General features: G+C 72.5%; 91 protein-coding genes, 20 pseudogenes and 1 riboswitch (2 of these 112 cut by a window edge). Of the genes and pseudogenes, 72 read left to right on the top strand and 39 right to left on the bottom strand.

Features of this window, described 5'->3' with window-relative positions; genetic code table 11:
- Both OJ254_RS02325 and OJ254_RS02320 read right to left on the bottom strand, forming a co-directional pair.
- A protein-coding gene (locus OJ254_RS02325) for a GH25 family lysozyme (RefSeq protein WP_265361039.1) crosses the window boundary here: on the bottom strand, positions 1-371 show its 5' portion. It extends 184 nt beyond the left edge of the window; the window shows 371 of its 555 coding nt (coding positions 1-371); it begins with the start codon at positions 369-371; the stop codon falls past the left edge of the window.
- A 284-nt stretch (positions 372-655) separates the two neighbouring features.
- The gene (locus tag OJ254_RS02320) at positions 656-1,882 is read right to left on the bottom strand and encodes a glycosyltransferase family 4 protein (RefSeq protein ID WP_265361038.1); all 1,227 of its coding nucleotides are present in this window, start codon (positions 1,880-1,882) and stop codon (positions 656-658) included.
- 236 nt (positions 1,883-2,118) lie between these two features.
- Here OJ254_RS02320 and OJ254_RS02315 point away from each other — a divergent pair, with 236 nt between their 5' ends.
- Together OJ254_RS02315 and OJ254_RS02310 are read left to right on the top strand one after the other, a co-directional pair.
- Entirely contained in the window at positions 2,119-2,886 is a 768-nt protein-coding gene (locus tag OJ254_RS02315) for a response regulator transcription factor (protein ID WP_265361037.1), read from the top strand.
- Position 2,887: 1 nt separating this feature from the next.
- On the top strand, positions 2,888-4,348 hold the full coding sequence (locus OJ254_RS02310) for a sensor histidine kinase (RefSeq protein ID WP_265361036.1): 1,461 nt from the start codon (positions 2,888-2,890) through the stop codon (positions 4,346-4,348).
- A 32-nt stretch (positions 4,349-4,380) separates the two neighbouring features.
- Here OJ254_RS02310 and OJ254_RS02305 read toward each other — a convergent pair whose 3' ends face one another.
- Both OJ254_RS02305 and OJ254_RS02300 read right to left on the bottom strand, forming a co-directional pair.
- Positions 4,381-5,337 (bottom strand): M56 family metallopeptidase, encoded by a 957-nt coding sequence (locus OJ254_RS02305; RefSeq protein ID WP_265361035.1) that lies wholly within the window; start codon positions 5,335-5,337, stop codon positions 4,381-4,383.
- Entirely contained in the window at positions 5,334-5,747 is a 414-nt protein-coding gene (locus OJ254_RS02300) for a BlaI/MecI/CopY family transcriptional regulator (RefSeq protein WP_265361034.1), read from the bottom strand. Before OJ254_RS02300 ends, OJ254_RS02305 begins: the two co-directional genes overlap by 4 nt.
- 115 nt (positions 5,748-5,862) lie before the next feature.
- Here OJ254_RS02300 and OJ254_RS02295 point away from each other — a divergent pair, with 115 nt between their 5' ends.
- The 4 genes from OJ254_RS02295 to OJ254_RS02280 all read left to right on the top strand — a co-directional run bounded on the left by OJ254_RS02295 (position 5,863) and on the right by OJ254_RS02280 (position 8,449).
- On the top strand, positions 5,863-6,561 hold the full coding sequence (locus OJ254_RS02295) for a DedA family protein (RefSeq protein WP_265361033.1): 699 nt from the start codon (positions 5,863-5,865) through the stop codon (positions 6,559-6,561).
- A complete protein-coding gene (locus OJ254_RS02290; protein WP_265361032.1) occupies positions 6,558-7,163 on the top strand; it encodes a phosphatase PAP2 family protein in 606 nt (201 codons plus the stop codon). Before OJ254_RS02295 ends, OJ254_RS02290 begins: the two co-directional genes overlap by 4 nt.
- 142 nt (positions 7,164-7,305) lie before the next feature.
- Positions 7,306-7,950 (top strand): phosphatase PAP2 family protein, encoded by a 645-nt coding sequence (locus OJ254_RS02285; RefSeq protein WP_265361031.1) that lies wholly within the window; start codon positions 7,306-7,308, stop codon positions 7,948-7,950.
- Between the two features lie 142 nt (positions 7,951-8,092).
- The gene (locus OJ254_RS02280; protein ID WP_265361030.1) at positions 8,093-8,449 is read left to right on the top strand and encodes a hypothetical protein; all 357 of its coding nucleotides are present in this window, start codon (positions 8,093-8,095) and stop codon (positions 8,447-8,449) included.
- Here OJ254_RS02280 and OJ254_RS02275 read toward each other — a convergent pair.
- The 6 genes and pseudogenes from OJ254_RS02275 to gcvT form a co-directional block, all read right to left on the bottom strand.
- A complete protein-coding gene (locus tag OJ254_RS02275; RefSeq protein WP_265361029.1) occupies positions 8,436-9,806 on the bottom strand; it encodes an L-serine ammonia-lyase in 1,371 nt (456 codons plus the stop codon). The genes OJ254_RS02280 and OJ254_RS02275 overlap by 14 nt on opposite strands.
- A 482-nt stretch (positions 9,807-10,288) precedes the next feature.
- Positions 10,289-10,843, bottom strand: coding sequence for an APC family permease (locus OJ254_RS02270; RefSeq protein ID WP_265361028.1), 555 nt, complete (start codon positions 10,841-10,843; stop codon positions 10,289-10,291).
- Complete coding sequence (locus OJ254_RS02265) at positions 10,840-11,541, bottom strand: APC family permease (RefSeq protein ID WP_265361027.1); 702 nt, start codon at positions 11,539-11,541, stop codon at positions 10,840-10,842. The genes OJ254_RS02270 and OJ254_RS02265 overlap by 4 nt, the downstream gene beginning before the upstream one ends.
- Positions 11,542-12,027: 486 nt before the next feature.
- Positions 12,028-13,113, bottom strand: a complete 1,086-nt coding sequence (locus OJ254_RS02260) for a serine hydroxymethyltransferase (protein WP_279349572.1) — start codon at positions 13,111-13,113, stop codon at positions 12,028-12,030.
- A 52-nt stretch (positions 13,114-13,165) separates the two neighbouring features.
- A pseudogene (gene gcvH, locus OJ254_RS02255) lies at positions 13,166-13,543 on the bottom strand (glycine cleavage system protein GcvH).
- 130 nt (positions 13,544-13,673) lie between these two features.
- Complete coding sequence (gcvT, locus tag OJ254_RS02250) at positions 13,674-14,801, bottom strand: glycine cleavage system aminomethyltransferase GcvT (RefSeq protein WP_265361026.1); 1,128 nt, start codon at positions 14,799-14,801, stop codon at positions 13,674-13,676.
- Positions 14,802-14,949: 148 nt separating this feature from the next.
- Positions 14,950-15,045: riboswitch (glycine riboswitch) on the bottom strand.
- Positions 15,046-15,268: 223 nt separating this feature from the next.
- On the opposite strand from gcvT, the gene OJ254_RS02245 reads away from it, so the two are divergent.
- The 9 genes and pseudogenes from OJ254_RS02245 to OJ254_RS02205 all read left to right on the top strand — a co-directional run bounded on the left by OJ254_RS02245 (position 15,269) and on the right by OJ254_RS02205 (position 26,001).
- Positions 15,269-16,012, top strand: coding sequence for an AAA family ATPase (locus OJ254_RS02245; protein ID WP_265361025.1), 744 nt, complete (start codon positions 15,269-15,271; stop codon positions 16,010-16,012).
- Positions 16,013-16,146: 134 nt separating this feature from the next.
- Positions 16,147-16,949 (top strand): annotated as a pseudogene (locus OJ254_RS02240) (enhanced serine sensitivity protein SseB).
- Positions 16,950-17,067: 118 nt separating this feature from the next.
- Positions 17,068-17,864, top strand: a pseudogene (locus OJ254_RS02235) (enhanced serine sensitivity protein SseB C-terminal domain-containing protein).
- A 419-nt stretch (positions 17,865-18,283) separates the two neighbouring features.
- Entirely contained in the window at positions 18,284-19,282 is a 999-nt protein-coding gene (locus OJ254_RS02230; protein ID WP_265361024.1) for an ABC transporter permease, read from the top strand.
- A 105-nt stretch (positions 19,283-19,387) separates the two neighbouring features.
- A complete protein-coding gene (locus tag OJ254_RS02225; RefSeq protein WP_265361023.1) occupies positions 19,388-21,142 on the top strand; it encodes an ABC transporter substrate-binding protein in 1,755 nt (584 codons plus the stop codon).
- Between the two features lie 78 nt (positions 21,143-21,220).
- A pseudogene (locus OJ254_RS02220) lies at positions 21,221-22,230 on the top strand (ABC transporter permease).
- Positions 22,227-23,366 carry an ABC transporter ATP-binding protein gene (locus tag OJ254_RS02215; protein ID WP_265361022.1) on the top strand — a complete coding sequence of 380 codons (1,140 nt, stop codon included), beginning with the start codon at positions 22,227-22,229 and terminating at the stop codon, positions 23,364-23,366. The pseudogene OJ254_RS02220 and the gene OJ254_RS02215 overlap by 4 nt, the downstream one beginning before the upstream one ends.
- On the top strand, positions 23,363-24,481 hold the full coding sequence (locus OJ254_RS02210) for an ABC transporter ATP-binding protein (RefSeq protein ID WP_423835805.1): 1,119 nt from the start codon (positions 23,363-23,365) through the stop codon (positions 24,479-24,481). Before OJ254_RS02215 ends, OJ254_RS02210 begins: the two co-directional genes overlap by 4 nt.
- A 110-nt stretch (positions 24,482-24,591) precedes the next feature.
- Positions 24,592-26,001 (top strand): M1 family metallopeptidase, encoded by a 1,410-nt coding sequence (locus OJ254_RS02205; protein WP_265361021.1) that lies wholly within the window; start codon positions 24,592-24,594, stop codon positions 25,999-26,001.
- Between the two features lie 225 nt (positions 26,002-26,226).
- Here the strand turns inward: OJ254_RS02205 and OJ254_RS02200 are convergent.
- Positions 26,227-26,658 (bottom strand): annotated as a pseudogene (locus tag OJ254_RS02200) (trimeric intracellular cation channel family protein); the annotation flags it as partial.
- Positions 26,659-26,752: 94 nt separating this feature from the next.
- Between OJ254_RS02200 and OJ254_RS02195 the strand changes: the two are divergent.
- The 6 genes and pseudogenes from OJ254_RS02195 to OJ254_RS31345 all read left to right on the top strand — a co-directional run.
- Positions 26,753-27,601: a thioesterase family protein gene (locus OJ254_RS02195; protein WP_265361020.1), complete on the top strand. Its 849-nt coding sequence runs from the start codon at positions 26,753-26,755 to the stop codon at positions 27,599-27,601.
- A 147-nt stretch (positions 27,602-27,748) separates the two neighbouring features.
- Positions 27,749-28,258, top strand: coding sequence for a CU044_2847 family protein (locus OJ254_RS02190; RefSeq protein WP_265361019.1), 510 nt, complete (start codon positions 27,749-27,751; stop codon positions 28,256-28,258).
- Positions 28,255-30,429, top strand: coding sequence for a VMAP-C domain-containing protein (locus OJ254_RS02185; RefSeq protein ID WP_265361018.1), 2,175 nt, complete (start codon positions 28,255-28,257; stop codon positions 30,427-30,429). Before OJ254_RS02190 ends, OJ254_RS02185 begins: the two co-directional genes overlap by 4 nt.
- A 79-nt stretch (positions 30,430-30,508) precedes the next feature.
- Positions 30,509-31,522: an AAA family ATPase gene (locus OJ254_RS02180; RefSeq protein WP_265361017.1), complete on the top strand. Its 1,014-nt coding sequence runs from the start codon at positions 30,509-30,511 to the stop codon at positions 31,520-31,522.
- Positions 31,523-31,921: 399 nt separating this feature from the next.
- Entirely contained in the window at positions 31,922-32,362 is a 441-nt protein-coding gene (locus OJ254_RS02175; protein ID WP_265361016.1) for a hypothetical protein, read from the top strand.
- A 779-nt stretch (positions 32,363-33,141) separates the two neighbouring features.
- Positions 33,142-33,702: pseudogene (locus tag OJ254_RS31345) on the top strand (AfsR/SARP family transcriptional regulator); the annotation flags it as partial.
- 251 nt (positions 33,703-33,953) lie between these two features.
- On the opposite strand, the gene OJ254_RS31340 reads toward OJ254_RS31345, so the two are convergent.
- The gene (locus OJ254_RS31340) at positions 33,954-34,787 is read right to left on the bottom strand and encodes a hypothetical protein (protein WP_423835804.1); all 834 of its coding nucleotides are present in this window, start codon (positions 34,785-34,787) and stop codon (positions 33,954-33,956) included.
- A gap of 341 nt (positions 34,788-35,128) precedes the next feature.
- Between OJ254_RS31340 and OJ254_RS02165 the strand changes: the two genes are divergently transcribed.
- Positions 35,129-35,578, top strand: a complete 450-nt coding sequence (locus OJ254_RS02165) for a hypothetical protein (RefSeq protein ID WP_265361014.1) — start codon at positions 35,129-35,131, stop codon at positions 35,576-35,578.
- Here OJ254_RS02165 and OJ254_RS02160 read toward each other — a convergent pair.
- Positions 35,556-36,433, bottom strand: a pseudogene (locus tag OJ254_RS02160) (alpha/beta fold hydrolase). The gene OJ254_RS02165 and the pseudogene OJ254_RS02160 overlap by 23 nt on opposite strands.
- Positions 36,434-36,551: 118 nt before the next feature.
- On the opposite strand from OJ254_RS02160, the gene OJ254_RS02155 reads away from it, so the two are divergent.
- On the top strand, positions 36,552-37,721 hold the full coding sequence (locus OJ254_RS02155; protein WP_265361013.1) for a cysteine desulfurase family protein: 1,170 nt from the start codon (positions 36,552-36,554) through the stop codon (positions 37,719-37,721).
- Between the two features lie 16 nt (positions 37,722-37,737).
- Here the strand turns inward: OJ254_RS02155 and OJ254_RS02150 are convergent.
- Positions 37,738-38,354, bottom strand: a pseudogene (locus OJ254_RS02150) (N-acetylmuramoyl-L-alanine amidase); the annotation flags it as partial.
- A 234-nt stretch (positions 38,355-38,588) separates the two neighbouring features.
- Between OJ254_RS02150 and mnmA the strand changes: the two are divergent.
- Positions 38,589-39,727 (top strand): annotated as a pseudogene (gene mnmA, locus OJ254_RS02145) (tRNA 2-thiouridine(34) synthase MnmA).
- On the opposite strand, the gene OJ254_RS02140 reads toward mnmA, so the two are convergent.
- The 6 genes from OJ254_RS02140 to OJ254_RS02115 form a co-directional block, all read right to left on the bottom strand.
- The gene (locus tag OJ254_RS02140) at positions 39,721-40,092 is read right to left on the bottom strand and encodes a Uma2 family endonuclease (protein WP_265361012.1); all 372 of its coding nucleotides are present in this window, start codon (positions 40,090-40,092) and stop codon (positions 39,721-39,723) included. The pseudogene mnmA and the gene OJ254_RS02140 sit on opposite strands and share 7 nt — an antisense overlap.
- A gap of 104 nt (positions 40,093-40,196) precedes the next feature.
- On the bottom strand, positions 40,197-40,460 hold the full coding sequence (locus tag OJ254_RS02135; protein ID WP_265361011.1) for a hypothetical protein: 264 nt from the start codon (positions 40,458-40,460) through the stop codon (positions 40,197-40,199).
- The gene (locus tag OJ254_RS02130; RefSeq protein ID WP_265361010.1) at positions 40,457-40,822 is read right to left on the bottom strand and encodes a hypothetical protein; all 366 of its coding nucleotides are present in this window, start codon (positions 40,820-40,822) and stop codon (positions 40,457-40,459) included. Before OJ254_RS02130 ends, OJ254_RS02135 begins: the two co-directional genes overlap by 4 nt.
- A 97-nt stretch (positions 40,823-40,919) precedes the next feature.
- Positions 40,920-41,741: a hypothetical protein gene (locus tag OJ254_RS02125; protein WP_265361009.1), complete on the bottom strand. Its 822-nt coding sequence runs from the start codon at positions 41,739-41,741 to the stop codon at positions 40,920-40,922.
- A gap of 273 nt (positions 41,742-42,014) precedes the next feature.
- Positions 42,015-42,269 carry a DUF397 domain-containing protein gene (locus OJ254_RS02120; RefSeq protein WP_265361008.1) on the bottom strand — a complete coding sequence of 85 codons (255 nt, stop codon included), beginning with the start codon at positions 42,267-42,269 and terminating at the stop codon, positions 42,015-42,017.
- A complete protein-coding gene (locus OJ254_RS02115) occupies positions 42,266-43,087 on the bottom strand; it encodes a helix-turn-helix domain-containing protein (RefSeq protein WP_265361007.1) in 822 nt (273 codons plus the stop codon). The genes OJ254_RS02120 and OJ254_RS02115 overlap by 4 nt, the downstream gene beginning before the upstream one ends.
- A gap of 87 nt (positions 43,088-43,174) precedes the next feature.
- Between OJ254_RS02115 and OJ254_RS02110 the strand changes: the two genes are divergently transcribed.
- The 4 genes and pseudogenes from OJ254_RS02110 to OJ254_RS02095 all read left to right on the top strand — a co-directional run bounded on the left by OJ254_RS02110 (position 43,175) and on the right by OJ254_RS02095 (position 46,276).
- Entirely contained in the window at positions 43,175-43,498 is a 324-nt protein-coding gene (locus tag OJ254_RS02110; protein WP_265361006.1) for a hypothetical protein, read from the top strand.
- Between the two features lie 309 nt (positions 43,499-43,807).
- Positions 43,808-44,511: pseudogene (locus tag OJ254_RS02105) on the top strand (VC0807 family protein).
- A 192-nt stretch (positions 44,512-44,703) separates the two neighbouring features.
- Positions 44,704-45,972 carry an IS701 family transposase gene (locus tag OJ254_RS02100; protein ID WP_265361005.1) on the top strand — a complete coding sequence of 423 codons (1,269 nt, stop codon included), beginning with the start codon at positions 44,704-44,706 and terminating at the stop codon, positions 45,970-45,972.
- Positions 45,973-46,021: 49 nt separating this feature from the next.
- Positions 46,022-46,276: a hypothetical protein gene (locus tag OJ254_RS02095; RefSeq protein ID WP_265365386.1), complete on the top strand. Its 255-nt coding sequence runs from the start codon at positions 46,022-46,024 to the stop codon at positions 46,274-46,276.
- On the opposite strand, the pseudogene OJ254_RS02090 reads toward OJ254_RS02095, so the two are convergent.
- Positions 46,168-46,692: pseudogene (locus OJ254_RS02090) on the bottom strand (PucR family transcriptional regulator); the annotation flags it as partial. The gene OJ254_RS02095 and the pseudogene OJ254_RS02090 sit on opposite strands and share 109 nt — an antisense overlap.
- Here OJ254_RS02090 and OJ254_RS02085 point away from each other — a divergent pair.
- Positions 46,610-46,864 (top strand): hypothetical protein, encoded by a 255-nt coding sequence (locus OJ254_RS02085; protein WP_265365385.1) that lies wholly within the window; start codon positions 46,610-46,612, stop codon positions 46,862-46,864. The pseudogene OJ254_RS02090 and the gene OJ254_RS02085 sit on opposite strands and share 83 nt — an antisense overlap.
- On the opposite strand, the gene OJ254_RS02080 is transcribed toward OJ254_RS02085, so the two are convergent.
- Together OJ254_RS02080 and OJ254_RS02075 are read right to left on the bottom strand one after the other, a co-directional pair.
- Positions 46,815-47,303 carry a hypothetical protein gene (locus OJ254_RS02080; protein ID WP_265361004.1) on the bottom strand — a complete coding sequence of 163 codons (489 nt, stop codon included), beginning with the start codon at positions 47,301-47,303 and terminating at the stop codon, positions 46,815-46,817. The two genes, OJ254_RS02085 and OJ254_RS02080, sit on opposite strands and share 50 nt — an antisense overlap.
- Before the next feature lie 252 nt (positions 47,304-47,555).
- Positions 47,556-47,864, bottom strand: coding sequence for a hypothetical protein (locus OJ254_RS02075; protein ID WP_265361003.1), 309 nt, complete (start codon positions 47,862-47,864; stop codon positions 47,556-47,558).
- Positions 47,865-48,237: 373 nt separating this feature from the next.
- Between OJ254_RS02075 and OJ254_RS31335 the strand changes: the two genes are divergently transcribed.
- A complete protein-coding gene (locus tag OJ254_RS31335) occupies positions 48,238-49,491 on the top strand; it encodes a 50S ribosomal protein L11 methyltransferase (RefSeq protein ID WP_265361002.1) in 1,254 nt (417 codons plus the stop codon).
- Between the two features lie 192 nt (positions 49,492-49,683).
- Here OJ254_RS31335 and OJ254_RS02065 read toward each other — a convergent pair whose 3' ends face one another.
- Positions 49,684-49,824, bottom strand: a complete 141-nt coding sequence (locus OJ254_RS02065) for a hypothetical protein (protein ID WP_265361001.1) — start codon at positions 49,822-49,824, stop codon at positions 49,684-49,686.
- Between the two features lie 93 nt (positions 49,825-49,917).
- Between OJ254_RS02065 and OJ254_RS02060 the strand changes: the two are divergent.
- Positions 49,918-50,588 (top strand): annotated as a pseudogene (locus tag OJ254_RS02060) (chorismate-binding protein); the annotation flags it as partial.
- A gap of 34 nt (positions 50,589-50,622) precedes the next feature.
- Positions 50,623-51,174, top strand: a complete 552-nt coding sequence (locus tag OJ254_RS02050; protein WP_265360999.1) for a chorismate-binding protein — start codon at positions 50,623-50,625, stop codon at positions 51,172-51,174.
- Positions 51,175-51,282: 108 nt separating this feature from the next.
- Here OJ254_RS02050 and OJ254_RS02045 read toward each other — a convergent pair whose 3' ends face one another.
- From OJ254_RS02045 to OJ254_RS02020, 6 genes and pseudogenes are all read right to left on the bottom strand, one after another.
- Positions 51,283-52,158, bottom strand: a complete 876-nt coding sequence (locus OJ254_RS02045) for a transaldolase family protein (protein WP_265360998.1) — start codon at positions 52,156-52,158, stop codon at positions 51,283-51,285.
- A gap of 16 nt (positions 52,159-52,174) precedes the next feature.
- The gene (locus OJ254_RS02040) at positions 52,175-53,650 is read right to left on the bottom strand and encodes an MFS transporter (protein WP_265360997.1); all 1,476 of its coding nucleotides are present in this window, start codon (positions 53,648-53,650) and stop codon (positions 52,175-52,177) included.
- Positions 53,650-53,874: pseudogene (locus tag OJ254_RS02035) on the bottom strand (helix-turn-helix domain-containing protein); the annotation flags it as partial. The gene OJ254_RS02040 and the pseudogene OJ254_RS02035, both read right to left, overlap by 1 nt.
- Positions 53,875-54,131: 257 nt before the next feature.
- Entirely contained in the window at positions 54,132-54,971 is an 840-nt protein-coding gene (locus OJ254_RS02030; protein WP_265365013.1) for an amidohydrolase family protein, read from the bottom strand.
- A gap of 172 nt (positions 54,972-55,143) precedes the next feature.
- The gene (locus OJ254_RS02025; protein WP_030799545.1) at positions 55,144-55,632 is read right to left on the bottom strand and encodes a cupin domain-containing protein; all 489 of its coding nucleotides are present in this window, start codon (positions 55,630-55,632) and stop codon (positions 55,144-55,146) included.
- A 47-nt stretch (positions 55,633-55,679) separates the two neighbouring features.
- Positions 55,680-56,438 carry an SDR family NAD(P)-dependent oxidoreductase gene (locus tag OJ254_RS02020; RefSeq protein ID WP_265360996.1) on the bottom strand — a complete coding sequence of 253 codons (759 nt, stop codon included), beginning with the start codon at positions 56,436-56,438 and terminating at the stop codon, positions 55,680-55,682.
- A 335-nt stretch (positions 56,439-56,773) separates the two neighbouring features.
- Here OJ254_RS02020 and OJ254_RS02015 point away from each other — a divergent pair, with 335 nt between their 5' ends.
- From OJ254_RS02015 to OJ254_RS02005, 3 genes are all read left to right on the top strand, one after another.
- A complete protein-coding gene (locus tag OJ254_RS02015; protein WP_341483767.1) occupies positions 56,774-57,328 on the top strand; it encodes an MFS transporter in 555 nt (184 codons plus the stop codon).
- A gap of 185 nt (positions 57,329-57,513) precedes the next feature.
- Positions 57,514-57,801, top strand: coding sequence for a hypothetical protein (locus OJ254_RS02010; RefSeq protein ID WP_265360995.1), 288 nt, complete (start codon positions 57,514-57,516; stop codon positions 57,799-57,801).
- Positions 57,802-57,821: 20 nt separating this feature from the next.
- Entirely contained in the window at positions 57,822-58,136 is a 315-nt protein-coding gene (locus OJ254_RS02005) for a hypothetical protein (protein ID WP_265360994.1), read from the top strand.
- A gap of 113 nt (positions 58,137-58,249) precedes the next feature.
- On the opposite strand, the gene OJ254_RS02000 is transcribed toward OJ254_RS02005, so the two are convergent.
- Positions 58,250-58,930: a TetR/AcrR family transcriptional regulator gene (locus tag OJ254_RS02000; RefSeq protein WP_265360993.1), complete on the bottom strand. Its 681-nt coding sequence runs from the start codon at positions 58,928-58,930 to the stop codon at positions 58,250-58,252.
- 71 nt (positions 58,931-59,001) lie between these two features.
- Here OJ254_RS02000 and OJ254_RS01995 point away from each other — a divergent pair, with 71 nt between their 5' ends.
- The 4 genes from OJ254_RS01995 to OJ254_RS01980 all read left to right on the top strand — a co-directional run bounded on the left by OJ254_RS01995 (position 59,002) and on the right by OJ254_RS01980 (position 62,206).
- Positions 59,002-60,111 (top strand): FAD-dependent oxidoreductase, encoded by a 1,110-nt coding sequence (locus OJ254_RS01995; protein ID WP_265360992.1) that lies wholly within the window; start codon positions 59,002-59,004, stop codon positions 60,109-60,111.
- A 595-nt stretch (positions 60,112-60,706) separates the two neighbouring features.
- Positions 60,707-61,519, top strand: a complete 813-nt coding sequence (locus OJ254_RS01990; RefSeq protein ID WP_265360991.1) for a DUF5753 domain-containing protein — start codon at positions 60,707-60,709, stop codon at positions 61,517-61,519.
- A complete protein-coding gene (locus OJ254_RS01985; RefSeq protein WP_423835803.1) occupies positions 61,516-61,662 on the top strand; it encodes a DUF397 domain-containing protein in 147 nt (48 codons plus the stop codon). Before OJ254_RS01990 ends, OJ254_RS01985 begins: the two co-directional genes overlap by 4 nt.
- A 61-nt stretch (positions 61,663-61,723) precedes the next feature.
- The gene (locus tag OJ254_RS01980; protein WP_265360990.1) at positions 61,724-62,206 is read left to right on the top strand and encodes a hypothetical protein; all 483 of its coding nucleotides are present in this window, start codon (positions 61,724-61,726) and stop codon (positions 62,204-62,206) included.
- Between the two features lie 110 nt (positions 62,207-62,316).
- Here OJ254_RS01980 and OJ254_RS01975 read toward each other — a convergent pair whose 3' ends face one another.
- The 3 genes from OJ254_RS01975 to OJ254_RS01965 all read right to left on the bottom strand — a co-directional run bounded on the left by OJ254_RS01975 (position 62,317) and on the right by OJ254_RS01965 (position 65,472).
- On the bottom strand, positions 62,317-63,522 hold the full coding sequence (locus OJ254_RS01975) for an MFS transporter (RefSeq protein ID WP_265360989.1): 1,206 nt from the start codon (positions 63,520-63,522) through the stop codon (positions 62,317-62,319).
- Positions 63,523-63,577: 55 nt separating this feature from the next.
- The gene (locus OJ254_RS01970) at positions 63,578-64,363 is read right to left on the bottom strand and encodes an arylamine N-acetyltransferase family protein (RefSeq protein WP_265360988.1); all 786 of its coding nucleotides are present in this window, start codon (positions 64,361-64,363) and stop codon (positions 63,578-63,580) included.
- 86 nt (positions 64,364-64,449) lie between these two features.
- Positions 64,450-65,472 carry a 3-oxoacyl-ACP synthase III family protein gene (locus OJ254_RS01965; RefSeq protein WP_265360987.1) on the bottom strand — a complete coding sequence of 341 codons (1,023 nt, stop codon included), beginning with the start codon at positions 65,470-65,472 and terminating at the stop codon, positions 64,450-64,452.
- 260 nt (positions 65,473-65,732) lie between these two features.
- Between OJ254_RS01965 and OJ254_RS01960 the strand changes: the two genes are divergently transcribed.
- The 22 genes and pseudogenes from OJ254_RS01960 to gatB all read left to right on the top strand — a co-directional run bounded on the left by OJ254_RS01960 (position 65,733) and on the right by gatB (position 92,100).
- Complete coding sequence (locus tag OJ254_RS01960; RefSeq protein ID WP_265360986.1) at positions 65,733-66,902, top strand: 3-deoxy-7-phosphoheptulonate synthase; 1,170 nt, start codon at positions 65,733-65,735, stop codon at positions 66,900-66,902.
- A gap of 57 nt (positions 66,903-66,959) precedes the next feature.
- A complete protein-coding gene (locus OJ254_RS01955; RefSeq protein WP_265365011.1) occupies positions 66,960-67,733 on the top strand; it encodes a 2,3-dihydro-2,3-dihydroxybenzoate dehydrogenase in 774 nt (257 codons plus the stop codon).
- Positions 67,734-67,762: 29 nt separating this feature from the next.
- Positions 67,763-68,314: pseudogene (locus OJ254_RS01950) on the top strand (isochorismatase family protein); the annotation flags it as partial.
- 88 nt (positions 68,315-68,402) lie between these two features.
- A pseudogene (locus tag OJ254_RS01945) lies at positions 68,403-70,306 on the top strand (anthranilate synthase family protein).
- Positions 70,303-70,605, top strand: coding sequence for a hypothetical protein (locus tag OJ254_RS01940; RefSeq protein ID WP_265360985.1), 303 nt, complete (start codon positions 70,303-70,305; stop codon positions 70,603-70,605). The pseudogene OJ254_RS01945 and the gene OJ254_RS01940 overlap by 4 nt, the downstream one beginning before the upstream one ends.
- A 304-nt stretch (positions 70,606-70,909) precedes the next feature.
- Entirely contained in the window at positions 70,910-71,635 is a 726-nt protein-coding gene (locus OJ254_RS01935; RefSeq protein ID WP_265360984.1) for an SDR family NAD(P)-dependent oxidoreductase, read from the top strand.
- Positions 71,635-73,802: pseudogene (gene tkt, locus OJ254_RS01930) on the top strand (transketolase). The gene OJ254_RS01935 and the pseudogene tkt overlap by 1 nt, the downstream one beginning before the upstream one ends.
- The gene (gene aroA, locus OJ254_RS01925) at positions 73,799-75,043 is read left to right on the top strand and encodes a 3-phosphoshikimate 1-carboxyvinyltransferase (RefSeq protein WP_265360983.1); all 1,245 of its coding nucleotides are present in this window, start codon (positions 73,799-73,801) and stop codon (positions 75,041-75,043) included. The pseudogene tkt and the gene aroA overlap by 4 nt, the downstream one beginning before the upstream one ends.
- Before the next feature lie 52 nt (positions 75,044-75,095).
- The gene (locus OJ254_RS01920) at positions 75,096-76,286 is read left to right on the top strand and encodes a 3-hydroxybenzoate 6-monooxygenase (protein WP_265360982.1); all 1,191 of its coding nucleotides are present in this window, start codon (positions 75,096-75,098) and stop codon (positions 76,284-76,286) included.
- On the top strand, positions 76,283-77,467 hold the full coding sequence (gene aroC / locus OJ254_RS01915) for a chorismate synthase (protein WP_265360981.1): 1,185 nt from the start codon (positions 76,283-76,285) through the stop codon (positions 77,465-77,467). The genes OJ254_RS01920 and aroC overlap by 4 nt, the downstream gene beginning before the upstream one ends.
- Before the next feature lie 220 nt (positions 77,468-77,687).
- Positions 77,688-79,063 (top strand): annotated as a pseudogene (gene gdhA / locus OJ254_RS01910) (NADP-specific glutamate dehydrogenase).
- A gap of 68 nt (positions 79,064-79,131) precedes the next feature.
- Positions 79,132-79,674, top strand: coding sequence for an LOG family protein (locus OJ254_RS01905; RefSeq protein ID WP_265360980.1), 543 nt, complete (start codon positions 79,132-79,134; stop codon positions 79,672-79,674).
- Positions 79,675-79,721: 47 nt separating this feature from the next.
- Positions 79,722-80,411 (top strand): SDR family oxidoreductase, encoded by a 690-nt coding sequence (locus OJ254_RS01900; RefSeq protein WP_265360979.1) that lies wholly within the window; start codon positions 79,722-79,724, stop codon positions 80,409-80,411.
- A 118-nt stretch (positions 80,412-80,529) separates the two neighbouring features.
- Positions 80,530-80,907 (top strand): MarR family winged helix-turn-helix transcriptional regulator, encoded by a 378-nt coding sequence (locus OJ254_RS01895; RefSeq protein WP_265365010.1) that lies wholly within the window; start codon positions 80,530-80,532, stop codon positions 80,905-80,907.
- A gap of 98 nt (positions 80,908-81,005) precedes the next feature.
- Positions 81,006-82,442 (top strand): MFS transporter, encoded by a 1,437-nt coding sequence (locus OJ254_RS01890; protein WP_265360978.1) that lies wholly within the window; start codon positions 81,006-81,008, stop codon positions 82,440-82,442.
- Between the two features lie 137 nt (positions 82,443-82,579).
- Complete coding sequence (locus OJ254_RS01885) at positions 82,580-83,536, top strand: methionine synthase (RefSeq protein WP_423835993.1); 957 nt, start codon at positions 82,580-82,582, stop codon at positions 83,534-83,536.
- Positions 83,537-83,567: 31 nt separating this feature from the next.
- Positions 83,568-85,784 carry an NAD-dependent DNA ligase LigA gene (ligA, locus tag OJ254_RS01880; protein WP_265360976.1) on the top strand — a complete coding sequence of 739 codons (2,217 nt, stop codon included), beginning with the start codon at positions 83,568-83,570 and terminating at the stop codon, positions 85,782-85,784.
- Between the two features lie 156 nt (positions 85,785-85,940).
- Complete coding sequence (locus OJ254_RS01875) at positions 85,941-88,049, top strand: putative bifunctional diguanylate cyclase/phosphodiesterase (RefSeq protein ID WP_261955533.1); 2,109 nt, start codon at positions 85,941-85,943, stop codon at positions 88,047-88,049.
- Between the two features lie 475 nt (positions 88,050-88,524).
- Positions 88,525-88,821 carry an Asp-tRNA(Asn)/Glu-tRNA(Gln) amidotransferase subunit GatC gene (gene gatC / locus OJ254_RS01870; protein ID WP_030799488.1) on the top strand — a complete coding sequence of 99 codons (297 nt, stop codon included), beginning with the start codon at positions 88,525-88,527 and terminating at the stop codon, positions 88,819-88,821.
- A gap of 5 nt (positions 88,822-88,826) precedes the next feature.
- Positions 88,827-90,320 (top strand): Asp-tRNA(Asn)/Glu-tRNA(Gln) amidotransferase subunit GatA, encoded by a 1,494-nt coding sequence (gatA, locus tag OJ254_RS01865; RefSeq protein ID WP_423835802.1) that lies wholly within the window; start codon positions 88,827-88,829, stop codon positions 90,318-90,320.
- Complete coding sequence (locus tag OJ254_RS01860) at positions 90,317-90,559, top strand: hypothetical protein (RefSeq protein WP_030412837.1); 243 nt, start codon at positions 90,317-90,319, stop codon at positions 90,557-90,559. Before gatA ends, OJ254_RS01860 begins: the two co-directional genes overlap by 4 nt.
- Before the next feature lie 32 nt (positions 90,560-90,591).
- Entirely contained in the window at positions 90,592-92,100 is a 1,509-nt protein-coding gene (gene gatB / locus OJ254_RS01855; protein WP_265360974.1) for an Asp-tRNA(Asn)/Glu-tRNA(Gln) amidotransferase subunit GatB, read from the top strand.
- Positions 92,101-92,309: 209 nt separating this feature from the next.
- Here gatB and OJ254_RS01850 read toward each other — a convergent pair whose 3' ends face one another.
- On the bottom strand, positions 92,310-93,158 hold the full coding sequence (locus tag OJ254_RS01850; protein WP_265360973.1) for a COG4705 family protein: 849 nt from the start codon (positions 93,156-93,158) through the stop codon (positions 92,310-92,312).
- A 309-nt stretch (positions 93,159-93,467) separates the two neighbouring features.
- Positions 93,468-95,207, bottom strand: coding sequence for a chitinase (locus OJ254_RS01840; protein ID WP_265360972.1), 1,740 nt, complete (start codon positions 95,205-95,207; stop codon positions 93,468-93,470).
- A gap of 393 nt (positions 95,208-95,600) precedes the next feature.
- On the opposite strand from OJ254_RS01840, the gene OJ254_RS01835 reads away from it, so the two are divergent.
- From OJ254_RS01835 to OJ254_RS01795, 9 genes and pseudogenes are all read left to right on the top strand, one after another.
- Complete coding sequence (locus tag OJ254_RS01835) at positions 95,601-96,071, top strand: SseB family protein (RefSeq protein WP_265360971.1); 471 nt, start codon at positions 95,601-95,603, stop codon at positions 96,069-96,071.
- Positions 96,062-96,691, top strand: coding sequence for a hypothetical protein (locus OJ254_RS01830; RefSeq protein ID WP_265360970.1), 630 nt, complete (start codon positions 96,062-96,064; stop codon positions 96,689-96,691). The genes OJ254_RS01835 and OJ254_RS01830 overlap by 10 nt, the downstream gene beginning before the upstream one ends.
- A complete protein-coding gene (locus OJ254_RS01825; protein WP_265360969.1) occupies positions 96,688-99,507 on the top strand; it encodes a putative T7SS-secreted protein in 2,820 nt (939 codons plus the stop codon). The genes OJ254_RS01830 and OJ254_RS01825 overlap by 4 nt, the downstream gene beginning before the upstream one ends.
- Entirely contained in the window at positions 99,504-101,510 is a 2,007-nt protein-coding gene (locus tag OJ254_RS01820; protein ID WP_481005506.1) for an RHS repeat-associated core domain-containing protein, read from the top strand. The genes OJ254_RS01825 and OJ254_RS01820 overlap by 4 nt, the downstream gene beginning before the upstream one ends.
- A complete protein-coding gene (locus OJ254_RS01815) occupies positions 101,500-101,838 on the top strand; it encodes a hypothetical protein (protein WP_265360967.1) in 339 nt (112 codons plus the stop codon). The genes OJ254_RS01820 and OJ254_RS01815 overlap by 11 nt, the downstream gene beginning before the upstream one ends.
- Positions 101,839-102,328: 490 nt before the next feature.
- Positions 102,329-104,605, top strand: a complete 2,277-nt coding sequence (locus OJ254_RS01810; RefSeq protein WP_265360966.1) for an MMPL family transporter — start codon at positions 102,329-102,331, stop codon at positions 104,603-104,605.
- Between the two features lie 81 nt (positions 104,606-104,686).
- A complete protein-coding gene (locus tag OJ254_RS01805) occupies positions 104,687-105,331 on the top strand; it encodes a hypothetical protein (protein ID WP_265360965.1) in 645 nt (214 codons plus the stop codon).
- 276 nt (positions 105,332-105,607) lie between these two features.
- Positions 105,608-105,760 carry a hypothetical protein gene (locus OJ254_RS01800; protein ID WP_265360964.1) on the top strand — a complete coding sequence of 51 codons (153 nt, stop codon included), beginning with the start codon at positions 105,608-105,610 and terminating at the stop codon, positions 105,758-105,760.
- Positions 105,761-105,929: 169 nt separating this feature from the next.
- A pseudogene (locus tag OJ254_RS01795) lies at positions 105,930-109,034 on the top strand (helix-turn-helix transcriptional regulator).
- Here OJ254_RS01795 and OJ254_RS01790 read toward each other — a convergent pair.
- From OJ254_RS01790 to OJ254_RS01780, 3 genes and pseudogenes are all read right to left on the bottom strand, one after another.
- The gene (locus OJ254_RS01790) at positions 109,031-109,231 is read right to left on the bottom strand and encodes a DUF6191 domain-containing protein (protein ID WP_265360963.1); all 201 of its coding nucleotides are present in this window, start codon (positions 109,229-109,231) and stop codon (positions 109,031-109,033) included. The pseudogene OJ254_RS01795 and the gene OJ254_RS01790 overlap by 4 nt on opposite strands.
- Before the next feature lie 86 nt (positions 109,232-109,317).
- Positions 109,318-110,501, bottom strand: a pseudogene (locus tag OJ254_RS01785) (PQQ-dependent sugar dehydrogenase).
- A 104-nt stretch (positions 110,502-110,605) separates the two neighbouring features.
- Positions 110,606-111,636, bottom strand: a pseudogene (locus OJ254_RS01780) (aldo/keto reductase).
- Between the two features lie 88 nt (positions 111,637-111,724).
- Here OJ254_RS01780 and OJ254_RS01775 point away from each other — a divergent pair.
- On the top strand, positions 111,725-112,687 hold the full coding sequence (locus tag OJ254_RS01775) for a 2-hydroxyacid dehydrogenase (RefSeq protein WP_265360962.1): 963 nt from the start codon (positions 111,725-111,727) through the stop codon (positions 112,685-112,687).
- Positions 112,688-112,991: 304 nt separating this feature from the next.
- Positions 112,992-115,343, top strand: partial view of a putative bifunctional diguanylate cyclase/phosphodiesterase gene (locus tag OJ254_RS01770; protein WP_423835801.1) — the 5' portion only. The gene runs 564 nt beyond the window's last position; only the first 2,352 of its 2,916 coding nucleotides appear in the window; its start codon is at positions 112,992-112,994; its stop codon lies off the right edge, out of view.

Below are 115,343 nucleotides of genomic sequence, written 5' to 3'. Positions count from 1 at the left end.
CAGAATTCGCGGTTGCAGTAGAGCATCACACGGTGCTTGGGGCGGAGCTTCTTCACCTCGACCAGGAACTGGTCCTTCTGCGCATTGCTGGCGTGCGTCCCGTCTCCGGTGCTCTCCCAGTCGCAGGCCAGGATGTCGCCCGGGACCGAGGCGCACTTCGCCACGAAATACCGCGCCTGGGCGGAGATGTTGCCCGGCCACAGGAAGTGGTAGAAACCCACCACGCAGCCCGCTTTACGGGCCCTCACGGCCTGGGTGTTCTGGTGCGGATTGATGTAGGAGCGGCCTTCGGTCGCCTTGACGAAAACGAAGTCCAGCCCCTCGGTGGAATACGAGGTGTTGTAGGAGCTGACATCGACACCGTGCAGCATGAGTGGCCTCCTGCCGATCGGACCTGCGGATGCGAAGCGCCAACTGCTCGAAACGTCAACTGCGTTGCCACGAGTGCCGTGCTGTGCCGTGCGGTTCCCTGCCTGCCGTGCCCGTGCCGTCCCCGTGCCGTGTGTGTTCCGCGTTCGTGCGCGCCCCGCGTTCTCGGTCTTCCCGTTTTTGAGTCTTCCCGTTCCTGACCGGACGTACGTTCCCCACGGGCCGTCAGTTCACCGCGGATCGGAGGATGACGGCCCGGCGGGCGGGTGCGGGAGGAGGGGGACCGTCAGCGGCGCAGTGCGCGGCGCAGGACGGCGCGGGCCCGGCGCCGGGCGCGGCCGATGACGCGGTGGGCCGCGCGGCGGATCCGGGTGGAGCGCAGCTCCTCGAAGAGGAGCTGGTAGCGCTCGGAGATCGGTTCGGGGTCGTAACGGCGGGCGCTCTCCCGCGCGGCCTCGGCCATCGTCCGGCGGCGCACCGGGTCCTCGATGAGGCCGAGCAGTCCGGTGGCGAGCGCCCGGCCGTCGCCGGGCGGCACCAGCAGGCCGTCCCTGCCGTCGTCGATGATCTCGGCCGGTCCCAGCGGGCAGTTGGTGCTGACGACCGGCACACCGCAGCGCATCGCCTCGACGAGCGTCATGCCGAACGACTCGGCGTCCGAGGCGGAGGCCACGATCGACGCCTTGGCGAACTCCGCCTCGATCGGCGAGCGCGGCCCGGTCAGTTCGGCGCGTTCGGTCAGCCCGAGCCCGTCGATCAGCCCCTGGAGCGCGGCGCGTTCGGCGCCACCGCCGTGTATCCGCAGCCGCCAGTCGGGGTGCTTGGCGGAGACCGCGGAGAACGCCTCGATCAGCAGGTCGAAGCGCTTGCCGCGGACCAGCCGGCCGGCCGCCGCTATCACCTTCGCGGTGCCGTCGGAGGGCGCGACGGGCGGTGCGGGCACGATGTTGGGTACCGCCAGGACCCGTACGCCGGGCAGCGGCATCCGGGCGCGGTAGACCGCCGCGTCCGCCTCGGTGGTGGTGACCAGCGCGTCCAAGTGCCGGTAGTGGCGGGCGAGTTCGGCGCGCAGTCGCTTGCTGTGCGCGTCGTGGCGCAGGTGTTCCTGGGCGATCCGCAGGGCGCGGCGGGGGCCGAAGCGCGCCAGGTAGACGTTGATGCCGGGGCGGGTGCCGATCAGGACGTCGGCGTCGGTGGTGCGCAGGTACTCCGCGGCACGGACGTCGACGAGCCGGCTGTACTGGTGGTGCCGCTTCTCGGCGAGCGGGAAGTCCTCGGCGGGCTCGCCGAACCGCGGGTCCGCCATGTCGTCGCTGCCCACCCGGGTGTCCACCAGGGGTACCAGCCGCACCCGGGGGTCGAGGGTGAACCGCGGGACCTCCCGGTGGCGCAGCATCGAGACGATCTCGACCTCGACGCCGGGCCGGCCGGCGAGCGCGGCGGCGAGGTTGAAGGTGGTGCGGATGGTGCCGCCGATGGCGTACGCGTTGTGCAGCAGGAGGGTGATCTTCATCCGGAGTGGTGTCTTCCCGAGGTCTGCCCAGTCGTGGGGACCGGCGGGTCCCGCACCACGGCCGGCCGCCGCGGCCGGCCCGTCCGGCACGGGGGCCACCGTGTCGGCAAGGGGTAAGCCGACTGCGTGGCAGGGGTGAGAGGCCGGTAAGAACCACGGGTGAGAGCCGGGTAAGAAACCCGCCGCCGGGCCGGCCGCCCGCCGCCGCCCCGCCGTGGCCTTGGCAGACTTGCCGGGTGACCCATTCCGTACTGCTGGCCGAGGACGACCGCCCCATCCGCACCGCCCTGGAGCGTGCCCTGACCCTGGAGGGGTACCGGGTCACCGCGGTCGCCGACGGGATCCAGGCGCTGGCCGCCGCGCACCGCGAGCGGCCGGACGTGATCCTGCTGGACGTGATGATGCCGGGCATCGACGGGCTGCAGGTGTGCCAGGTGCTGCGGGCCGAGCAGGACCGCACCCCGATCCTGATGCTGACCGCCCGGGTCGAGACCGCGGACCGGATCGCCGGTCTGGACGCCGGGGCGGACGACTACGTGGTCAAGCCGTTCGAGGTCGAGGAGGTCTTCGCCCGGCTGCGGGCGCTGCTGCGGCGGACCACGGCGGGCGGGGCCGAGGCGGCGGTGGGCGGCGCTGCCGGGGCGGCTCCCGGGCCGGGCGGGGACGAAGCGGCCGGCGGGTACGACGTGCGGGCGGCGGACAGCGGGGTCGTGGAGGCCGCGGACCTGCGGATCGACGGGCCCTCGCGCCGCGCCTGGCGCGGGGACCGGGAGCTGGAGCTGACCCGGACCGAGTTCGAGCTGCTGGAGCTGCTCGCCCGGAACGCCGGGATCGTCCTGGACCACTCGACGATCTACGACCGGATCTGGGGCTACGACTTCGGGCCGGGCTCCAAGAACCTCGCGGTGTACGTCGGCTACCTGCGGCGCAAGGTCGACGTCCCGGGCAGCCGCCCGCTGATCCACACGGTACGGGGCGTCGGCTACGTCCTGCGGGAGGACTGACGTGCCCGCGCGGCTGCGGGCCTGGTTCCGGTCCCGGGCCGGCGCCTGGCGGGACCGCGGGCGGACGGCCTGGCTGCGCACCCGCCGGCCGGCCAGTCTGCGGACCGCCTTCGCGGTGGCGTTCGCGACCGGGGCCGCGGTGGTCACCGTGCTCGTGGGGTTCCTCAGCTACGACGCGGCGGCGCGGCTGGTGCGGGTGGACGAGAGGTCGGTGTTCTCCGAGGTCGTCCGAGATCTGCGCACCCAGGTGCAGGAGAAGGAGTTCGGGCCGGCCGACTACGCGACCTCCGACCCGGACCACGACGGGCCGCGCGACGACCTGACCCGGCCGACCCGTACCGATGTGCAGATCCTGGGTGCCGGCGGCCGGATCGTGGAGCTGGGGCGCCCGGCCCTGCCGGCCGGTGCCGCCGAGCGGCGGATCGCCACCGATCCGCAGGCCGGCCGGTACGCGAAGCGGGAGGCGGACATCGGCGACGACGAGTACCACGTCGCGACCGTCGCGCTCGGTGACGGCCGCGGGGCGGTGCAGGTCGCCCAGAAGTTCAGCGAGACCGAGGACCTGCTGTCGGCGCTGCAGCAGCGCACCGTCCTGCTGGCGGCGGTGGTCATCGCGCTGGCCGGCACGGTCGGCTGGTGGCTGGCGCGCCGGATCACCGGGCGGCTGGTGCGCCTGACGTCGGTCGCGGAGAGCGTCGCCGAGCACGGGCGGCTGGACGTGCCGGTGCCGGTGGCCGGCCGGGACGAGGTCGCCCGGCTGGGGCGGGCCTTCGACGACATGCTGGGGCGGCTGGCCAGCGCCGTCCAGGACCAGCAGCGCCTCGTGCAGGACGCCGGGCACGAGCTGCGCACCCCGCTGACCTCGCTGCGCACCAACATCTCGCTGCTGAAGCGGTTCGAGGACCTGCCGCCGGACGCCCGCGAGGAGCTGCTCGCCGACCTGGCGGGTGAGGCCCGGGAGCTCAGCGATCTGGTCAACGAGCTGGTCGGGCTGGCGGCCGGGCAGCGCGACGACGACCCGCTGTCGGAGGTGAGCCTGGCGGAGGTCGCGGAGAAGGCGGCCGCGTCGGCCCGCCGCCGCACCGGCCGTGAGATCACCGTACGGACCCTCCGCCCGGCGGTCGCCTGGGGGCGGCCGGCCGCGCTGAACCGGGCGATCGGCAATCTGCTGGAGAACGCCGCCAAATTCGACGCGGGCGGCATCGAACCGATCGAGGTGCGGGTCACCGGCGCCCGGATCGAGGTCCTCGACCGGGGCCCGGGGATCGCCGAGGCCGACCTCACCCGGGTCTTCGACCGCTTCTACCGCTCGGCGGCCGCCCGTGGGCTCCCGGGCTCGGGTCTCGGCCTGGCCATCGTCCGGGAGATCGCCACCGCCCACGGCGGCCACGCCTTCGCGGCCGCCCGCCCCGGCGGCGGCGCCGTCCTGGGCTTCACGGTCGGCCGGGGATACGCCCACTGACCGGGCCCGGGCCGGTGGGCCGGCCCCGTCCCTCAGCGGGCCTCGCCCTGGGCCACCTCCACCGACGCATGCAGGTCCGCCGCGGCGTCCAGGGCGGCCGCCGCGGAGAACGTGACGCAGCTGAGCAGGGCCGCGGCGACGAGCCGGCGGCCGCGGAAGCCGGACCGTGTCCGGGGGCGGCCGGCGGCCGGTCCGGAGCCGAGCAGCGCGGCGACCCGGCGCGGCACCGGGCCGGTGGTCGCGGCGAGGACCGTACGGGGGCGGTTCGGTGCCGGGGCGTGCGGGCCGGCGGCCAGAGCGGCGCGGCCGATGGCGCGGGCGGTCACCCGGCGGTCGCCGACCCGGGCGGCGGCCGCCTCGTCCGCCCAGCGCTCCAGGGCGTACGCCAGCGGCGCCCGCAGGCCGTGGAGCAGCGGATGGCAGACCTCGGCGAGCGCGGCGGCGAGCAGGAAGAGGTGGTGCCGGGCGGCCAGATGGGCGCGCTCGTGGGCGAACAGCGCCTCGCGCTCGGCGGCGGGCAGCGCCCGCAGCATCCCGGCGGTGACCACGACCCGGCCCGGCCGCCCCGGGAGGGCGTACGCGTCGGGTTCGGCGTCCGGCAGCACGCACAGATCGCCGGAGACCGGGTGCGGTGCGGTGGCGCGCCGGGCCGTGCGCAGTTCGGTGCGGTGGCGGCGGGCGCGGTACGCGGCGGCGAGGGCGCAGGCGGCCAGCAGGACGCCGGCGGCCCCGGCGGCGGGGAGCATGACGGCCGGATCGCCGTCGGCCAGCGGGAGGGAGAGGTGGCCGAGGGCGGCGACCGGCGGCAGCCGCAGTGCCCCGGCGGCCGCCAGCAGGCCGAGCGCGGCGGTCGTGCAGCCGGCGAGCAGGGCGGCGCAGCCGGTCAGCAGCCAGGCCGCGGCGCGCGGCGGCAGCGACTCGGCCAGCCGGCGGGCGGCGGGCACCGCGAGCAGCGGCATCAGCAGCGGGATCCAGACGGCGATGATCACGGGGCGGCCCCCGGGGCGGGCGGTGTCCCCTGTGGGGCGTCCCCGGCGCTCTCCAGCAGGGAGCGCAGCAACTGCTCGTCCTCGCGGGTGAGCTGGGAGACGAAGCGGGCGAGCGCGGTGCCGCGGTCGTGCTGTTTGTCGAGCTCGCTGCGCATCCGCCGGGCGGTCAGCCCCGCGGAGTCCTGTATCGGGGAGTACACGAAGCCGCGGCCCGCCCGGGAGCGGGACACCGCGCCCTTGTCGTGCAGCCGGGACAGGATCGTCGTGACGGTCGTACGGGCCAGCCGGCCGCCGAGGGCGCTCTGCACCTCGGCCGGGCTGAGCGGTCTCTCGGCCGTCCAGAGCGCGGCGAGCACGCTCGCCTCCAGCTCACCGGAGGGGCGCCGCTGCACGGGTGGTGTCTCCGACATGGGAACGCCCTTCACCTGCTCGTCGTCTACAGTTCCGTAGACCGTCTACGTGACTGTAGTCGGTCGGGCCGGTCGCACGGCAGGCCCGCAACCCATTATGGGAGGGGCCACCGACATGGCCGTAGCCGCGGCGTTCGCGCAGGTCACAGCCGCGACGGGCATGGGCCAGGCGGTCGACGTGCTCGACGCCGGCTCGCTGCTCGCCGCGTTCGGGGCGCTCGGCGTCGCCGTCGTCCTGTTCGCCGAGACCGGACTGCTGGTCGGGTTCTTCCTGCCCGGCGACTCCCTGCTCTTCACCGCCGGGCTGCTCTGCGCCCCGGGCGCCGGCGGCGCTGTGCACCTCGCCCTGCCCCAGGTGCTCCTCGCCGCCGCGGCCGGCACGCTCGCCGGCTCCCAGACCGGCTACTGGCTGGGCCGGCGCGGCGGCCGCGCCCTGCTGGCCCGCAGCCGCGCCCGCAAACTGCACGAGGCCGCCGCCCGCGCCGAGGAGTACCTCGCCCGCTACGGCCACGCCAAGGCCATCGTCCTCGCCCGCTTCGTGCCGATCGTGCGCACCGTCCTGAACCCGCTGGCCGGGGCCCTGCACGTGCCCGCCCGCACCTTCACCCTCTGGCAGATCACCGGCGGACTGGTCTGGACGCTCGGCCTCACCCTCGCCGGATACGCCCTCGGCTCGTCCGTCCCGAACGTCGACCGCTATCTGCTGCCGCTGGTGGCCCTCGTGGTGGCGGTGTCGCTGACCCCGATCGCCCTGGAGGTGCTGCGCGCCCGCCGGCGCCCGGCGACGGCCGATCCGGAGGAGCAGCACCCGTGACCCCCCTCGCCCTCGGCGGAGCCTCCCTCGACGGCGCCGCCTACACCTGGATCACCGGCCTCGCGCACCGCGCCCCGCACGGCCTGAACACCGCTGTCGCCGCCTGGAGCGACTACGGCCTGGCGCTCTTCGCCGTGCTGATGCTGCTCGCCTGGTGGCGGGCGCGCCGCCGTGGGCCCGGCGCGATGGCCACGGCCCTGGCCGCCCCCGCGACCGTGGTGGTCGCCTACGCCGCCAACGACCTGGTCAAGAGCCTCTTCGACGAGCAGCGGCCGTGCCGGACGCTGCACACCCTCACCGTGGAGGCCTGCCCCGGGCCCGGCGACTGGTCCTTCCCCAGCAACCACTCCGCCATCGCCGCGGCCGCCGCGGTCGCGCTCCTCCTGTGCGACCGGCAGCTCGGCCGGATCGCCGCCGTGGCTGCCGTCCTGATGGCGGCCTCCCGGGTCTGGATCGGCGCCCACTACCCGCACGACGCCGCCGTCGGCCTGCTCACCGGCGGCCTGGTGGCCTGGGCCCTCACCCCGCTCGCCCACCGCGCGGCCCCCGCCGTCGCCCGGCTCCGCGCCACCCGGCTGCGCCCCCTGGTGGCCGCGCGGTGACCGCGCCGGAAGGGCAGCCGGGGACCGGGCCCGGGCCGGCCCCGAACCCCCGGCGGGCCGGGAACCACGGCCGGAACTGGGCCCCGGCTCCGTCCCCCGGCCGGGCAACGGCACGCTCCTCGCCCTGGCCGCGGTCTGCGCGGTGCTCTTCGCCGCCGCCGCGGTCACCGTCTCCGTACGCCACGGCACCCCGCTCGCCCCCGAACAGGACACCGTCCACTGGGCCGCCGCCCACCACGGCGAGCCGGTGCGGTCACTGGCGCGGGCCCTGACCGCCACCGGCACCGGCCTCGTCCCCTACCTGATGGCCGTCCTCGCCGGTCTGCTGGCCGGCCGCGGCGCGACCGGCCGCCTCCTGGCCGTGACCTGCACCGTGGTCGTCCTCGCCGTCGGCCAGGCGGTCCGCTACGGCCTGATGGAACTGCTCGCCCGGGCCCGCCCACCGGTCGCCGACTGGGCCGGGCACGCCACCGGATACGCGTTCCCCTCCGGCCACGCCACCACCTCCGCCCTCGCGGCCGGCCTGCTCGCCTGGGGCCTGGCGCACCGCTGCGGCCCCGCCGTCGCCCGCACCTGGTGCGCGGTCCTCGCCGTCTGGGCCGCCGGGGTCGGCGTCACCCGGGTCTACCTGGGCGTCCACTGGCTCGGCGACGTCGTCGGCGGCTGGCTGCTGGCCGCCACCTGGCTCACCCTCGCCCTGCTCCTGGAACCGGCCGCCTTCCGCCGCCGGGCGCCCCGGGCGCACCCCGGGGCAACGCAGCCCAGGGGTGGGCATTCCCATGAATAGCTGACGATCCGACCAGGTCTTCCCCAAGGCGGCATGGACGCCGCCCGCGCGGAGCACCACTGTCCTGGGCACCGGGACCGCAAGGATCCCGCCACCGCCCACGGCACGCACCACCGCACCGCACCGCCAGGGGGAGATCGCCATGAACCAGCCGTTCGACGCCCGGCTCCCGCGCCCGGCAGCCGACCAGGAGACCGTCGCCGGGGCCCCGCGGGGCCGCTGCCCGGCCGCCGCCGTCAAGGACCCCACCCCGTGCGAGGGACCGAAGGACGCCGCCACCATCGTCGACCGCCACGGCCGCGAGGTGGCCGGCTGCGTGCACCACTGCGCCCGCCTGCTGGCCGGCCTCGAAGGCGCCCGCGTGCACCCGTTCGTCCCGGCGCGGCACGCCCTGGAGATCTACTCCGGGCCCGCGAACTCCCGCCGTTCGCCTGGGAGATCGGCAGGTAGCCGCGCCGGTACGGACGTTTTTCAGGCCCTCGCCGTCAGCACTCGATGATGTTGACGGCGAGGCCGCCGCGGGCCGTCTCCTTGTACTTGACGGACATGTCGGCGCCGGTGTCCTTCATGGTCTTGATGACCTTGTCGAGGGAGACGTGGTGCCGGCCGTCGCCGCGCAGCGCCATGCGGGCGGCGGTGACGGCCTTGACGGCGGCCATGCCGTTGCGCTCGATGCACGGGATCTGGACCAGGCCGCCGACCGGGTCGCAGGTCAGGCCGAGGTTGTGCTCCATGCCGATCTCGGCGGCGTTCTCCACCTGCTCGGGGGAGCCGCCCAGGACCTCGGCCAGGCCGCCGGCGGCCATGGAGCAGGCCGAGCCGACCTCGCCCTGGCAGCCGACCTCGGCGCCGGAGATGGAGGCGTTCTCCTTGAAGAGCATGCCGATGGCGCCGGCGGCGAGCAGGAAGCGCACCACACCCTCCTCGTCGGCACCGGGCACGAAGTTGATGTAGTAGTGCAGCACGGCCGGGATGATGCCGGCGGCGCCGTTCGTCGGCGCGGTCACGACCCGGCCGCCGGCGGCGTTCTCCTCGTTGACGGCCATCGCGTAGAGGGTGATCCACTCCATGGCGCGGGCGGTGGCGTCGCCCTCGGCACGCAGCTTGCGGGCCGAGCCGGCCGCCCGCCGGCGCACCTTCAGGCCGCCCGGCAGGATGCCCTCACGGGACATGCCGCGCGTCACGCAGGCCTGCATCACCCGCCAGATCTCCAGCAGGCCCTCGCGGATCTCGTCCTCGGTGCGCCAGGCCTTCTCGTTCTCCAGCATCAGGGCGGAGATGGACAGGCCGGTCTGCTCGGCCAGGCGCAGCAGCTCGTCGCCGGTGCGGAAGGGGTACTTCAGGACCGTGTCGTCCGGGACGATCGGGTTCTCGCCCTCCACCGCGTCCTCATCGACGACGAAGCCGCCGCCCACCGAGTAGTACGTCTTGCCGAGCAGCTCGGTGCCGTCCGCGTCGTAGGCCCAGATCGTCATGCCGTTGGCGTGGTACGGCAGGGTCTTGCGGCGGTGCAGGACCAGGTCCTCGTCGAAGTCGAAGGCGATCTCGTGGGTGCCGAGCAGGCTGATCCGCCCGGACTCCTTGATCGCCGCGACGCGGTCGTCGGCGGTCTCGACGTCGACGGTGCGGGGGGAGTCGCCCGCCAGACCGAGCAGGACGGCCTTGGGGGTGCCGTGGCCGTGGCCGGTGGCGCCCAGCGAGCCGAAGAGCTCGGCGCGGACCCGGGTCGTGCGGGCGAGCAGACCGTCCTTCTTGAGCCGGCCGGCGAACATCCGGGCGGCGCGCATCGGGCCGACGGTGTGGGAGCTGGAGGGACCTATGCCGATGGAGAAGAGGTCGAAGACGGAGATGGCCACGGGGGCGGACTCCCTTGTCTGCTCGTGGTGGACGGTGGAGCTATGGGACAGGAGGTACGTTTCTGCGCCGAATGTCGAGCGTAACGCGGACCCGGCGCGGTGCCGTCAGACGGAAACCGTCGGGCGGTCGTCGGCGGGTGTAACAGGAGGTGTCGGGGTCACCGCGGGTGCCGGGCCGGCCACCGTGGCGGCCGGCGGGCCGGTCAGACCGGTCGTACGGGCCCGCACGCCGGCCCGTACGGCCCAGAAGTAGAAGGCCGGCGCGGAGAGCGCGACCAGGGCGATGTCCAGGCCGTCGGGGATGACGCCGCGCCCGCCGAAGTCCGGGCTGCCCAGCGCGGACAGCGCGGGCCAGCCACAGCAGGAAGGCGATCATCCACCAGGCCGGGGCGAACTGCCGCCGCAGCCGTGCCGCGCCGAGCGACCCGGCCTGTGGCGCAGCACCAGCACCGCGATCGGCACGGAGAGCAGCGTCAGCGCGGTCACCTTGCCGGTGTCCGGCCACTTCGACCAGTACAGCGCGCAGGCCGCGAAGGCGAAGGTGACCGGGCAGAGGACCCGGCGGCCGGCAGCCGGAACGGACGGGGCAGCTCCGGCGCGGTCCGGCGCAGCACCCCCACCGCGATCGGGCCGATCAGGTACGAGATGACCATGGCCGCCGAGACCACCCCGGCCAGCGCCTGCCAGCTGCGCCCGACGGTCAGCAGCAACAGGACGGAGAAGCCGAGGTTGAGCCACATCGCCGGGCGGGCGGTGCCGTACCGCGGGTGCACGGCCGCCAGCCTCCGCGGGAAGAAGCCGGTCTCCGCCAGGTTGGTGACCATGTACGCGGCCGAGGCCACGTTGGCGATGTTGGAGCCGGCCGGCGAGATGAACGCGCCGAACTGCAGCATCGTGACCACCCAGTGCAGCATCAGCAGCTTGGCGAGGTCGGCGAACGGCGAGCTCAGGTTCACGCCCTGCCAGCCGCCGGACCGGGCCAGCTGCTCGGGCGGCACCGCCCCCAGGTACGCGGTCTGCAGTGCCAGGTAGATCACCAGGCCCAGGGCGAGCGCACCGACCAGGGCGACCGGATGGCCCGGCCGGGGTTCCGGGCGGCGCCGCCGAGGTTGACCACGGCCTGGAAGCCGTTGAACGCGAAGACCACGCCGCAGGTGGTGACGGCGGTGAGCACGGCCGGCCACCCGTACGGGGCGAAGCCGCCCTGTGCGGTGAAGTTCGAGGTGTGGAAGCCGGAGGCGGCCAGCGCCGCCACGGCGGCCACCGGGATGGCGAACTTCACCACGGTGAGCACGGTGTTCGCGCGGGCCAGCAGCTGCACCGACCAGTAGCAGGTCAGCCAGAGCGCGACGGTCAGGGCCAGCGCCACGGCCATGCCGGACGCCGAGAGCTGGTGGCCGGCCGGTCCGACCAGCCCCTTCGCCCAGCCGAAGCCCCAGGACGTCATGTACTGGGTGGCGGCGATCGACTCGATCGGGATGAGCGAGGCGACCGCGATCCACACCGCCCAGCCGGTGACGAAGCCGAGCACCGGACCGTGCGAGAGGTGGCCGTAGCGGGCCATTCCGCCGGGGATCGGGTAGGCCGCGCCGACCTCCGCGTAGGACATCGCGATCATGCCGATGAAGACGGCACCGATCACCCAGGCGACCAGCGCCGCCGGGCCCGCCACCTGGGCGGCGGCACCGGCGCCGAAGAGCCAGCCGGAGCCGAAGATCGAGCCGATGCCGATCATGATGAGGGCGAAGAGGCTGAGCCCCTTCCGGTCGCCCCGCGCTCATGTCCATGGGGTGGTGTCGTCCGTCCTGCTGTCGAAAATGCCCCCTCGCCGTTGAAGGCCGCTGCGGAAATGCAGCTGACACCTTATTTCGCGCGAATCACCGTGAATCACCGGTTCCGCTGTGCGGGCGCGCGAGGGCGAGGAAAGGGGAGGGAAATCCGGGCATGCAGACCGTGAGCCCGGGACCAACGGCCCCGGGCTCACGGCCCGTTGGGCCTCCGTCCGCCGCTGCGCGACGGGCCGGAGGATCACCGCATGAGACGCGTCACAGCGACGGGTTAGAGCGGGTACTTCTCCGCGAGCGCGGTGACCCGGGCCTTGAGGGCCTCGGCGTCGTAGTCGGGCTTGAGGGCCTGGGCGATGACGTCGGCGACCTCGCGGAAGTCCTCGGCCGTGAAGCCGGGGTGGCCAGGGCCGGGGTGCCGATCCGCAGACCCGAGGTCACCATCGGGGGCCGGGGGTCGTTGGGGATGGCGTTGCGGTTGACGGTGATGCCGACCTCGTGGAGGCGGTCCTCGGCCTGCTGGCCGTCGAGCTGGCTGTTGCGCAGGTCGACCAGGACGAGGTGGACGTCGGTGCCGCCGGACAGGACCGACACACCGTGCTCGGTGACGTCGTCCTGGACCAGGCGCTCGGCGAGGATCTTGGCGCCTTCCAGCGTGCGCTGCTGGCGCTCCTTGAACTCGTCGGACGCGGCGACCTTGAAGGAGACCGCCTTCGCCGCGATGACGTGCTCCAGCGGGCCGCCCTGCTGACCGGGGAAGACGGCGGAGTTGATCTTCTTGGAGATCTCGGGGGTGGCGGAGAGGATGACGCCGCCGCGGGACCGCCGAGGGTCTTGTGGGTGGTGGTGGTCACCACGTGGGCGTGCGGGACGGGCGAGGGGTGCAGCCCGGCCGCGACCAGACCCGCGAAGTTGCGCCATGTCGACCATGAGGTACGCGCCGACCTCGTCCGCGATACGGCGAAGGCGGCGAAGTCGAGCTGGCGGGGGTAGGCGGACCAGCCGGCGACGATGAGCTTGGGCCGGTGCTCCTTGGCCAGGCGCTCGACCTCGTCCATGTCGACCAGGTTGGTCTTCTCGTCGACGTGGTAGGGCACGACGTGGTAGAGCTTGCCGCTGAAGTTGATCTTCATGCCGTGGGTCAGGTGCCCGCCGTGGGCGAGGTTGAGACCCAGGATGGTGTCGCCCGGCTTGAGCAGGGCGAACATGGCGGCCGCGTTGGCCTGGGCGCCGGAGTGGGGCTGGACGTTGGCGTAAGGCGCGTCGAAGAGGGCCTTGATGCGGTCGATGGCGATCTGTTCGACGACGTCGACGTGCTCGCAGCCGCCGTAGTAGCGGCGGCCGGGGTAGCCCTCGGCGTACTTGTTGGTGAGGACGGAGCCCTGGGCCTCCATGACCGCGACGGGAGCGAAGTTCTCCGAGGCGATCATTTCGAGGGTGGACTGCTGGCGGTGCAGCTCGGCGTCGACGGCCGCGGCGACGTCGGGGTCGAGCTCGTGCAGGGAGCTGTTCAGAAGCGACATGAGTCTTTCCTGGAGGGGTCGGAGGGCACAGAGCACTTCCGGGCGGGGTGGCTCACTCGGTGATGAACGCGGCGTACTCGTCGGCCGTCAGCAGCTCGCGCGGGCTCGTCGCTCATCTTCACCTTGAACAGCCAACCGCCCTCGAACGGGGCGGAGTTCACCAGCGAGGGTCGTTGACGACGTCCTCGTTGATCTCCACGATCTCGCCGTGCACGGGCGCGTAGAGATCGCTGACCGACTTGGTCGACTCCAGCTCACCGCAGCTCTCGCCCGCCGTGACCGTGGAGCCGACCTCAGGGAGCTGCACGTAGACGACGTCGCCGAGCGCGTTCGCCGCGTGCTCCGTGATGCCGACCGTCGAGACGCCTTCCTCGGCGGCCGACAGCCACTCGTGCTCCTTGCTGTAGCGCAGCTGCTGGGGGTTGCTCATGGCTCGATTCTCCTGTACGCGAGGGTGTGATCGTGAATGGGGGCACCTCCCCGGACGAAGTCCGGGGGGAGCGTCTTGCACAGTGAGACGCGCGGTGGCGCGCCGCCGCCCGGTCCGCCGGGACGAACCGTTACTTCTGCCGCTTGTAGAAGGGCAGCGCGATGACCTCGTACGGCTCATGGCTTCCACGGATGTCCACGTGGACACCCTCGGTGCCCGGTGTGGCGTAGGCCGCCTCGACGTACGCGATGGCGATCGGCTTGCCGAGCGTGGGGGAGGGGGCGCCCGAGGTGACCTCGCCGATCACCGTGCCGTCGGCGGAGACGACCGGGTAGCCCGCGCGCGGGACCCGACGGCCCTGGGCGATCAGCCCGACCAGCTTGCGCGGCGGGGCGGCCTCGGCGCGTTCGGCGGCCACCTCCAGCGCGGCACGGCCGACGAAGTCGCCGTTGTTGGTCGTCTTCTCGAACTTCACGACCCGGCCCAGGCCCGCGTCGAACGGGGTGGTGGCGGTGGTGAGCTCGTGCCCGTACAGCGGCATGCCCGCCTCCAGGCGCAGGGTGTCCCGGCAGGACAGCCCGCACGGCACCAGGCCCACGTCCTTGCCGGCCTCGGTCAGCGCCTCCCAGAGGGCGACCGCGTCGGCCGGCCGGACGAACAGCTCGAAGCCGTCCTCGCCGGTGTAGCCGGTACGGGCGATCAGCGCCTCGACGCCGGCGACCGTGCCGGGCAGGCCGGCGTAGTACTTCAGCCCGTCCAGATCGGCGTCCGTCACCTTCTTGAGGATGCCGGGGGACTCCGGGCCCTGCACCGCGAGCAGCGCGTAGGCGTCCCGGTCGTCGCGGACCACGGCGTCGAAGCCGCCGCCCCGGGCGGTCAGCGCGTCCAGCACGACCTGGGCGTTGGAGGCGTTGGCGACGACCATGTACTCCTGGTCCGCCAGTCGGTAGACGATCAGGTCGTCGAGGATGCCGCCCTCGGCGTTGCAGATCATGGTGTACCGGGCGCGGCCGGTCTTCACCCCGCCGATGTTGCCGACCAGGGCGAAGTCGAGGAGGTCGGCGGCCTGCGGGCCGGTGACGGTGATCTCGCCCATGTGGGAGAGGTCGAAGAGGCCGGCGCGGCTGCGGACCGCGACGTGTTCGTCGCGCTCGCTGCCGTAGCGCAGTGGCATGTCCCAGCCGGCGAAGTCGGTCATGGTCGCGCCGAGTGCCCGATGCGTGGCATCGAGCGCCGTGCGGCGGGGGGCATCAGTCATGGTTCTGGGCTCCCAGGCAGGGGTGACAAGACGTTCTCCCCATCTGTCATCGGAACCTGAGAGGTTCACCGGGAGCCCGCGAACGGGCCCGGTTTGCACCTTGGGTGGAGCCGCCCGTGGGCCGGGCCGGACTCGCTTTTCAGATCTGCCTCGCCGCGCGGTATAGGGGCCTGAGAGATTCAAGGGAGGACTTGCTCCTTCGGCGCCCCGCCGTGGCGGCCGGGGACTCTCCCGCGCGGATTCAAGCGGCCGGTATGGAGTTGGCGGTGCACGGGTGAACCGAGATGTGCACGTGGCGCGCACATCATTGCACGGGATCGCCGAATACAGGAGGCCTGGTCGTCGCACCGCGCCCGACGTGGGCGGATCGCGCAATCACCTTGATGGTCATTACCTTTTCTTGACACTCTGCGGGTAGGGAACCGGCCTCGGGCCGGACCGTGACCCGGACGGGGAGGGTGATCACGATGCACAGGGACGCGGCACTCGCGGCCACATCGGAGGCCGGACCCGAAGAGCCGGTGACGGTCCGCGCCGCCGAGGCGGTGACGGTCCGCGCCGCCGCGCCCCGGGCCCGGCGCCCGGCGCGCCCGGTCGTCCGGCCGGGGCGCGGCGCGCGGGTGGTGGACCTGCGCGGCGCCGGCCGGTCCCGGGCCGCCGCCGAGCTGCGGTTCCCGCCCGGTGACCTGGTGGTCGTCTCCGGTCTGCCGGGCAGCGGCAAGAGCACCCTGATGCACCGCGTCGTGCCGCCGCTGGACGGCGGCGGGGCCGAGGTGCACCGGATCGACTCCCAGGACGTCCGCGAACGCTGGGAGCGCGGCCGGCTGCGCCGGCTGCCCTACGGCCTGTACCGCCCGCTGGTCCGGGCCGCGCACTACCTGGCGCTCGGCAGGGCGCTGCGCTCCGGCCGCAGCGTGGTGGTGCACGACTGCGGGACGCTGGCGTGGGTGCGCCGCTGGATCGCCCGGGCGGCCGGCCGCGGCGGCCGCGGGCTGCACCTCGTGCTGCTCGACGTGGCACCGGAGGTGGCCCGGGCCGGCCAGGAGGCGCGCGGCCGCGGGGTGTCGGGGTACGCCTTCGCCCGGCACCGCCGGGCGGTGGCCGGGCTGGTCGGCGGCGCGGAGGCGGCCCGGCTGCCGCGGGGATTCGCCTCGGCCGTGCTGCTGGACCGCCGCGCGGCGAGCGCCCTGGAAACCGTCACCTTCCGCTGACCGGCGCCGCCCCTCCGCCCGCGCCGCCGCTCGCCGCGGCGGGACCCGGCACCGTACGCGCGGCCGCGGCCTTCTCTCGTCTAGGGTCATGGGCCAGAAAGCGCGGAATGCGGTGTGGAACACGGGTGGATGAGATGAACTTTCCGGAGCAGGGGATACCGCAGCTGGCCTGGCCGGCGAACGAGCTCGAAGAGGTGCTGGCCGCCTCGGTCGGCCATCCCGGCGCCGGCGGCCGGATCGTCGAGGTCCTGGGCCGCAGCCGGGTGTGGGTGCCGCTGCCCAACGGCGGCGGCCCGGACGGTGCGGGCCTCGGTACCGCGGGCTGGACCTGCCCACCGTCGACATCGGCGGGCTGGCCTACGTGCCGGTCTACAGCTCCGAGCAGGAGTTCCTGCGGGTCGTCGGCTCGCACATGTCCTTCACCGTCGCCCCGGCCGTGGAGTTCGCCCGCGGACTGCCGCCGAAGATCGGGATCGTGGTGAACCCGGACGGGACGGTCGGCGTCCCGGTACCGCCGCCCGCGGTGGCCGAATTGTGCCGTTCGGGACGTCAGGAACCGGACAGCGGCGGGCTGCCGAGCGGCGGCCGGGTGCGGCTCTTCGAACCGGACTGGCAGGACGAGCCGGTGGACTTCCTGGCCGCCGCCGGACTGGAGTTCTCCGGCGTCGGAATTGTCCTGACTGCCCGGCGTGTCCTGGCCAGTGTCGAAGGCGACACGCCCGCGCTGTTCGTCGGTGTCCAGGTCGCCACGGTCCCCGAGGCGCTGCACGACGGATCGGCCCGCGACGTGGTGCTCGCGGGCCTCGGGCGAGCCCTCGGCGCGGTGCCGGTGCCCTGGCCCGTCCAGCTCGTCATGCTCGACCTCGCCCAGGGCGACCCGGTCGCCGACTGGATGCTGGAGCGGGTACGGCCCTTCTACTCGCGCGAGCACTCCTAGGGTTCGCCGTTGTCGCGGAGGCCGCGGCCTTCCGGCCCTGGACCATCGGCAAGCCCTAAGCTGGTTGGATGACGCGGGCGCACCCACACGTGCCCTGCCGGGAGAAGGGACGGACCACGTGAGTGCGGGTGCGCATCAGGGGCCGGCGGCGGCCGGACAGCTGGAGCAGCTGCTGCAGCAGGTCTCGCCCGGCCGTTACGACGCCTACGAGGCGCTGCTGCACGCACTCGCCGCGGGCCAGGTCTGGATGCTGCTCTGGCACGGCCGGGCCGGTTCGCCCGACGCGCAGTACGGCAACATGGAGGTCGACGGCCTCGGTTACGCCCCCTGCGTGACCTCCGCGCCCGAACTCGCCGCCTCCGGCTGGAACCGCGACCACGAGGTCGTCGGTGGCGTGGAGATCGCCGCCGCGCTCTTCCCCGACCGCTGGGGACTGTGGCTGAATCCGCACTCTCCCGGCGGCGGAGTCGGCATTCCGTGGCTGGATCTGCGCCGGATCGCCGGCGCCTCGACCGGCTGCCCGCCGGCCCGCTGCGGATCTCCGATCCGGTCATCAACATCCCGCAGTTCTACGCGCTGCTGGCGCAGAACGCCCATCGCACGCCCGCCGTACGGTCGTTGCGCCGCGCCTGGGTGCAGCCCGCGCTCGGCGCCCCGTATCTGGCGATCGGTCTGGATCTGTATGACACCGGCCCGCAGGCGGTGGATTCCGCCCGGTTGATGATCCAGCAGTCGATCGGTGCCGTTCCGGACGGATTGCCGGTCTCCACGGTCGCGATGAACGACGAGTACGACCCGGTCGCCATGTGGATGCGGGCCGCCGCGCGGCCGTTCTTCGACCGTGACGGCTACACCCAGCAGCCGGCCCAGCCGCCGGCACCCTCGTACGGCTACGGCTACCCGCGCCCTTACTGACAGTCCCGCCCGTCGCCCGACCACCACCGTCGGAGCGTGTCGCTCCGGCAGGGTTCTTGTGGTGAATTCGCCCCGTACGCCCCGCGGTTGAGGCGCCCTCCCGCGGGTCTTCGCTCCGCTCAGCCCGAACTTGTGTCCGTATAACGGAAAGTCGTGGAGCACATCACAGTTGCGCATCCTTTCCTTGTCAGGGCTGGTGACTGATCGCGAAGGGGATGAAGACTCCGGAAACAACAAGGGCCTCGGTCCTTTGTGCGAGCGTCATTCCGGTCGGCATCGGGTGAACCGCTTCCTTCCGCAAGGTGAACTCCCATGAGGATCACCGGACTTGCTCCGCAGTGCACCAATTGACGTGAACCAGGCCGCTACCGCGGCGGGCAGGGGCCGGCCACCGTCGGCCGAGAGGGGTCAAAGGCACCGTGACCGCACCGATCGAGACCACCGGGGCGGCTGCCGAGGCGCAGCCGGAAGCGGTGCTGGAGGGCGTGGCGAGCAAGCGCATCGAAGGGCGCTCGCTCGGCCAGATCGCATGGCTGCGCTTCCGGCGGGACAAGGTCGCGGTGGCGGGTGCCATCGTTGTCATCCTGCTGATCGCCGTCGCGGCGCTCTCCCGCCCGCTGCAGGCCCTGCTCGGGCTGGACCCCAACGCGCCCAACGAGTCGCTGATCGACCCCAACACCACGCTGCCCAAGGGGGACTTCGGCGGGATGAGCGGGGACCACCTGCTCGGCGTGGACCCGAAGTTCGGCCGCGATCTGCTCGCCCGGGTCCTGGAGGGCTCCTGGGTGTCGCTGATCGTGGCGTTCGGCGCCACGCTGTTGTCGGTCGCCATCGGCACCGTGCTCGGCGTGATCGCCGGCTTCTACCGCGGGCGGGTGGACGCCTTCATCAGCCGCATGATGGACGTCTTCCTGGCGTTCCCGCTGCTGCTGTTCGCCATCGCGATCTCCGCCTCGCTGCAGGGCGGCGCCTTCGGCCTGGAGGGCCTGCCGCTGCACATCTCGGTGCTGATCTTCGTGATCGGCTTCTTCAACTGGCCGTACATGGGACGGATCGTGCGCGCGCAGACGCTGTCGCTGCGCGAGCGGGAATTCGTGGACGCCGCCCGGGGCATGGGCGCGCGCGGACCGTTCATCCTCTTCCGGGAGCTGCTGCCCAACCTGGTGGGCCCCATCATCGTCTACTCGACGCTGCTGATCCCCTCCAACATCCTCTTCGAGGCCGCGCTGAGCTTCCTGGGCGTCGGCATCCAGCCGCCCCAGGCCTCATGGGGCGGCATGCTCAACCAGGCGGTCAAGTACTACGAGGTCGACCCTCAGTACATGATCGTCCCCGGCCTCGCGATCTTCGTCACCGTGCTCGCGTTCAACCTGCTCGGTGACGGTCTGCGGGACGCGCTGGACCCGCGCAGCCGCTGACGGCACCGCGGGCAACCCGCCCCAGCCGCCACCGCGCTTTGTGTTGTGACGTTTCTCGACGAACGAAGACCGTACGAAGACCGAACGAAGGGGACACCGACCACCATGCGAAGGTCAGTTCCGGTCGCGACCATAGCGGCCATCACCAGTGCGGGCCTTTTGCTGGCCGGCTGCAGCGGGGGCAAGGGCTCCTCGGAAGGCTCGGGCGAGGCCAACGCCGCCACCAAGGGCGTCGTCAACGCCTCGGACGCGAAGGGCGGCACGGTCACCTACGCGATGAGCGACGCCCCCGAGTCGTTCGACCCGGGCAACACCTACTACGCCTTCATCTACAACTTCAGCCGGCTCTACGCGCGCCCGCTGACCACCTTCAAGCCGGGCCCCGGCCCCAAGGGCAACCAGCTGGTCCCGGACCTCGCGGAGTCGATGGGCAAGCCCAGCGACGGCGGCAAGACCTGGACGTACAAGCTCCGCAAGGGCATCAAGTACGACGACGGCTCCACCGTCACCTCGCAGGACGTCAAGTACGCCGTGGAGCGCTCCAACTTCGCGCGTGACGTGCTCTCGCTGGGCCCGAACTACTTCCAGCAGTTCCTCAAGGACAACGACGGCGGCGGCTACAAGGGTCCCTACAAGGACAAGAGCAAGGCCGGTCTGAAGTCCATCGAGACCCCCGACGACCAGACGGTCGTCTTCCACCTCAAGAAGCCGTTCGCCGAGTTCGACTACCTGGTCAGCGCCCCGCAGACCGCGCCGGTCCCGCAGGCCAAGGACAAGGGCGCGGACTACACCAAGTCCGTGCTGTCCACCGGCTCGTACAAGTTCCAGAGCTACCAGGAGGGCAAGCAGCTCACCCTGGTCCGCAACCCGCAGTGGTCGGCGAAGACCGACCCGCTGCGCAAGCAGCTCCCGGACAAGATCGTGCTGAACCTGAAGGTCGCCCAGTCGACGATCGACAAGGACCTCCAGTCCGGCAACACCCTGGTCGACCTGGCCGGCCGCGGCGTCGACGGCCAGACGCAGGCCCAGCTGCTGACCAACTCCGACGAGAAGGCCAACACCGACAACGCGCTCGGCCAGCGCCTCGTCTACACGGCGATCAACACCAAGGTGAAACCGTTCGACAACCTCGAGTGCCGCAAGGCGATCGAGTACGCGATCGACAAGAAGGCCGTCCAGACCGCGCTCGGCGGCCCGATCCGCGGTGAGCTGGCCTCCACGGTCCTGCCGACCGACATCGCCGGCTACCAGAAGTACGACCTGTACCCGCAGAAGTACAACGGCGACAAGCTCGACCTGGCCGAGGCCAAGAAGCACTGGGACAAGTGCGGCGCCGGCAAGACCACGACCACGATCCTGGCCCGCAACGACCGCCAGGACGAGGTCGACGCGGCCACCTCGGTCATCGAGTCACTCAAGAAGATCGGCGTCACCGCCAAGATCCAGTCGTACCCGACGAGCAAGTACTTCTCGGACTACGCCGGTGTGCCGGAGTTCAACAAGAAGAACAACGTCGGCCTGATCATGATGCAGTGGGGCTCCGACTTCCCCACCGGCTACGGCTACCTGCAGCAGATCCTGAACGGCAAGGCGATCAGCAAGTCCGGCAACACCAACCTGTCCGAGCTGGACGACCCGGAGATCAACAAGCTGCTCGAAACGGCCATCGCCAACACCGACAAGGCGGCCCGCGAGAAGGCGTACGCCGAGATCGACAAGAAGACGATGGAGCAGGCGGCGCTGGTCCCGCTCACCTACTTCAAGGTCCTGATGTACCGCTCGCCCAAGGCCACCAACCTGGTGTCCACCTCGGCCTTCAGCGGTCAGTACGACTACCTCAACATCGGCGTCAAGAAGTAGCAGCCCTGGAAGGCAGGTGAAGGCATTGGTGTCCGCGGGCCGGTTCCGGCCGGCCCGCGGCGCCGACGCCGCATCCCCGTGTTCTCGTACATCATCCGCAGGTTGATCAGCGCAGTGATCCTGCTGCTGATCGTCAGCGCGGTCACTTTCGGCATCTTCTTCCTGCTGCCGAAACTGGCCGGGCAGAGCACCGACCAGCTTGCCCAGCAGTACATCGGAAAGGCCCCCACGGCCGCGGACATCGCCGCGGTGAAGCAGAACCTCGGCCTGGACAAGCCCGTGTACGAGCAGTACTGGGACTTCCTCAAGGGCATCTTCGTCGGCGTCGACTACAAGTTCGGCCCGGAAGCGGCCAAGTGCCACGTGCCGTGCTTCGGTTACTCGTTCAAGACCCACATCGAGGTCTGGCCGGAGATCCAGTCCCGGCTCCCGGTGACCCTTTCGCTGGCCGCCGGCGCGGCGGTGCTCTGGGTCGTCTCCGGCGTCGCCACCGGCGTGCTCTCCGCGCTGCGCCCCGGTTCGTTCTTCGACCGTGCGGCGATGGGCGTGGCGCTGGCCGGCGTCTCCCTCCCGATGTTCTTCACCGGCGCGCTGGCCCTGGCCCTGTTCACCTACCAGTGGCCGATCTTCGAACGCAGCGACTACGTACCGCTGCTGGACAACCCGTTCCTCTGGGCCCGCACCCTGGTGCTGCCCTGGGTCACCCTGGCCTTCCTCTACTCCGCGCTCTACGCCCGGCTCACCCGGGCCGGCATGCTGGAGACGCTGCCGAGGACTTCATCCGCACCGCCCGCGCCAAGGGCCTGCAGGAGCGCAAGGTGGTCGTCCGGCACGGTCTGCGCGCCGCGCTCACCCCGATCATCACCGTCTTCGGCATGGACCTCGGCCTGCTGCTCGGCGGCGCGCTCATCACCGAACAGGTCTTCTCGCTCAAGGGAGTCGGCGCCTTCGCCGTCGAGGCGATCAACGCCAACGACCTGCCGAACATCCTCGGCGTCACCCTGCTCGCCGCGTTCTTCATCGTCATTTGCAACCTGGTGGTGGACGTTCTGTACGCCGCCGTCGACCCGCGGGTGAGGCTCTCGTGACCGACTCCTCCGAGGACAGGACCGCCACCGCGGCGGCCACCCCGACAACGGCACCGCAGACGTCCGCCTTCCTCGACGTGCGCGACCTGAAGGTGCACTTCCCCACCGACGACGGCCTGGTGAAGTCCGTCGACGGGCTGACCTTCAGCCTGGAGAAGGGCAAGACGCTCGGCATCGTCGGCGAGTCCGGCTCCGGCAAGTCCGTGACCTCGCTCGCCGTGATGGGCCTGCACCGCGCCTCGCGCCAGCAGCGCAACAAGGTCCGGATGTCCGGCGAGATCTGGCTGGACGGCAAGGAGCTGGTCTCCGCCGACCCGGACGAGGTGCGCCGGCTGCGCGGCCGCGAGATGGCCATGATCTTCCAGGACCCGCTGTCCGCGCTGCACCCGTTCTACTCGGTCGGCAAGCAGATCACGGAGGCCTACCGGGTCCACAACGACGTGGACAAGAAGACCGCGCGCAAGCGGGCGATCGAGATGCTCGACCGGGTCGGCATCCCGCAGCCCGACAAGCGGGTCGACGATCATCCGCACCAGTTCTCCGGCGGTATGCGCCAGCGCGCGATGATCGCGATGGCGCTGGTCAACAACCCCGAGCTGCTGATCGCGGACGAGCCGACCACCGCCCTGGACGTCACCGTCCAGGCGCAGATCCTGGACCTGATCCGCGATCTGCAGAAGGAGTTCGGCTCGGCGGTCATCATCATCACCCACGACCTGGGCGTGGTCGCCGAGCTCGCCGACGACCTGCTGGTGATGTACGGCGGCCGGTGCGTCGAGCGCGGCCCGGCCGAGAAGGTCTTCTACGAGCCCCAGCACCCCTACACCTGGGGGCTGCTCGGCTCCATGCCGCGCATCGACCGCGCGCAGACCGAGCGGCTGATCCCGGTCAAGGGCTCCCCGCCCAGCCTGATCAACGTCCCGTCCGGCTGTGCCTTCAACCCCCGCTGCCCGTACGCGGACGTCCCGAAGGACAACCTCACCCGTACGGTCCGCCCCGAGCTGCGCGAGGCGGGCAGTGGGGGCACCCCCGCCAATGGGGGCGTAGCCGGCGGGGGAGGACACTTCTCCGCCTGCCACATGGCGCCGGAGGAGCGGAAGCGTATCTGGACCGAAGAGATTGCGCCGAAGCTGTGACCGAGACGACTGACGACGAGAACACCACGATCCCGCTCCAGAAGTCGCCGGACGCGGCACCGGCCGGGCCCGGCGACGACGCCGAGCCGCTACTGCGGGTGCGCGGGCTGGTCCGGCACTTCCCGATCACCAAGGGCCTGCTCAAGCGGCAGGTCGGTGCCGTGCAGGCGGTCGACGGCATCGACTTCGACGTACGGCCCGGGGAGACCCTCGGCGTGGTCGGCGAGTCCGGCTGCGGCAAGTCGACGATGGGCCGGCTGATCACCCGGCTCGACGAGCCCACCGGCGGCTCGATCGAGTTCCAGGGCACCGACATCACCCATCTGTCGCCGGGCAGGCTGCGGCCGATGCGCCGCGACGTCCAGATGATCTTCCAGGACCCGTACGGTTCGCTGAACCCGCGGCACACCATCGGCGGCATCGTCTCCACCCCGTTCCGCCTCCAGGGCGTCGAGCCGGAGGGCGGGGTGAAGAAGGAGGTGCAGCGGCTGCTGGAGCTGGTGGGCCTGAGCCCCGAGCACTACAACCGCTATCCGCACGAGTTCTCCGGCGGGCAGCGGCAGCGCATCGGCATCGCCCGGGCGCTGGCGCTCAAGCCCAAGCTGGTGGTCGCCGACGAGCCGGTCTCCGCGCTGGACGTGTCGATCCAGGCGCAGGTCGTCAACCTGATGGACGACCTCCAGGAGGAGCTGGGCCTGACCTACGTCATCATCGCCCACGACCTCTCGGTCATCCGGCACGTCTCGGACCGGATCGCGGTGATGTACCTCGGCAAGATCGTGGAGCTGGCCGACCGCACCGCGCTCTACGAGACGCCGATGCACCCGTACACCAAGGCGCTGCTGTCCGCGGTGCCGGTGCCCGATCCCAAGCGGCGCACCCAGCGGGACCGGATCCTGCTCAAGGGCGACGTGCCCTCGCCGATCAACCCGCCCTCCGGCTGCCGGTTCCGGACCCGCTGCTGGAAGGCGACCGAGGTGTGCGCCACCACCGAGCCGCCGCTGGTCGCGCTGCAAACCGGGCACCAAGTGGCCTGCCACCACCCGGAGAACGCGGAGGGTGCCGCGCCCGTACCTGGCAACGAGCTGACAGGTCAGGCATCAAGTGACAAGTAACTCCTGACGAGTTGGCAAAGTCGCGGGTGGAACGCGGCGGGAGGGTGCAGAGTCAGCACAGTTGTTCGAGCTCGGCTCGGTCTTCATCCGGACATCCGAAGGGATGGCTCATGGCACTCTCCCGCACCGCGCGCCGCACCTCCCGCTGGCTGGCCCTGGCCACCGCGGTGGCCTCGGTCGCCACCATCGCCGCCGCCCCCGCGGCGACCCCCGGCGCGCCCGGCGTCGGCGATCCGTACTTCCCCGAAATGGGCAACGGCGGCTTCGACGCCCTGCACTACGACCTCGGCGTCAGCTACCACCCCGACAGCGGCCGGCTCGACGGCCGCACCACGCTCACCGCCCGGGCCACCCAGAACCTCTCCGCCTTCGACCTCGACCTGCAGAAGCTGACGGTCGACTCGGTGCGGGTGAACGGGCGGCGGGCGCACTTCGCGAGATCCGGCGACGAGATAACCATCCACCCGGACTTCGCGCTGCGCCGCGGCGGGAAGTTCACCGTCACGGTCGCCTACCACGGCGTCCCCAAGCCGCTGAACGGCCCGATCGTCTTCGGCTCGGACTACGGCTGGATGAAGACCAAGGACGGGGTGTTCGTCGGCTGCGAGCCGAACGCCGCCTCGACGTGGTTCCCCTCCAGCGACCACCCGAGCGACAAGGCCACCTACGACATCCGGATCGACGCCCCCAAGGGCCTGACCGGGGTCTCCAACGGCCGGCTGATCAACTCCGGGGAGGCGCACGGCCGCTCGTACGCCCACTGGCGGGAGTCCCGTCCGATGGCGACCTACCTCGCCACCGCCACCATCGGGAAGTTCGATGTCCGTACCGGGACCACCCCCGGCGGCATCCCGGTCTACGTGGCCACCGACCCGACCCTGCCCACCGGCAAGGTGGATGTCTACGGCATCACCTCGGAGGCCACCGACTACTGGTCGAAGGTCTTCGGGCCGTACCCCTTCGAGGAGACCGGCGCGATCGTCGACGACATGCCGCAGGCCGGGTTCTCCCTGGAGGTGCAGTCCAAGCCGGTCTACTCGGGGGTGCGCAGCGAGGGCACCATCGTCCACGAGCTGGCCCACCAGTGGTTCGGCGACTCGGTGTCCGTGCGGCAGTGGAAGGACATCTGGCTCAACGAGGGCTTCGCCACCTACTCGCAGTGGCTGTGGGGCGAGCACCGCGGCACGACGAGCGCCCACGACGCCTTCCGCAAGGCGTACGACGCCATCCCGGCCGACGACGGCTTCTGGAAGCAGAAGATCGCCGATCCGCAGCGCGACACGATGTTCTCCGACGCGGTCTACGAACGCGGCGCGATGACGCTCCAGGCGCTCCGCGAACGCATCGGTGACCAGGCGTTCTTCAAGCTGCTGCCGGCCTGGACCGCGGCCCACCGCTACGGCAACGCGCACACCGCCCAGTTCGTCGCGCTGGCGGAGAAGATCTCCGGGCAGAAGCTGGGGGACTTCTTCAACACCTGGCTGTACACGGAGAGCAAGCCGGAGCTGTCCGGCAAGTAGGCCGCCGGTACCGGGCGGGTCAGTCGGCGTCCGGCCGGCTGCCCGGCCGGGGGCGGAGCTGCTGGGGCGCGGCAGGTGCAGCCCCAGGTAGACCGCGCCCATGCGCAGGGCGAACACCACCCCCGCCGAGATCGCCGCGGCGGGGGTGGGCCGGGCGCCGAGGTGGTGCAGCAGGAGGAGGCAGCCGGCACCGGCCAGGGCGGCGATGGCGTAGACGTCCTCGCGCAGCAGCAGCGGCGGGAATTCGCCGCACAGCACGTCCCGGATGACCTCGCCGGTGACGCCGGTGAGCACCGCCAGGATGATCACGGCGAGCGGGGTGGCGCCCGCCGCGATGGCGGCCCGGGCGCCGATCACGGTGACCACGGACAGTCCGACCGCGTCGACCACCAGCAGCGACTTCCGGGGCAGCGTCCAGAACCGGAGATAGACGATGGTGCCGACGCCGACGCAGATGATCACGGTGAGCAGCACCCAGTCGTGCGTCCAGTACAGCGGCCGCCGGTCGAGGATGAGGTCGCGCAGCGTGCCGCCGGAGATGGACGCGGCGAAGGCGAGCACCAGGCCGCCGAAGGGGTCCATGTTGGCGCGGTAGGCGGCCAGCACCCCGCTCGCCGCGAAGGCCGCGACGCCGGCCAGGTAGAGGACGTGAAGCATGGCGTCATCATCGCAGGGACGGAACGACGCTCTCCGCTTGCGTCCGGGAAAGCTGACCCTACCGGTCGGTAATTTATCCGTGTACGGTGCCGCCATGGCTCTGGTCACCTCAGGCAACAGTGAGTTCGACCGCGACACCGCGGTCACCCGCCGCGCAACCGGCATCTACGAAGCCCAGCTCTCGGCGGGCTGGACGATCATCCAGGCGGTCAACGGCGGCTACCTCCTCGCCCTCATGGGCCGCGCCCTCGGCGACGCCCTGCCGCACCCCGACCCGCTGTCGGTCACCGCGCACTACCTCACCGCCTCCGTTCCCGGCCCGGCCGTCATCCGCACCGAAGTGGTGCGCACCGGCCGCACCATGTCGACCGGGACCGCGACCCTCGTCCAGTTCGCGGAGGACGGCAGCGAGGTCGAGCGGCTGCGGGTGCTCGCCGCGTACGGCGATCTCGGCGCGCTGCCGGACGACGTCCGCACGACGGCCAAACCGCCCGCCATCCCGCCGTACGAGCACTGCCTGGGCGCCGACAGCGCCCCCGGCGGGGCGCCGGCCATCCCCGGCAGCACCGCCATCGCCGGGCGGCTCGACCTCCGGCTGGACCCGGCGACCGCGGGCTGGGCCATCGGCGCGCCGTCCGGCCGGGGCGAGATGCGCGCCTGGTTCGGGCTGGCCGACGGGCGGGACCCCGACCCGCTGTCCCTCCTGCTGACCGTCGACGCGCTGCCGCCCACCGCGTTCGAGATGGGGCTCTCCGGCTGGGTCCCCACCGTCGAGCTGACCGTCCACGTCCGGCACCGCCCGGCACCGGGGCCGCTGCGGGTCGCCATCACCACCCGCAATCTGGCCGGCGGGTTCCTTGAGGAGGACGCGGAGGTGTGGGATGCGGAGGACCGGCTGGTGGCGCAATCACGCCAACTGGCGCGGGCCCTCGGGGTGGAGTGATCCGGCACGTCGGCGCGGCCGGGCCCGCGAGGTACCGTGCGGCCCCCTCTGGAACGGACTTTCCGCAGGTGGCCACCGGTGCGAGAGGGCGGAGAGTGACGCAAAAGTGCGCGCGGGGGCGGTGCGGCCCGTGTCAGACTGATCGACATGGGGGACGTACCGCTCACGATGGAGGACGGGACCGTCGTCTGGCTGCGCGCGCAGGCGCCGGCGGCCACCGACGGCCCGCCGGGCGCGGCGCCCGGGCAACCCACCGCCGCTGACGGCGAGTTGGAGCTGCCGGACGCGTTCGGCTCCGCGCAGCCGGTCAGTGTCGACGGCCGGATGGGCCGGGCGCTGACCCGCGGCGGAGAGGTCCTGGAGGAGGCGCTGCGGCCGCTCGGCGGGGTGCTCGGCCAGATCCACCGCTCGATCTCGGCCGGCAGTCACCGCCCGGACGAGGTCACCGTGGAGTTCGGGGTCACCCTCGGCTCGGATCTGCGCCTCGGGGTCTTCACCGGCAACGGCGAGGCCAGCTTCAAGGTCTCCGCCACCTGGAACCTCGCCGGTGACCGCGCCGGCGACCGCGACGCCCAGCGCGACCGCGGCGATGACGACGGCACGGGCACCCCGGACACCCCGGCCGGCCCCGGCACCTCGGGCGGTGCGGCGCCATGATCGCCGGCGCAGGTCCGGACACCCCGCTCCAGCTGTCCTTCGCCTCCGTACGGGACGGCGAACGGGCCGTCGGCGCGGGCGTCCTGGTCGCCGAGCGGCTGATCCTGACCTGCGCCCACGTCGTCAACAGCGCCCTGGGCAGGGCGCGTTTCTCCCAGGACACCCCGGGACCCGGCGAGACCGTCACGGTCCGGCTGCCGCACGTCGCGTCCGGGGTGGACCTCACCGCCCGGGTCGTCCGCGAGATGTGGACCCCGCCGCGCGCCACGGCCACCGGACCCGGCCCGGCCGACCCCGGGCGGGTGCCGTACCACGGCGACCTCGCGGTGCTGGAGCTCACCGACGCCCCGCCCCCGGGCGCCGAGCCCGCACCGTTCCTCCAGCACCACTACGCCGGGGAAACCATCGCGTTATGGGCCAGCGGCAATCCGCTGCCCACGGTCCGGGCCGTGCCCCGGGTCTCGGCGCCGCCCTGGATCGCGCTGGACGTGCTCGGCGGCACCCAGGTCACCGAGGGCTTCAGCGGCGGCCCGCTCTGGGACCGCGAACGGCAGGCCGTGGTCGGCCTGGTCGTCGCCGTCCACCGCGCCCCCGAGGGCGCCGGGGACCAGCCCGCGACGATGTACGCCATCAGCGTGCCCGCCATCGAGGCCGAGCTCCCCACCCTCCCGCCCTCCGCGGTGCCCACCGCCCGCCGCGGCGTCCAGCAACTGCTCACCGCGCTGGAACGGGTCGTCAAGGGCCGCGAGGCGGTGGACTGCGAGCGGCGGCTCGCCGCCCGGCTCGGCCGGGCCTCGGCGGGCCCGGCGGCCGATCTGGAACGGCTGGTCGGTCTCGCGGTGAGCGTCCGCCGCGGCCTCCCCGAACTCCTCGACGTGGTCCGCGACCAGGAGCCCCTCGGGCCACCCGACCCGTACGACCTCCCTCACCGCACCGGCCCCTACGGCACCCGCGAGGACTGGGAGCGGCTGCGCCGCGCGGCCCGTACGGTCCGGCCCGGCGAATACCTGACCACCCGTCAGCGCCGGGACCTGGCCGGCCTGCTGGCGCACTGCACCCGCACCGACCCCCGTGCCCTCCTCGCCCGGGTGCTGCCGCACGCCCCCGAACTCCCCGCCGTCACCGGCCTCGCCGACGCCGTCGACGCCCTGGAGGGCTTCGGCTCCACCACCGGCGCCCCGGTGCCGCCGCTGCTCCAGGGGGTGGTGCGGATCAGCGTCGAGGAGCGGGCGGCCGGGCCGTATCCGGCCGACGACCTGGATGCCTGGGTGGAGCGGGTGGCCGCCCGGTCCGGCGTCGACGAGGCGGCGATCAGCCAGTTCCGGGCCGATGTGACGGCCGCCGCGGCCCCCGCGCCGGTGGCCGCGCCCGGGCCGGCGGCCACCGCCGTCCGCGGCCCGGCCCTCGCCCCGCGCGTCCAGGTGGAGCTGCTGCCGGCCCCCACCGGCCGCCGCTTCACGTACCAGATCTGGACCTTCGCCGACGGCCTCCCGCACCGGCTCGCGCTGGTCCGGGACACCGAGGCGGGCAGCGAGCAGGTGGTCGACGACATCCGCCGGGTGCTGCGCACCGAGGTGCGGGAGGACCCGGAGACCGCCCTGGTGGAGTACTTCCTCCCGTCCGCCTGGCTGGGCCTCGACGTCGACGCCTGGGAATCACCGGACAGCGACGAGGACGGGCCGTTCGCCCCGGGTATCACCCGCCGCGTCGTGGTCCGCACCACCGAGCGCTCACGGGAGAGCTACGCCGGCTGGAAGCAGCGCACCGCCGCCCTGCCGCACGCCAAGCGGCTGGTCCTCGACCACCGGCACACCGACCGCAAGGTCGCCCGCGCCCAGCTGGAGGTCCACCGCGACGCCGGCACGGTGATCGTCTGCTGCCCGCCGAACCACCACGGCACGCTGCTGCGCCAATGCGTCCAGGCGGGCGTGCACACCGTCCTGTGGCACCGCGCCGACCACGGCGAGCACCTCGCCCAGGACCTGCTGGCCCTGGTGGACGGCGCGGACCACACCGAGGTCCCCGAGGTCGTCCGGCTCGAACGGGCCAAGGCGATGGCCGAACCCGAGAGCTCCACCCACCACGGCCGCAAACTGTCCCTGCTCTACGACGCCCCGGACCACCGGCCCCCGCAACTCGCCCCCGACGCCTGGGTACTGACCCAGCCATGAGCACCCCGGAGCGACCGGCACACCCCGCGGGGCGGGAGAGCCGGGGCGCGGACGCAGCAAGGAACGAGGAGAACGCGCGGTGACCGGACAGAGCACGACAGACGGGTACGACGACCCCGCGGAGCGGCCGGAGGACTGGTGGGTCTTCCGCGGCCCCGCGGGGCTGCCCGCCCCACCGCCCTGGCGGCACCTGACCGCCGCCCGCGGCACCGCACCCCGCGCGCCCTACCTCCTGGAGCGCAACGAGATCTCCGTCGTCAACGCCGCCCTGCACCTGCACCGCCCGCTGCTGGTCACCGGCCGCCCCGGCGCCGGCAAGAGCTCGCTGGCCCGCGCGGTGGCCGAGGAACTGGGCCTCGGCGAGGTGCTCCGCTGGTCGGTCAACAGCCGCTCCACCCTCCAGGACGCCCTCTACCGCTACGACGCGGTGGGCCGGCTCCGCGAGGCGTCGCTGCGCCGCGAACGCGAGGCGGCCCGCGGCTCCGCGCGCCGTCCCCGGGCCCGCCGCACCACCGGCGCCGGCGACATCGGCCAGTACCTGCGCCTCGGCCCGCTGGGCAGCGCCCTGGCCGCCGACCGCCCCCGGGTCCTGCTCGTCGACGAGCTCGACAAGGCCGACCTCGACCTGCCCAACGACCTGCTGGTGGTGCTGGAGGAGGGCGAGTTCGAGATCCCGGAGCTGGCCCGGCTGCCCGAGCACCAGCAGGAGGTGCAGGTCCGCCTGAGCGGGAGCCGGGAGCGGGTGACGGTCCGGCGCGGGGTGGTGCGCTGCGCCCACTTCCCGATCGTCATCATGACCAGCAACGGCGAACGGGACTTCCCGCCGGCCTTCATGCGCCGCTGCGTACGGCTCGACCTGCCCGAACCGACCGGCGACCGGCTGCGGAAGATCATCGAGCACAACCTGGGCGAGGAGGCCGTCGCCGCCGCCGAGGACCTCATCGAGGTCTTCCACCAGCGCGCGAAGACCCAGACCCTGGCCACCGACCAGCTGCTGGCCGCCGTCCATCTGCGGATCAGCGGCGCCGACCTCGGCAAGGAAGAGCTGCTCGCCGCCGTCCTGCACCGCCTCGACGAACCGCTGTCGCCATGATGGACCGACTGCACCGGACGCTGGCGGCCGCCGGGTACGACCTCGCGGCCACCGAACTCCTCGACGTGCTGTGGCTGGCACGGGCGATGGAGGGGGAGGGGCGTGCGGCGACCGGGCCGCGGCGGGGCGAGCCGGGGGATCGGGAGCGGGCGGCCGGAGAGCCGGGAGGGCCCGGGGAGTCGGGCGAACCCGGGACGCCGGGGGCCGCTGACGAGGGTGCCGGGGTGACGCGTCCGACGAAGCGGCCGGTGGCGGCCGGACCGCGGCGGGCACCACCGCCCCGGAGCGGCCCGCCGGGCCCGCGGACCCTGACGGCCCCTCCGACCCGCCCCGCCGCGCCCTCTACGCCATGGGCAGCCAGGGCGGCGGGCCGGACGGCGGCGGGCCCGGCCCGCGCGGGTGCCCGGCGGGCGGGCGCTGCCCGACGCCCGCCAACTGGGCGGCGCGCTGCGCCCGTTGCGGCGGACCCGGGCGCACCCGCACCGCAGGGTCCCCGACGTCGAGGCGACCGTCCGGCTCACCGCCGAGACCGGCTTCCTCGACGTCGTCTCCCGGCCCGACCGGGAACGGCACTGGTCGGCCGAGCTGTGGGTGGACACCTCCGCGGCCATGCAGGTGTGGGGCTCGCTCGCCGCCGAGCTGCGGACGCTGCTCGTCCGGAGCGCGGTGTTCCGTTCCGTCCGGGTACGGGCGATCGACCCCCGCGGCCCGCTGCCCCGCCGCCGCTCCGGGGGCACGACGGTCACCTTCGTCCTCACCGACGGTACGGACCCCGGCTGGCGCGGACCGCAGGCCCTACCGGCCCTGACCGCGTACGGACGGGCGGACCGGTGGCCGTGATCAACCCCCTCCCGCGCCGGCTGTGGCGCGGTACGGCCCTCGACGCCCGCCCCCAACTCCTCTCCGCGCCGGGTGAGTTCGACCCGCCCGGACGGCTGGTGGTGTGTGACCCGCTCAGCGGTGAGCGCGACCCGGAGGCGGCGGGGCTGTTCGCGCTGCCCGTGCTGCACCCCACCGCGTCCGCACTGGAGCAGTGGGTCGGACTGCTCACCCGCCCCGGGGTGCCGCACCTGATCGACACCGCCCTGCTGTCCGGGACACCGCAGCCCGCCCCGCCGTCCCCGCCCCACGGCAGCGCCGAGGAACTGCTCACCCACTTCCGCGGCGCGTTCTCCCCGGAGGCCTACCGCCTCGCCGTCCGCCTCTCCGCGATCCGCCCGCTGACCACGCCGCTGATGCAGCTGGTGCGGGCGGCCACGATGCGCGACGCGAGCCCCACCCATGTCGCGGAGATCCTGCTCGGCGGCCTGCTGGAGCGCACGGACCGGACCGCGGAGGCGACCGCCGTCCGGGCCCTGGACCGGGCCCTGGGCGCGCCCGCGCCGGGCCGGCCGGTCCAGCCGGTCTACGACTTCCGGCCGGGCGTGCGCGAGTTGCTGTTCAGCGGGCTCGGCACCGAACAGGCCGTGGAGGTCGTCGAGGCCGTCGGCCGTTCCCTGGAGCCGTACATGGGACGGCTGCCGGACTTCCCCGTTCTGATGGGCGACGACGAGGGCGAGCTGCGGCTGGACGCCTCGGCGCGCGCGTTCGCCGTCCTCGCCAGCCCGGTGCTGGAGCGGATGGGCGGCGCGGTGCCGGGCCCGCGCGCCGGTAGCGGCCCGGAGCCGCGCCGCGCGCTGCCGCCCGCCGTGCCGTCCGCGGAGTTGCGCTTCACGGTCCTGGGACCGGTACGGGCCCGGCGCGGGGAGACCCCCCTCGCGCTCGGTTCCCCGCAGCAGCGCGCCCTGCTCGCCGCGTTGCTGCTCCGCCGGGGGCACCGGGCCACCGCGTCCGAACTCGTCGCCGGCCTCTGGGGGGACGAGCCCCCGCCCGCGGCGCTCGCCGCGCTGCGCACGTACGCCGCGCGGCTGCGCCGGGCGCTCGGCGAGGACGGAGAGCTCCTGGTCGGCGCGGGCGATGGCTATGCGCTGTGCGGCCCCGACGGCAGCCCGCCCGCCCTCGATCTGGACGAGGCGGAGCGGCTGATCGCGCGGGCGCGTGCCGCCCGGGACCCGGCGGAGGCCCGCCGACTGCGTGACGCCGCCCTGGAGTTGTGGGACGGCGAGCCGCTCGCCGGGCTGCCCGGGCCGTACGCGGCGGCGCAGCGGGCCCGGCTCGCGCGGTGGCGGAGCGAGCTCCTGGTGGAGGAGCACCCCCCGGCGACGGCCGGGGCGCCTTCGGTGGTGTCGCCGGGGCGGTCCGCGCTGCGGATGCTCGACGACCGGCTCACCCCGGACGCGCGCCGGGCCCTGCGGCTGCTCGCCGTACCGGAGGCGCCGGACCTCTCGGCCGGTGCCGCGGCGGCCCTGCTCGACGTCCCGGGGGAACGCGGCCGGGCGCTGCTGGCAGGGCTGCTGACGGCCGGCGCGCTCACGGAGACGGCCCCCGGCCGCTACGGCCATGCCGGCCAACTACGCCCGCTCGTACGCGAGTTGAGATCGGAGCTGTCCGAGGAGGAGCGTACCGGGGCGCTCTCCCGGCTGCTGACCTGGTACGTCGCCCTGGGCGGCAGGTGCACACTCTCCGCTCCCCCGGCGGGCGGCTGACGCAGGACCTCGTCCGTGCCCCGGCGGCCGGTGTGCAGGACCTCCAGGACGCCGCCCGCGCCCTGGCCGTGTGGACCGAGGAGACGCCGCCGGCGCTCGCGCTCGTCCGGCAGGCCGTGGCGGACGCCCCGAAGTTGGTCCGGAGCGCCGCGGATCTGCTGCTGCTCGCGCAGGTGACGGCGGACTGCGGGGCACACGCCGCCGCGTTCGAACCGGCCGCGGCCGCGGTGGCGGCCCGGGCGGCCATGGACGGCGACGCCCGCGCCGAGGCCCGGGCCCGGGTCGCGCTCGCCGAGTGCGCGGCCGCCGTCGGGCGGTTTGCCCGCGCCGAACGGGAGGCCCGGGAAGCAGTGCGCCTCGCCCGGGCGGCGAACGACCCCCTCGCGCTCTTCCGTGCCCCGCTGGCGGCCGGGTTGATCGCCCTCCACCAACACCGGCACGACGACGCCGAGCGGCACCTCACCGCGGCCTGGGAGCGCTGCCGCGGCCGGGGTGACCGGCTGGGCGAGGCCACCGTGCTCGGCGCACTCGCCCGGGTCTGGGCGGCGACCGGCAGCAGCGACGCCGTCCTGTTCGCCGAGCGGGGTGTGGGCCTGCACCGCGCCTCCGGCGACGGCTCCCCGGGCCTCGCGCACGCCCGGTACGCCCTGGCCGAGGCGCTGTCGGCGGCCGGCCGGCACGCCGATGCGCTGCGCGAACTCTTCCAGGCGCTGCCGCTCTTCGAGGAGGACCGCCAGCGCCTGTGGGCGGGCCGCACCCGTGGCCGGATGGCCGCGGAGATGGTCGCGCTGATCCGGCCCGGCGACGCGGTGGCCGCGGCGCAGGACGCCGCCGGGCGGCTGCTGGTGCCGGGCGGTGAGCGGTGGCGCGCCGATGCGCTGACCGTGCTGGGGCAGGCCGAGTCCGCGCTGGGGCGCAGACAGAGCGCCCAGGGGTACTGGCGCGAAGCGCTCGCCGTCTACGAGGAGTTCGGCGCCCCGGAGGCCGCCGAGGTGCGCGCCCTGGTGGGGAGAGGGCGTCCGTGGCGGTGCGGCCGGGGACGGGCGGGGCGCGTGCCGCGGCCGTGTCGCGCACCGCGGACGCCGCGAGCACCGGCACGGCCCTGCGTGAGCTCACCGCGGCCGTCCGCACCCTCCGCGACCAGCTCCGGCTCCGGCTCCAGGGCGCCGACGGTGGCCGGGGGGAGCCGGGCCGGGGCGATCCGGCCGGTTCCTCCGGGGGCCGGGGCCTCGAAGAGCTCGAAACGCTCGAAGAGTTCGAAGCGCTTGAAGAGCTCGAAGTGCTCGAAGCGGAACTCGCGGGTCATATCGCTGACTTCGAGCGGACGAGCCGGGTGCGGCGGGCCGAGCTCAGCCGGCTGCGGGCAGAGCTGGAGTCGGCGATATCCGCCGCGGCACCGGGGGAGCGGGGTGCCGGCGCGGCGGATGCGGCCGGCGTGGTCCGCGACCTCAGCCGTCGTCTCGCGCCGTAGCCGGGCCGCCCGGACGCAGGAAGTCCGCCAGCGCCGCGGCGAGTTCAGCGGGCGCGTCCTCCTGGACGAGATGGCCCGCGCCCTCGATGAGGTGCAGCCGCGCGCCGGGATGCGGGCCGCCAGCTCCTGCCCCTTCGCGGCCGGGATCCAGGTGTCCTCGGCACCCCAGCAGATCAGGGTCGGCAGGTCGAGTTCGCCGTAACGGCCCTGGATCTCGTCGGTGAACCGCTGGTCGTTCTGCTGGATCTGCCGGTAGAACGCCGGTTGCCCGGCGTCCGTGCACCACGGCTCCACCAGCCGGTCGAGGACCTCCGGACGCAGGCCCGGGCGGCTCGCGGAGGAGACGTACGCCCGCACCAGCGCCCGGTGCAGCTCCGGCGGCAGCTGCCCGAAGACGCCGGGGTGGGCGCCCAGCAGCCGATAGGTGGGCGAGCCCCAGGGCGCCAGGGCCACGGGGTCGACCAGCGCCAGCCGGGCGTACCGCGCACCGTGCAGCAGATGGGCCCGCAGCGCGACGCAGCCGCCGATGTCATGGGCGACCACGGCCGGCCGGGACGCCCCCCGGTCCAGCTCCCAGTGCGCCAGCAGCTCGCCGAACACCCGGGCCTGCGCGGCGAGCGAGACGTCCTGGCCGTCCCGCTGCGCGGAGGCGCCGTATCCGGGCATGTCCCAGACGTACACCCGGTGGTGGGCGGCGAGCGCCCGCGCGATGCCGCGCCAGACGTACGACGAGAACGGCGTGCCGTGCAGCAGCACCACCGGCGGTGCGCCGGCCGACCGCTCCCCGAGGGCGGCCCACCGCACCTCGTCCCCCGACGCCGTGCGGAACGTACGATCCAGCAGCCACCGTGTCATGACCGTAAGGGTATTTACTCCTTACGGCCGTGTCGAGGGGACGGGCGAGCCCGGTGGCCGGGCATGCGCCCCCGCGCCGGGCGTGCGCCCCGGGGGCGCCTCGTAGAATCAGGGCACCATGGTTTACCTCGACCACGCCGCCACCACCCCGATGCTCCCGGAGGCGGTGCAGGCGATGACCGCCCAGCTGACCGTCACGGGGAACGCGTCCTCGCTGCACGCCGACGGCCGGCGGGCCCGCCGCACCGTTGAGGAGGCGCGGGAATCCCTCGCCGCCTCGCTCGGCGCACGTCCGAGTGAGATCGTCTTCACGGCGGGCGGCACCGAGGCCGACAACCTCGCGGTCAAGGGCCTGTACTGGTCCCGCCGGGCGGCCGACCCGGCCCGCGACCGGGTGCTCGCCAGCCCCGTGGAGCACCATGCCGTCCTCGATGCCGTGGAGTGGCTCGCCGAGCAGGAGGGCGCCCGCGTCGAGTGGCTGCCGGTCGACGCGTACGGCCGGGTGCACGCCGAGGCGCTGCGCGAGGCGATCGTCCGCAACCCCGCCGATGTCGCGCTGGCCACCGTCATGTGGGCCAACAACGAGATCGGCACCATCCAGCCGGTCCGTGAACTCGCCGAGGTGGCAAGGGAGTTCGACATCCCGCTGCACGCCGACGCGGTGCAGGCGGTGGGCCAGCTGGAGGTCGACTTCGCCGCCTCCGGACTGGCCGCGATGACGGTCTCCGGACACAAGATCGGCGGCCCGTACGGCATCGGCGCGCTGCTGCTGGGCCGCGAGTACGCCCCGGTGCCGGTGCTGCACGGCGGCGGCCAGGAGCGGCACGTCCGCTCCGGCACCCTCGACACCCCCGCCATCGCGGCCTTCGCCGCCGCCGCCCGGCACGCCGTGGCGCATCGCGCGGACTTCGCCCGGGACATCGGCGCGCTGCGCGACGACCTGGTCAAGGCGGTGCGGGCGGCCGCTCCGGACGCCGTCCTCGGCGGCGACCCGGACCCGGCCGGCCGGCTCCCGGCCAACGCGCACTTCTCCTTCCCCGGCTGCGAGGGCGACTCCCTGCTGCTCCTCCTGGACGCCCAGGGCATCGCCTGCTCCACGGGCTCCGCCTGCACCGCCGGCGTCGCCCAGCCCAGCCACGTCCTGCTGGCCACGGGCATGTCCCCCGACCTGGCCCGCGGCACGCTGCGCTTCTCCCTGGGGCACACCTCCACCGCGGAGGACGTGGCGGCGCTGGCACAGGCCATCGGCCCGGTGGTCGAACGCGCCCGGAGCGCGGGGCTGAGCTAAGGCGTCCCTTCCGGGCGGGTTCCGGCCGGTGTCCGGCCGCCCGGACGAGGCGCAGATAGCGGTCCCAGTCCCAGTGGGGCCGGGGTCGGTGTGGTCCGTGCCCGGCACCTCCACATGGCCGACGATGTGTTCCCGGTCGGCCGGGAAGCCGTAGCGGCGGCAGATGTCGGCGGTCAGCCGGGCCGAGGACTCGTACATGGCGTCGGTGAAGCCCTCCGGGCGGTCGACGAAGCCCTCGTGCTCGATGCCGATGCTCCGCTCGTTGAAGCCGCGGTTCCCGGCGTGGAACGCCACGTCCAGCTCCCGCACCATCTGGGCGATGTGCCCGTCCTTGCGGACGACGTAGTGGGCCGCCGCCTCGTGGTCGGCGTTCCGGAACACCCGCAGCGCGGTGGCGTAGCTGCCCTGGACGACGTGGATGACCACCCGGTCGACGGGGTAGTCGGCGGGCCGGTCCGCCCGGCGGTAGTTCGCCCCGGACGCCGCCACCCACTGGGCGCCCCGGTAGTCGACCTCGCCGGCCCGCCGCGGCAGGTCGTTCCCCGGCAGCTGCCACCACCAGTGCCGCAGCTCGTCCCACCCGGTCGCCACCACGGCTCCGGCGGCCACCGCCCCGCCGCCCGCCAGCCACAGCGCCCGCCGCCGGGTGACCCCCGCCCCGCCGCCCCGCCGCCCGTCCCGCGGGACGTCCCGCCGCTGGTCGTCCCGGACCTCCGGCCGCTGGTCGTCCCGGCCCTCCGGCCCCCCGTCCCGCTGTTCCGCCGCCTCGTCCCGCTGCCCCGCGGCCGGCTCCCCGGCCCTGCTCTTCCCCATGCGCTGCTTAACGCTTTCCGCACTGTCGGCGGTTCCGTCTACTCTGGACGGGCTATGACTGATGACGCCCCCCGCCGCCTCCGCGTACTCGCCGCCATGTCCGGCGGTGTCGACTCCGCCGTCGCCGCCGCCCGCGCCGCCGAGGCCGGCCACGACGTGACCGGTGTGCATCTCGCCCTCTCCGAGAACCCGAAGTCCTTCCGCACCGGCGCCCGCGGGTGCTGCACGATCGAGGACTCGCACGACGCCCGCCGCGCCGCCGACGTCATCGGCATCCCTTCTACGTCTGGGATCTCGCCGAGCGCTTCCGCGAGGACGTCGTCGACGACTTCATCGCGGAGTACGAGGCCGGACGCACCCCGAACCCCTGCCTGCGCTGCAACGAGAAGATCAAGTTCGCCGCGCTGCTGGACAAGGCGCTGGCCCTCGGCTTCGACGCGGTGTGCACCGGCCACTACGCCACGGTCGTGGTGCGGCCGGACGGCAGCCGCGAGCTGCACCGCGCCTCCGACATGGCCAAGGACCAGTCCTACGTCCTCGGCGTCCTCGACGACCGCCAGCTGGCGCACGCCCTGTTCCCGCTCGGCGACACGGAGACGACCAAGGCGGAGATCCGCGAGGAGGCCGCCCGGCGCGGACTGTTCGTCGCCAAGAAGCCGGACAGCCACGACATCTGCTTCATCGCCGACGGCGACACCCAGGGCTTCCTCGCCAAGCGCCTCGGCACGGCCCCCGGCGACATCGTCGACGAGGCCGGCAACCGCCTCGGCAGCCACGAGGGCGCGTACGGCTTCACGATCGGCCAGCGCAAGGGCCTGCGGATCGGCCACCCGGCCCCGGACGGCAAGCCGCGCTACGTCCTCGACATCTCCCCGGTCGACAACACCGTCACGGTCGGCCCCGTCGAGTCCCTCGACGTCACCGGCCTCACCGCGATCCGCCCCCGCTGGTGCGGCCGCCCGCCGACGGCCGGCCCCGCCACGTACACCGCGCAGCTGCGCGCCCACGGCGGCGAGACCGAGGTCACCGCGGAGCTGATCGACGGCACCGAGCTCCGGGTGAGCTTCACCGAGCCGGTCCGCGGCGTCGCCCCCGGCCAGGCCATCGTCCTCTACGACGGCACCCGCGTCGTCGGCTCCGCCACGATCGCCACGACGGAGCGGCGGGCCCGGGCGCAGGAGGCCGCTCAGTAGGTGTAGAGGGCCGTGGTGTCGAGGGCGAGGTCAAACGGTTCGCCGATCGGCACCGGCTTGCCGAAGTCGGTCTCCAGCGACGCGCGGTAGTGCTCCCCCTCAGGCAGCGAGTAGAGCAGGCACTTGCCCTCTATGGGATTCACGATGAGGTAGTACGGAATTCCCGCCTGGGCGTACTTCTTCACCTTCTTGTCGGTGTCGTTCTCGGGATTGGATTCCGAGACGACCTCGCCGACGAGGATGACTTCGTCGGCGGGGGACTGCTTGAGCCGGGTGCCGCGGTAGGAGGCGGCGGCCACGGAGAAATCCGGCCGGAGGAGCGTTTTGCCGTGCCACCCTTCGTGGACGGTGTCCACGCGGGTCATGACGGACCACTCGCGTCGAATTCCTCGAATCGCCGCATCTCCTCGGTCTGCACCGGGCCCTCCCTCTGCACTGTCATGGGTGTGCCCTCCCCAGCCCACGTGGTTCACAGGCAGGAGACGCTGACCACCACGATGCGTTCCCCACGCACGTCCGTGAGATAGCTCAGCATGAGATATCGCCCCCCGGGCGTCTTCCCGTGCTCGACCCGAAGCCCCGGCGACGGCCCTTGGTAGGCAGCGCCTTCCAAGTAGACCATCGAGTTGACGACGGCGAGCTCGGCACAGATCCGTTCGGTCTCTGCTCTGACCGGTGGCGGCAGGCTGTCACCGTAGTCGTCGGGCTCGTACTCCCACGTCCACGTGCTCACCCGGCCTCCAGCGCCTCGACCTCACACTGCGCGGTGCGCACGATGCTCCCGATCAGTCGAACGGCGGCCTGTCTTTCGTTCCCTGCCTCGCTGGACTCCAGCACCTGCTCCGCCGCGTGGAATCGGGCTGCTCGGACCGGATCACGCTCGATGGCGACGAAGATGGCCCAGCGCCGGTAGAACATGCGGATCGGCGCCGTGCTGCCGTCCTGGCCCGCCCTGTCGAACGCCTGCTGCATCTCCTCGACCAGCTCCGGGAGCTTGGCGGGGGCCAGGGCGGCGACTGCTGCGCGCAGTGCCGGGAGCGTCAGATCAGGCATCGGCATGAGGGGACCGTCGCTGTGCACTGGTTGGCTGCTCATGCGGAACTCGTCTCCTCGCTCTGCCGGGCGTCCCAGCCTACTCGCGCGCCTACCACAGCTGCCGGGAATCCTGACGGCACCCGTGGCGCGGTTCGTGTCATGCGGCACACCGCACCTCCGGCGAGCCGGAGCGACAGCCCCGGCAGCGCCCGGGCCGGTCGGCGCGGAAGGCGTGGTCGCAGCCGTCGCAGTTCTGGAGGGGGATGACGGGCGGGCGTGACCGGTCGGGGTGTGGGGGCGGGGCCGTGCGGGTCGGTGGTCGCAGGGCGGCGAGCCGGTGGGCGAGGAGACGGGCCGGGCGGCGGGTGAGGCGTGCGGGGAGGCCGCTGGTCAGGGCTTCGGTGATCTCCTGTGGGGCCGCCCCGCGGTCGAGCCAGTCCGTGACGGCCGGGGCGAGGGCCGCGATCTCCCGCTCGGAGAGGAGGAGGCGGCGGTCGCGGTGGGGGAGGCGGGTGAGGAGGTCGGTGGCCTCGGGGGCGGCTTCCGGCATCGGCTGCGGGGGCTCGGCGGGCTCCGGTACGGGGTGCGGCCCGCCCTCCGTCTCCTGGTCGTTCGTCGGCTCCTCCGGCGCCGCACCCGGCAGGTCGTAGGCGAAGGTCCGGGTGATGATCCGGCCGCCCGGCCCGCGCTCGATACGGCGCTCCAGCCAGCCCTCGTCCTCCAGCTCGCGTAACGCGTCGGCGATGGCTTTCTTGCCCTCGGCGAAGTGCGTACAGAGGGCGGCGATGGTGATGGGCGCGCCATCGGGGAGGGACAGGATGTACGCGGCGACGCCGACCGTGACCGCGCTACCGGCGCGCTGCGCAAGGCGGTTGGCGAGGACGGTGAAGTGGGAGGTCTGGCGCCTGCGGATGTGGATGACGCCGCTGGAGGCGCACGGGGGCGCGGGCGAGGGCGCGTTAGACTGCGCTGAAGTCATCGGGAAGCTCTTCTCTTCCTGGTGATCAGGCCCTCGGGTCGGGATTGCCGTCCCGCCGAGGGCCGTTCCATGTGCGGTTGTTGTGGTGGTCTGACTGCGGCGAGCGTAACCGCATTCCGGACGCTTCCGCGCCCAAGTCACCCAATGGGGTGAGGAGTTGGGTGACGAGGGCGGCGGTAGGTGGGTGGGGTTCTCTCCCCGGGTTCTTTGGTAGTCGGCCGGGTCACCGGCGGCCGGTGGGGCGGAGCCTGGTGCCGCCCCACCGGTGTCCGCTCAGACGGCTTCCGGTGCGACCTGCGCGTACGCGAGGAAGGACGCCCAGGCGGCCGGGGTGACGGTGAGGTGGGGGAGCGCGGTGTCCTTGGAGTCGCGGATGTGGATCGTGTGGGGGCAGGTGGCGACCTCGACGCAGGCTTCACCCTGTCCGCCGCTGTAACTCGACTTCCGCCAGGCGACGGCGATTTCGATGCAGGCTTCGCCGTCACCACCGCTGTAACTGCTCTTGAACCATGCCAGTTCGGTGTTCATTCTCGTGCTTCTCCCGTCAGCAGACGCTGAATGAAGGCTCGCGACGCTTCGGCGTCATGGGCCTGCGATCGGATTGTCCCGTACCGGTGACTCAGCACGCTGACGTCGTCGGGATCTGTCAGGAAGTAGCTCCCCTGCTGACCCTCGACGTAGCCGACTGTGTGGTGGTCCCGCGTCTCCAACAGGGTCATTGGGCCGTCTGCGCCGGCGTGGTTTTGCCGGGAGAGCGGCATGATCTGGATCTGGACGTTGTGAAGCTCCCCGAGCTGGAGGAGGTTCCTCAACTCGCCTTCCCAGACTCGTTGTCCACCGATCTTCCGCATGATCACGGGTTCCTCCAGGACGAAGGTGATCCGGCACGGAGGCTTACGCGTCAGCAGCTCCTGTGTGAGCAGCCTGGCCTGAACGACTTTTTCGATCTCGTCGTCGTCCAGGCTCGGGCGGCGGGACCGGAACACCGCCCGCGCATAATCCTCCGTCTGCAACAGTCCGTGCAGGAAGTGCGTCGAGTAGACATGCAGCGCCAGCGCCTCCGCCTGGAGGTTCACGTACTCCTCCGCCCACGCCGGATGATGCTTCTCCGCGACGTCGGGGATCAGTACGCGCAGCACGCCGTTCGCGCCGAGCGCCTGGTCCACCGCGTCGACGTAACCCGGCTTCGGTGGTCGCTCGCCGCGTTCGACCATCGCGATGAGGGACTCGGAGTACGGGATGAGGCCGGCCAGCTCACGGCGTGTCATCTCGCGTTGTTCACGCAGGAAGCGGGACTGCTTCCCGAAGATCCTGAGGGTGACGGGGGGTTCGTCGTTGTGGGGCATCGCACACCTCGCACAGTTGCCGCGTGGTGACGCACAGTCGCGCCGTTCCTGTGGCCAGGCTAGATGCGTGCGCAGATGCTTGTCCGCATGATGAACGAACCACCAGGATCCGAACTTTCCGAGCGTTCGGGTCTGTCCGATGCTGCCGAGGGCGATGGCCCACGGATGAGGCTGCTGCCCTGGACCACGCCGGACGACCGGTCCTGTTTCCTGATCACCGACGGTGCGGGCGGACCGGTGTCCGACCTCGCCGACAGCATCGAGGAGATGCAGCTGGACATCGGCGAGGAGCTGCTGCGCCACGCGCGGGCGATGCATGCCGATCCGAAGGTGCCGGACCGTGAATTCCGCTATCTCTCGCGACGGCTTGCCGAGGCGCTGGACGATGCGCTGCGCGTCGCCCGCAACTGACCGCGGCACTCTCCGGGTACTGCGCCGGGCCTCGGCGTGGAGGTCAACTGGCGCCGGTCCCGAGGGGGTGGGTTTTCCCCCACTGACAAATGTCACGGTGAAGGCAGGACAGACGGGGCTGTCGGCCGGGTGGGGCCGTGCGGGAAGCTGAGGGCGTTGCGGAGGACGGTGGCGCGGAGGGCGGCACCGGGGACGCCGTCAGCTGGTCACAGTCTCAACCGGGGGGAATACACCGTGAGTCGGAAGCAGTCCGTCACCGAGGGCAAGGCGGGGGAGCCGGGCACGCCGGAGAACGCGGGGAAGGCCGTGCTGCGGAGCTTCGTTCCGCTGATCGTGGACGCGGGGGTCCCGATCGCCTCGTACTACGTCCTCAAGGACGGCCTCGGGCTCAGCACGGTGGCGGCGCTGGGCTGGAGCAGTGTGGTGCCGGCGCTGCGGACCGTGTGGGACCTGGTCGCCAGCCGCCGGGTCAACGGCATGGCGCTGCTGATCCTCGTGGTCAACGTGGTCGGGCTGGCGATGACCGCGGTGGCCGGTGACGCGCGGCTGATGATGGCCAAGGACAGCGCGGTGAGCAGCACCATCGGGATCGTCATCCTGCTCTCCGTGCGGTCGAAGCGGCCGCTGATGACGGCGGGCCTCAAGCCCTTCGTGACGAAGGGCAGTGCGGCCGGGGACGCCGCCTGGGACCGGCTGCTGGCGGAATCCGCGGCGTTCCGGCGGGCCGAGCGGCGGTTCTCGGTGATCTGGGGGCCACGCTGCTGACCGAGTGCGTGCTCAAGGTGGTCGGCGCGTACACCCTGCCGGTGGACACCATGGTCTGGCTGGGGACGGTGATGACGGTCGTGGCCATTCTGGTGGCGATGTTCGTCGGCGGCGGCAGCTGCGCGGACCCGATGGAGAAGATGGTCGCGGCCGAGGTCGCGCGCACGGCGGAGGGGGACCGACCGGGGGACGGGTCCGGGCCGGGCGCGGTCGCCGCGGGGGCGGAGCCGGTGGGGGCCGGAGGCTGACGTTCCGGGCGGCGCGGGGGAAGGGTGGTGACGCGGTCACCACCCTTCTTCTGTGGAAAACGCGCTGGCCAGCGACGTTGCCGGTGGTCCGGTAGGCACGCGGAGGGCGAAGGTGTGTGCCGGGCACACCTGGGCGCCGGGGGGAGCGGGACCGCAGGGTGGACTCCACGAACCGGATGAAGGGGGAGTCCGATGGGAGCCCGGTCCACCGTCCTTGCCCGAGCGGGCGAGGTGCCCGAAGCCACTACGTATGGAACAGCGGAGCCGGCGGCGCCCGTCGCCGCCGTGGTCGACGCCGTCGCGTTCGGCCGCGGCCGTGCGCGACGGGCGGCCCGGTCCGCCTACGCACTGCCCGAGCGGGCGTCGGACGCGCTGGTCGACGAGCTGGGCGGAATGCTCTTCGCCTCGCTGGCCCGAAGTGACCAGCGGCGCAAGGGCGAACAGTACCTGCGCGGCCTGCTGGCCGCGCAGGGCCGCAAGTCGATCCGCAACATCGCCTCCTTCGTCGGCGGCCGCACCGCCGAGCAGAGCCTGCACCACTTCATCAGCTCCTCCACCTGGCACTGGCGGCCGATGCGCGCGGCGCTGGCCCGCTACGTCGACCAGGTGCTGCGCCCGGAGGCCTGGGTGGTGCGGCCGATCGTCATCCCCAAGGCCGGGCACCACTCCGTCGGCGTCGAGCGGCGCTACATCCCCTGGCTCGGCCAGGTCGTCAACGGCCAGCAGGCGCTGGGGGCCTGGGCCGCCACCGCGCACGCCGCCGTCCCGGTCGACTGGCAGCTGCTTGGGTCCGGTGACCAGGACGGCGGCGCACCGGACGAGCGGCTCGCGGCGACCCCGGTGGGAGCCGCCGCGGCAACGGTCACCGGGATCGGCGGTGGCTGGGGCCTCAGCGCCCGGCCGGTGGTCCTGGACCTCCCCGGCGCCGAACTCCCCGAGGCCGTCCAGCGGTTCGCGGAGACCAGGCTGTCACTGGTGGCCGTCGCCTCCGGGACCACCCGGGTCGTGCCGGCCGATCCGGCGCTGCCGGGCCTGGGTGGCCGGGAGTTCTCCGCCCAGCAGCTGCTGCACATGGTCCGCACCCTGCGCCGGCCGGTCGACTGGTACGACCCGCTGGCCGGGGCGGTGCGCCGCACCCAGGTCGCCGGCGTCCGGGTGCAGCTCGCCGGGGTGCCGGGGAACCGGCCGTTCCTGCTGGCCGGTGAGTGGGACGCGGCGCGCGGCTGGCCCGGCCACTACTGGCTGAGCGATCTGCGCGGGGTCACCCCCGGCCGGGTGCTGCGGCTGGGCAAACTGGCGCTGCGGGTGGACCGGGACGTCGTCGAAGTCTCCTCGCAGGTGGGCCTGATGGACTTCGAGGGCCGGTCGTACGAGGGCTGGCACCGGCACACCACACTCGCCTCGGCCGCGCACGCGGTCCGCATCCTCAGCGGTGCGGAGAGCGTGCAGCGGGCCGGGTGAGCGGCGATCCGGTCCCGGCCCGGGCCTCAGGGCAGCGGGCGGTGGACCGGTGGCGGTGCTGCGGGCCGTCGTCGTACGGGCGGAGCGCGCCGCGCACCCGCTGGAGCCGCAGGGCGAGCTGGATCTCCAGGGTCTGCGCGGGTTTCTGCCAGTCCGGCCGAGGAGTTCGGTGATCCGCTCCAGGCGCCGGGAGACGGTGTTGGGGTGGACGTGCAGCGCCTCGGCCGCGTACGTCGGGCTGCCGCCGGCGTCGAAGTACGCCTCCAGGGTCTGCACGAGCTGGGTGAACCGCTGCGCGTCGTAGGTGAGCACCGGGCCGATGGCGTCCTCGATGAAGCCGGAGACGTCCCGCACGTCACCCAGCAGTACGCCCAGGAAACCCAGGTCGCGGGCGGAGGCGGTGGTGCCGTGGCAGTCCAGCGCGGCCAGCGCGTCCAGACATCGCATCGCCTCCTGGAACGCCGGGCGCACCGGCTCCAGACCGGTGAACGGGCCCGCGGCGCCGACCGTGACGGGGTGGTCGAGCAGTGGCGTGAGCGCGTCGGAGACCGCCTTGGCGGCGGCGCCCGCGTCCTCGCCCGGCAGCAGCAGCGAGATCACCCCGTCCCGGATGCTGCGCAGCCCGCCCATCCGGTAGGTGTACGACGAGGCCCAGATCAGCGCCCGGCCCTGGGCGCCGCCCTCGGGCCGGGCCACCACCACGACGTGCGGCCGGCCCAGGTCGATGGAGAGCCGGCGGGCCCGCTCCTGGAGCTGCTCGGTCTGGCCGTGCGGGACGGTGAGCAGATCGTCGAAGAAGGCGTCGCGGATCTGGCTCTCGGCGATGGTCGTGCTGCGCAGCATCAGCTGCATGACGGCGGCGGTGCGGGCGGTCTGCTCCAGCAGCCGCTGATCGACCTCGGCGGTGCCGGACGGCCGGACCACGAGCGTGCCCAGGTCCTCGGCGCCGGCCGCGACCGGGGCGACCCAGGTGCCGTCCGGCAGCCGGGCCGGCCGGTGGTGGTGGTGCGCGTCGAGGGCGGCCCGGGCCAGCACCTCGGGCTCCGGGCCGGGCCGTTCGCCGGCCGGGGCGAGGGTGGCCCGTCCGGCCCGACGACCAGCACCGCGGCCTCCAGCTCCTCGCCGGCCAGCTGGGCCAGGGCGTGCAGATCGCCGCCCTCCAGCAGCAGTCCGGTCAGCCGGGCCTGGGCGTCCTGGCCGCGTAACGCCTCGGCCAGGCCGGACTTGGCCGCGGACACCGCGAGTTCGAGCTCGGCGATCTCGGCCTGGACGGTGTTGAGGGTGCGGGACTTCTCGATCGCCACCGCCGCCAGGTCGGCGAGCGAGGTCATCAGCGCGATCTCGTCCGGGGGTGAAGTGCCGGACCTTGCGGTCGGCGCAGTACAGCACCCCGAGGAACGAGTCGGCGTGCCGCAGCGGGACCGCCAGGACCGCGCGCAGCCCCTCGGCGCGCACCACCCCGTCGATGAGCTCGGAGTGCGCGATGCGCTCGTCGGAGAGGTAGTCCGGGCTCCAGAACGGGGCCGAGCCGCCCTGGACGTCCGAGGTCAGCCCGGACGCGCCGGGCACCGGCATGCCCTCGGTCAGCGCGGTGGTCTGGCCGTCCGCGGTGTGTACGTAGAAGTCGCCGCCGGGTCGCCGTCCGTCTCGGTCGGGAAGCTGATGTAGGACATGTCCACGTGCAGCAGCAGCCGGGCCCGCCGGGTGATCACCTTCAGCAGCGCGTGGAGCGTGTACGGGAGGGTGAGGTCGCGGGCGGTCTCGACCAGGGCGTTGAGGCCGGCCTCGCGCTGTTCGCGTGCTGGAAGAGGCCTGGACCCGTAACCCGAGATCGCGGGCGCGGGAGAGCTGGGCGAGGTGTTCGGCCGGGGCGCCGGCGGTCCGGGCCTCATGGACGAGGGCGTCGAAGGCGCTGGGCGGGGCTTCCTGTGCGAGCAGTTCGAGGACGGCGACCACTTCGGCAGCCGTCTCAGGACGCGAAATCACAAACAACCCCCCGCATGGCGAATCCCCCTTCGCGCCTGGGTCGAACGTAGAGGGTGGGACCGGGGCAGTCAACGTTGGACTGAGCCAATGGCTCGAAGGGAGACGTTTACCCGGCGGACCTGGAACAAATCCGTCCGGTCGAGGGTGTTCAGGACACCGGCCGGGCCCCGGAGTGTGTTGTCTGGTGACCTTCTGGCCAAAGGTCTGCGTGGGACAGAGTGTTCACCGGTGCGGCAAGAGAGTCGTACCGCCACAATGTCAACGGCACGGGGGACAAAGATGCGTGCAGCAGTACAGGACTACACCCGCTCGCTCGAACGCAGTGAGCGCGCCCGCACCCACCCGGACCGGCCGAACGTCTTCACCCTCCGCGGCCGCGAATGGGACCTCCTCGACGAGGTCTTCGCCCCCAACTACGCGCCCTCCAGCGGAGTTTCGCTGGAATTCCTCGGCTGCTTCGAGGAGGTGCAGCTGCCCCGCCGCGGCTCCCTGCTGGAAATCGGGTCGGGCACCGGCATCGTCGCGGTGATGGCGGCGCTGATGGGCTGCGACCGGGTGGTGGCCACCGACATCAACCCGCAGGCCGTGCGCAACACCGCCCGCAACGCCCGCCGGCACGGCGTCGACGACCGGCTGCGCGCCGTCTACAGCGACCTCTTCGCGGCCCTGCCCCCGCACGAGCGCTTCGACATGGTCTTCTGGCACTCCAACTACGTGCTCGCACCGACCGATTACCGCTATCGCACCGCCCAGGAATGCGCCTACGTCGACCCCGCTACGAGGCCCACCGCCGGTACCTCGCCGAGGCGCCCGGTGGACCACACCGGGCGGCAGCGCCTACCTCCACTTCAGCAGCCGCGGGGACCTGGACGCGCTGTACGGCCTGGCCGAGGAAACCGGCCGGAAACTGCTCACCCGGCGCCGGCGGGAGATCCAGGACGGCCCGGACACCGTCGAGCACCTGCTCCTCCAGGTGGTGGCCGCCTGATGCGCATCCTCCTGGTCGACAACTACGACTCCTTTCACCTACAACCTCGTCCACCAGATAGCCGGCGTCACCGGCGAACAGCCCGTGGTGATCCGCAACGACGACCCGGACTGGCGCCCCGCGATGCTCGACGACTTCGACGCCGTCGTGTCTCTCGCCCGGGCCCGGAACCCCGGAACGCGCCGGCGACTTCGGCATCTGCCGCGAGATCGTGCAGACCTGCGAACTGCCGCTGCTCGGCATCTGCCTGGGCCACCAGGGCCTGGCCCACTGGCACGGCGGCACCGTCCGCCGCGCCCCGAGCCCCGGCACGGCCGCACCTCCCCCGTACTCCACGACGGCACCGGACTGTTCGCCGGCATCCCTCGCCCACCGAGGTGGTGCGCTACCACTCGCTGACCGTCACGGACCTGCCCGCCGAACTGGAGGCGACCGCCCGGACCCCGGACGGGGGTGCTGATGGCGCTGCGCCACCGCCCACCGCCCCCTGTGGGCGTCCAGTTTCCACCCCGAGTCCATCTGCACCGCGGACGGCCACCGGCTGATCCGCAACTTCGTCGAACTGGCCCGGGCCCACCGGCCGGCCCGGCCCACGGCCGTCGCTCGCCCCCGCGGCCCCGGCGGCCGCGGCCGACGCCCGCCCGCCGCGCCCGCCTGGAGGTCCTGGTCGAGACCGTGCCCACCCGCGCGGCCGACGAGGTGGTCTTCGACGCGCTCTTCCGCGGCGGGCCGTACGCCTACTGGCTGGACGCCTCCCGCCAGGACGCCGGCCGCGGCGGTTCTCCGTCATGGGGGACGCCGCCGGCCCGCTCGCCCGGGTCGCGCACGCCGACGTTCACCACCACCACGGTCACCGTCACCGGCGCGGGCCCCACCACGGTCAGCCACCAGCCGTTCCTGGAGTGGCTGGACCGCGACCTGCGCGGCCTGGACGTCCAACGGCCCGCGCTGCCCTGCGACTTCGCGCTGGGATGGGTCGGCTACCTCGCTACGAACTCAAGGCGCAGTGCGGCGGCGAGCGGGCGCACCGCTCGACGGAACCGGACGCCACCATGGTCTTCGCCGACCGCGCCGTCGTCCTCGACCATCTGCACGGCACCACCTATCTGCTGGCCCTCGCCGAGGACGGGGACACGGACGCCGCCCGCACCTGGCTCGCGGACACCGCCCGGCGGATCACCGCACTGGCCGGCCGCACCCCGCCCCGCCGGCCGCCCCGCAGCCACTGCGTGACCTGCGGCTGCGGCACGACCGGGCCGCGGTACCTCCGGCTCATCGAGGAGTGCCAGGAGGAGATCGCCGCCGGCGAGACCTACGAGGTGTGCCTGACCAACATGGCCGAGGCGGACGGAGACCTCGACCCCTGGGACGCCTACCGGACGCTGCGGCGGGTCAGCCCGGCGCCGTTCGGAGCGCTGCTCGCCTTCGGCGGGACGGCGTACTGAGCACCTCGCCGGAACGGTTCCTCCGCATCGGCGCGGACCGGATCGCCGAATCCCGGCCCATCAAGGGCACCCGGCCGCGCGGCGCCACCCCCGCCGAGGACGCGGCGCTCCGCGACCAGCTGCGGGCCGACGAGAAGGACCGCTCGGAGAACCTGATGATCGTCGACCTGGTCCGCAACGACCTGGGCCGCTGCGCCGAACCGGGCAGCGTACGGGCCGACGACCTCTTCCGTGTGGAGAGCTACGAGACCGTGCAACCAGCTCGTCAGCACCGTCCGCGCCCGGCTCCGCCCGGAACGCTCGGCGGTGGACTGCGTCCGGGCCGCCTTCCCCGGCGGATCGATGACCGGTGCGCCCAAGATCCGCACGATGCGGATCATCGACCGGCTGGAGGGCGGGCCGCGCGGCGTCTACTCCGGGGCGATCGGCTACTTCTCGCTCTCCGGCGCGGCCGACCTGAGCATCGTCATCCGCACCGTCGTGCTCACCCCGGGCCGGGTCCGCTACGGCACCGGCGGCGCGATCGTCGCGCTGTCCTGCCCCGAGGCGGAGTTCGAGGAGACCGCGGTCAAGTCGGCGCCCCTGCTGGCCCTGACCGGTACGGACTTCCCCGACCGCCGGCCGGCACCGCAGCCCCCTGACCACGCCACCGGTCAGCCGACCGGGCCGCCCAGGAGCTTGCCGACCCGTTCGCGCAGCTCCTCCCAGGCGGCCCGGCGGTCGGCCAGCCAGGCCGCTCCAACTCGCCCGCCAACTGCCGCAGGCAGATCCCGAACTCGGTGAGCACGGCGAGGTCGAGGCGGGCCGAGACATGCCGGCCGGAGAGCGTGTCACCGCTCAGCAGCGCCCGCCGGGACACCGCCTCCAGCGTCCGCCGCGTCAGCGCGCTGGTCACGCCCCAGGCCACCAGCCCGTCGGCGTAGCGGGTGTCCGGCCCGGCCGGACCGTGCGCCTCGGTGGCGGTCCACACCAGCCGCGGCGGCCGGGCACCCGCCGCGGCCAGCGCGCGCCAGCGGTCCTGGGCCAGCCCGCGCTCGTACGCGTGGTAGACCAGCCGGGCGTGGGCGAGCGCGGTACGGCCCATCGGCGGGCGGCCGGCCGGCGCACCGGCCGCGGCGAGCCGGGCGTCGACCGCGGCGTCCAGCGGGGCGACCGGCAGCGAGACGGCCGTGTGGACGCCGTCGAGCCGCAGCCCGGCCCGGCGGGCCCGATCCAGACCGGTGAACAGGGCCTCCTGGACCTGTTCGTAGCGGTGCAGGAGAAGACCGGCGTGACGTCCACGCCGATGCCCTCGCCGACCAGCTCGCCGATCGCGTCCAGCGACTCGTCGGTGGCCGGCAGCTTCAGCAGCAGATTGGGCCGGTCCACCGCCCACCACGCGGCCCGGGCCTCCGCGGCCAGGGCGCGCTCGACGACCGGCACCGGGTCGGCGGACACCAGACCGGACCGGCCGCCGCTCGCCCGGTAGCGGCGCAGGAAGACGTCACAGCCCCAGCGGGCGTCGACGGCCAGCAACCGGCGGGCCGCCTCGTCGGGGCGGCTGCCGCGCTCGGTGAAGTCGTCGAGCTGGGCCCGGTAGGCCGGCCCGGCCACCGCGTCGAGGAGGTCATGGCCCGACGTGGTCAGCCCGGACAGCGGCCGTTTCGACGCCATTCTGGCCAGTTCGCCCGACGCCAGCAGGTCCCGTTCCAGGCCGTCGAGCCAGAGCGAAACGCCCTCACCGCACAGGCGTTGAAGGCCGTCGCGGGTGTGCTGTCGCATCGTCATGGGCTCGGCTCTCCCTTCACGGCAACGCACGAGGGCAAGCGGCCGGGCGTTCCGGGGGATCGGGGACGGGGGACGGACGAAGGAGCGGCGGGGAGGGGCGGGAGGGAGCGGCGGGGTCAGGGGGAACGGCGGTGCGCGGCAGGGACCGGGGGAGGACGGCAACGGGTACCGCCACCGGTCTGCTTCGACGATAGGGCGCAGGTGAGCGGCCCGGCAGCGGACCTTCGGCTACTTCGTCAGGTGCCGTGCGGCGCCGGCGAGCAGCGCCGTCAGTACCGCGGCGGACCCGGCCAGCATCCCGAACAGCGCGGTGAACGCGCCCCGTTCGACCAGCGGGGCGGCCAGCGCCACGCCCGCGGCGCAGGCCAGCACACCGGACATGGCCAGCACCGACGCGGCGGTACCGCGGGCGCCGGGCGCCAGCAGCCGGGGTGCCCAGGTCTGCAGGGTGGTGTGCAGCGGTCCCCAGGCCAGGCCCAGCAGGACGGCCGCGGCGAACACCACCGGCACGGCCGGACGCACGCCAGCAGCACCGTCGCCAGCAGCCCCGCCGCGCCGCCCGCCGCGAGCAGCACCCGCGGCCGGCCGTGCCGGGCAGGTGCCGCACCGCGACCGAACCGGCGCAGACGCTCGCGCCGTAGACGACCGTGACCAGCAGCCCGGCCCGGTCGCCGGCGCCGACCGCGGTCAGTGTGGGAGCGAGCAGCGCGGGCACCCCGAGGAGCACCAGCCCCTCGGCCACGCCGAGCCCGGCCAGTGTCCACAGCCCGCGGGTCCGCAGCAGACGCAGCGACCGCGACTGTGGGCCGCGCGGCCGTACGGGAGCGGAGGCGGCCATCGGCGGCAGCGCGCGGGTGTGCCGGGCCAGCACCGCGGCGAGCAGGGCGACCACCGCGAACACCGCCCGCCAGCTGGTGAACCGGGCCGCGAGACCGGCCAGCAGCGGGGCGCCGACGGCGACCGCGGAGGTCAGGGTCATCATCCGGGCATAGGCGCGCCGGCGGTCGGCGAAGGAGCCCAGGGCGTCGTGGTAGAGCCCGGCGCAGGGCGCGACCGCGGCGAAGCCGGCGCCGCAGGCGGCCCGGGCGGCGACCCACAGTCGCGGATCGCCGGCCACCGCGGCCACCGCGGCGGACAGCGCGGCCACCGCCAGCCCCCAGCGCAGCGCCCGGCGCGGGCCGAACCGGTCGGAGAGCCGGCCCCAGAGCGGCAGCGCCAGGCCCTGGCCGAGGGAGTAGGCGCCGATCGCGGCCGTGACGGTGGCCAGGTCCGTGTGCAGCGCGGCGGCGAGCACCCCGAGCAGGGGCGCGGTGAGGTGCCAGTCGGCGTTGCCGACGGCGGCCGCGAGATGGAGGGACGGCAGCCCGGCAGCGGTACGGCGCGTGGGCGCGGTGCCGGGCGCGGTGCCGGGCGCGGTCCCGGGTGCGGGCCCGGGTGCGGGCCGCGCGGCGGCGGGCGCGGCCTGCGGGGAGAGCTGCGTGCTGGTGGACACTACGCGGCCTCACGGCCCTCGCCGGCGCCGGGGACGTCGTGGAGCAGCACGTGCCGGGTCAGCTCCACCCGGGAGCCGATGTCCAGCTTGGTGAAGGTGTGCCGTAAGTGGGTGTCGACGGTGTGCGGCGAGATGCCCAGCCGCCGGGCGGCCGCGCGGTTGGTGAGTCCCTCCGCGACCAGCCGGGCGACCCGCAGCTCGGCCCGGGTGAGGCTGTCCCACCCGAAGGCGCGGGTGCCGGTGCGCCAGGTGCTGGAAAACGACTGAGTGGACATCGAGAAATCCCGTCCGTGAATGCGGCGGCCCGGTGAATTCAGGGGTTCGGTAGATCGATTGCCGGGAATTCACCGGAGGCGCGAGAACGACTGATCCACCGCCGAGTCTCGGCGCGGACGGGAAGCTGCGACAACGCGGGCGCGCCCACTCCGTCAAGTGGGCGCGACTAGGTCAACTCCGCGGTTGTCCGGGCTTTCCTGCGAGGTCAGCCGGACAGCGCCGCCAGCCGGGGGAAGAGGGCGAGGGCGTTGGTGCGCCCGACGGCCGCCCGCTCTTCCGCGTCCCAGCCGTCGTATTCCGCGAAACCCGCGGTGTTCTCCGCGGTGTGCGCGGCCGGCATGAACGGGAAATCGCTGCCGTAGAGGATCCGCTGCGGATCGGCCAGCTTCCGCAGCGCCGGCAGGGCGAATTCATTGGCGGACATCGCGATGTCGTAATAGAGCCGGCGCAGGGTGCCGATGACGTCCGCGGGCGCCCGCTCGGTGAGGTACCGGCCGATGGTCGGCCCGTACGTCAGCCGCTGCGCGAGGAACGGCAGGGTGCCGCCCGCGTGCGACACGATCATCTTCAGCTCCGGCAGCCGGTCCAGCACGCCGTTGAACAGCAGGCTGGCCACCGTCCGCGTGGTCTCGAAGGTGAACTCGTAGAGCGACGGCGGCAGATCGAAGGTCGCCAGGTCCCGGGTGGGCGGGGTCCCGGGGTGTACGTGCACCGGCACCCCGCGCTCGGCCAGCTCGGCCAGCACCGGCTCGAACGCCGGGTCGCCGAGGTAGCGCCCCTGGTAGCTGGTCAGCACCCCGGCGCCGTCCAGCTTCAACTCGTCCACTGCGTAGGCGAGTTCGTCCTTGGCGGCGGCCGGGTCGGACAGCGGCAGCACCGCGAAGGCCGCGAACCGGTCCGGGTGCGCCTCGATCAGCCCGGCGAAGTACTCGTTGACCGTACGGGCCATCCGGCGGGCCGCGGACGGGTCCTCGTCGCCGTCGAGGAAGGTCACGCCGGGTGCGGTGATCGACAGCACCGCGGTGGCTATCCCGTTGCGGTCCATCACCGCGAGGCTTTCCTCCGGCGTCCAGGTCGGATAGTCGACCCCGGGATCGCCACCCGGTTCCCCAGTGCTTTCGCGTAGGCCGGCGGAATCGCGTGGTGGTGGACGTCGATCAGCGGCGGCAGGCGGTTCATATGCGGTTCCTCTCCCTTACGGTGTGCGGGCCACGGCGTCAGACGTACGTCGCGCCGTACTTCTCGACGATCCGCATCGCGTTCGCCACGTCGTTCTCGTACTGCTCCGGTGGGGGCGGCGGGGTGTCCTCGTCCGCCGGGGTCCCGACCTCGGCGAAGAACTGCTCGACCCCGCCCGGGAGGAACATGATCAGCATCTTGCAGGGCTGGTCGGAGACGTTCTTGAAGCCGTGCACGGTGCCGTGCGGCACGAAGACGAACGACCCCGCCTCGGCGGTCAGTTTCCGGTCGCCGTTGAGCAGCTCCAGCTCCCCTTCGAGGAGGTAGAACGCCTCGTCCTCCTTGTGGTGGATGTGCGGCGGCGGCCCGCCACCGGGCGGCACGATGCCCTCCATCAGGCCCAGCGCCCCGTTCGTGGAGTGCACATCGGCCTTGATGGTGTAGCGGTCGCCGAAGACCCAGCGGCTCAGACCCGCGCCCGGCGGTACGTAGATGGCCCGCGGCGCCCGCGGATGCGAAAAGCTCATGATGCCCTTCCCGGTGAGGGGTGTCCGTTCCCGATCCCGTGGGATGCCTAGGCGCTGACGCCGCCGTCGAGGACCAGGTCGTGGCCGACCGCGAAGCCGGACTCCGCCGCGGCCAGCCACAGCACCGCCGCGCTGCACTCGTCCAGCGTCCCGGCGCGGCCCAGCGGCAGCCCGTTCGCCATCCGCTCGGCCCGCTGCGCCTCGGTCTCGCCGGGCAGCAGCGGCCACAGCGGGGTGTCGATCGGGCCGGGGCTGACCGCGTTGATCCGGATGCCGTCGGCGATGTACTCCTTCGCCGCGGTACGGGTCAGCTGGGAGACCGCGGCCTTGGTCGCCGAGTAGGCGCCGAGCCCCGGCAGCGTCACATGCCCCAGGTTGGAGGCGTTGTTGACGATGACCCCGCCGCCGTGCTCCTTCATGAAGCCGATTTCGTGCTTCATCGACAGGAAGACACTGGTGAGGTTGGTGGCCAGGATCCGCGCGAACTCCTCGTCCGGGACGTCCGCGAGCGGGCCCGCCGTGAACGTACCGGCGTTGTTGAACGCGATGTCCAGCGCGCCGTGCCGCTCGGCCGTGGTCGCCACGACCCGCGCCACGTCGGCCGGTACGGACACGTCCGCCACCACCGCCGACGCGGTACCGCCTTCGCTCTCGATCAGCTTCACGGTCTGCTCGATCGTCGCGGCCGTCCGCCCGGTGACCACCACCGTGGCCCCTTCCCGGGCGAAGGCCAGCGCCGTGTTGCGGCCGATGCCCGAACCGCCACCGGTGACCAGGGCGACCTTCCCGGCGAAACGCGCTGCCATGGGGAACTCCTCACGTCGTCATGCGGGTCGGCGCCGCAACTGATGCGCCCCCGACCCGACTTGGCTGGTCCGGTCCGGCCACGGGGCCGGACCGGCACCCCCGACAGTGGCCGGTTTCCAGCCGCCGGACATCCCCGGAACACGTGATGCGGAGCGCCCCCGCCCGGCGGGACGCTGGCCCTGAGTCCACCCCTCGCGCACGAGCGGGTTCCGCAACGTCCCCTGCCTGACCGGGAGTTCCGCATGACCGACATCGCCGACACCCACCTCCGGGCACGTCCCGGGGCCGGCGGCCGGGAAGGACCCGCCGCCCGGCCCCCTGGGCGGTCTTCTTCCTGCTCGCCGTCATCCAGTTCATGGTCATCCTGGACGGCAGCATGGTCGTCTCGGCCATCCCGTCCATCCAGCGCGACCTGGACTTCTCGCCGTCCTCCATCGCCTGGGTGCTGGACGCCTACATGCTGGCGTACGGCGGCTTCCTGCTGGTCGGCGGCAAGGCCGCGGACAGCTTCGGGCGCCGCCGGCTGTTCTGCGCCGGCCTGGTGCTCTTCACCATCGCCTCGCTCGCCTGCGCACTGTCCGCCGACTCCTGGCAGCTGATCGCCGCCCGGGTCGCCCAGGGCCTGGGCGCCGCGCTGGTCTCACCGGCCGCGTTCGCGCTGGTCACCGACCTCTTCGAGGAGGGCCCGGTACGCAACCGGGCGATGGTGCTGTGGGGCGGCATGAACGGCGTCGGCGGCGCGGCCGGGGTACTGCTCGGCGGTCTCTTCTCCGCCGTCGCCTGGCAGCTCGCCTTCCTGATCAACATCCCGGTCGGCGCGCTCGTCCTCCTCCTGGCGCTGCGCAAGCTCCCCAAGGGCCGCCCACCGCCACCGGCGGCATCGACCTGACCGGCGCGCTGGCCTGCACCGGCGGCCTGACCCTGGTCATCTACGCGGCGGTCCGCGGCGGCGCCCAGGGCTGGCTGGCGCCCACCACCCTCCTCGAACTCGGCGGCGCCGTCGTCCTGTTCGCCGCGTTCGCGCTGCGCCAACGCACCGCCCGCACCCCGCTCGTCCCCCGCGTCCTGTTCCGGATGCCGAACGTCGTCCTGGGCAACGCCGCCAACCTGCTCGCCGGCGCGATCCTGCTCGGCGGCTTCACCGTGGCCAGCCTCTACCTCCAGCAGGCGCGCGGCCTCGGCCCCGTACCGGCCGCGGCCCTGCTCGTCCCGCCGAACGTCGCCGCGCTGATCGCCTCCCAGCTCTCCGGCCGGCTGATCACCCGGATCGGCGCGGTCACCACCCTGCTGGTCACCCTGCTGGTGCAGGCCGCCGCGGCCGCCTGGTGGGCCCTGGCCCTGGACGCCCACGCCCGCTCCTGACCGCGTTCGTCCTGCCCTCCATGGTGTGGTGCGCGGCGCTCGGCGCGGCCCTGCCGTCCCTGTACGTGGTGTGCACCGGCGGCCTCACCGAGGACGTCGCGGGCAGCGCGTCGGGCTGGGTGCAGACGACGATGGCGGCCGGCAACGCGATCGGCGCCGCGGTGCTCACCGCGGTCGCCGCCGAGCACACCGCGTCCCTGGCGTCCCCCACCGGCGCCGCCGCCCTCACCTCCGGCTACGCCACGGCCCTGTGGGTGGCCGCCGGACTCGCGGTGGCCGGCACGCTGTTGACGGTCCGCCTGCGGCTGCGGCGCGAGGCGCCGGCGACGGCCTGACGTATCCGTCACGGGGGAGGGGGCGCCACGGCGTTCCCTCCCCCGTCGGGCTCACACCGACCCCGCCCACCTGGCGCCAGGTGGGCGATACCGTCCGCTCCCTCGGCCGCGCGTCACTTCGCGATGCGGGCCTCGATGCCGTCGAGCAGGAAGTCGAGGCCGAGCCGGAAGGTGTGGTCGGCGTCCAGGTGGGCGGCATCGCGCACCACCGTGGCCAGCGCGGGGAACCGGCCGGTGGCGAAGGTCCGCTCCAGATAGGGCCCGAGTGAGGCCTGCCAACGCTTCTCGTCCATCCCGGTGGCCCGCTCGGCCCGCCGCTCGGCGATCTCCCGACGCACCGCGCCGATCACGTACGCGTCGACCGCGGTGACCACCGGCATGATGTCGTCCACGTCGACGGCGCCCAGGGCGGCCACCACGGCCTCCCCCCTGGCCAGCGCGTGCGGCCCGAGCTGCGGTCGCCCACCGAGCAGATCGGCGAGCCATTCGTGCTCGTGAGCGGCCTGCCGGGTGGTTTCGGCGAGCGACCGCAGCACTTCCCGCCAGCCGTCGCCGACCGGCCGGATCTCGGCGTGGACCGCGTCGACCATCAGGTCGAGCAGTTCCTCCTTGCCGGCGAGGTAGCTGTACAGCCGCATCGGCCCGACGCCCAGCACGCCGGCGACCTTGCGCAGCGACACCGCCTCCAGGCCGTCCGCGTCGGCCAATTGGATCGCGGCTCGCACGATCCGCTCCCGGTTCAGCGGGGCCGGCACGGGTCGATTCGGTGGCTCCGGCCTCTCCCACACCAACATGCCGCTCACGATACATCGTATTGATCGATACAGTGTATCGGTCAATATGGTGTATCGAAGGGGAGGCGACCATGACCATCGCCATCGTCGGAGCCGGCCTCGGCGGCCTGGCTCTCGCCCGTGTGCTGCACGTGAACGGCATGGATTCCGTCGTGTACGAACGTGAATCGTCACGCGGCGCGCGCGGCCAGGGCGGCATGCTCGACATCCACTCCGGCCAGCGGGCGCTGCGCGAGGCCGGCCTGATGGACCAGTTCCACGCGATCGCCCGTGGTGAAGGCCAGGACATGCGCCTCCTGGAGCCGGACGGCACCCTGCTGCTCCAGGAGGACACGCCCGACGACGCCCCGCTCGACCGACCCGAGGTCGACCGCGCCGATCTGCGCGACCTGCTGCTGGATTCCCTGCCCGAAGGCGTGGTGCGCTGGGGGCACGCGTTCACCTCCGCCGGCGACGGCCGGCTGCACTTCGCCGACGGCGGCAGTGCGACGTATGACCTGCTGGTCGGCGCGGACGGCGCGAACTCCCGGGTCCGCCCGCTGCTCACCGACGCCCGCCCGGCGCACATCGGCCAGAACGTCGTCGAGGTCGGCATCCCCGACATCGACCGCACGCACCCCGACCTCGCGGCGATGGTCGGGCGCGGCACCTACTGGGTACTCGGCGACGGGATATCCCTGGCGGCGCAGCGCAACGGCGACGGCCGCGTCCGCATCGGCATCAGCTTCCACCACACCGCCGAGGACTGGTTCGCCACCAGCGGGATCCCGTTCGACGACCCGGCCGCCGCCCGGGCGCGGCTGATCGAACTGCTCCCCGGCTGGGACGCACGGTTCACCGCGCTGATCGCGGCCTGCGACGACACGGTCGTACCGCGGTCGATCACCACGCTGCCGGTCGGCCTGACCTGGCCGTCGGCGCCGGACGTCACACTGCTCGGCGACGCCGCGCACCTGATGCCGCCGGTGGGCGAGGGCGCCAACATGGCGCTGCTCGACGGCGCCCTGCTCGGTCTCGCGCTGGCCGCGCACCCGGACGACTTTCCCGCGGCCGTCAAGGAGTACGAACGCGAGATGTTCGAGCGCACCGGTGCCGCCGCCCGGATGTCCGCGGACATCCACGCATTGCTGACGTCGCCGGACGCCGCCCGGAAGATGCTCGCGTTCTTCCAACCTGGCTGAACGCGGCCGGATCCAACGGGGCGCGCCCCGGCGCGCTGCGGGCGTTCAAGACCGCCTCCCTGAGGCGCTCGACGGCTCGCCGCCGTGTTGCGGCCGGTGACGCCGGAGCAGTACGCGGCAGTCGACCGCCTTGGAGAAGTCGCCCGCCCGTTCCGCCGCTGCCGCCGCGCGGAGCAACTCGGCGCAGGTGGCACAACCGTCGGCCGGTCCGGCCTGCGGCGCGGTCACGTACGGTCCGCCCTTCCGTGCGGATGCCCGGCGATGACCGCGTTGCAGCTCCGGACCGCCAGGCGGTGCCCGTCCGCACGGGCCTTCTCCCGTTCCCGCGCGAGCGCCTGGCACACATCGCATGCCGTTACGGGCACGGGTTCGAGCTCGGGCCCTGCCGGGGCCACGGGGTGGGGACTGTGTACTCCGCCATCCGAATCCTCACTCTGTGTTGCCGTTCGGTCACCAGGATGGGGTGAAGGTCGGTACCGTGGAAGGGATTTCGGCGCCCAACCTGGGTGTTGGTCAGGGAGGGGTATGTACGCGTTACTGACCTGTGTGGAGGCCGTCGGTTCGGTTGCGACCAGGACTTTGGTCAGGGGGAGTCATGGATGACGAGCAGGACCCCCGGCAGCGCTTCGCGGAGGAGTGCCGCAGCGCCCGTGATCTGTTCCCGGAACGGCGGCTGAACCAGACGGAGTTGGCCCGCATGGTCCGGGTGTCCAAGTCCACGATCAGCCGGGTGGAGATCTGCGAGGGCCCGATCCCACCGGACCTGCCACCGCTGCTGGACCAGGTCTTCTCGACGGACGGCCTGTTCAAGCGGCTCTATGAGCAGATCGCGGCGGGGTCGTTCCCGGCTCACTCACGGCGGCGGATGATGCTGGAGCCGCGGGCGAGAGCGATTGCGGAGTGGTCCGCGACGCTGGTCCCCGGGCTGCTTCAGACGGGCGCCTACGCGCGGGCGCTGTTCAGTGCCGGTGACCCGAGGGCCACCGAGCGAGAGTTGGTGCACAAGGTGGGGTCCCGGCTTGCGCGCCAGGACATCCTGCGCGGCAGTTCCCCACCGGATCTTTCCGTCGTCGTCTGCGAGTCGGTGCTCCGGCGCAACGTGGGCGGGGCAAAGGTCATGCGGGACCAGCTTGCGGCTCTGCTGTGGTACGGCAGTCAGCCCACCACGGTCCTGCAGGTTCTCCCGTTCAGCGCAAACGCACCGGAGCTGTTGGACGGCTCGCTGTCGATACTGACGATGCCGGACGGCGCAACCGTTCTCTACACGGAAGGCGTGCGGTCCGGCTCCATCCTCGAAGAGCCCGCCACGGTACGGCACTTGTCGCGGTCCTACGATGTGGTGAGGGCGTCAGCGCTCTCCCGTGACGCATCCGCCGACCTGATTCGCGAGCTAATGGAGGCATCGTGACCGTGCCCAGGCGCCACCGATGGGTCAAGTCCAGCTACAGCACCTCGGACGGTGGCAACTGCCTGGAATGGTCGCCGGTCCACGCCCATGCCCACCGCCAAGTGCCCGTCCGGGACAGCAAGGCCCCGAAGGCCCGTCGCTGATGTTCGGGGCGACCGCCTGGGCCGCGTTCATCTCCCGTGTGCGGCAAGGGGAGTTCAGCGCATGACCGCCATCGCCGTCACCGGGCACATGGACCTCAGTGAGGGCACCGTGCCGCAAGTGCGGGAAGCCATACGGGTTTTGCTGCGGGAGCACGCTCGCGGAGAGCTGGTCGGGGTTTCCTGTCTCGCGCGGGGGGCCGACACGGTGTTCGCCGAGGCGGTCGTCGAGGCCGGGGGGCGGCTGGTGGCCGTCGTTCCCTCGCTGGACTATCGGGAGGCGGAGGTCACGGCCGATCACGCGGCCGCGTTCGATCGGCTGGCGGCGGCCGCCGAGGTGGTGACCATGCCGTACGACGTGGCCGACCGGCAGGCGTACGAGGCGGCCAACGCGGAGTTGCTGAAGCGGGCCGAGCGGCTGGTGGCGGTGTGGGACGGTACGCCGCCCAGCGGCAAGGGGGGCGGCACCGCGGACGTCGTGGAACAGGCCCGGGCGCTCGGGCTGCCGGTGGACGTCGTCTGGCCGGAGGGGGCCGAGCGCGCGTAGCGAACGGATCGGACGGAACGAACGGCACGGACGGAACGAACGGCACGGAGACGCAGGCCCTGCGGAACGCTGTCCGCGGGGCCTGCGTCGTGACGGGCCGGCGTTCGTCCCTACGCCGTGCCCGCCTCCACCGGCTCGGTGTGAGCCGGGGTCGGTGCCGCGACCGTGGCCGCACTCGGTGTGCGCGACCGGAGCCAGCTGCGGGTGCCCAGGACCGTGGCCAGGAGGACCAGGACGGCGCAGGCGAGGGTGACGGCGCGGACGTCGAAGGTGTCGATGACCCGGCCGCCGTACCAGGATCCGAGGGTGGCGCCGACCTGGAGGGCGGAGACGTTGACCGTGACCGCCAGGGTGGGGGCCTCGGCGGCGGCGCTCAGGACGCGGCCCTGGAGGGCCGGCAGGATCGCGAAGGTGGCGACGGCGAAGAGGAAGAAGAACGCCCAGGCGAGGGCCGTGACGGGGGCGACGACCCAGAACAGTGCGCTGGTCACCGTGAGCGCGGCGAGGGTGCCGGCGAGGGTCGGGAGGAGGGCGCGGTCGGCGAGGCGGCCGCCGATCCAGTTGCCGAGGATCGAGCCGATGCCGTAGACGACCAGCATCACCGGGACGGAGGCCGCCGGGAATCCGCCGACCTGGGTGGCCAGCGGCACCATGTACGTCACCACGGTGAAGAAGCCGCCGGTGGCCAGCGCGGTGGTCAGGATGCCGATGCGGATCTCCTTCTTGGTGAAGACCCGCAGCTCGTCGCGGACGGAGGTGGGGGTGCCCTCCGCACCGCCGGGGATGAGCACCGCGAGCAGCACGACGCAGACCAGGGACAGCGCCGCGGTCGTACGGAACGGGGCCTGCCAGCCGAACTGCTGGCCGATCAGGGTGCCCAGCGGGACGCCGAGGACCGAGGCGAGGTTGAAGCCGAGCAGCACCTTGGAGACGGCCGAACCGGCCTTCTCCGGCGGCACCAGGCTGGCCGCGACGACGAAGCTCGCGGCCGCGAACGTGCCGTGCGAGAGGGCGGCGACGATCCGGCCGGCCACCAGCACGGCGTAGTTCGGGGCGAAGGCCGCGATCACGTTGCCGACCGTGGCGGTGACCATCAGGGCGAGCAGCAGGCTGCGGCGGGACATCCGGGTGGTCAGGCCGGTGACCAGGGGGCCACCGAAGACCACCGTCGCGGCATAGGCCGTGATGACCAGACCCGCGGTCGGGATGGACACGCCCAGCCCGGCGGAGAGGTCTTCGATCACCCCGCCGGGCAGCAGCTCGCCGGTGCCGATGACGAAGAGCGACATGGTGAGGGCGAAGAACTTCAGGAACATCAGGGATCTCTCTCTGGGCCGGGGCCCGTGAGGAAGGAGAGCGGGGGAGGGGCGGTCAGCCGGTGGGGGCCGGCGGGGTGGGGAGGGCGTCGAGGTCGAAGCCGAAGTGCGTGCGGTAGGCCGCGAACACCGCCTCGTCGTCGGCGAGTTCCTCCTTGGTGCGGGTGCCGTCGACGACCTGGACGAGCTTGCGGCCGCTGAGGGTGACCCGGCCCCGCGGGGTGGGGCGGGTGCAGAACAGCTGGGTGAGGAACGGCGAGTCGTCGGCGCTGCGGAACCACCACAGGGTGGGCCGGAAGTCGTCCACCGTGCGCGGGCGGGTCTCGAACCGGTACTGGTGGGAGCCGTTGCGGTAGACGTCGAGGTCGCCGTCGGCGGCCTCGCGGAGCTCGAAGGTGCCCTGCGGGTCCTCCTGCGGCGCACGGGAGTCGAGGCGGAGCGGGTGGCGGAAGCCGCGGCCGTAGCCGACGTCGACCAGCCACCGCTCGGGGGAGTCCTCGGCGATCACCCGGAGGATCAAGTGGCCCATGAGCGGGCCGAGTTCGCCGTCCTCCACGACGCGGCCGGACATGACGGTGACGTCGTAGCCGAGGGCGCGCAGGACCTCGGAGAACGCGCCGTTGAGCTCGTAGCAGCCGCCGCCGCGCCGCTGTTCGGTGATCTTGGGTACGGCGTCCGCGCCCATGTTGATGGGCAGCCGGAGGTTGAAGTCGATGTTCTCGAACGGGATGGAGAGGACGTGCCGCTCGTGCAGTTCGTGCAGGGCGGCGACGGTCGGGCGCTCGGGCCGCTTGGTGCCCATGCGGTGCAGATAGGCGTCGACCGCCTCGGGGGTCAGCATGACGGGGCTCCTCGGGATCGCGAAGGGAGGGGTGGGGCGGCCCGGCGGTCCGGGGTGACCGGCCGGGTCGGGCGGATCGGCAGCGATCAGCAGCGGACCAGGGCCAGCCCCGCCGCCATGCCGCCGCCGAAGCCGGCCAGCAGCGCCAGGTCGCCGGGGCGTACCGCGCCGGAGGCGACGGCGGCGTCGAGGGTGACGGGGACGGAGGCGGCGCCGGTGTTGCCGTAGTCGGCCACGGTCGTGTGCAGCCGGGCGTTGGGCAGCCCGAGGGCGTCCGTCAGCTCGTCGAGCATGATCGCGTTGGCCTGGTGGGGTACGAGGTGGTCGATCTGGTCCGGCCGGACGCCGGCCCGGCGCAGCATCTCGTGCACGGCCGGCGGGACGTGCTCGGCGACGAACTCGCGCACCGCACGCCCGTTCATCCGGAAGTAGTGGGAGCCGTCCGCGAGGGTCTCCGCCGAGGCCGGGCGGCGGCTGCCGCCGGCGGCCACCTCGATCAGGTCCCGGTAGGCGGGGAAGGTGGCGAGGTGGGTGGCGAGCACGCCGCGGCCGGCGTCGGTGGGTCCCAGCACCACGGCGCCCGCACCGTCGCCGAACAGCACCGTCGTCCGGCGGTCGGTGCGGTCCAGGATCCGCGAGTAGATGTCCGCGCCGATCACCAGCGCATGGCCGCCGGAGGCCAGCAGGGTGCGCTGCACGACGGACAGCGCGAAGACGAAACCGCTGCACACCGCGTTGAGGTCGAAGGCGGCGGTGGCCGGGGTCGCTCCGATCAGATCGGCGACGACGGCGGCGGTCGGCGGCTGGGGGGTGTCGGGGGTGGAGGTCGCCACGACGACCAGCGACAGATCGCGGGCGCTGATGCCGGCGTTCTTGAGCGCGGCCCGGCCGGCCGCGGCGGCCAGGTCGCTGGTCGCCTCGTCGGGCTTGGCCCAGCGCCGGGCGCGGATACCGGTCTTGCGCACGATCCAGGCGTCGTCCACCCCTGCGGGCTCGCCGGCCTCGTCGTTGCCGACCACATGGCCCGGGAGATACGAGCCGGTGCCCAGCACGCCGACCGGCGACTGTCCGCCGGGCGGGCGGCCGTGCGCTGTCGTTGCCAATGTCATCTCGCATCCTTCGTCGGGTGAGAAGAACGTGCGGTGATTTCCCGGTCAACGATGGCGAGGCCGCTGAATGAGCGTCAATTTGCCGCGTATTACTTTGTCAACTGGCCGGTACTTCGTCATTTCCCGGGCCGGAAACGGACGCTGTGCGACAGGACTCACTTGACTGAGTCCCGGAATCTGCATTGGTGTTCGACTATTACCCGCCACAGACTTCCCGGTGCGTGGCTATCTGCTGCCGCTCATTAATCGGGAGGAATGAAGTGCGTAGTCTGGAACGCCTGCATTCGTTGCCGGCGGAACAACAGCCGGATTGGCCGGACACCGGAGCGCTGGAGACCGTGCGCGAGGAACTCGCGCGGGCCGAACCGCTGGTGCGCGCCGCGGAGGTGCGCGAACTGCGCGGGCTGCTCGCCCGGGCCGCGGCCGGTGAACTCCAGGTGATACAGACCGGCGACTGTGCCGAGGACCCGGCCGAGAGCACCCCCGGCGACGTCGCGCGCAAGACCGCGCTGCTGGACATGCTCGCCGGCACCATGAAGCTCAACACCGACAAGCCGGTCATCCGGGTCGGCCGGATCGCCGGGCAGTACGGCAAGCCCCGCTCCCGGCCCACCGAGGTCGTCGGCGGCGTCGAACTGCCCGTCTACCGCGGCCACATGGTCAACAGCCCGGAGCCCGACCCGGAGCTGCGCCGCCCGGACCCGGGCCGGCTGCTCTCCGGGCTGAGCGCCGCCCGGCAGGTCACCGAGCAGCTCGGCTGGACCGGCGCGGCCCGCCGGCGCGGCGTCGAGGCACCGGTGTGGACCAGCCACGAGGCGCTGCTGCTCGACTACGAACTGGCCATGGTCCGCGCGCAGGAGGACGGCGGACTGCTGCTGACCTCGGCGCACTGGCCGTGGATCGGCGAGCGCACCCGCCAGGTCGACGGCGCCCACGTCGCACTGCTCGCCGCCGTCGAGAACCCGGTGGCCTGCAAGGTCGGCCCGAGCATGACGCCGGACGGGATCCGTCAGCTGTGCGAGCGCCTCGACCCGCACCGCGAACCGGGCCGGCTCACCCTGATCGCCCGGATGGGCGCCGACGCGGTCCGCGCCGAACTGCCCGGGCTGGTCCGTGCGGTACGCGCGGCCGGACACCCGGTGATCTGGCTGACCGACCCGATGCACGGCAATACCGTCACCGGCCCGGTCGGGCTGAAGACCCGCTGCGTGGAAACCGTCATCCGCGAGGTGACGGAATTCCAGAGCGCGGTGTCCGAAGCGGGCGGCGTGGACGGCGGACTGCATCTGGAAACCACCCCGGACCAGGTCACCGAATGCGGCGTCGGGGCGGACGGGTTCCCCGGAATAGGGGAGAAGTACACGACGCTTTGCGACCCCCGGCTCAATCCGTCCCAGGCGGTCGCGGTGGCCGCCGCCTGGCGGGGCTGACCGGCCCCGGAATTTCGCGTCGCAGCACGCAATGGAGGTAGCGAGAACATGTCAGGTATGGAAGGCAAGGTCGCCCTCGTCACGGGGGCGGCCGGCGGGATAGGCGCGGCGGTCGTACGGTCCCTCGGTGAGCGCGGCGCGGCGGTGGCCGCCGTCGACCGCGACGCGGAGCGACTGGCCGATGTGGTCGACAAGCTCCGGGCCGACGGCCTTGAGGCGGCGGCGTTCCCCGCGGACGTCACCTCCAGCGCCGAGGTCGAGGCGGTGGTGGACCGCGTCGAATACACCCTCGGCCCGCTGGACTTCCTCGTCAACGCCGCCGGTGTGCTGCGGCTCTCGGAGGCCCGCGCGCTCACCGACGAGGACTGGGCGGTCACCTTCGCGGTCAACACCACCGGCGTCTTCTTCGTCTCCCGCGCCGTGGTCAACCGCATGATCGGCCGCGGCAGCGGCGGCGCCCTGGTCACCGTCGCGTCCAACGCGGCCGGCACCGCACGGGTGGAGATGGCCGCCTACGCCGCCTCCAAGGCCGCCGCCACCATGTTCACCAAGTGCCTGGGGCTGGAGGTGGCCAAGGAGGGCATCCGCTGCAACCTGGTCGCCCCCGGCTCCACCGAGACCCCGATGCTCAGCTCGATGTGGCACGACGAGTCCGGGCCACGCGGCACCATCGACGGCCACCCCGACGCCTACCGGGTCGGCATCCCGCTGGGCAAGATCGCCCGCCCCGAGGACGTGGCGGACGCGGTGGCCTTCCTGCTCTCCGACCAGGCCGCCCACATCACCATGCACGACCTCACGGTCGACGGCGGCGCCACGCTCGGCGTCTGACCGTGGGCCCCAGAGCCCCTGGAGGAACCATGGCGGGGATCCCCCCGATCGAGCCCTACCCGATGCCCGGCCCGGGCGACCTGCCCGGCAACACCGTCGACTGGACCGCCGACCCGGACCGGGCCGTGCTGCTCGTCCACGACATGCAGCGCTACTTCCTGCGGCCGCTGCCCGCGACCGTACGCGACGCGCTGGTGGGCAACGCCGCGCTGCTCCGCGACCGCGCCGCCGAACTGGGCATACCGGTCGCCTACACCGCCCAGCCCGGCGGGATGACCGAGGAACAGCGCGGCCTGCTCAAGGACTTCTGGGGCCCGGGCATGACCCCCGGCCCCGAGGACCGCACCGTGGTCGCCCCGCTCGCACCCCGGCCCGGCGACTGGGTGTTCACCAAGTGGCGCTACAGCGCCTTCCACAAGTCCGACCTGCTCGCCCGGATCCGGGAGACGGGCCGCGACCAGCTCCTGATCTGCGGGGTGTACGCGCACGTCGGAGTCCTGATGAGCGCCGTCGAGGCGTTCACCCACGACATCCAGCCGTTCCTCGCCGCCGACGCGGTCGCCGACTTCTCGGCCGCCGACCACCGGATGGCCCTGGACTACGCGGCCCGGCGCTGCGCCGCCGTCGCCACCACCAAGGAACTCCTCACCCACCTCGACGGGGGCACCGATGACCGACGACCTGCTGGCCCGCGTACTGGCCTCGCCACCACCGGCGTTCGCGCTGCTGCACCGCCCCGAGGCGACCGGCCGCGGCCTGCTGGAGGTGATCCGCGGCACCGCGTCCACCGTGGACACCCTGGCCGGCATCCCGCTGCCGGACCGGCCCGCGGAGGGCGGCCGGGACGACGCCGGGCCCGGCACGAGGTGCTCGCCCTCATCCCCTACCGCCAGCTCGCCGAGCGCGGCTTCGACGCCCCTGACGACGACGCCCCGCTGATCACCCTCACCGTCGAGGAACAGGACACGGTGCCGGTCGCCGAGGCGCTGGCCCGCATCCCCGACGTCCCGATCACGCTGTCCGGCGGGGCGTTCGACGTCGACGACGACGCCTACGCGGCCACCGTGCGCCGGGTCATCGCCGAGGAGATCGGCACCGGCGAGGGCGCCAACTTCGTCATCAAGCGGTCCTTCGTCACCGACATCACCGACTACGGGCCGCACAGCGCGCTGACCTTCTTCCGGCGGCTGCTGGAGCGCGAGGCCGGGGCGTACTGGACGTTCCTGGTGCACACCGGCGGGCGGACGTTCGTCGGCGCCTCACCGGAGCGGCACATCAGCGTGCACGACGGCAAGGCCGTGATGAACCCGATCAGCGGCACCTACCGCTACCCGCCCGCCGGGCCCACCCTGCCCGAGGTCATGGACTTCCTCGCCGACCGCAAGGAAGCCGACGAGCTGTACATGGTCGTCGACGAAGAGCTGAAGATGATGGCCCGCATCTGCGAGTCCGGCGGCCGGGTCGTCGGGCCGTACCTGCGGGAGATGGCCCGGCTCGCGCACACCGAGTACTTCATCGAGGGCCACACCACCCGCGACGTGCGGGAGATCCTGCACGAGACGCTGTTCGCGCCCACCGTCACCGGCAGCCCCCTGGAGAGCGCGGCCCGGGTGGTGGCCCGCTACGAGCCGGCCGGCCGCGGCTACTACAGCGGCGTCGCCGCCCTGATCGGACGGGACGCGGCCGGCGGCCGCACGCTCGACTCGGCGATCCTCATCCGGACCGCGGAGCTCGACCCGCGCGGCCGGGTCCGGATCGGCGTCGGCGCCACCCTCGTACGCCACTCCGACCCGCTCTCCGAGGTCGCCGAGACCCGCGCCAAGGCCGCCGGGCTGCTGTCCGCACTCGCGGAACCGGGGCGCGGGCGGTTCGGCGGACACGCCACCGTGCGGGCGGCGCTGGCCGAACGCAACGCCACCATCGCCGGGTTCTGGCTCGCCGCCGAGGAGGACCGGACCGGCCGGGCGGTCGCCGGGCTCAGCGGCCGGCGGGTGCTGGTCGTCGACGCCGAGGACACCTTCACCTCGATGATCGACCACCAGCTGCGCTCCATGGGCCTCACGGTGACCGTACGCCGCTTCGACGAGCCGTACTCCTTCGACGGGTACGACCTGGTGGTGATGGGGCCCGGCCCGGGCGATCCGCGGGAGACCGGCCACCCCAAGATCGCCCACCTGCGGACCGCGATCAGCCAACTCCTCGACGAGCGGCGGCCGTTCCTCGCGGTCTGCCTGAGCCACCAGGTGCTCAGCACCCTGCTCGGCCTCGACCTGGTCCGCCGCGCGGTCCCCAACCAGGGCGTCCAGCGGACCGTCGACCTCTTCGGCGACCGGGTGCGGGTCGGGTTCTACAACACCTTCGCCGCGCACAGCACCGAGGACAAGGCGGAGACCCCGGCCGGGGTGATCGAGATCAGCCGGGATCCGGAAACCGGCGAGGTGCACGCGCTGCGCGGACCCGGATTCGCGTCGATGCAGTTCCATTCGGAATCCGTGCTGACCGAGGACGGCGTCCGCATCGTCAGCGGACTGCTCGCCGAAATCCTGGCGCAGCGGGAGGCGATCGTCCGGTGAAAGCGGTCATCGCCTGGTGGGACCTCGCGGAATCCGACCAGACCCCGCGAACGCTACGGGAATTCCTGCGGGACGAGGCGGTCGAACGCTTTTCCCGGTGGCCCGGGCTCCGGATGAAATTCTGGATCTCGGACGCCGGGGGCGGCGGCTGGGGCGCGGTCTTCCTGTGGGAATCGGAGGCGGCCGCGAGCCGGCCGCTGCCCACCCGGGCCGCCGAACTCATCGGCTACCCACCCACCGTGGTGCACCGCTTCCACGTCGAGGCGGCCACCGAGGGGAGCACACCATCCCCGATCTGACCGGGCTGGGACTCGCCTTCGCACGGTGACCGGCCGGGAACCGCCGGACACCGGAACGCCCCGGATCCAGCACCCACGGAAATTCAGCGAACCCGGAAAACAGCCGCGGCGCCGGGCCGGAAGAAATCCTTCCGGGCTCCGCGCCGCGGCCTTTCCGGCCCGGCCACCCGCGGCATCTGACGGAGTACCGGGCTTTTGACGGAGTGCCGTTGCCGCCGTTGTCCGAAAAGGCGGCCGGCAACCAGAGTTCATGCCACGGCATCCCGCCGGCTGCCGCCGGCCCAGCGGAAACAGGAGAAGCACAATGCCCGCACGATTCGACGGCAAGGTCGCGCTCGTCGCCGGTGGCGACGACGCCATCGGCCGGGCCGGCGCGCTCGCCTTCGCCCGCCAGGGCGCGACCGTCGTGGTCGCCGGACCGGACGCCCGGAACCTGGACGCCACGGTCGCCACCATCCGCCGGGCCGGCGGCCGCGCCGAGCGGGTGGTGGCCGATGTGACCCGCGGCGGACCCGAGGCCGCCGAGCGGATGGTCGCGGTCGCGGTGGAGCGCTGCGGCGGACTCGACATCGCCTTCAACAACGTCACCGTCACCGGCCCGGCCCGCCCGGTCGCCGAGACCTGCGAGACCGTCTGGACCGAACTGCTCGCCCACAACCTCACCGGCGTGTGGACGTCCATGAAGCACGAGATCGCCTACATGAAGGAGCACCGCGGCGGGGTCATCGTCAACACCGCCTGCAACCTCCTCAGCAACGGCCTGCGCCCCGGCCTCGGCGCCTACGCCGCCTCCAAGGCCGCCCTGACCACCCTGACCCGCGCGGCCGCCGGCGAGTACATCTCCGAGGGCATCCGCATCAACGCCATCAGCCCCGGCCCGGTCGACGGACCCGTCGCCGGGCCCCGCCCGGCCGGCCCCGGCCACGCCACCGCCGACGAGATCGCCGACTCCGTGGTCTGGCTCTGCTCGGACGAGTCCTCGTACGTCGTCGGCCACGACCTCGTCCTCGACCGGAAGCGAGCCGCCTGATGACCACCGCACCCACCGCCCCCGCCCCCGCGCCCGCCGGGACCACCGCCCCCCTGGAGTGGACCGCCCTCGACCGCCGCGCCGTGGACACCGCCCGCGCGCTCGCCGTCGACGCCGTCGAACGCGCCGGCCACGGCCACCCCGGCACCGCCATGAGCCTGGCCCCGGCCGCCCACCTGCTCTTCCAGCGGCTGCTGCGGCACGACCCCGCCGACCCGCAGTGGGCCGGCCGGGACCGCTTCGTCCTCTCCTGCGGCCACGCCAGCCTCACCCTCTACATCCAGCTCTACCTCTCCGGTTACGGGCTGACGCTGGACGACCTCAAGTCCCTGCGCACCGCGGGCAGTCTGACCCCGCCCACCCCGAATTCGGTCACACCCCGGGCGTGGAGACCACCACCGGGCCGCTCGGCCAGGGCCTGGGCAACGCCGTCGGCATGGCCATGGCCGCCCGCCGCGAACGCGGCCTGTTCGACCCCGACGCCCCCGAGGGCACCAGCCCCTTCGACCACACCATCTGGGCGTTCGTCTCCGACGGCGACCTCGCCGAGGGCCTCAGCCACGAGGCCGGCTCGCTCGCCGGCCACCAGCGCCTCGGCAACCTCGTCGTCCTCTACGACGACAACCGCATCTCCATCGAGGACGACACCCGCATCGCCCAGTCCGAGGACGCCCTCGCCCGGTTCGCCGCCTACGGCTGGCACGTCCAGCACGTCGACTGGACCAGCGGCGACGGCTACTACGAGGACGTGCCCGCCCTCCACCGGGCGCTCGTCGCCGCCCGCGCGGAGACCGGCCGCCCCTCGCTCGTCGCGCTGCGCACCCTCATCGGCTGGCCCTCACCGGGCAAGCAGAACACCGGCAAGATCCACGGCGCCGCACTCGGCGCCGACGAGGCGGCCGCCACCAAGGCCGCCATGGGGCTCGACCCCGCGCGCTCCTTCCACGTCCCCGCCGAGGTGCTCGAACGGACCCGCCAGGCCGGCGTCCGCGGCCGGGCCCTGCGTGCGGAGTGGGAACGGCGCCACCAGGACTGGCGGTCCGCATTCCCCCGGCGGGCCGCCGCTCACGACCGGATCGCCGCCCGCACCCTGCCCGACGGCTGGCGGGCGGCGCTCCCGGAGTTCGCCCCCGGTCAGGAGATGGCCACCCGCAAGGCGTCCGGCGCGGTGCTCGCCGCGCTCGCCGACACCCTGCCGGAGCTGTGGGGCGGCTCGGCCGACCTCGCCGAGTCCAACAACACCACCATGCCCGGCCAACCCTCCTTCGTGCCCGAGGAGTTCGCCACCGACGCGTTCCCCGGCCACCGCTACGGCCGCACCCTGCACTTCGGCATCCGCGAACACGCCATGGGGGCGGTCCTCAACGGCATCGCCCTGCACGGCGGCACCCGCCCCTACGGCGGCACCTTCCTGGTGTTCTCCGACTACATGCGCCCCGCCGTCCGGCTCGCCGCCATGATGGGGCTGCCCGTCACCTACGTCTGGACCCACGACTCCATCGGGCTCGGCGAGGACGGGCCCACCCACCAGCCCGTGGAACACCTCTGGTCGCTGCGCGGCATCCCCGGCCTCGACGTCGTCCGCCCCGCCGACGCCAACGAGACCGCGATCGCCTGGCGCACCGTCCTCACGCACACCGACCGGCCCGCCGGCCTCTGCCTGACCCGGCAGAACCTGCCCGTCCTCGACCGCTCGCCCGGCACCGGCCTGGCCCCGGCCGACGGCGTGGCCCGGGGCGGCTACGTCCTCGCCGAGGCCCGCACCCCCGACGGCACCCCCGCCACCCCGGACGTCGTCCTCATCGGCACCGGCAGCGAGGTGCACATCGCCCTCGAAGCCCAACGGCTGCTGCACGACGAGGGAATCGCCGCCCGCGTGGTCTCCCTGCCCTGCCTGGAGTGGTTCCGCGCGCAGGGCCAGGAGTACCGCGACCAGGTGCTGCCGCCGGACGTCCCGGCCCGGATCTCCGTCGAGGCCGGCTCGGTCCTCGGCTGGCACGCCCTGGTCGGCGACGCCGGAACCGCCCTGGGCCTGGACCAGTTCGGCGCCTCGGCGCCCTACCAGGCGCTGTACGAGCAGTACGGACTGACCGCCACCCGGGTCGCCGCGGCCGCCCGCGCCTCGCTCGCCCGGGTCCGGGACCGCCACCGGGAGCACACCCGATGAAGGTCACCGTCCCCGGCTCCAAGAGCATCACCAACCGGGCCCTGCTGCTGGCCGCGGCCGCCGACGGCCGCTCCACCCTGCACGCCCCGCTGGTCAGCGACGACACGGTGGCCTTCCGCGACGCGCTGACCGGCCTCGGCACCACGATCACGGCCGGGCCCGGCGACGCCACCTGGGAGGTCACCGGCACCGGCCGCGGCCCGGCCGGCGGCCACCGCGTCCGGTGCGCCGACGCCGGCACCGCCGCCCGCTTCCTGCCGCCGTTCGCCGCCACCGGCACCGGCCGTTACGCCTTCGACGGCAGCGCCCAGCTGCGGGCCCGCCCGCTGCGCCCGCTGACCGACGCACTGCGCGCGCTCGGCGCCCGGATCACCACGGCGCCCGGCGGCGGCCTCCCGCTGACCGTGGACGCCGCCGGCCTGGACGGCGGCGAACTGACCCTGGACGGCTCGCTCAGCAGCCAGTACCTCAGCGGCCTGCTGCTCGCCGCGCCGCTGCTGCGCGCCCCGCTGACCCTGCGCACGACCGGGCTGGTCAGCCGGCCCTACCTCGACCTGACGCTGGCCCTGATGCGGCACTTCGGTGTCCCCGCCGAGACCGGCCCGGACGGCGCGCTGACCGTACGCCCCGGCCGCTACCGCGCCACCGACCTGCACATCGAACCGGACGCCTCCACTGCCTCGTACTTCTTCGCGGCGGCCGCCGTCACCGGCAGCCGGATCACCGTCCCCGGCCTCGGCCGGCACAGCCTCCAGGGCGATCTGCGGTTCGTTACGGCGCTGCGCCGCACCGGCGCGGCGGTCGAGATCGGCGCGCACGCCACCACGGTCACCGGCACCGGCCCGCCGCGCGGCGGTTTCGCCCTCGACATGGGCGACATCTCCGACACGTTCATGACGCTGGCCGCGATCGCCCCGCTCGCCGACGCCCCGCTCACCCTGTACGGCATCGGCCACGCCCGGCTCAAGGAGTCCGACCGCATCGACGCGGTCGCCGGCAACCTCCGGGCGCTCGGCATCACCGTCGAGACCGGCCCGGACCGGATCACCGTGCACCCCGGCACCCCGCGCCCGGCCACCGTCGCCTGCCACCGCGACCACCGGATCGCCATGGCCTTCTCCGTGCTGGCCCTGCGCGCCCCCGGCATCACGCTCGACGACCCCGGCTGCGTCAGCAAGACCTTCCCCGGCTTCCACACCGCACTGCGGCGCTGCTTCCCGGCGCACGCACCCGCCGTGTGACCACCGCCGCGGCACTGCAACGCGCGCACAACTACGCAATGAAAGGCATGACATGGCGAAGATACTCATCGCCGGCGGCGGCGTGGGCGGCCTCGCGGCGGCACTGGCCACCGCCCGGCACGGACACCGGGTGACCGTCCTGGAACGCCGGGACTCCTTCACCGAACTCGGCGCCGGCATCCAGCTCGGCCCCAACGCCTTCCACGCCCTGGACCGGCTCGGCGTCGGCGACGCGGTCCGCGAACGGGCCGTCTTCATCGACGCGTTGCGCTTCATGGACGGCACCACCGACCGCGAGGTCCGGTCGATGCCGCTCACCGGCGCCTACCGCACCCGCTTCCGCAACCCCTACGCCGTGGTCCACCGCACCTGCCTGTACGAACCGCTGCTGGCCGCCTGCCGGGCCACCGAGGGCATCGAACTGCGCACCGACAGCCCGGTCGTCCGCTACGAGCAGGACGCCGGCTCGGTCACCGCCGTGCTCGCCGGCGGCGAACGGCTCACCGCAGACGCCCTCATCGGCGCCGACGGGATCCGCTCCACCGTCCGCGGCCAGCTCCTCGGCGACGGCGACCCCCGGGTCTCCGGCCACACCATCTACCGCTCCGTCATTCCCATGGCCAAGGTTCCCGAGGACCTGCGCTGGAACACCGTCACGCTGTGGGCCGGACCCAAGTGGCACTTCGTCCACTACCCCGTCGGCGGCGGTGAGTTCCTCAACCTCGCCGCCACCCGCGACGACGGCGCGACCGAGGCGGTGGCCGGTGTCCCCGCCGACCGCGACCGGGTGCTGGCCGAATTCCCGGACCTCGGCAGCACCGCCCGCCGGCTGCTGGAGCTGGGCGAGAACTGGAAGGCCTGGGTGCTGTGCGACCGCGACCCGGCCGACCGCTGGACCGACGGCCGGGTGGCCCTCCTCGGCGACGCCGCGCACCCGATGCTCCAGTACGCCGCCCAGGGCGCCTGCCAGGCCCTGGAGGACGCGGTGGTCCTCGGCGCACTCCTCGACGGCCCGGCCGCCGACGTCGTCCAGCGCCTGGAGAAGTACCACGCGGTCCGGAACGAACGCACCGCCAGGACCCAGCTGGTGGCCCGGGAGATGGGCCGGCAGCTCTACCACCCGGCCGGCGAGGCCGCCCGCGAGCGCAACGCCATGCTCGCCGCGATGACCGTGGACGACCTGTACGACACCGTCCAATGGCTGCACGGCGAACGGGACTTCGGCGCCGGAGCGGACCGTTGAGCAGGTTGCGCTGGCTGACGGCGGGGGAGTCGCACGGCCCCGCGCTGGTGGCGACGCTGGAGGGCCTTCCGGCGGGCGTACCGATCACCACCGGCGTCGTGGCGGACGCCCTGGCGCGCCGGCGGCTGGGCTACGGCCGCGGCGCGCGCATGGCCTTCGAACGGGACGAGGTCACGTTCCTGGGCGGCGTGCGGCACGGCCGCTCACTGGGCTCGCCGGTGGCGATCATGGTCGGCAACACCGAGTGGCCCAAGTGGGAGCGGGTGATGGCGGCCGACCCGGTGGACGCGGCGGAGCTCGCGTCCCTGGCCCGTAACACCCCGCTGACCCGCCCCCGCCCCGGTCACGCCGACCTCGCCGGCATGCAGAAGTACGGCTTCGACGAGGCCCGCCCGATCCTGGAGCGCGCCTCGGCCCGGGAGACCGCGGCCCGGGTGGCGCTGGGCGCGGTGGCCCGTTCCTTCCTGACGGAGACCGCCGGCATCGAGATCGTCTCGCACGTCGTCGAGCTGGCGGCGGCCAAGGCGCCCCACGGCGTCCGCCCCAGGCCCTCCGACGCGGAGAGGCTGGACGCGGACCCGGTGCGCTGCCTGGACGCGGACGCCTCGAAGGCGATGGTCGCGGAGATCGACCAGGCCCACAGGGACGGCGACACCCTGGGGGGAGTGGTCGAGGTGCTGGCGTACGGGGTGCCGGTGGGCCTGGGCTCGCACGTCCACTGGGACCGCCGTCTGGACGCCCGGCTCGCCGCCGCGCTCATGGGCATCCAGGCGATCAAGGGCGTGGAGGTCGGTGACGGCTTCGACCTGGCGCGGGTGCCGGGTTCGCGGGCGCACGACGAGATCGTGCCCACCGGTCACGGCATCCGCCGCGCCTCGGGCCGCTCCGGTGGCACCGAGGGCGGGCTGTCGACGGGCGAGCCGGTGCGGGTGCGGGCGGCGATGAAGCCGATCGCGACCGTGCCGCGGGCGCTGGCGACGGTGGACCTGCGCACCGGCGAGCCGGCCCGGGCCCACCACCAGCGCTCCGACGTCTGCGCGGTGCCGGCCGCCGGGATCGTCGCCGAGGCCATGGTCGCCCTCGTCCTCGCCGACGCAATAGTGGAGAAATTCGGGGGCGACAGCGTGGCCGAGACCCGCCGCAACGTCCGGGGCTTCCTCGACGGCCTGGCGATCACCTGACCCGTCCACCGAGGTGGCCGGGGCAGCGGTGTCAACCGGCGGGCCGCCCCCTGGGGGTGGCCGTGGGACCGGTCCGGGAAGCGTGCGCGGTGTGGCGTGCGTGACATCACGGCCCGGACCGGGCGGTAGCCGTCCCGGGACGCCGTGCGCGCCGAGTATGGTCGGCCGGCACGGGGTCAGCGGTGGGGCCTTCGCGGCCACGAACGGAACGGAAGTCCATATGTCGACTGTTCAGTCTGAGGTCAGGTCCGGCGCGCAGCAGGCCGGGCCGGCATCCCTGTACGCCGAGCTGGTGCGGCGGAACCCGGGTGAGGCCGAGTTCCACCAGGCGGCCCTGGAGGTGCTGGAGACGCTGTCGCCCGTACTGGCCGCCCGGCCGGAGTTCGCCGAGGCGAAGATCCTGGAGCGGATCTGTGAGCCCGAGCGGCAGATCATGTTCCGGGTGCCCTGGCAGGACGACGCCGGCACGGTCCACGTCAACCGCGGCTTCCGGGTGGAGTTCAACAGCGCCCTCGGCCCCTACAAGGGCGGGCTGCGCTTCCACGCGTCGGTGAACCTCGGGATCGTGAAGTTCCTCGGCTTCGAGCAGATCTTCAAGAACGCCCTGACCGGCCTGAACATCGGCGGCGGCAAGGGCGGCAGCGACTTCGACCCGCACGGGAGGTCGGACGCCGAGGTGATGCGGTTCTGCCAGTCGTTCATGACCGAACTGCACCGCCACCTCGGCGAGCACACCGACGTACCGGCCGGTGACATCGGCGTCGGCGGCCGGGAGATCGGCTACCTCTTCGGCCAGTACCGGCGGATCACCAACCGCTGGGAGGCCGGGTGCTCACCGGCAAGGGCCTGTCCTGGGGCGGTTCCAAGGCCCGTACGGAGGCCACCGGTTACGGCAACGTGCTGTTCACCCAGGAGATGCTCAAGCAGCGCGGTGAGGAGCTGGACGGCCAGCAGGTCGTGGTGTCCGGTTCCGGCAACGTCGCGGTGTACACCATCGAGAAGGCACAGGCGCTGGGCGCCAACGTGGTGACCGCCTCGGACTCCGGCGGCTACGTCGTCGACGAGAAGGGCATCGACCTGGCGCTGCTGCGGCAGATCAAGGAGGTCGAGCGCGGCCGGATCAGCGCGTACGCCGAGCGGCGCGGGGTGTCGGCCCGGTACGTGCCCGGCGGCCGGGTGTGGGACGTCGCCTGTGACGTCGCGCTGCCGTCGGCGACCCAGAACGAGCTGGACGCCGAGGCGGCCCGGATCCTGGTCCGCAACGGCGTCAAGGCGGTGTCCGAGGGCGCGAACATGCCGACCACACCGGACGCGGTGGCGCTCTTCAAGGAGGCCGGGGTGGCCTTCGGTCCCGGCAAGGCCGCCAACGCGGGCGGCGTGGCGACCAGCGCGCTGGAGATGCGGCAGAACTCCGCGCGGGACACCTGGTCCTTCGAGCGGACCGAGGGCGAGCTGGCGGCGATCATGCGCGGCATCCACCGCACCTGCTACGAGACCGCCGAACGGTTCGGGCGGCCCGGCGACTACGTCGCGGGCGCCAACATCGCGGGCTTCGAGCGGGTCGCGGACGCGATGCTCGACCAGGGCCTGATCTGATCGCGGGCGGCGGGGCGCGCGCCGGTGCGGCGGCCGCCCCGCCGCCGCCGGCTCGTAAGGTGGCCGGCATGAACATCTGCGTCTTCTGCTCCGCCGCCGACCTCGACGACCGCTACGTCACCCCGGCCCGCCGGTTCGCCGAGCTGATCGGCAAGGGCGGGCACGCGCTGGTGTGGGGCGGTTCGGACACCGGGCTGATGAAGGTCATGGCCGACGGGGTGCAGGAGGCCGGCGGGAAGCTGATCGGGATCTCCGTGGAGTTCCTGGCGCACAAGGCGCGCGCGGGCGCCGACGAGATGGTCGTCACCAAGGACCTCGCCGAGCGCAAGGCGGAGATGCTGGCCCGCGCCGACGCCATCGTCATCATGGTCGGCGGCACGGGCACCCTCGACGAGGCCACCGAGATCCTGGAGCTGCGCAAGCACGGGCTGCACCACAAGCCCGTCGTGCTGCTGAACACCGCCGGTTTCTACGACGGGTTGCACGAGCAGTTCCGGCGCATGGAGGACGAGGGTTTCCTGCCGCTTCCCCTCACCGACCTGGTGTTCTTCGCGGCGGACGGGGTCGGCGCGCTGGCCTACCTGGAGGAGAAGGCGGGCTACCCGGCCTGAAGCCGCCACCCCGCCGCCCGGTGGGCCGGCTCGTTAGGATCGGGCCCATGGGTACGCACTTGATCACGGGCGCAGGGTCGGGCATCGGAGCGGCGGTCGCACGGCGGCTGGCAGAGCGCGGCGAGGAGCTGTGGCTGCTGGCGCGCAACGCGGTCCGCGCGAAGGAGCTGGCCGCGCAGTTCCCCACGGCCCGGGTGATCGTGGGCGACCTGGCCAACCCGGAGAAGCTGTCCTTCGCGCTCGGCCAGCAGTCACTGCCGGACCGGATCGACTCCCTCCAGCACATCGCGGGCGTCATCGAACTGGGCGCGGTCGGCGACCTGCCGGCCAAGGCGTGGCAGCGGCAGCTCGCCGCCAACCTGGTGGCGCCGGCCGAGCTGACCCGGCTGCTGCTGCCGCTGGTGCGGCTCGCCAAGGGCCATGTGGTCTTCGTCAACTCCGGTGCCGGACTGAACGCGCACGCCAACTGGAGCGCGTACGCGGCGAGCAAGCACGGCCTGAAGGCGCTGGCCGACTCCCTGCGGGCGGAGGAGCACGGCAACGGCGTGCGGGTGACCTCGGTCTACCCGGGGCGCACGGCCACGCCGATGCAGGAGAGCACCCACCAGCAGGAGGGCAAGGCGTACGACCCGTCCCGCTGGATCGACCCGGAGTCGGTGGCCGCGACGATCCTCGCCGCCGTGGACCTGCCGCGGGACGCGGAGATCAACGACGTCACGGTGCGCCCGGGGCGCTGAGGACCGTGGCCCACGGGCCACCCGGAGGACCGCCGCGGCGACGTACGCTGCAAGAGTGACCACTGAAGCGAAGTCGACCGCGGCGGCGGGGTGCGGGTTCCGGGAGATCCGGGGGCTCGTGACCGAACTGAGCCGCCGGCTGGACGCCCATCAGCGCAGCCGGATCGCCGAGCTGGACCTGACGCCGACGCAGGCCAAGGCGCTGGAGGAGCTCGGCGAGCCGAAGACCGCGCGGGAGCTGGCCGGGGTGCTGTGTTGCGAACCGCCCAATGTCACCTATGTCATCTCCAAGCTGGAGAAACAGGGCATGGTGGTGCGGGAGCCGCATCCGCTGGACGGCCGGGCCAAGCAGCTCGTACTGACCGAGGCGGGGCGGGAGTTGCGGCTGGACCTGCTGCGCCGGATGGGCACGGAGTCGCCGCTGGACCACCTCTCCCACGAGGAGCGGGCCGCGTTGCGCGATGACCTGCTGAAGGCCCTGGGGCGGGGCGACTGACACCTGCGCCCGTCCGGCGTCGGCGGTTCCGTATGCCTTTCGTAAAGTTATAGCTGTAATCATTGCGAGGATGACGGTTACAGCTTTAACTGTATTGCATGATCACTGAGAAGGCGACGGCGCGCGGCTCGGCGCGCGAGACGTCCGAGACGCCGGCCGCGCACGTAGCGTCGGCGACGTCGGCGACACCGGCGGCCCGTGGCGGGCTCCAACTCCTCGTCCTGGCGCTCGGGTTCGTGATGGCCAGCCTGGACACCGGCATCATGAACGTCGCGGCGCACGACCTGCGTGCCCGCCTCGGCCTGACCATGGCCGGCCTCACCTGGGTCGTCGACGGCTATGTCCTCGCCTTCGCCGCGCTGCTGCTGCTCGCCGGCTCGCTGGCCAAGCGGTTCGGTGCCCGCCGGATCTACCTCATCGGGCTCGCCGCGTTCACCGCCGCCTCCCTGCTCGGCGCCGTGGCACCGGACGGCACCGTCCTGGTGGCGGCCCGCTTCGCCCAGGGCGTCGGCGCCGCGCTGTTCATGCCCAGCTCGCTGTCGCTGCTGATGAACGCCTTCCCCGAACCGGCCCGCCGGGCCAGGATCCTCGGCGTCTGGTCGGCGATCGTCTCCACCTCGGTGGGGCTCGCCCCGACCATCGGCGGCCTCCTCGTCGGCACCCTGGGCTGGCGCTCCATCTTCCTGGTCAACCTCCCCATCGGCGCCGCGGGACTGCTGCTCACCCGCCGGGTGATCGCGGCGACCCCGGCCCGCGGTTCGGCGCTCGGCGGCACCGGTCACGTCCTCGGGCTGCTCGCCCTCGGATCGCTCAGCTACGCCCTCATCGAAGGGCCGGACCAGGGCTGGTCCGCGCCGCTCGTGCTGGGCGCCTTCGCGGTCACCGTGGCCGCGGTGGCCGGATTCGCCGTCCGGGAGCGGACCGCCCGTACGCCCGTCCTGCCGGTCGCGCTCTTCTCGGACAGCCGGTTCTCCGCGGCCAACGTGGTCGGCTTCCTCTTCAACTTCGCCTTCTACGGCGCCCTGTTCGTCCTCGGACTGTTCCTCCAGACGGCCCGCGGTGCGAGCGCGGTGACCGCCGGCTTCCAGATGCTCCCGGCCGTCCTGATCCTGCCGTTCGGCAACATGCTCTACGCCCGGATCGGGCACCGCCTCGGCAACCGGACCGCGCTCACCGCCTCGCTGGCCCTCTCCGCCGCCGGATATGTCGTGCTTTTCCTGATCGTCCGTCCCGGACTGCCGTACTGGGTCCTCGCGGTGGTGCTCGCCGCCACCAACATCGGCAGCGGGATCAGCTCCCCGGCGCTGACCGGCGTCCTGATGGAGGCCGCCGGCCGGGAGCACGCCGACATCGGCAGCGCCACCCTCAACGCCAACCGCCAGATCGGCTCGCTGGTCGGCATCGCCGGGATGGGCGCGGCGCTCACCGCCGCCGGCGGCGGCTATCCGGGCGCGCAGGCCGTCTTCACCCTCACGGCCGGGGCGCTGGCGGTGGCCGCGGTGACCGGCTGGCTGGGCGTGCGCGGGCGGCGGTGACCGGCCGCACTGCCGCGGCGGGTGCCCGGCGGCGGGCCCGGGGTACGCACCCCGGGCCCGCCGCCGCATACCCTTCCGGGGTGAGCGAGAACAGCACGTACGAGTGGGCGACGGGCGCGGCGACCGGGATCGGGTCGATGCCCGGCGGGGACGCGCGGGAGGCGGCCAAGACCGTCACCGGGTCGCTGGAGACCTTCCCGTATCTGCCGGAGCTCCCGGCGCGGGGTCCCGGCGCCGACATGATCGGACGCACCCTGGGGATGCTCGTCGAGGTCTACGGCCATGTGGAGCCCAGCGGCTGGCGGATCAGCGACCGGCCCGGCCGGGACACCCGGCGGGCGCATTCCTGGCTCGGCGAGGACCTCGACGCCCTGGAGGAGTTCACCCAGGGCTACGAAGGCCCGCTGAAGGTCTCCGCGGTCGGGCCCTGGACGCTCGCCACCGCCCTGGAACTGCGCAACGGCGAGGCCGCCCTCAGCGACCCCGGTGCCTGCCGGGACCTCGCGGCGTCGCTGGCGGAGGGGCTGCGCGGGCATCTCGCGGACGTCCGGCGCCGGATCCCGGGCGCCGAGGTCGTCCTCCAGCTCGACGAGCCGTCGCTGACCGCGGTGCTCCAGGGGCGGGTGAAGACGGCGAGCGGGTACCGGACGCACCGGGCCGTGGACCGGGCGGTGGTCGAGGGCGCGCTGCGCGATCTCGTGGCAGTGGCGCAGGGCGGACCGGTGGTCGTCCACTCGTGCGCGCCCGGGGTGCCGTTCGGACTGCTGCGGCGGGCCGGCGTCACGGGCATCTCGTTCGATTTCGCACTGCTCACCGAGCGTGAGGAGGAGGCGATCGGAGAGGCGGTCGAGGGCGGTACGGCGCTGTTCGCGGGCGTGGTGCCGGGCGTGGACGGTCGATTGTCAGACCCTGCCGGTAGCGTCATGGGTGTCAGGACGCTCTGGCGCAGGTTGGGGCTGGCACCGGGGACTCTCAGCGGGTCCGTGGTCGTCACCCCGTCGTGCGGGCTCGCGGGCGCTTCGCCCGCTTATGCCCGTTCGGTGCTCGCCCATTGCGTCCGGGCGGCGAGGTCGCTCGCAGACAACCCTGAGTGACCGCACTCAAGGACCACGGGAGGACAAGACGGTGGCTGGCGAACAGCACGCAGCGCAATCCAAGGTGCCCGCAGCGGCGCGGGAGAAGCACGCGCAGCTCGCTGAGCAGATCGAGGAGCACCGCTTCCGCTACTACGTGAAGGACGCTCCGGTCATCAGCGACGCCGAGTTCGACCGGCTGCTGCGCTCCCTGGAGGCCCTGGAGAACGATCACCCCGAGCTGCGCACCCCGGATTCCCCGACCCAGAAGGTCGCCGGTGCGTACGCGACGGAATTCACCGAGGTCGAGCACCGCGAGCGGATGCTCTCGCTGGACAACGCCTTCGACCAGGAGGAGTTGGCGGCCTGGGCGGAGCGGCTCGCCGGCGAGCTGGGCGGCGCCCCCAAGGGTGCGGGCTACCACTTCCTGTGCGAGCTCAAGGTCGACGGCCTCGCCGTCAACCTCACCTACGAGCACGGCCGGCTGACCCGCGCCGCCACCCGTGGCGACGGCCGCACCGGCGAGGACATCACCCCCAATGTCCGGACGATCGCCGACATTCCCAACCGCCTGACGGGCGACCGGATTCCGGCCCTGGTCGAGGTGCGCGGCGAGGTCTACTTCCCCCTGGAGAAGTTCCTCCAGCTCAACGAGCGCCTGGTGGCCGACGGCAAGCCGCCGTTCGCCAACCCCCGCAACGCCGCGGCCGGTTCGCTGCGCCAGAAGGACCCCAAGATCACGGCCAGCCGCCCGCTCCACATGGTCGTCCACGGCCTCGGCGCCCGCGACGGCCTGGAGATCGACCGGCTCTCGGAGGCGTACGGCCTGCTCAAGGAGTGGGGCCTGCCGACGGCCACGCACAACAGGGTCGTCGACTCCCTCGACGCGGTGCGGGAGTTCATCGCCCACTACGGCGATCCCGAGACCCGCCGCACGGCCGTGGAGCACGAGATCGACGGCGTGGTCGTCAAGCTGGACGAGATCCGGCTCCAGGGGCGGCTGGGCTCGACCTCGCGCGCCCCGCGCTGGGCGATCGCCTGGAAGTACCCCCCGGAGGAGGTCAACACCAAGCTGGTGGACATCCGGGTCGGCGTCGGCCGCACCGGCCGGGTCACGCCGTACGCGGTCGTCGAGCCGGTCACGGTCGCCGGGTCCGAGGTGGAGTTCGCGACCCTGCACAACCAGGACGTGGTCAAGGCCAAGGGGGTGCTGATCGGGGACACCGTCGTGATCCGCAAGGCCGGCGACGTCATCCCCGAGATCCTCGGCCCGGTGGTCGATCTGCGGGACGGCGGCGAGCGGGAGTTCGTGATGCCGGCCGAGTGCCCCGAGTGCGGCACGGCCCTGCAGCCCGCCAAGGAAGGGGACATCGACCTCCGCTGCCCCAACACCCGCTCCTGCCCCGCGCAGATCCGTGAGCGGCTGTTCTATCTCGCCGGCCGCAAATGCCTGGACATCGAGAATTTCGGATATGTCGCCGCCACGGCCCTCAGTCAGCCGCTGGAGCCGGCCGAGGCGCCGCTGAAGGACGAGGGTGATCTGTTCGGGCTCTCCGTCGAGCAGCTGCTGCCCATCAAGTCGTACGTCCTCGCCCCCGATTCCGGGCTGCCCAAGCGGGACCCGAAGACCGGCGAGGAGAAGGTCGTCACGTTCTTCGCCAACCAGAAGGGCGAGCCGAAGAAGAACACCCTCGCGATGCTGGAGAACATCCAGGCCGCCAAGGAGCGCCCGCTGGCCCGCATCCTGACCGGTCTGTCGATCCGGCACGTGGGCCCGGTGGCGGCCGAGGCGCTGGCCCGCGAGTTCCGCTCGATCGACCGCATCCGGGACGCGGAAGAGGCCGAACTGGCCGCCGTGGACGGCGTCGGGCCCACCATCGCCGCGTCGTTGAAGCAGTGGTTCGCCGAGGACTGGCACCGCGAGATCATCGAGAAGTGGCGGGCCGCCGGCGTCCGAATGGAGGAGGAGCAAACGGGTGACGAGGGCCCACGCCCCCTCGAAGGCGTCACCGTCGTCGTAACGGGCACACTTCAGTCACACACAAGAGATGGCGCGAAAGAGGCCCTCCAGAACCTCGGAGCGAAGGTGACCGGTTCCGTTTCGAAGAAGACCGGTTTCGTGGTGGTGGGCGACAACCCCGGTTCGAAGTACGACAAGGCGATGCAGTTGAAGGTCCCGGTCCTGGACGATGACGGCTTCGCGGTGCTGCTGGAACAGGGTCCCGAAGCGGCACGAGCGGTAGCTGTCACTCCGCCTGAGGAGGAGTGAGGTGTCACCCCATCGGCGCATACCAGATTGATCCAGGATGCCGGGTCGCATTCGGGCAACCGTCGCCGATCGCTGCCCGCGGCGGCCTTCCGCGGCCTACTGTTGAGGAGTGCGCCTGCCGTGGCGCGGGCACAGCCGGCTGTGAGAGGGATCGGAATGAAACCGACCGACAGCGCCGCTCCGGCGTCGCGGCTCCGGCAGCTCGTCGTGCCCGCGTTGCCCGCGGCCATCGTCACCGTGGCGAGCCTCGCGCTCGCCACGGGCGTGTTCCGGACTCTGGGCGTAGGTGACGCGCTGTTCCCCGGAGGCTCGGTGGGATGGTCGCTGGCGATCCTGACCGGCGTCATCGTCGGCCATCTGGTCGCCCTCGGCCGCGACCGCTGGTGGGGCGGCACGGGCTCCGGCGCGGCGCTCGCCCTCGCCGTCCTGCTGCTGTACGGCTGGGTCCCGGCCACCCTCGTCAGCCTCTCCGTCGTCGTGCTGGTCGGCGCCGCCCGCCGGAACCGCTGGCGGCAGGCCGTGGTGCACGGCGCCGTCGACGTTCTCGGCATCGGCGCCGCGGCGCTCGGCCTGGCCGCGTTCGGCGTGGTCTCCACCGTCCGCCAGCCGTGGACCCCGCTCGCCTGGGACCTCTCCGTCCTCCCCGAGGTCGTCGTCACCGCGGGCGGCTACCTCTTCGTCAGCCGCGGCCTGCTGTGGCTCAGCCTCACCCCGCGCAGCGGCCAGCTCCCCGCCATTCCGCGCACCGCGGTCGTCCGCCAGGCCCTGGTCGGCATCGCGCTGCTCGGCATCGCCCCGCTGATCGCCGTCTGCGCGGTCAACGCCCCGCTGCTGCTGCCGCTGTTCGCGGTCCCGCTGATCGCGCTGGACTCCACCCTCTGGATAGCCCGGGCCCGCGCCGAGGAGCAGCTGCGCGACCCGCTCACCGGCCTGCCCAACCGCCAGTGGCTGCTGGAGCGCACCTGGACCGCGCTGGACGAGGCCGAGCGGATCGGCGCCCGCTCGGCCCTGGTCCTCATCGACCTGGACCGCTTCCGTTCCGTCAACGACACCCTCGGCCACCTCGCCGGCGACCGCCTGCTGCTGCAGATCGCCGACCGGCTGCGGCACGCCCTGCCGCGCGGCGCCGAGGCGGCCCGGCTCGGCGGTGACGAGTTCGCCGTCCTGCTGCCCACCACCGACTCCCTCACCAGCTCCCAGCGGGTGGCCCGCAATCTGGTCGCCGCCCTCAGTTCGCCGCTCGACCTCGACGGACTGACCCTCGTGCTCGAAGCCAGCGCGGGGGTCGCCGTCTTTCCCGACCACGCCCTGGACGCCGAAGGGCTGCTGCGCCGCGCCGACGTGGCGATGTACCAGGCCAAGCGGGACCGCAGCGGCGTCGAGCTCTACGAGGCCAAGCGCGACGGCAACACCCCCGACCGGCTCGGCCTGCTGGGCGATCTGCGGCGCGCCCTGGACGCCGGCGACGTCGAGCTGCACTACCAGCCCAAGGTGGGATTCGACGGACATGTCGCCGGACTGGAGGCGCTGGTCCGCTGGGTGCACCCCGACCGCGGCCGGGTGCCGCCCGACGAGTTCATCGCGATCGCCGAGTCCTCCGGCCTGATGCCCCGGCTCACCGAATACGTGCTGGAGACGGCGCTCGCCCAGGTGGCGCGCTGGCGCGCGATGGGCCTGGAGGTCCCGGTCGCGGTCAACGTCTCCCCCCGCGACGTGCACTCCCCGGGCTTCGCCGGCGCCGTCGCGGCCCGGCTCGCCCGACATCGGGTCCCACCGGGCGCCCTCCAACTGGAGATAACCGAGCACGTCCTGCTGGAGGATCCACAGCGGGCCGCCGACACGCTCGCCGGGCTCACCGCCCACGGCGTGAAGATGTCGCTGGACGACTTCGGCACCGGCTACTCCTCCCTCGTCCACCTCCGCCGCCTCCCGGTCAGCGAGCTGAAGATCGACCGCTCGTTCGTGGCCCGGCTGGCCGTCGACACGGAGGACGCCGAGATCGTCCGCTGCACCCTCGACCTGGCCCATTCGCTCGGCCTGCTGGTCGTCGCCGAGGGCGTGGAGGACGACGAGACCTGGGAACGGCTGCGCGACCTCGGCTGCGACGCCGTCCAGGGCTGGCTGGTGGCGGCCGCGATGCCGCCCGACGAGACCACGGCCTGGCTGAGGGCCCGCGGTGAGCACGGCTGGCACCGCGAATCGGAGACGGCCGCCCTGGCGGCGGAGAAGGCCGCCGAGCGCCCTTCGGGACAGGTCCTGAACTGACCCGGCCACCGGCCGTCCCATGTCCCCGCTCCGAAACCGGCGAAGCCGAGAACGAAGCCGAAGCCGAGAACGCCGGCGAAGCCGAAGCCGGCAACGAAGCCGAAGCCGGCAACGAAGCCGAAGCCGGCAGCCAAGCCGACGCCGACCCTGACAGCGAAGCCGAAGCCGAAGCCGAACCCGACAGCGCAGCCGAGAACGAGAGCCCACCGGAAGCCGAGAGCCCACCCGGACCCGCGGAAAGCGGCGAACCGGAAGCCGACGGCGACCCGTCCGACGGGCCCGATCAGGCCCCCGGGCCCCGCTGACCGGGGCGCGCCCGCCCGCACGGGCCGCGCCCCGGCGAAACGGTTTCGCGGCCGCTGACCCGTACGCCATAGGATTGGGCCGGAAAAGTTCACCGGAGTGCTCGCCGAGATCACTCCACCTGGAACACTCCGCCCAGAACACTCCGCCAAGAACACCAGAGGATCTCTGCATGCCTGGCATCACGCGCGAGGAGGTCGCCCACCTCGCCCGGCTGGCACGTCTGGAGCTGAAGGACGAAGAGCTCGACCACTTCGCCACCCAGCTCGACGACATCATCGGCGCGGTCGCCCGCGTCTCCGAGGTCGCCGACCAAGACGTTCCGCCGACCTCCCACCCGCTGCCCCTGACCAACGTCATGCGGCCGGACGAGGTCCGTCCGTCGCTGACCCCCGAGCAGGCGCTCTCCGGCGCCCCGGCCCAGGAGCAGCAGCGTTTCAAGGTGCCGCAGATCCTGGGGGAGGAGTGACCGACATGGCCGACCTGATCAAGCTCACCGCCGCCGAGATCGCGGACAAGATCGCCTCCGGCGAGGTCACCGCCGTCGAGGTGACCGAGGCCCACCTGGCCCGCATCGAGGCCGTCGACGAGAAGGTGCACGCCTTCCTCCACATCGACCGCGAGGGCGCGCTCGCGCAGGCCCGTGCCGTCGACGAGAAGCGTGCCCGCGGCGAGGAGCTCGGCCCGCTGGCCGGCGTCCCGCTCGCGCTCAAGGACATCTTCACCACCGAGGGCGTCCCGACCACCGTCGGTTCCAAGATCCTCGAAGGCTGGATCCCGCCGTACGACGCCACGGTCACCAAGAAGCTCAAGGCCGCCGGCGTCGTCATCCTCGGCAAGACCAACATGGACGAGTTCGCCATGGGGTCCTCCACCGAGAACAGCGCCTACGGCCCGACCGGCAACCCCTGGGACCTGACCAAGATCCCCGGCGGCTCCGGCGGCGGCTCCTCCGCCGCCCTCGCCTCCTTCGCGGCCCCGCTCGCCATCGGCACGGACACCGGCGGCTCCATCCGCCAGCCCGCCGCCGTCACCGGCACGGTCGGCGTCAAGCCCACCTACGGCGGCGTCTCCCGCTACGGCATGGTCGCCTTCTCGTCCTCCCTCGACCAGGGCGGGCCCTGCGCCCGTACGGTCCTGGACGCCGCGCTGCTGCACGAGGTGATCGCCGGGCACGACCCGATGGACTCCACCTCCATCGACGCCCCCGTCCCGCCGGTCGTCGAGGCGGCCCGCAACGGCAGCGTCGAGGGCATGCGGGTCGGCGTCGTCAAGCAGTTCCGCGGCGAGGGCTACCAGGCCGGCGTGCTGCAGCGGTTCGACGAGTCGGTCGCGCTGATGAAGGAGCTGGGCGCCGAGATCGTCGAGCTGGACTGTCCGTCCTTCGACCTCGCGCTCGCGGCGTACTACCTGATCGCGCCGTCCGAGTGCTCCTCCAACCTGGCCCGCTTCGACGCCATGCGCTACGGCCTGCGGGTCGGCGACGACGGCACGAAGTCCGCCGAGGACGTCACCGCCCTGACCCGCGAGGCCGGCTTCGGCCCCGAGGTCAAGCGCCGGATCATGCTCGGCACCTACGCGCTGAGCTCCGGCTACTACGACGCGTACTACGGCTCCGCCCAGAAGGTGCGGACGCTGATCACCCGCGACTTCGAGAAGGCCTTCGAGCAGGTCGACGTGATCGTCTCGCCGACGACGCCGACCACCGCCTTCCCGATCGGCGAGCGTGCCGACGACCCGATGGCGATGTACCTCGCCGACGTGTGCACGCTCCCCGTCAACCTGGCAGGCAACGCAGCCATGTCGCTGCCCTGTGGTCTGGCGCCCGAGGACGGGCTGCCGGTGGGCCTGCAGATCGTCGCCCCCGCCATGAAGGACGACCGGCTCTACAAGGTCGGCGCCGCGGTCGAGGCCGCGTTCACCGCCAAGTGGGGTCACCCGCTGCTTGAGGAGGCACCGTCACTGTGAGTGGAAAGCTCGCCAAGGCCAAGGGCTTCAAGAAGTCCAAGCCCGGTACGTACCTGTCCATCGGCACCACGCTGTTCGGCGCGGTGAGCGTCGTCAAGCAGGCGAAGAAGGCGCGGGTGGAGCAGGACACGCTCCAGCTGGTCGACGCCGTCGTCTCCGCCGCCGCCATCGTCACCGGCGTCGCCCTGCTCATCCGCGAACTGCGCCGTCTGGGCGACGACGACGTCCTCGCGGACTGACCGGCGCCGGACCCTGAGAGGTTAGTTTCACCGTGACTGTCACCGACCTGGTGTCGTACGAGGACGCGCTGGCCGCCTACGACCCCGTCATGGGGCTCGAGGTCCACGTCGAACTCGGCACCAAGACCAAGATGTTCTGCGGGTGTTCCACCGCCCTCGGCGCCGACGCCAACGCGCAGACCTGCCCCACCTGCCTCGGCCTGCCCGGCTCGCTCCCGGTCGTGAACGCGACCGGTGTCGAGTCGGCCATCAAGATCGGCCTGGCGCTCAACTGCACGATCGCGGACTGGTGCCGCTTCGCCCGGAAGAACTACTTCTATCCGGACATGCCGAAGAACTTCCAGACCTCCCAGTACGACGAGCCGATCGCCTTCGACGGCTACCTCGACGTACAGCTGGAGGACGGCGAGGTCTTCCGGGTGCACATCGAGCGCGCCCACATGGAGGAGGACACCGGCAAGTCGACGCACGTCGGCGGCGCCACCGGCCGCATCCACGGCGCCCGGCACTCCCTCCTGGACTACAACCGCGCCGGCATCCCGCTCATCGAGATCGTCACCAAGCCCATCGAGGGCGCGGGCGAGCGGGCCCCCGAGGTCGCCAAGGCGTACGTCGCCGAACTCCGCGAGCTCATCAAGGCGCTCGGCGTCTCCGAGGCCCGCATGGAGCAGGGCCAGATGCGCTGCGACGTGAACCTCTCGCTGCGCCCCAACGGCACCGAGAAGTTCGGCACGCGTTCGGAGACCAAGAACGTCAACTCCCTGCGCTCCGTGGAGCGGGCGGCCCGCTTCGAGATCCAGCGGCACGCCGCGGTGCTCTCCTCCGGCGGCAAGATCGTCCAGGAGACCCGGCACTTCCACGAGGAGGACGGCTCCACGACGCCCGGCCGGATCAAGGAGGAGGCGGAGGACTACCGCTACTTCCCCGAGCCGGACCTGGTCCCGGTGGCCCCCTCCCGCGAGTGGGTCGAGGAACTGCGCGCGACCCTGCCCGAGCTGCCGCGGGTGCGCCGCAACCGCCTCCGCGAGGAGTGGGGCATCAGCGAGCACGACATGCAGTCGATCCTCAACGCGGGTGCGGTCGACCTGATCGTCGCCACCGTCGAGGCCGGTGCGGACGCCGCCGCGGCCCGTAAGTGGTGGATGGGCGAACTGGCCCGCCGCGCCAACGAGGACGGCGTGGAGCTCGCGGCCCTGCCGATCACGCCGGTGCAGGTCGCCCGGCTTGCCGAGCTGGTCGCCAAGGGAGACCTGAACGACAAGCTGGCCCGTCAGGTCATCGAGGGCGTGCTCGCGGGTGAGGGTGACCCGGACACCGTCGTCGAGAAGCGCGGCCTGAAGGTCGTCTCCGACGAGGGCGCCCTGGGCACCGCCGTCGACGAGGCGATCGCCGCCAACGCCGCCATCGCCGACAAGATCCGCGGCGGCAAGGTGGCCGCGGCGGGCGCCCTGGTCGGCGCGGTCATGAAGGCCACCCGCGGCCAGGCCGACGCGGCGCGGGTCCGCGAACTGATCCTGGAGAAGCTGGGCGTCGAGGGCTGATCCCGCTCGCCCTGGTTGCCTGCTTCAGCGGCCGTCCTTCCACGGAGGGGCGGCCGCTTCGCGTACGTACCACCGGGGCGTGAGGGCTTCGCCCTGGGCCCGGACCAACTCCGGGAACAGGTACCGGAGTTGATCGCGGGCTGAGATCGGGCGGGCGCTCGGCCCCCGTCGCGTAAGGACAGGGACCGGACGCGGTCCGTCCTGCCCCGTCAGAGGGCGTGGTGTGCGCCGGTCTGCTCGGGCGGGGTGTCCTTGTGGCTGATCGCCAGGTAGCCCACGAGCAGCACGATCGGCACCGTGAGCGCGAGCGTGGCCGGCCCCGTCCCCCAGCCGAGGCCACCGCGAGCGGTGGAGACGCCCATCCAGTCGGCGAAGGAGGCCCCCAGCGGGCGGGTCAGCACGTACGCCCCCCAGAAGGCGGCGACGGCGTTCAGCCCGAGGAACCGCTCGGACAGCGCGGGTACCGCGATGAGCGCGGCGAACAGCACGCCGGAGGGGAGGTATCCCAGGTGGAAGGTGCCCGCGGTGAGGTCGCCCACCGCGGTGCCGAGCGCGAAGGTGGCGAGCACCGTCGCCCAGTAGAACGTTTCCCGGCGACGGGTGCGGACGCTGTGGATCGAGAGCGTCCCCTCGGCCCGGTACCAGGCCGTCAGGAGGGCCGCCAGCGCGACGGTGAAGGCGACCGCCGAGACCGTGTAGGGGATGCCGGCCATGACGTGCACGACGTCGGCGGCCATCGTGCCGAACACGCTGACCATGACGATCGCGGTCCAGTACGTCCACGGCCGGTAGCGGGTGGCCCGGAACTGGAGGACCAGGAACAGCAGGAAGCCGGCCAGTCCGAGGCAGCCCGCCGGTATCGGCCCGAGCGTCCGGCCGAGGTAGTCCGAGGCCGTCTCGCCCATGCCGGTGGTGAGGATCTTCACTCCCCAGAACAGGGCCGTGACCTGCGGCACCTTGCTCCAGCCGGGGTTCTGTCCCGCGTGCGGCAGGGGCTCGTGACCCCGCCCTTCCCCCGTGGTGGGCAGGGTCGTCGCCCCACCGGTCGACTGCGCCATCGTGCCGTCCGCCCTTCCGGCGCGATACGTCGCGCCTTGGCAACCCACTGCATTTTGGGCACTGTTCAGCGGTCCACGCGCGGTCGGTGGTCGCTGCCCAGCGATCTATCGTCTACAGGACTGTAGACGAAGCGAGTGCACGTCACGCACGGCGGGGGTCGGTGGTCTGCCACGTACCCGGCCGGGGCGGTCGCGGGCCGCTGCTCGTGGCCGCGCTCGCCGACGCGTGGGGCATCGGCGAGCGCGGACCCGGGAAGGCCGTGTGGCGCTGTTCCGGGGCGATGGCGAGGGCGAGGGGCGGAGCCCGGGCTACGGCAGGGCGTGAACGTGCGGCCCGACCGCGTTCGACCACGCATTACCGCTCGCCGCGTCCCAGTTCGTGGACCAGGTCATGGCGCCGCGTACGCCCGGATACGTCCGGGACGGCTTGAACGAGCCGCAGCCTGTGCCCTTGGTGAGGCAGTCCAGGGCGGCGTTCACGACGCTCGGGGCGACGTAGCCGCTGCCCGCGCCCCGGGTGGAGGCGGGCAGGCCCAGGCCCACCTGGGACGGGTCGAGGCCGCCTTCGAGCTGGATGCAGGCCAGCGCGGTGAGGAAATCGACGCTGCCCTGGGAGTAGACCTTGCCGTCGCACCCCAGCATCGAACCGCTGTTGTAGTACTGCATGTTGACGACGGTGAGGATGTCCTTCACGTTCAGTGCCGTCTGGAAGTAGCCGCCGGACGTCGACTGCATGTCGATGGTCTGCGGCGCCATGGTGAGCACGAGTTTCCCGCCCGCCTTCTGGGAGAGCGAGCGCAACGCCTGCGTCATGTACGTCGGATTGAGGCCGTTTTCGAGGTCGATGTCGACGCCGTTGAAGCCGTACTGCCGCATCAGCGCGTACACGCTGTCGGCGAAGTTGGCCGCCGAGGCGGAGTCGCTGACGGAGACAGTCCCCTTCTCGCCGCCGACGGAGAGGATGACGGACTTGCCGGCCGCCTGCTTGGCCTTGATGTCGGCCTTGAACTGGTCGACGGTGTAGCCGCCGAGGCCCGCCGAGTCGAGGTTGAAGGTGACCGCGCCGGGCGTGGTCGTCGCGTCGGCGAAGGCGACCGCGATGATGTCGTACTGGTTCGGCACATCGCTGATCTTCTGGACCGTCGCGCCGTTGTTGAAGTTCTGCCAGTAGCCGGTGACCGCGTGCTTGGGGACGGACGGGTCGGTGCCGCCACCGGAGGGGGAGGTCGTGGCGGTGATCTCGGCCGAACGGGCCGACTCGCCGGCCGCGTTGGTGGCGGAGACCTGGAAGCGGTAGCTGGTGGAGGGGGAGAGCCCGGTCACCGTCGCCGAACTGCCGCCCGTGGTGGCCGACTTCGCCCCGTCGCGATAAACGGTGTAGCCCGTGGCACCGGAGACCGGGTTCCAGGAGAGCGTGACCGAGGAGGAGGTCACGGATCCTGCCGTCAGGCCACCGGGCGCCGCCGGGACCTGCGGTCCGGGATCGGTGCCGCCCCCGCCGTCCGGCCCCAGCACGCTGAAGTCGTCGGCGTAGTAGGCCGGTTGTCCGTACCAGCCGTGGGTGAAGACGGTGACGGAGGTGGTGCTGGGACCCGTGGTGAAGTTGGTCGCGAGCTGCTGCCACCCGGTGGCCGACGGTGTCCAGGTGGAGACGTCCGTCGTTCCGGTGCCGGACGCTCCCAGGTAGACGTACGAACCCTGGACGTACGCGCTCAGCCGGTACGTCGCGTTGGGCTTGACGGCCACGGTCTGGGAGCAGGTCGCGTTGTCCGAGGCGGTGGGGGTCGCCTTGAGCGCCGCGGCGCCGCCGTGCACGGGGGCGCCGACGGAGACCCCGCTCCCCGCCGAGCAACTCCAATTGCTCAGCCCGGACTCGTAGCCGGCGTTCTTGGCGACGTTGACGTCGACGGTGGGGGAGGCGGCCGTTGCGTCAGCGGGGGCGGTCGTGGTCAGGGTGGCCGCCGCGGTGGCGAAGGCCGTCAGGACGGCCGCGATCAGGCGTCTGTGACGGGATGGTCTGGTGCGGGCGCGTGCTGCGATACGGGGCATACCTGTCTCCTGTGCCGAAGGGGGAAACCCGAGGACTGCACGAGACGGTGGCCACCGCTGACGAGGGGCCGTTCCCGACCCTGCGCACAGAATGGTTCAGACCAATACGCCGGTCAAGGGGTGCGACACGGACGGACGGGCCCGGGCGGTGCGGCTGTGGGCGGCCGGGGAGGGGGTGGGATCGAGTGCGAGGCGGCCGCCAGTTATGCGGGTCGAATCCCCTCCCCACGCAAACGGCAAGGTAATTGAAGCCGAAAAGAACCCCGGTCCGGTTCCCTGCCCCGGCCTTTCACTTGCCCTGCCGCCCCCGTGTCCAACACTCCGTTGTCAGTGCCGTATGCCAAAGTATGTTCGGCAGTTGAGCAGGGAATCGGGGGAGGGGCTCGGTCCGTTATGTCTTTGATCGATGAGGTGGCGGCGATTCATGCCGGTCAACCAGATCCGGCCGCGCTTGTGGGCGAATTCCGGCGCACGCATGTCTTGATTCCGACGGTCGACGACACGCTTCTCTCCACTGAATTGGACGGCATCCGCTGGCTGTACGCCTTCACCGACGAGGAGGCGCTGTCCCGCTTCGCGCTGGGGCGCGGCACGGAGCCCGGCGCGGAGTGGCGGTACGTGACCGTGTCCGGCGCTCGCGTCCTTGACGTGCTGATTCCCGCCATCGAGGGCCCTACGGGGGTGGCCCTGGACGCGGGTGGCGAGCAGGGTGCGCTCTTCCCGCCGGTGGCCGGAATCGTGCCCTACGAGGCAGCCATCGACGTCACCGTCGTATCGGACGACGACGCACCTGGCGGCATACCTGAGGGCATATCTGACGGTATATCGGACGTTTCGCGCGAGGGGGAGCGCAAATGGGCCTGATGAGCGGAGACGGCTACCAACTCGAACCGGAGGCGTTCGAGCAACTCACCAAGGGAATCAGGGCGGCAACGGCAGAGCTCAAGGAACTCGGCTTCGATGTGGAGGCCCAACTGGGCCGCGGTTTCGACCGATTGTCCCTGGACAACATGGAATGCGGCGATGACGGCCTGGCCGCCGTCCTGGACTCCTTCTGCGACCGCTGGGGCTGGGGCGTCCGCACCCTGATGCAGGACGCCAACGAATTCTCCAAGAAGCTCGGTATCACGGCCGGCCTTTACTACGAGCAGGAGCAGTACTTCTCGGACGCCCTGAAGCAGACCGTGAACGCGGCGATGGGGGACCCGAACCTGACCGCGGAGCAGTTGCACAAGAGGTCCTGGGGCAAGGTCATCGGAGACAACCCGATCTCCCAGGTGGCCAACGCCGACTTCGACCCGAACTCCAAGGCGTCGCGGGACTCGCGCAAACAGATGCTGGAAGCGGGCGACCGGTTGTTCCAGGACGCACAGTCGGTCCCGGACCGCATCAAGTACGGCGGGGAGGACGTGGAGGTCACCACGGACTTTCACGAGGCGGGGAAGCCGCAGGGCCAGCAGGGACACGGGGGTAACGGCAAGTGAGCATCTTCGGTGATGCCATCGACGCGGTCGGCGAGGGCGCGAGCAAGATCACGGGTGCCATCGAGCGCGGCGCGGGGGAGGTGGTCGAGAAAGGTGCCGAGCTGACCGGGGACGCGCTGGAAACGGTCGGCCTGGACGATGCGGCGCATGCGGTCCGTAGTGGCGGCGCGAAGGTGGCCGGCGCCCTCGGGGCACACGTCGACGAACGCCAGCTCGGCGAGACCGAGGATCCCAAGGAACTCATCCACGGTGACCCGGGCAAGATCGCCGAGACCGCGTCCCACCTCAAGGACTTCTCCGCCGCGTTCGACCGGGTGGCGAACGGCATGCGCAAGCTGGGCTCGGGCCAGCACTGGAGCGGCAAGGCGGCCGATGCCTTCCGTGAGGCGTTCGACATGCACCCCAAGCAGTGGATGCACGCCGCCGACGCCTGCGACGACGCCTCCAAGGCGCTGACGTCGTACGTGGAGACGGTGATCTGGGCGCAGCACAAGGCCGCCGAGGCGATCGAGAAGTACCACCACGCCCAGGAGGCCACCCGCCGTTCCTTCGAGGCGTACAAGGCGAAGGTCGACAAGTACAACTCCCAGGCGGATGCCTACAACGCCGCCGTCGAGCAGGGCCAGGACCCCGGCCCCATGCCCCAGGAACCGACCGTCGAGGTCGACCCGGGCGCCGAGGGCCGCGAGGCGGCACAGGACATGCTCAAGGAGGCCCGCAGCCAGCGCAACGAAGCCGCCGAGCACGCCCGCGACGCCCTCAAGGCCGCCTTGGCGCACGCGCCCGAGAAGCCGGCACTGACCCAACTGGCGGGCGCTGCCCTCAAGGACGGCAGCCAGGCGGTCGTCCTTGAGCACCTGCACATAGCCGGCGGTGCTCTGAAGGCCGGGGCCGACACCCTCAAGCTGGGCCGCAAGATCAATCCGCTGGACCCGTACAACGTCACGCACCCCTTCCAGTTCGCCGACAACACCGCCATGACCCTCATGGGATTGGCCCAGGCGCCCCTCCACCCGGTGGAGACGGCCAAGGGGATGCTGGGCTCGGGCTGGGGCAGCGATCCCTTCGATGCCTATGGTTCTGCGTTGGTGAACGTCCTCGGAGGAAAAGGCGCAGGAGGGCTCGGCAAGACTGCGGCCAAGGCGGGCGCGAAGGAGGCCGCCGAAAATGCGGCCCGCACCGCGGCCAAGGAGGGCGGCAAGCGCACCGTCCGGGACCGTCTGCGTACGGCTTGGTGCAAGACGTTCGGCAGCGACCCCATCGACATGGCCACTGGCCGCATGCACCTGCCGCAAACGGACATCACCCTCCCCGGCAGCCTCCCGCTCTCCTTCTCCCGCACCTTCGAGTCGTCCTACCGCACCGGCCGCTGGTTCGGCCCGAGCTGGATGTCCACGGTCGACCAGCGCCTGGAGATCGACTCCGAGGGCGTCATCCTCATCGGCGAAGAGGGCAACTTCCTCCTCTACCCGCACCCGGCGGTCGGCGTCCCCACCCGCCCCGTCGAGGGCGACGGCGCCCCGCTGGAACTCACCCCCGACGGCGACTATTTGTTGGTGGACCCGGTGACGGGCCTACGCCGCTACTTCACCACCTACACCGACCACCTCGCCGTCCTCGACGAGATCACCGACCGGCACGGCAACCACCACACCTTCGACTACACCGAAGACGGCACCCCGCTCGCCATCACCCACAGCGCCGGCTACCGCCTCCTCCTCACCACAGAGGAGGGCCGCATCACCGCCCTCCACCTGGCCGGCGCCGCCCCCGACGGCAGCGACCAACTCCTGGTCACCTACGGCTACGACGAGCTCGGCAACCTCACCACCGTCACCAACTCCTCCGGCCTCCCCCTCCACTTCACCTACGACGAGTCCGGCCGCATCACCTCCTGGACCGACACCAACAACAGCAGCTACCACTACGTCTACGACGACGCCGACCGCTGCATCACCCAGGGCGGCATCGAGGGCCACCTCCGCGGCGACTTCACCTGGGGCGACCCCGACCCGGAAACCGGCCTGCGCACCAACCACCACCGCAACTCCCTCGGCCAGGTCACCACCTACCAGGTCAACGACCACCACCACATCGTCGCCACCACGGACCCCACCGGCGCCACCACCCGCACGGTGCGGGATGCGGGGCACCGCATCCTGTCCACAACCGACCCCTTGGGCCGCACCACTCACCTCTCGTACGACGACGCCGGCCGCCCGGTGACCGTCACCCTCCCGGACGGCTCCACGTCCACCACGACCTACGACACCGACGGCAACCCGGTCGCGGTCACCGGGCCCGACGGCACCACCTGGACCCACACCTACGACGCCACCGGCAACCGAACCGCGTCGACAGACCCCACCGGCGCCACCACCACCTACACCCACGACGCCCACGGCAACCTCGCCTCCGTCACCGACGCCCTCGGCAACACCACCCACCTCTACTGCAACAAGGCCGGCCTACCCCTCTCCGTCACCGACCCCCTCGGCGCGGTGACCCACTACCGCCGCGACGCCTTCGGCCGCACCACCTCCATCACGGACCCATTGGGCGAAACCACCCACATGCTCTGGTCCGTCGAAGGAAAGTTGCTGGCCCGAATAGACCCCACCGGCGCCACCGAGGAATGGACCTACGACGGCGAAGGCAACCGCACCTCCCACACCGACGCCATCGGCCAGACGACCACGTTCGAGTACGGCCACTTCGACCTCCTCACGGCCCGCACCGACCCCGACGGCGTCCGCTACGAGTTCACCCACGACACCGAACTCCGCCTCACCCAGGTCACCAACCCCAGGCCCTGACCTGGAACTACGCCTACGACGCAGCAGGCCGCCTGACGTCCGAGTCGGACTTCGACGACCGGGTGCTCACCTACACCCACGACCCCGCCGGCCAACTCACCACCCGCACCAACGCCCTCGGCGAGGTCACCACCTACACCCGCGACACCCTCGGGCGCATCACGGAGAAGGACGCCGCGGGTCTGCTGACGACCTACCTCCACGACCCCTCCGGCAACCTCCACCAGGCCACCAACCCCGACGCGACGGTCACCTACACCCGCGACATCCTCGGCCGCATCACCGCCGAATCCGTGAACGGCCGCACCATGACGTTCACCTACGACGTCCTGGGCCGCCGCACCAGCCGCACCACCCCCACCGGCCACACCACCACCTACACCTACGACGCCGCCGGCAACCGCACCGCCATGGACATCGCCGGCCACGTCCTCACCTTCGACCACGACGCCGCCGGCCAAGAGCTCACCCGCACCATCGGCGACAACCTCACCCTCTCCCACACCTGGGACCCCACCGGCCGCCTCACCACCCAGTCCCTCACCACAGTCGGCACCGGCACCGCCCAAACCCCCCCACACCGCCGCCGCAGAGGTGGACCAGGTCCTCTCCCGCTCCTACACCTACCGCCCCGACGGCCACCTCACCGCGATCGACGACTCCCACACCGGCCGCCGCACCTTCGACCTCGACCGCGCCGGCCGAGTCACCGCCGTCCACGCCACCGACTGGACCGAGACCTACGCCTACGACCCGCCGGCAACCAAACCCACGCCACCTGGCCCGACCACCACCCCAACCCGTCGGCCCGAGGCGAAAGGTCCTACGAGGGCACCAACATCACGCGAGCCGGCCGCATCCGCTACGAACACGACGCACTGGGGCGCGTCACCCTCCGCCAGAAGACTCGTGTTTCTCGGAAGCCGGACACGTGGCGATACACCTGGAACACCGAAGGTCGACTTGCCAGTGTCATTACGCCAGACGGAACCATCTGGCGATATCTCTACGACCCATTCGGCCGCCGCATCGCTAAGCGGCGCTGCGAAGCTGAAGACGGCTCAGCCGCTGAACAAACTGACTTTGCATGGGACGGATCTGCCCTAACTGAGCAGACTACGTGTTTTCCGGGCAAATCGAGAGGGATTGCCCTGACGTGGGACCTCAAGGGCCTGGTGCCGATTGCTCAGAGTGAACGAAAAATCCTTGCGGAGGGCCTCCATTCCTCGCCTGTGCGCGTGGCAGACAAAAGGTTCTTCGCTGTCATTGCCGACCTTGTCGGGGCGCCCTGTGAGCTGGTCGATGAGCGGGGGGATATTGCCTGGCAAGTTCGAAGAACCGTCTGGGGTGGCACCACCTGGGCGTCCGATAGCACCGCGTACACGCCGCTACGTTACCCAGGTCAGTCCTACGAACCTGAGACGGGACTGCACTACAACTACTTCCGGCACTACGACCCGGAGACGGGGCGCTACGTCACGCCGGACCCGCTGGGTCTCGCCCCAGCAGCCAACCCATCGACGTACGTTCGCAACCCGCACAGTTCGATCGACCCGCTTGGTCTGTCACCGTGTCCTTCGCATCTGTTCCGCGGAACCACGAGAGGCTTTGAGGGTAGCCCAGGCGTGCAGCGATATGGCATCACGCCGACGTCTTCTGACCCCGGCGTCGCCACCGTGTTCGCGACGCAGTCGGAGCGGTTCGGCGACGCTGTTGTTGAAATCTATCCGCGTGGCGCGTTGGACGGGGTGCCTGTGCATCAGGGGTATATCGCGCGGGAAGCGGAATGGCCGGTCGAGCTGAGTCCAGCGGAGCTGTCGTCCCGGGCCTCTGTACAGGTGCCCTCGTCGGTTTCCCGGGAGATCCTCTCCGAAATGGGGATTCACGTCCCGCGCAAGATTGGCAACGGAGATATTGATCCCCTACTCGAATACGATGTGCCTAAACTTTCCCCGGAACAGATCGCGCACTTTGTCGAGGAGGCTCACCGACGTGCAGGATGACGTGTGGGAGAAGGCTTCGCTGAGCATCGAATCAATCGAGTCTGTCACACCGGGGCCGCCCGGAACGGCAGGGGGCGAGGCGGTGTGCGTGGTGCGCTGCATCGACGGGACGGCACGGCTGGGCATGGTCTTTCGTCACTGCGGTTCCGGGAGTGACGTCAGTGCGACTGAGCCACGGCTCACGCTGACTGCCATCGAGTGGTATGGCAAGCAGGTTGAGCAACTCGATACCGTTCACTCCGGCAAGGTCACGCTCGCCGGATCAGGAGTGGCCACACTGGCCAAGCGGGATGTCTTGGACTCAGCTCCTGGCGTCACCACCAGGTGAGTCAAGGGGCAAGTTGCCTCTGGGCGACGTGGATGGGCGCCTCGTTGCACGTCCTGCCGGCTGGATGAGTGATGCCCGTCGGGACTGCGTGCTTGCCGTCGGTTCATGCGCACCTCTTGTGCAGGCGAGTCGGTCAATCTTGCCGTGGTTAGTCGTATCAAGGCAGGGGCAGGGATGGCGCCTCAGCTCGGGCGCTATCGTCCGCGAGGCCTGGGGTGCCTGGCGGCCAGCGGCTGACGCCGACCGAAGTGCACGGGCGCGCAAGCGTGAGGTGTGCGGGAGGAATCTTCGGTAACGCACTCCTCATGCGCCCTGTTTGTGGGGAACCCCACAAACAGGGCAAAGGATCTTTTCCGGGTGTCAGGCTGCTCTGATGGGGCTCGCTGACGTGCCAAACCGGCGCGTGGGGGCCCTACGTCCCCGTTCATAGCGCTCGGCACCGCCCGTACCCGGGAGATTTCGACGCACAACCCGGGAAGCGATCGACTTCGTGACCGCTCTGGCTCGGTGGTGTCTCAGGCGCCGCATCGTGGTGATCGTTCTTTGGCTTGCCGTCTTTGTGGGCGTGGGTGTGGCCGCGGGGGTGAGCGGGACCGCGTACTCCACTGACTATGAGGTGCCGGGGACTGAGTCAGGGCGGGCGACTGCGCTGATGGAGAAGGCGTTCCCGGGGGAGACAGGGGACAGCGACACCATCGTGTGGCACACCGATCACGGGACGGTGCGGGCCGGTGCGGTGGAGAAGACCATGCGGCAGACCCTGGAGAGGGTCGACGGGCTGCCCGGGGTTGCCGAGGTGCGCAGTCCGTATGGGAAGCACGACAGGGGAGCGCAATCCCAGGGGGCGCGGCAGATCAGTCAGGACGGGCGGACCGCCTATGCCTCGCTCCAGTTCGCGCGGTCGACCGATGAGCTGGACGCCGGGCAGGTGCGGAAGGTCGTCGAGGTCGCGCGGTCCGCTGGTGGCGAGGGGCTGCAGGTCGAGTTGGGTGGGGCCGGGATCGCGGTGACCGAGGCGCCGCGCGCGCAGTTGCCGGAGGTCATCGGACTGGGGGCGGCGGCCGTGGTGCTGTTCCTCGCGTTCGGGTCGCTGGCCGCGACCTTCCTGCCGATCGTCACCGCGGTCGCGGCGGTCGGCACCGCCTCGGCCGGGATCGCGCTGCTCAGTCATGCCATGACCGTGGCCGACTTCGCGCCGATGCTCGGGAGCCTGATCGGGCTCGGGGTGGGGATCGATTACGCGTTGTTCATCGTGACCAGACATCGGAAGGGGCTCAGGGCGGGACTGCCGGTCGAGGCAGCGGCCGAGCGGGCCGTGGCGGTGTCCGGGCGGGCGGTGGTCTTCGCCGGGGCGACCGTGTGCATCGCGTTGCTGGGCATGTTCATCCTGCGCCTCAGCTTCCTCAACGGGGTGGCGCTGGCGGCTTCGCTCACCGTCGTGCTGACCGTCGCCGCGTCCGTGACCCTGTTGCCGGCGCTGCTCGGCCTGATCGGGATGCGGGCGCTGGGCCGAAGGGAGCGGCGGAGGCTCGCCGAGGACGGGCCACGGCCCAAACCGTCCGCCGGCGTCGCCGCTCGTTGGTCCGGCTTCGTCGAGCGGCGCCCCAAGCTGCTGGGCGTCCTCGCAGCCGCCGTGATGCTCACCCTCGCGCTGCCCACGTTCGGGCTCCACCTCGGGACCTCCGACCAGGGCAACGGTCCGGCCACCTCGACGACCCGTAAGGCGTACGACCTGATGGCGCGGGGCGGGCCCGGTGACGGGCGGGGCGGCGGGTTCGGGCCCGGGGCGAACGGGCCGTTGACGCTGGTCGGCACGTTGGACGGCGCCAAGGACCGGATCGCCTTCGACAAGCTGCCGCGCCAATTGCGGACCACCCCCGGGGTGGCCGAGGTCAGTGGGCCGGAATTCGACGGGAGCCGTAGCACCGGGGTGCTGACCGTCATCCCGGACAGTTCGCCGCAATCCCGGCAGACTTCTGATCTGGTCGCCAGGCTGCGCGCCGACGTCCTGCCGGCGGCCGAGCGCGGCACCAGCATGCGGGTGGCGGTCGGCGGGGTCACCGCGAGTTACGACGACTTCGCGTCGGTCATCGTCGGCAAGCTGCCGCTGTTCGTCGGCGTGGTCATCGGGCTCGGGTCGGTCCTGTTGCTGCTGGCCTTCCGGTCGCTCGCGGTGCCGCTCAAGGCGGCGCTGATGAACGTCGCGGCCGTCGCCGCCTCGTTCGGGGTCGTGGTCGCGATCTTCCAGTGGGGCTGGGGGAGCGAGCAGCTGGGGCTGGGCAGCGCCGGGCCGATCGAACCGTTCCTGCCGGTGATCATGGTGTCGGTGCTCTTCGGGCTGTCCATGGACTACCAGGTGTTCCTGGTGTCCCGGATGTACGAGGAGTGGCAGCTGACCAGGGACAACCGCCGGGCGGTGCGGGTCGGCCTGGCCGAGACCAGCCGGGTGATCAACTCGGCGGCGGTCATCATGATCGCGGTCTTCGCGGCCTTCATCCTGAGCGGCGACCGGACCATCGCGATGTTCGGCATCGGGCTGGCCTCCGCGGTCGCCCTGGACGCGTTCGTGCTGCGTACGCTGCTGGTCCCGGCGCTGATGCACATGCTGGGCGGCGCCAACTGGTGGCTGCCCTCCTGGCTGGAGCGGTGGCTGCCCCGGATCGGCATCGAACCGCCGCCGGAGAAGGTGGGCGGGGCACCGGAGCCGTCCGACGCGGCGGGGCCGCCCGGGCCGCGGGACGGCGACCGGCCGCTGGTGGGGGCCTAGAAAGCGCTCCTGGAGCCCCGGCCGAGCCCGTCCTCCGCCGTTCTCATCTCACTCTCAGACGCGGCCCCTACGGTCGCGCCCATGGGTACGACCAGGACGACCGACAAGACCGACACGACCGCATCGACCGCAGCGACCGACTCGATCGACTCGGCCGAGAAGCGAACCGACGACGAGACGGTGCCGGCCCAGGCGGCCGCGACGGAGGGAGCGAAGGCACCTGCCGCGAGCCCGGAGACCACGGACGCCGCCGAGCGCGACGCCGGGGAAACCGAGGACACCGACGGCGTTGACCTGGACCTGGACGAGGACCTGGACGCCACCGCACGGCGCACCACCGCCGGCGTGGCCGCCGGTGCCGGTGCCGTCGTCGCCGCCGGGCTCGGGCTCGCCTCCGTCACCGGGACCTGGCTCGGCACGCTGATGGCCGAGCGGCAGACGCTGATGGGGCAGATCAACCTCCAGGCCGGTAAGGCCACCGACCAGATCTCCGCCATGTACGGGACGCCCTGGCACACCACGGCCCTCGTCAACGGGGTCTTCGCCGTATTGGCGGCGCTGGTCGCCGCTGTCGTCCTCACCCGGCCGCGTGCCACCTGGGTGCGGGCCGTCGCCTGGGGCGGGCTGGCCCTCGGCGTGCTCGGGCTGCTGATCTCCGCGGGCATGTACCTCGACCTGTTCGGGAGCATGCCCACCATCCCTAAGGGCACCCGGCCCGGCGCCTAAGGCAGCGGGGCCTTACCGGGGACCCAGCAGCGACTCATCCGCGTCCGGGATACGTACGGGCGGTGCCGCGCGCGCCGCCCGTACGGCCTTTCCCGGGCGCCACCCGTATTTCCTAAGCACCCCGCACCCGAAGATCGGGCACTCTCCCCATGTGGCGGACCCCCCTGGGACGCGAGGCTTGAGCACGTCACAGCACGTCGACGAGCCCGCACCACCGGGCGTCGACGAGCCCGCACCGGTGGGCGTCAACCAGCCCACGCCACAAGGGAGAACGAGATGTACCACTTCGAACTGGAGCTCCGGGTCCGGCAGGACGAACTGCGCCGCGAGGCCGTCCGGCAGCGTCTGGCCCGCGAGGCGATCGACGGCCGGCGTGCCGCGCGCCGGCCGCCGCCCGCTCCGGCAGCGACGAACCCGAAGGGCGGGTGAGTGCCGGACGGGACCGGCGGTGGCGGGTACGCCGTGCCACCGCCTGACCGGGCCCGGCCGGTCCCGCACGAGGAAGCCCCGTAAAGCCCCGTGGAGGAAGCCCCGTGGACGAAACCCCGTGATGCAGCCCCGGCATCAAGCCCCCTGCCGGAATGTCAGACCCTGTGCGATGCTCAAGCGCGTGGAGACCAGGTCCGTCAGTCCCGTGTTCGTCGGGCGAGCCACCGAGCTCGCCGCGCTCGATGACGCGCTCGCCCGCGTCGCGGCGTCCGGCGAGCCGCAGGCCCTGCTGATCGGGGCGAGGCCGGGGTCGGGAAGACCCGGCTGCTCGAGGAGTTCGGCGAGGCCGCGCGGGCCCGGGGTGCGCTGGTCGCGCTCGGCGGCTGTATCGAGATCGGCTCGGAGGGTCTGCCCTTCGCGCCCTTCTCGGCGATCCTGCGCACGCTCAACTGGCATCTGCGTGACGAGCTCGCCGCCGCCGTCGCCGGTCAGGAGGGGGAACTCTCCCGCATTCTGCCCGAATTGGGGGAAACACCTGGCGAGGCGCATGGTGACGAGATCGGCCGGGCCCGGCTCTTCGAGCTGACCGCCCGCCTCCTGGAGCGCCTCGCCGCGGAGCGCACGCTCGTCATCGTCATCGAGGACCTCCACTGGGCCGACCGCTCCACCCGCGAACTCCTCGCCTACCTCCTGCGGGCCCTGCACGACGCCGGCGTCCTGCTGGTGGCGACATACCGCTCCGACGACATCCACCGCCGCCACCCGCTGCGCCCGTTCCTCGCCGAGATCGACCGGATGCGCACGGTCCGGCGGGTCGAGCTGGACCGCTTCAACCGCGAGGAGGTCCGCTCCCAGCTCGCCGGCATCAACGGCAGCGCACCGGAGGAGGGCACCCTCGACCGGGTCTTCCGGCGCTCCGAGGGCAATGCCTTCTTCGTCGAGGAGCTGGCCCGCAGCCTCGCCGACGGCTGTCTGCACGGCCTCAGCGACCCGCTGCGCGATCTGCTGCTGGTGCGCGTCGAGGCGCTGCCCGAGGACACCCAGCGGGTGGTCCGTACGGCCGCCGAGGGCGGCTCCACGGTCGAACACGAACTCCTCTCCGCCGTCTGCCAGATGCCCGAGGACGACCTCATCGAGGCGCTGCGGGCCGCCGTCGGCAGCAACACCCTCGTCCCCACCGGCGACGGCACGGGCTACCGCTTCCGGCACGCCCTGGTCCGCGAGGCCGTCGTCGACGACCTGCTGCCCGGCGAGCGCACCCGCCTCAACCGCCGCTACGCCCAGGCGCTGGAGGCCAACCCCTCCCTGGTCCGTGCCGATGCCTGCGCGACCCGGCTGGCCAGCTACTGGTACAAGGCCCATGACGCGGCCAAGGCGCTGCCCGCCGTCCTCGCCGCCTCCGTGCAGGCCCGCCGCCGCCATGCGTACGCCGAGCAACTGCGGCTGCTGGACCGGGCCCTGGAGCTGTGGGACGACGCCCCGCCCGAGGTCCGCCAGGGAGTGCGCCCGGTCGACTACGCCGAGGCGTACCCGGCCTGTGGTTGCGACGACGATTCCCTGCGCTTCCTGGATCTGCTCGCCGAGATCGCGGTGGCCGCCCGGTTGTCCGGCGACGGCGAACGCGCCTTCACGATCACCAAGCGCGCCCTGCGCTCCCTCCGCGAGGAGAACGACCCCCTCCGCACGGCATGGTTCCTGGTGCAGCGTTCCCGGCTCTGCCAGGGCACCGGCCGCGGCAACGGCTGGGAGGACCTCGGCAGGGCCCAGGAGCTGATGCGCGGCCTGCCGCCGTCGTCCGTGCACGCCGAGGTGACGGCCGCCGTCGCCAGCTGGGCGGTGCTGCACGAACCGGGCCCGGGCACCTTCGCCACCGCCGAACGCGCCGTGGAACTCGCCCAGTTGGTCGGTGACGAAGAGGCCGAGCTGAATTCCCGGCTGACCCTGGCCGGGCTGCGCACCGACTCCGGCGAGGTCGACGAGGGCCTCGCCGACCTCCGGGCCGCCCTCGACCGCGCCGTCGAGCGCGGCTACTTCACCGCCATCGGCCGCGGCCACGTCAACCTCCCCTCCTTCCTGGAGGGCGTCGGCCGCTCCCGGGAGGCCGTCGAGGTCACCGAGCAGGGCATCGAACTCACCACCCGCTACGGCCTCAAGGACAAGACCTGCTGGGTGATGGCCAACCGCGCCGAATCGCTCCAGTCGCTGGGCCGCTGGGAGGAGGCGCTCCAGGCCGCGGACGACTCCCGCCGGCTCGCCCAGAGCGCCCGCTCGATCGCCCTGGCCGCCAACCGCCGCACGGACCTCGCCCTCGGTACGGGCGACTTCGACGCCGCCGAGCGCGAACTGGCCGTCGCCGCGAGCACTACGGCACCCACGACCCCCAGCCGCAGCACGCCATCCCGCTCGCCCAGCACGCCCTGCGGATCGCCGCCCACCAGGGCCGCATCCTGGACGCCCGGGCCGTCCTCGGGGAAACCCTGGACGCCGGACTGCCGCCCGGTATCCAGCGCTACGCCTGGCCGCTGCTGTGGTGGGCCACCGCCGCCGAGTCGGACGCCCGCGGACTGCCGGCCGCCGGGCCCGGCCGGGCCGCCGTCCTCGCCCGCATCCGCGACGCCGCCAAGAAGCTGGCCCGGGCCTGCCCGATATGGGAGGCGTACGCGGTCGCCGTCGAGGCCGAGCTCCGCCGTGCCGAGGGCCGCGAGACCCCGGACCACTGGGCGGCGGCGGTCGCCGCCTTCAAGCCGCTGGAGCGCCCGTACGAGCTCGCCCGGGCCTGCTACCGCTGGGCGGAGTCACTGCTGCACGGCACGGAGCGGGCCACCGCCGGGCTGGACGGCCGCACCCCGCGCGAGGCCGCCGTCCTGCTGCTCGGCCAGGCGCACACCGCCGCCACGGCCATGGGCGCCCGCCCGCTCGCCGCGGAACTCGCCCTGCTCGCCCAGCGCGCCCGCATCCCGCTGCCCGGACTGATACCGGCCACCGCGGACGCGGCGGCCTCCGGCGCCGGCGGGGACGGCGGCACCACCGGGCAGACCCAGGACGCCGAAACCCCGCCGCCTCCCTCGGTCTGACCCCGCGCGAGCGCGACGTCCTGCGCCTGGTCGCCGACGGCCGCAGCAACCGCCAGATAGCCGACGCCCTGTTCATCTCGCCCAAGACGGCCAGCGTCCACGTCTCCAACATCCTCGCCAAACTGGGCGTCTCCGGCCGCGGCGAGGCCGGCGCGGTGGCCCACCGCCTCCGGCTGTTCGGCGAACCGGCGGCGCGCTAGGTACCGTCGGGAGTGGTGTCGTCCCGGCCCTCCTGCCGCGGCGCCCGGACGACCACCGTCCCCGAGGAGAGGTCTATCGGCCCCTCCCAGGGGTGATCGCCGTCGCCCACGTCGTCGAGCACGAGCGACATCCGCTGCCGCTCCTCGTCGGTGTGCTTGCGGCCCGGCGCGAACAGTTCTTCCACGATGTTGAACACGGTGCCTGCCCCCTCTTCGGCGTGACGCGCACCCGTCCCCTGCCACCCGAGTCTAGGCAGGATGCACGAAAAGGGGACCAGAAGGATCAGCTCACCTTGAGGCGGAGAATCCGGTCATCTCCCTTACGGGGCGTGCCGCGGCCGTCGGTGTTGCTGGTGACCAGCCACAACGTGCCGTCACCGGCCGCCACGACCGTCCGCAGCCGCCCGTAGGTGCCCTTGAGGAACGCCTGCGGGGCGGCCACCGGCTTCGTCCCGTTCAGCGGGATGCGCCACAGCCGCTCACCGCGCAGCGACGCCATCCAGAGGGAGCCCTTGGCGTACGCGATGCCGCTGGGCGAGGCATCGTCGGTCTTCCACACCTCGACCGGATCGACGTAATCCGGGCCGCCCTGACCGGACTTGGCCTTGCCCTCGATCTCCGGCCAGCCGTAGTTCTTCCCCGGCTCGATCAGATTGAGCTCGTCCCAGGTGTGCTGCCCGAACTCCGAGGCCCACAACCGGTGGTCGGAATCCCAGGCCAGCCCCTGCACATTGCGGTGGCCGTAGTCGTACACCACCGAATCGGCCGAGGGGTTGCCGTGCGCCGGCTCGCCGTCCGGCGTCATCCGCAGGATCTTGCCGCCCAGCGAGCTCTTGTCCTGCGCCAGCCCGGTGTCGCCGGTCTCGCCGGTGCCGGCGTAGAGCATCTTGTCCGGGCCGAACGCGATCCGCCCGCCGTTGTGGATCTCGCCCTTGGGGATGCCCCGCAGGATGGTGTCGGGCGCGCCCAACTGGTCGCCCGGCGGGCGCTTGTCGTCGTAGATCATGCGGGCGATGCGGTTGTCGGACGCGGTGGTGAAGTACGCGTACACCTGGCGGTCGGTGCCGAAGTCCGAGGACACCGCGAGGCCGAGCAGCCCGCCCTCGCCGCCCGGGGCCACGCCCGGCACCGAGCCCAGCTCGGTGCTCTTCCCGCTGTCCGCGGCGATCCGGACGATCTTGCCGGTGTCCCGCGAGCCGACGAGCAGGTCCCCGCCCGGCAGCACCGCCACGCCCCACGGGGATTTCAGCCCGGTGGCCAGCGTTTTCGTCACCTTCACCGAGCCCTTGGCGGGCGGCGCGGCGGGCGACGGGGTGGCGCCCGGCGAGGTGGCACCGGCCGAGGCGCCGGGACTCTTCGCCGTGGCGGAGCCACCCCCGCCGGGGGCTGCGCGCCACCGTTCGAGCAGCCCGCTGCCAGGAGCAGCGAAGCGGCGGCCAACACGGCGGTCTGGGAACGGCGTTGCACGGCAGGGGTCCTCTCGTCGTCCGGGCGAGCACAAGAACACCACATCGGGCCGCCGGACGCGGCGAACCGGCCCGCACGCCCGGCGGACCGGGCCTGCCGGCGGCCTACCAGGACTGCCGGGCCGGCGGCAGCGCGGCGATCTCCGCCAGGTCCTCGCGGCTGAGCACCAGGTCGGCCGCCTTGGCGTTCTGCGCGGCCCAGCGCTCCTTCTTCGTACCGGGCACAGGGACGACATGCCGGCCCTGGGCCAGCACCCACGCCAGCGCCACCTGCCCCGGCGTCGCGCCGTACCGGGCGCCGACCCGCCGCAGCCCGGCCACCAGCGGCTGGTTCGCCGCCATCATCTCCGCCGTGAAGCGCGGATGGCGGGCCCGCAGGTCCTCCCGCTCGAAGCCCTGCCCCGGGTGAGCGTGCCGGTCAGATAGCCGTTGCCCAGCGGCATCGCCGCCAGGAAGCCCACCCCGCGCGATTCGCACCACGGCAGCAGCGCCTCCAGCGCCTGGCGCGACCACACCGACAGCTCGGCCTGCACGCTGCTGACCGGGAACACCTGCTGGATGCGCTCCAGTTGGGCCAGCGTGCCGTCGTGCGTCCGGGACCGCGGCCGGGCCCCGGCCGGCCGCCGCTCCGTACGGGCCGTGCGGGGCTGCCGCACCGCCCGGGCGCCCACCGCGCACAGCCCCAGCGACCGCACCTTCCCGGCCGCGACCAGTTCCGCCATCGCCCCCCAGGTCTCCTCGACGGGCACCTCGGGGTCGGCCCGGTGCAGCTGGTAGAGGTCGATCCGGTCCGTCTGCAGCCGGCGCAGCGAGGCGTCACAGGCGCGTTTGACGTATCCGGGCCGCCCGTTGGCGACGATGTGCTGCTCGCCCACCAGCAGCCCGACCTTGGTCGAGACGAACGCGTCCCGGCGTCGCTCCTTCAAAGCCCGCCCCACCAACAGCTCGTTGGTGAACGGCCCGTACATGTCGGCGGTGTCCAGCAGGCTGCAGCCACGGTCCAGCGCGGTGTGCACGGCCCGCAAGGACCCCTCCCCGTTGCGCTGCGACTCGGTGTACCCCCAGCTCATCGGCATACAGCCGAGACCCACGGCGCCCACTTCCAGAGCCGCCGCACCGATTGTCCTGCGCTCCACCTGGTTGTGCCTCCGTCCCCTCGCCCCGATCAAGGGCACGGACCAAACTAACGTCTGAGCAGAACATCCCTTCGCATAGCCTCGGGCCATGGCAACCGCAGACCAGCGCAGCGAACCGAACGACGTCTGGCTACCGATCCCACCCGACGAGATCGAGGGCCTGCCCGGCGGCCTCCACTACGTCCACTGGGACGCCGGCCCCGAGTACCCGGCCGATCCGGCCCGGTGCGTCTTCTACGCCGTCCCCTACATGAAGGGCACGGAGGTCAGCCTGCGGCCGCTGGCCGGCATGAAGCGGTTGCGGGTGGTGCAGACCCTCACCGCAGGGATCGAGCACATGCTGCCCGGGCTGCCGCAGATGCCGGCCGGGGCCCAGCTGTGCAACGCCCGCGGACTGCACGACGCCAGCACCGCCGAACTCGCGCTCACCCTGATTCTGGCCGCGCTGCGCGACGTCCCCGGCTTCGTCCGGTCCCAGGACGCGGGGGAGTGGCGGCCGGGCTTCCGGCCTGCCCTCGCCGACAAGTCGGTCCTCATTGTGGGCTATGGTTCGATCGGCAGTGCCATCGAGGACCGGCTCACGCCTTTCGAATGTGCGCGGGTGGTGCGCGTCGCACGCACCGCGCGTGACACTGTGCGCGGCCCCGTGCACCCACTCTCCGACCTGTCCGCCCTCCTGCCCGACGCGGACGTCGTCGTCCTCGCCACTCCGCTCACCGACGAGACCCGTGGCCTGGTCGGACGCGATTTCCTGGCGCGGATGAAGGAGGGCGCACTCCTCGTGAACATCGCGCGCGGCGCCATCGTCGACACCGAGGCACTGCTCGCCGAGCTCGAATCCGGGCGGCTGCGCGCGGCGCTCGACGTCACCGAGCCCGAACCCCTGCCCGCCGGGCATCCGCTGTGGCACGCTCCGGGCGTGCTCATCACTCCACACGTCGGTGGCCCCAGCTCTGCCTTCCTGCCTCGTGCGAAGCGGCTGCTGCGGGACCAGTTGACGCTTTTCGCGGCCGGCGAACCCCTGCGGAACGTCGTCGCGACCGCCGGCTGACCGGGGCGCGGATGGCGCTACGGGGCCGTACGACTGCGGTGGGTATTCACCACCCCGTGCTCCGTCACGCTCCGTAGATACCCTATGTCGCTGAGTGACGGAACTGGTGTATCGTCCGAGCGGGGACGGCGCCGGGACAGCCGCGGCGCGATGCGACATCCGGAACGCGAGGGGGGCGACGGGCGATGTACGACCGATGGACGATCCGCACAATGCGGGATCCACGAGCGCCCGCGGAGAAGCGGCGGGACCACCGGGCGTCCCACGCGAGGCGCCGGACGGCACGGGACCACGGGAGAGTCCGGTGAGCGCCCCCGGGGCGATGCTCTCCAGGCCACCGACGCCGGCCGGCAGTCCGCCGAGCCCGGTGCCACAGGTCGTCCTGGCCGTGGTCTGCGGCGGCTACGCCCTCGGTGCCGCCTTCGGCTGGGGGTCCACCGAAGTCGCCCTGTTCATGGGGGACTTCGGCCTCAGCTTCGCGGCCCTGGTCGCGGCCGTCTCCTGCGGTGTGTACGCCCGCCGGCACCGCAGCCGGTTCCGGCCGGCCTGGATGCTGTTCGCCGCCTCCTCGGGGATGGCCGGCATCGGCAACGGCGTATGGGGCTGGTACGAGGTCGTCCTGGGCGAGACCGTGCCCAGTCCGTCGCCGGCCGACTTCTGCTTCCTGCTGTTCGCGCCGCCGGCCATCGTCGGCCTGCTGGTGCTCGCCAAGCGCCCGGTGAGCCGGGCCGGCTGGGTCTGCCTGGGCCTGGACTCCTGGCTGATCGCCGGCTCGCTGCTCACCCTCTCCTGGAGCCTCGCGCTCGCGCACACCGCCCACTTCCAGGGCCGCAGCGTGGCGCAGAGCGCCCTGTCGCTGGCCTATCCGCTGCTGGACATCGTGCTCGTCAGCATGGTCCTGGTCCTGCACTTCCGGCGCTCCTCGGTGCACCGCTCGGCCGTCAACACCGCCATCGCCGCGCTCGCGCTGACGGTGCTGTGCGACGCCCTGTTCAGCTCCCCGCTGCTGCGCGAGCACTACCGCTCCGGGCAGATCCTGGACGCCGGGTGGTTCGCCGGGTCGATGCTGCTCGCGTACGCGCCCTGGGTCGCCCGCAGGGCCGAGGAGGAGGAGCCGGAGGAGCTCGCCGAGCCCGCCGCCGTCCGCCTCCCGCACGGCAGCCGTCCGCTCGCCGGCTCGCTCGCCGCGCTCACCCCGTATCTGGCCGCCGCGGTCTGCACCCTGGGCATCCTCACCAACGTTCTCGACGGGCGGCGGATCGACCGCGTGGTCCTCTTCACCGGCTGCACGGTCGTGCTCGCCCTGGTCGTTCGCCAGGGGATCATGCTGCTCGACAACATCACCCTGACCCACGAACTCGCCCAGAAGGAGAACCACTTCCGCTCCCTGGTGCAGGGCTCCAGCGACGTCATCATGATCGCCGCGCCCTCCGGCGTGCTGCGCTACGTCAGCCCGGCCGCCGCCGGCGTCTACGGCCGCGACGCGGAGGAGCTGATCGGCTCCGAACTCGCGACCCTGATCCACCCCGAGGACCTCGGCCGGGTGGTGCACGAGGTCCGCCGGTTCCTCGCCGCCGATCCGCAGGACGAGCCGACCACCCGCATCGAATGCCGCTTCCGGGCGGGCGGACAGCGCTCCGGCGTCGACGGCTGGCTGAACGTCGAGTCCACGGTCAACCGCCACCACGGCGGCCTGATCTTCAACTCCCGCGACGTCACCGAACGCGTCCGGCTCCAGGCCCAGCTCCAGCACAACGCCTCGCACGACGCGCTCACCGATCTGCCCAACCGCGCGCTGTTCACCGAACGCGTCACCCAGGCCGTCACCGGCCGGCGGGCCAGCGACCACGACACCGCCGTGCTCTACATCGACCTCGACGGCTTCAAGCAGGTCAACGACACCATCGGCCACCAGGCCGGCGACGAACTGCTGATCCAGGCCGCCCGCCGGCTCGCCGACTCGGTCCGCGCCGGCGACATAGCGGCCCGGCTGGGCGGCGACGAATTCGCCGCGCTGATCACCGGCGACGGCACCCGCGACCGCGCGGCCCGCGAGTTCCGCATCCACGAGATCGCCGACCGGCTGCGCATCAAGCTCTCCGAGCCGTACCGCATCGACGGCCGGGACGTCCGCGTGGCGGCCAGCATCGGCGTCGCCTTCGCCGAACCGGGCGTCACCCCCGCCGGCCTGCTCCGCAACGCCGACCTCGCGATGTACCGCGCCAAGCAGGCCGGCAAGGGCCGCGTCGAGCTCTACGCCCCCCAGATGCAGGACGAGGTCGCGCACCGTGCCGAGCTCGCCTCCAAGCTCCGCACGGCCCTCAACGAGGGCGAATTCGCGCTGCTGCACCAGCCCGTCGTCGACCTGGCCACCGGGCGGGTCACCGCGGTCGCCGCGCACGCCCGCTGGCGCTCCGCCGAGGGCATCCTGTTCACCCCCGCCGAATTCCTCCGGGTCGGGGACCGCGGCCGGTACACCGACGGCGGCGACCGTGCCGCGGAGCTCGACCGCTGGCAGCTGGAGGAGGCCGTCCGGCAGGCCGCCGCGCGCCACCGCGCCGGCCACCAGGTCCCGGTCGCGGTCCGGCTCTCCGCCCGCCGGCTGCTGGACCGCGCGCTGTCGCCCAAGGGCGTCGAAGCGCTCCTCACCCGGCAC

Origin of the sequence: Streptomyces endophytica, from assembly GCF_026153355.1 — a bacterium.
Lineage (GTDB): Bacteria > Actinomycetota > Actinomycetes > Streptomycetales > Streptomycetaceae > Streptomyces > Streptomyces endophytica.
Note: the sequence above shows the minus strand (reverse complement) of the source record. Positions and strands in the feature narration are given on the sequence as shown.

Coding starts and splice junctions, on each gene's coding strand:
- OJ254_RS02320 (WP_265361038.1), bottom strand. CDS start 1,882: ATGAAGATCACCCTCCTGCTGCACAACGCGTACGCCATCGGCGGCACC.
- OJ254_RS02300 (WP_265361034.1), bottom strand. CDS start 5,747: ATGTCGGAGACACCACCCGTGCAGCGGCGCCCCTCCGGTGAGCTGGAG.
- OJ254_RS02295 (WP_265361033.1), top strand. CDS start 5,863: ATGGCCGTAGCCGCGGCGTTCGCGCAGGTCACAGCCGCGACGGGCATG.
- OJ254_RS02280 (WP_265361030.1), top strand. CDS start 8,093: ATGAACCAGCCGTTCGACGCCCGGCTCCCGCGCCCGGCAGCCGACCAG.
- OJ254_RS02265 (WP_265361027.1), bottom strand. CDS start 11,541: ATGATCGGCATCGGCTCGATCTTCGGCTCCGGCTGGCTCTTCGGCGCC.
- OJ254_RS02260 (WP_279349572.1), bottom strand. CDS start 13,113: ATGTCGCTTCTGAACAGCTCCCTGCACGAGCTCGACCCCGACGTCGCC.
- gcvT (WP_265361026.1), bottom strand. CDS start 14,801: ATGACTGATGCCCCCCGCCGCACGGCGCTCGATGCCACGCATCGGGCA.
- OJ254_RS02245 (WP_265361025.1), top strand. CDS start 15,269: ATGCACAGGGACGCGGCACTCGCGGCCACATCGGAGGCCGGACCCGAA.
- OJ254_RS02225 (WP_265361023.1), top strand. CDS start 19,388: ATGCGAAGGTCAGTTCCGGTCGCGACCATAGCGGCCATCACCAGTGCG.
- OJ254_RS02205 (WP_265361021.1), top strand. CDS start 24,592: ATGGCACTCTCCCGCACCGCGCGCCGCACCTCCCGCTGGCTGGCCCTG.
- OJ254_RS02195 (WP_265361020.1), top strand. CDS start 26,753: ATGGCTCTGGTCACCTCAGGCAACAGTGAGTTCGACCGCGACACCGCG.
- OJ254_RS02190 (WP_265361019.1), top strand. CDS start 27,749: ATGGGGGACGTACCGCTCACGATGGAGGACGGGACCGTCGTCTGGCTG.
- OJ254_RS02185 (WP_265361018.1), top strand. CDS start 28,255: ATGATCGCCGGCGCAGGTCCGGACACCCCGCTCCAGCTGTCCTTCGCC.
- OJ254_RS02155 (WP_265361013.1), top strand. CDS start 36,552: ATGGTTTACCTCGACCACGCCGCCACCACCCCGATGCTCCCGGAGGCG.
- OJ254_RS02140 (WP_265361012.1), bottom strand. CDS start 40,092: ATGACCCGCGTGGACACCGTCCACGAAGGGTGGCACGGCAAAACGCTC.
- OJ254_RS02130 (WP_265361010.1), bottom strand. CDS start 40,822: ATGAGCAGCCAACCAGTGCACAGCGACGGTCCCCTCATGCCGATGCCT.
- OJ254_RS02125 (WP_265361009.1), bottom strand. CDS start 41,741: ATGACTTCAGCGCAGTCTAACGCGCCCTCGCCCGCGCCCCCGTGCGCC.
- OJ254_RS02120 (WP_265361008.1), bottom strand. CDS start 42,269: ATGAACACCGAACTGGCATGGTTCAAGAGCAGTTACAGCGGTGGTGAC.
- OJ254_RS02115 (WP_265361007.1), bottom strand. CDS start 43,087: ATGCCCCACAACGACGAACCCCCCGTCACCCTCAGGATCTTCGGGAAG.
- OJ254_RS02110 (WP_265361006.1), top strand. CDS start 43,175: ATGATGAACGAACCACCAGGATCCGAACTTTCCGAGCGTTCGGGTCTG.
- OJ254_RS02100 (WP_265361005.1), top strand. CDS start 44,704: ATGGGAGCCCGGTCCACCGTCCTTGCCCGAGCGGGCGAGGTGCCCGAA.
- OJ254_RS02080 (WP_265361004.1), bottom strand. CDS start 47,303: ATGACCTCGCTCGCCGACCTGGCGGCGGTGGCGATCGAGAAGTCCCGC.
- OJ254_RS02075 (WP_265361003.1), bottom strand. CDS start 47,864: ATGAGGCCCGGACCGCCGGCGCCCCGGCCGAACACCTCGCCCAGCTCT.
- OJ254_RS31335 (WP_265361002.1), top strand. CDS start 48,238: ATGCGTGCAGCAGTACAGGACTACACCCGCTCGCTCGAACGCAGTGAG.
- OJ254_RS02045 (WP_265360998.1), bottom strand. CDS start 52,158: ATGACGATGCGACAGCACACCCGCGACGGCCTTCAACGCCTGTGCGGT.
- OJ254_RS02030 (WP_265365013.1), bottom strand. CDS start 54,971: ATGGACCGCAACGGGATAGCCACCGCGGTGCTGTCGATCACCGCACCC.
- OJ254_RS02025 (WP_030799545.1), bottom strand. CDS start 55,632: ATGAGCTTTTCGCATCCGCGGGCGCCGCGGGCCATCTACGTACCGCCG.
- OJ254_RS02020 (WP_265360996.1), bottom strand. CDS start 56,438: ATGGCAGCGCGTTTCGCCGGGAAGGTCGCCCTGGTCACCGGTGGCGGT.
- OJ254_RS02010 (WP_265360995.1), top strand. CDS start 57,514: ATGCCGAACGTCGTCCTGGGCAACGCCGCCAACCTGCTCGCCGGCGCG.
- OJ254_RS02005 (WP_265360994.1), top strand. CDS start 57,822: ATGGTGTGGTGCGCGGCGCTCGGCGCGGCCCTGCCGTCCCTGTACGTG.
- OJ254_RS02000 (WP_265360993.1), bottom strand. CDS start 58,930: ATGTTGGTGTGGGAGAGGCCGGAGCCACCGAATCGACCCGTGCCGGCC.
- OJ254_RS01995 (WP_265360992.1), top strand. CDS start 59,002: ATGACCATCGCCATCGTCGGAGCCGGCCTCGGCGGCCTGGCTCTCGCC.
- OJ254_RS01990 (WP_265360991.1), top strand. CDS start 60,707: ATGGATGACGAGCAGGACCCCCGGCAGCGCTTCGCGGAGGAGTGCCGC.
- OJ254_RS01980 (WP_265360990.1), top strand. CDS start 61,724: ATGACCGCCATCGCCGTCACCGGGCACATGGACCTCAGTGAGGGCACC.
- OJ254_RS01975 (WP_265360989.1), bottom strand. CDS start 63,522: ATGTTCCTGAAGTTCTTCGCCCTCACCATGTCGCTCTTCGTCATCGGC.
- OJ254_RS01970 (WP_265360988.1), bottom strand. CDS start 64,363: ATGCTGACCCCCGAGGCGGTCGACGCCTATCTGCACCGCATGGGCACC.
- OJ254_RS01965 (WP_265360987.1), bottom strand. CDS start 65,472: ATGACATTGGCAACGACAGCGCACGGCCGCCCGCCCGGCGGACAGTCG.
- OJ254_RS01955 (WP_265365011.1), top strand. CDS start 66,960: ATGGAAGGCAAGGTCGCCCTCGTCACGGGGGCGGCCGGCGGGATAGGC.
- OJ254_RS01935 (WP_265360984.1), top strand. CDS start 70,910: ATGCCCGCACGATTCGACGGCAAGGTCGCGCTCGTCGCCGGTGGCGAC.
- aroA (WP_265360983.1), top strand. CDS start 73,799: ATGAAGGTCACCGTCCCCGGCTCCAAGAGCATCACCAACCGGGCCCTG.
- OJ254_RS01920 (WP_265360982.1), top strand. CDS start 75,096: ATGGCGAAGATACTCATCGCCGGCGGCGGCGTGGGCGGCCTCGCGGCG.
- OJ254_RS01905 (WP_265360980.1), top strand. CDS start 79,132: ATGAACATCTGCGTCTTCTGCTCCGCCGCCGACCTCGACGACCGCTAC.
- OJ254_RS01900 (WP_265360979.1), top strand. CDS start 79,722: ATGGGTACGCACTTGATCACGGGCGCAGGGTCGGGCATCGGAGCGGCG.
- OJ254_RS01890 (WP_265360978.1), top strand. CDS start 81,006: ATGATCACTGAGAAGGCGACGGCGCGCGGCTCGGCGCGCGAGACGTCC.
- OJ254_RS01885 (WP_423835993.1), top strand. CDS start 82,580: ATGCCCGGCGGGGACGCGCGGGAGGCGGCCAAGACCGTCACCGGGTCG.
- OJ254_RS01875 (WP_261955533.1), top strand. CDS start 85,941: ATGAAACCGACCGACAGCGCCGCTCCGGCGTCGCGGCTCCGGCAGCTC.
- gatC (WP_030799488.1), top strand. CDS start 88,525: ATGCCTGGCATCACGCGCGAGGAGGTCGCCCACCTCGCCCGGCTGGCA.
- gatA (WP_423835802.1), top strand. CDS start 88,827: ATGGCCGACCTGATCAAGCTCACCGCCGCCGAGATCGCGGACAAGATC.
- OJ254_RS01850 (WP_265360973.1), bottom strand. CDS start 93,158: ATGGCGCAGTCGACCGGTGGGGCGACGACCCTGCCCACCACGGGGGAA.
- OJ254_RS01840 (WP_265360972.1), bottom strand. CDS start 95,207: ATGCCCCGTATCGCAGCACGCGCCCGCACCAGACCATCCCGTCACAGA.
- OJ254_RS01835 (WP_265360971.1), top strand. CDS start 95,601: ATGTCTTTGATCGATGAGGTGGCGGCGATTCATGCCGGTCAACCAGAT.
- OJ254_RS01830 (WP_265360970.1), top strand. CDS start 96,062: ATGGGCCTGATGAGCGGAGACGGCTACCAACTCGAACCGGAGGCGTTC.
- OJ254_RS01805 (WP_265360965.1), top strand. CDS start 104,687: ATGGGTACGACCAGGACGACCGACAAGACCGACACGACCGCATCGACC.
- OJ254_RS01800 (WP_265360964.1), top strand. CDS start 105,608: ATGTACCACTTCGAACTGGAGCTCCGGGTCCGGCAGGACGAACTGCGC.
- OJ254_RS01775 (WP_265360962.1), top strand. CDS start 111,725: ATGGCAACCGCAGACCAGCGCAGCGAACCGAACGACGTCTGGCTACCG.